This window comes from Bacillus sp. AFS017336 (genome assembly GCF_002555445.1).
Lineage (GTDB): Bacteria > Bacillota > Bacilli > Bacillales > Bacillaceae_G > Gottfriedia.
Genome location: NZ_NUCO01000021.1, coordinates 1 through 115343, shown reverse-complemented (window position 1 = coordinate 115343; position 115343 = coordinate 1). Strand labels below are relative to the sequence as shown.

At 32.6% G+C, this 115343-nt stretch carries 91 protein-coding genes and 2 pseudogenes (1 of these 93 running past the window's edge); 33 read left to right on the top strand and 60 right to left on the bottom strand.

Annotation, left to right across the window (positions count from 1 at the left end; genetic code table 11):
• Positions 1-803: the 3' portion of a CAP domain-containing protein gene (locus CN601_RS27880; protein WP_306659823.1), read on the top strand. 16 nt of this gene lie to the left of the window's left edge; the window shows 803 of its 819 coding nt (coding positions 17-819); its start codon lies beyond the left edge, outside the window; it ends in the stop codon at positions 801-803.
• A gap of 219 nt (positions 804-1022) precedes the next feature.
• Here CN601_RS27880 and CN601_RS12310 read toward each other — a convergent pair whose 3' ends face one another.
• The 3 genes from CN601_RS12310 to adhE all read right to left on the bottom strand — a co-directional run bounded on the left by CN601_RS12310 (position 1023) and on the right by adhE (position 5324).
• The gene (locus tag CN601_RS12310; protein WP_098171223.1) at positions 1023-1709 is read right to left on the bottom strand and encodes a copper homeostasis protein CutC; all 687 of its coding nucleotides are present in this window, start codon (positions 1707-1709) and stop codon (positions 1023-1025) included.
• 10 nt (positions 1710-1719) lie between these two features.
• Positions 1720-2628: an RluA family pseudouridine synthase gene (locus CN601_RS12305; protein WP_098171222.1), complete on the bottom strand. Its 909-nt coding sequence runs from the start codon at positions 2626-2628 to the stop codon at positions 1720-1722.
• A 92-nt stretch (positions 2629-2720) separates the two neighbouring features.
• The gene (adhE, locus tag CN601_RS12300; RefSeq protein ID WP_098171221.1) at positions 2721-5324 is read right to left on the bottom strand and encodes a bifunctional acetaldehyde-CoA/alcohol dehydrogenase; all 2604 of its coding nucleotides are present in this window, start codon (positions 5322-5324) and stop codon (positions 2721-2723) included.
• A 643-nt stretch (positions 5325-5967) separates the two neighbouring features.
• Here adhE and CN601_RS12295 point away from each other — a divergent pair.
• A complete protein-coding gene (locus tag CN601_RS12295) occupies positions 5968-6576 on the top strand; it encodes a YitT family protein (RefSeq protein ID WP_098120643.1) in 609 nt (202 codons plus the stop codon).
• A gap of 250 nt (positions 6577-6826) precedes the next feature.
• Here the strand turns inward: CN601_RS12295 and CN601_RS28000 are convergent.
• Positions 6827-7025: pseudogene (locus tag CN601_RS28000) on the bottom strand (histidinol dehydrogenase); the annotation flags it as partial.
• Positions 7026-7228: 203 nt separating this feature from the next.
• On the opposite strand from CN601_RS28000, the gene CN601_RS12285 reads away from it, so the two are divergent.
• Entirely contained in the window at positions 7229-7654 is a 426-nt protein-coding gene (locus CN601_RS12285; protein WP_098171219.1) for a MarR family winged helix-turn-helix transcriptional regulator, read from the top strand.
• Positions 7655-7723: 69 nt separating this feature from the next.
• Here CN601_RS12285 and CN601_RS12280 read toward each other — a convergent pair whose 3' ends face one another.
• From CN601_RS12280 to CN601_RS12260, 5 genes are all read right to left on the bottom strand, one after another.
• Positions 7724-8770 (bottom strand): polyamine ABC transporter substrate-binding protein, encoded by a 1047-nt coding sequence (locus tag CN601_RS12280; RefSeq protein ID WP_098120560.1) that lies wholly within the window; start codon positions 8768-8770, stop codon positions 7724-7726.
• 27 nt (positions 8771-8797) lie between these two features.
• Entirely contained in the window at positions 8798-9598 is an 801-nt protein-coding gene (locus CN601_RS12275; RefSeq protein WP_098120561.1) for an ABC transporter permease, read from the bottom strand.
• Complete coding sequence (locus CN601_RS12270) at positions 9599-10450, bottom strand: ABC transporter permease (protein WP_098120562.1); 852 nt, start codon at positions 10448-10450, stop codon at positions 9599-9601. It abuts the gene before it with no gap.
• Positions 10447-11421, bottom strand: coding sequence for an ABC transporter ATP-binding protein (locus tag CN601_RS12265; RefSeq protein WP_098120563.1), 975 nt, complete (start codon positions 11419-11421; stop codon positions 10447-10449). The genes CN601_RS12270 and CN601_RS12265 overlap by 4 nt, the downstream gene beginning before the upstream one ends.
• A gap of 111 nt (positions 11422-11532) precedes the next feature.
• The gene (locus tag CN601_RS12260; protein WP_257131700.1) at positions 11533-12921 is read right to left on the bottom strand and encodes an aldehyde dehydrogenase; all 1389 of its coding nucleotides are present in this window, start codon (positions 12919-12921) and stop codon (positions 11533-11535) included.
• 328 nt (positions 12922-13249) lie between these two features.
• On the opposite strand from CN601_RS12260, the gene CN601_RS12255 reads away from it, so the two are divergent.
• Positions 13250-13870: a DUF47 domain-containing protein gene (locus tag CN601_RS12255; RefSeq protein WP_098120565.1), complete on the top strand. Its 621-nt coding sequence runs from the start codon at positions 13250-13252 to the stop codon at positions 13868-13870.
• A gap of 11 nt (positions 13871-13881) precedes the next feature.
• Complete coding sequence (locus tag CN601_RS12250; protein ID WP_098171217.1) at positions 13882-14892, top strand: inorganic phosphate transporter; 1011 nt, start codon at positions 13882-13884, stop codon at positions 14890-14892.
• A gap of 86 nt (positions 14893-14978) precedes the next feature.
• Here CN601_RS12250 and CN601_RS12245 read toward each other — a convergent pair whose 3' ends face one another.
• Together CN601_RS12245 and CN601_RS12240 are read right to left on the bottom strand one after the other, a co-directional pair.
• Positions 14979-16118 carry a D-alanyl-D-alanine carboxypeptidase family protein gene (locus CN601_RS12245; RefSeq protein WP_179865536.1) on the bottom strand — a complete coding sequence of 380 codons (1140 nt, stop codon included), beginning with the start codon at positions 16116-16118 and terminating at the stop codon, positions 14979-14981.
• Positions 16119-16381: 263 nt separating this feature from the next.
• Positions 16382-17026, bottom strand: a complete 645-nt coding sequence (locus tag CN601_RS12240) for a DNA alkylation repair protein (RefSeq protein ID WP_098171338.1) — start codon at positions 17024-17026, stop codon at positions 16382-16384.
• Between the two features lie 203 nt (positions 17027-17229).
• Here CN601_RS12240 and CN601_RS12235 point away from each other — a divergent pair, with 203 nt between their 5' ends.
• Entirely contained in the window at positions 17230-18441 is a 1212-nt protein-coding gene (locus CN601_RS12235) for an MFS transporter (RefSeq protein ID WP_098120568.1), read from the top strand.
• A gap of 260 nt (positions 18442-18701) precedes the next feature.
• Here the strand turns inward: CN601_RS12235 and katG are convergent, their stop codons facing one another.
• The 6 genes from katG to qoxA all read right to left on the bottom strand — a co-directional run bounded on the left by katG (position 18702) and on the right by qoxA (position 26028).
• Positions 18702-20900 (bottom strand): catalase/peroxidase HPI, encoded by a 2199-nt coding sequence (katG, locus tag CN601_RS12230; RefSeq protein ID WP_098171215.1) that lies wholly within the window; start codon positions 20898-20900, stop codon positions 18702-18704.
• Between the two features lie 524 nt (positions 20901-21424).
• Entirely contained in the window at positions 21425-21919 is a 495-nt protein-coding gene (locus CN601_RS12225; protein ID WP_098171214.1) for a hypothetical protein, read from the bottom strand.
• Positions 21920-22342: 423 nt separating this feature from the next.
• On the bottom strand, positions 22343-22624 hold the full coding sequence (qoxD, locus tag CN601_RS12220; RefSeq protein ID WP_098120571.1) for a cytochrome aa3 quinol oxidase subunit IV: 282 nt from the start codon (positions 22622-22624) through the stop codon (positions 22343-22345).
• Positions 22621-23220: a cytochrome c oxidase subunit 3 gene (locus CN601_RS12215; protein WP_373604976.1), complete on the bottom strand. Its 600-nt coding sequence runs from the start codon at positions 23218-23220 to the stop codon at positions 22621-22623. Before CN601_RS12215 ends, qoxD begins: the two co-directional genes overlap by 4 nt.
• The gene (gene qoxB / locus CN601_RS12210) at positions 23189-25153 is read right to left on the bottom strand and encodes a cytochrome aa3 quinol oxidase subunit I (RefSeq protein ID WP_098171337.1); all 1965 of its coding nucleotides are present in this window, start codon (positions 25151-25153) and stop codon (positions 23189-23191) included. Before qoxB ends, CN601_RS12215 begins: the two co-directional genes overlap by 32 nt.
• 2 nt (positions 25154-25155) lie before the next feature.
• A complete protein-coding gene (gene qoxA / locus CN601_RS12205) occupies positions 25156-26028 on the bottom strand; it encodes a cytochrome aa3 quinol oxidase subunit II (protein WP_098120573.1) in 873 nt (290 codons plus the stop codon).
• A 1003-nt stretch (positions 26029-27031) separates the two neighbouring features.
• Here qoxA and CN601_RS12200 point away from each other — a divergent pair.
• The 6 genes from CN601_RS12200 (at position 27032) to CN601_RS12175 (ending at position 32522) form a co-directional block, all read left to right on the top strand.
• Positions 27032-27361, top strand: coding sequence for a DUF1904 family protein (locus tag CN601_RS12200; RefSeq protein WP_098171213.1), 330 nt, complete (start codon positions 27032-27034; stop codon positions 27359-27361).
• Between the two features lie 248 nt (positions 27362-27609).
• Positions 27610-28968, top strand: coding sequence for an arsenic transporter (locus tag CN601_RS12195; protein WP_098171212.1), 1359 nt, complete (start codon positions 27610-27612; stop codon positions 28966-28968).
• A 35-nt stretch (positions 28969-29003) separates the two neighbouring features.
• Positions 29004-29669: a DUF2642 domain-containing protein gene (locus CN601_RS12190; protein WP_098171211.1), complete on the top strand. Its 666-nt coding sequence runs from the start codon at positions 29004-29006 to the stop codon at positions 29667-29669.
• Between the two features lie 286 nt (positions 29670-29955).
• A complete protein-coding gene (locus CN601_RS12185) occupies positions 29956-30705 on the top strand; it encodes a metal ABC transporter ATP-binding protein (protein WP_098120577.1) in 750 nt (249 codons plus the stop codon).
• On the top strand, positions 30702-31577 hold the full coding sequence (locus CN601_RS12180) for a metal ABC transporter permease (RefSeq protein WP_098171210.1): 876 nt from the start codon (positions 30702-30704) through the stop codon (positions 31575-31577). Before CN601_RS12185 ends, CN601_RS12180 begins: the two co-directional genes overlap by 4 nt.
• Before the next feature lie 18 nt (positions 31578-31595).
• Positions 31596-32522, top strand: a complete 927-nt coding sequence (locus tag CN601_RS12175) for a metal ABC transporter substrate-binding protein (protein ID WP_098171209.1) — start codon at positions 31596-31598, stop codon at positions 32520-32522.
• A gap of 63 nt (positions 32523-32585) precedes the next feature.
• Here CN601_RS12175 and CN601_RS12170 read toward each other — a convergent pair whose 3' ends face one another.
• The 5 genes from CN601_RS12170 to CN601_RS12150 all read right to left on the bottom strand — a co-directional run bounded on the left by CN601_RS12170 (position 32586) and on the right by CN601_RS12150 (position 37083).
• Entirely contained in the window at positions 32586-33797 is a 1212-nt protein-coding gene (locus CN601_RS12170) for a DUF4097 family beta strand repeat-containing protein (protein ID WP_098171208.1), read from the bottom strand.
• Positions 33794-34249, bottom strand: a complete 456-nt coding sequence (locus CN601_RS12165; RefSeq protein ID WP_098120581.1) for a hypothetical protein — start codon at positions 34247-34249, stop codon at positions 33794-33796. The genes CN601_RS12170 and CN601_RS12165 overlap by 4 nt, the downstream gene beginning before the upstream one ends.
• 14 nt (positions 34250-34263) lie before the next feature.
• Positions 34264-34722: a zf-HC2 domain-containing protein gene (locus CN601_RS12160; RefSeq protein ID WP_098171207.1), complete on the bottom strand. Its 459-nt coding sequence runs from the start codon at positions 34720-34722 to the stop codon at positions 34264-34266.
• On the bottom strand, positions 34719-35267 hold the full coding sequence (locus CN601_RS12155) for an RNA polymerase sigma factor (protein WP_098171206.1): 549 nt from the start codon (positions 35265-35267) through the stop codon (positions 34719-34721). The genes CN601_RS12160 and CN601_RS12155 overlap by 4 nt, the downstream gene beginning before the upstream one ends.
• 646 nt (positions 35268-35913) lie before the next feature.
• Positions 35914-37083, bottom strand: coding sequence for a CapA family protein (locus CN601_RS12150; RefSeq protein WP_179865535.1), 1170 nt, complete (start codon positions 37081-37083; stop codon positions 35914-35916).
• A 350-nt stretch (positions 37084-37433) separates the two neighbouring features.
• Here CN601_RS12150 and CN601_RS12145 point away from each other — a divergent pair, with 350 nt between their 5' ends.
• The 3 genes from CN601_RS12145 to CN601_RS12135 are packed head-to-tail and all read left to right on the top strand — an operon-like array spanning position 37434 to position 40786.
• On the top strand, positions 37434-38384 hold the full coding sequence (locus tag CN601_RS12145; RefSeq protein ID WP_098171204.1) for an AAA family ATPase: 951 nt from the start codon (positions 37434-37436) through the stop codon (positions 38382-38384).
• Complete coding sequence (locus CN601_RS12140; protein ID WP_098171203.1) at positions 38385-39584, top strand: DUF58 domain-containing protein; 1200 nt, start codon at positions 38385-38387, stop codon at positions 39582-39584.
• Positions 39585-39601: 17 nt separating this feature from the next.
• A complete protein-coding gene (locus tag CN601_RS12135; RefSeq protein ID WP_098171202.1) occupies positions 39602-40786 on the top strand; it encodes a hypothetical protein in 1185 nt (394 codons plus the stop codon).
• A 47-nt stretch (positions 40787-40833) separates the two neighbouring features.
• Here the strand turns inward: CN601_RS12135 and menC are convergent, their stop codons facing one another.
• From menC to CN601_RS12115, 4 genes are read right to left on the bottom strand one after another with little or no spacing between them, the layout of a single operon-like run.
• Positions 40834-41949 carry an o-succinylbenzoate synthase gene (gene menC / locus CN601_RS12130; protein WP_098171201.1) on the bottom strand — a complete coding sequence of 372 codons (1116 nt, stop codon included), beginning with the start codon at positions 41947-41949 and terminating at the stop codon, positions 40834-40836.
• Between the two features lie 34 nt (positions 41950-41983).
• On the bottom strand, positions 41984-42826 hold the full coding sequence (locus CN601_RS12125; protein WP_257131698.1) for a GNAT family N-acetyltransferase: 843 nt from the start codon (positions 42824-42826) through the stop codon (positions 41984-41986).
• Positions 42827-42844: 18 nt separating this feature from the next.
• The gene (locus tag CN601_RS12120; protein ID WP_098171200.1) at positions 42845-43975 is read right to left on the bottom strand and encodes an amidohydrolase; all 1131 of its coding nucleotides are present in this window, start codon (positions 43973-43975) and stop codon (positions 42845-42847) included.
• A 24-nt stretch (positions 43976-43999) separates the two neighbouring features.
• The gene (locus tag CN601_RS12115; protein ID WP_098171199.1) at positions 44000-44854 is read right to left on the bottom strand and encodes a MurR/RpiR family transcriptional regulator; all 855 of its coding nucleotides are present in this window, start codon (positions 44852-44854) and stop codon (positions 44000-44002) included.
• 381 nt (positions 44855-45235) lie between these two features.
• Here CN601_RS12115 and CN601_RS12110 point away from each other — a divergent pair, with 381 nt between their 5' ends.
• Positions 45236-46345: a glycosyltransferase family 4 protein gene (locus CN601_RS12110; RefSeq protein ID WP_098171198.1), complete on the top strand. Its 1110-nt coding sequence runs from the start codon at positions 45236-45238 to the stop codon at positions 46343-46345.
• On the top strand, positions 46338-47120 hold the full coding sequence (locus tag CN601_RS12105; protein WP_098171197.1) for a HipA family kinase: 783 nt from the start codon (positions 46338-46340) through the stop codon (positions 47118-47120). Before CN601_RS12110 ends, CN601_RS12105 begins: the two co-directional genes overlap by 8 nt.
• 42 nt (positions 47121-47162) lie before the next feature.
• Here the strand turns inward: CN601_RS12105 and CN601_RS12100 are convergent, their stop codons facing one another.
• From CN601_RS12100 to CN601_RS12085, 4 genes are all read right to left on the bottom strand, one after another.
• Positions 47163-48473, bottom strand: coding sequence for a UDP-glucose dehydrogenase family protein (locus CN601_RS12100; protein ID WP_098171196.1), 1311 nt, complete (start codon positions 48471-48473; stop codon positions 47163-47165).
• 1 nt (position 48474) lies between these two features.
• A complete protein-coding gene (gene galU / locus CN601_RS12095; protein ID WP_098120594.1) occupies positions 48475-49380 on the bottom strand; it encodes a UTP--glucose-1-phosphate uridylyltransferase GalU in 906 nt (301 codons plus the stop codon).
• A gap of 411 nt (positions 49381-49791) precedes the next feature.
• Positions 49792-51495 carry a glycosyltransferase family 4 protein gene (locus tag CN601_RS12090; RefSeq protein WP_098171195.1) on the bottom strand — a complete coding sequence of 568 codons (1704 nt, stop codon included), beginning with the start codon at positions 51493-51495 and terminating at the stop codon, positions 49792-49794.
• Positions 51495-52589 carry a CotS family spore coat protein gene (locus tag CN601_RS12085; protein ID WP_098171194.1) on the bottom strand — a complete coding sequence of 365 codons (1095 nt, stop codon included), beginning with the start codon at positions 52587-52589 and terminating at the stop codon, positions 51495-51497. The genes CN601_RS12090 and CN601_RS12085 overlap by 1 nt, the downstream gene beginning before the upstream one ends.
• Before the next feature lie 247 nt (positions 52590-52836).
• Between CN601_RS12085 and CN601_RS12080 the strand changes: the two genes are divergently transcribed.
• The gene (locus CN601_RS12080) at positions 52837-53853 is read left to right on the top strand and encodes an NAD-dependent epimerase (protein WP_257131696.1); all 1017 of its coding nucleotides are present in this window, start codon (positions 52837-52839) and stop codon (positions 53851-53853) included.
• 489 nt (positions 53854-54342) lie between these two features.
• Here CN601_RS12080 and CN601_RS12075 read toward each other — a convergent pair whose 3' ends face one another.
• Complete coding sequence (locus CN601_RS12075; RefSeq protein WP_098171193.1) at positions 54343-58509, bottom strand: S8 family serine peptidase; 4167 nt, start codon at positions 58507-58509, stop codon at positions 54343-54345.
• A 315-nt stretch (positions 58510-58824) separates the two neighbouring features.
• Positions 58825-60108, bottom strand: a complete 1284-nt coding sequence (locus tag CN601_RS12070; protein WP_098171192.1) for a helix-turn-helix domain-containing protein — start codon at positions 60106-60108, stop codon at positions 58825-58827.
• A gap of 430 nt (positions 60109-60538) precedes the next feature.
• Here CN601_RS12070 and CN601_RS12060 point away from each other — a divergent pair, with 430 nt between their 5' ends.
• The 3 genes from CN601_RS12060 to CN601_RS12050 are packed head-to-tail and all read left to right on the top strand — an operon-like array spanning position 60539 to position 64365.
• On the top strand, positions 60539-62086 hold the full coding sequence (locus CN601_RS12060) for a spore germination protein (RefSeq protein WP_098120601.1): 1548 nt from the start codon (positions 60539-60541) through the stop codon (positions 62084-62086).
• A gap of 25 nt (positions 62087-62111) precedes the next feature.
• Positions 62112-63215 carry a GerAB/ArcD/ProY family transporter gene (locus tag CN601_RS12055; RefSeq protein WP_098120602.1) on the top strand — a complete coding sequence of 368 codons (1104 nt, stop codon included), beginning with the start codon at positions 62112-62114 and terminating at the stop codon, positions 63213-63215.
• A complete protein-coding gene (locus CN601_RS12050; protein ID WP_098171190.1) occupies positions 63202-64365 on the top strand; it encodes a Ger(x)C family spore germination protein in 1164 nt (387 codons plus the stop codon). Before CN601_RS12055 ends, CN601_RS12050 begins: the two co-directional genes overlap by 14 nt.
• A 271-nt stretch (positions 64366-64636) precedes the next feature.
• On the opposite strand, the gene CN601_RS12045 is transcribed toward CN601_RS12050, so the two are convergent.
• The 4 genes from CN601_RS12045 to CN601_RS12025 form a co-directional block, all read right to left on the bottom strand.
• Positions 64637-65668, bottom strand: a complete 1032-nt coding sequence (locus CN601_RS12045) for a CotS family spore coat protein (RefSeq protein ID WP_098171189.1) — start codon at positions 65666-65668, stop codon at positions 64637-64639.
• Between the two features lie 560 nt (positions 65669-66228).
• Positions 66229-67326 (bottom strand): GerAB/ArcD/ProY family transporter, encoded by a 1098-nt coding sequence (locus CN601_RS12035; protein WP_098171187.1) that lies wholly within the window; start codon positions 67324-67326, stop codon positions 66229-66231.
• Between the two features lie 9 nt (positions 67327-67335).
• A complete protein-coding gene (locus CN601_RS12030; RefSeq protein ID WP_098171186.1) occupies positions 67336-68529 on the bottom strand; it encodes a Ger(x)C family spore germination protein in 1194 nt (397 codons plus the stop codon).
• Positions 68513-70084, bottom strand: a complete 1572-nt coding sequence (locus tag CN601_RS12025) for a spore germination protein (RefSeq protein ID WP_098171185.1) — start codon at positions 70082-70084, stop codon at positions 68513-68515. Before CN601_RS12025 ends, CN601_RS12030 begins: the two co-directional genes overlap by 17 nt.
• Positions 70085-70429: 345 nt before the next feature.
• Here CN601_RS12025 and CN601_RS12020 point away from each other — a divergent pair, with 345 nt between their 5' ends.
• Complete coding sequence (locus tag CN601_RS12020) at positions 70430-74557, top strand: S8 family serine peptidase (protein ID WP_098171184.1); 4128 nt, start codon at positions 70430-70432, stop codon at positions 74555-74557.
• 54 nt (positions 74558-74611) lie between these two features.
• Here CN601_RS12020 and CN601_RS12015 read toward each other — a convergent pair whose 3' ends face one another.
• From CN601_RS12015 to kynU, 7 genes are all read right to left on the bottom strand, one after another.
• Entirely contained in the window at positions 74612-76090 is a 1479-nt protein-coding gene (locus tag CN601_RS12015; RefSeq protein ID WP_098171183.1) for a sodium:solute symporter family protein, read from the bottom strand.
• The gene (locus tag CN601_RS12010) at positions 76090-76287 is read right to left on the bottom strand and encodes a DUF3311 domain-containing protein (protein WP_056473942.1); all 198 of its coding nucleotides are present in this window, start codon (positions 76285-76287) and stop codon (positions 76090-76092) included. Before CN601_RS12010 ends, CN601_RS12015 begins: the two co-directional genes overlap by 1 nt.
• Positions 76288-76305: 18 nt before the next feature.
• Complete coding sequence (locus CN601_RS12005) at positions 76306-77496, bottom strand: M20 family metallopeptidase (protein WP_306659822.1); 1191 nt, start codon at positions 77494-77496, stop codon at positions 76306-76308.
• A 171-nt stretch (positions 77497-77667) separates the two neighbouring features.
• Positions 77668-78969, bottom strand: coding sequence for a hypothetical protein (locus CN601_RS12000; RefSeq protein ID WP_098171182.1), 1302 nt, complete (start codon positions 78967-78969; stop codon positions 77668-77670).
• 218 nt (positions 78970-79187) lie between these two features.
• Positions 79188-79982: an alpha/beta fold hydrolase gene (locus CN601_RS11995; RefSeq protein ID WP_306659821.1), complete on the bottom strand. Its 795-nt coding sequence runs from the start codon at positions 79980-79982 to the stop codon at positions 79188-79190.
• Between the two features lie 602 nt (positions 79983-80584).
• Entirely contained in the window at positions 80585-82009 is a 1425-nt protein-coding gene (locus tag CN601_RS11990) for an amino acid permease (protein ID WP_098171181.1), read from the bottom strand.
• 38 nt (positions 82010-82047) lie between these two features.
• Entirely contained in the window at positions 82048-83334 is a 1287-nt protein-coding gene (kynU, locus tag CN601_RS11985; protein ID WP_098171180.1) for a kynureninase, read from the bottom strand.
• Positions 83335-83553: 219 nt separating this feature from the next.
• On the opposite strand from kynU, the gene CN601_RS11980 reads away from it, so the two are divergent.
• Positions 83554-84165, top strand: a complete 612-nt coding sequence (locus CN601_RS11980; protein ID WP_098171179.1) for a TetR/AcrR family transcriptional regulator — start codon at positions 83554-83556, stop codon at positions 84163-84165.
• A 252-nt stretch (positions 84166-84417) separates the two neighbouring features.
• On the opposite strand, the gene CN601_RS11975 is transcribed toward CN601_RS11980, so the two are convergent.
• From CN601_RS11975 to CN601_RS26945, 5 genes are all read right to left on the bottom strand, one after another.
• Entirely contained in the window at positions 84418-85950 is a 1533-nt protein-coding gene (locus CN601_RS11975; RefSeq protein WP_098171178.1) for a class I adenylate-forming enzyme family protein, read from the bottom strand.
• A 363-nt stretch (positions 85951-86313) separates the two neighbouring features.
• On the bottom strand, positions 86314-87384 hold the full coding sequence (locus tag CN601_RS11970; RefSeq protein ID WP_257131695.1) for a Ger(x)C family spore germination protein: 1071 nt from the start codon (positions 87382-87384) through the stop codon (positions 86314-86316).
• Entirely contained in the window at positions 87371-88450 is a 1080-nt protein-coding gene (locus CN601_RS11965) for a GerAB/ArcD/ProY family transporter (RefSeq protein WP_098171177.1), read from the bottom strand. Before CN601_RS11965 ends, CN601_RS11970 begins: the two co-directional genes overlap by 14 nt.
• A 1-nt stretch (position 88451) precedes the next feature.
• Positions 88452-89780, bottom strand: a complete 1329-nt coding sequence (locus CN601_RS11960) for a spore germination protein (RefSeq protein ID WP_098171176.1) — start codon at positions 89778-89780, stop codon at positions 88452-88454.
• 275 nt (positions 89781-90055) lie between these two features.
• Entirely contained in the window at positions 90056-90205 is a 150-nt protein-coding gene (locus tag CN601_RS26945; protein ID WP_179865534.1) for a hypothetical protein, read from the bottom strand.
• Between the two features lie 254 nt (positions 90206-90459).
• Here CN601_RS26945 and speB point away from each other — a divergent pair, with 254 nt between their 5' ends.
• The 4 genes from speB (at position 90460) to CN601_RS11940 (ending at position 95150) form a co-directional block, all read left to right on the top strand.
• Positions 90460-91404, top strand: coding sequence for an agmatinase (speB, locus tag CN601_RS11955; RefSeq protein WP_098120618.1), 945 nt, complete (start codon positions 90460-90462; stop codon positions 91402-91404).
• A 36-nt stretch (positions 91405-91440) separates the two neighbouring features.
• Positions 91441-92796, top strand: a complete 1356-nt coding sequence (locus CN601_RS11950; RefSeq protein ID WP_098171175.1) for an APC family permease — start codon at positions 91441-91443, stop codon at positions 92794-92796.
• A gap of 23 nt (positions 92797-92819) precedes the next feature.
• On the top strand, positions 92820-94442 hold the full coding sequence (locus tag CN601_RS11945) for an amidohydrolase (protein ID WP_098171174.1): 1623 nt from the start codon (positions 92820-92822) through the stop codon (positions 94440-94442).
• 123 nt (positions 94443-94565) lie between these two features.
• Entirely contained in the window at positions 94566-95150 is a 585-nt protein-coding gene (locus CN601_RS11940; protein ID WP_179865533.1) for a TetR/AcrR family transcriptional regulator, read from the top strand.
• 40 nt (positions 95151-95190) lie between these two features.
• Here the strand turns inward: CN601_RS11940 and CN601_RS11935 are convergent, their stop codons facing one another.
• The 6 genes and pseudogenes from CN601_RS11935 to CN601_RS11905 form a co-directional block, all read right to left on the bottom strand.
• Positions 95191-95445, bottom strand: coding sequence for a spore coat protein (locus CN601_RS11935; protein WP_098171172.1), 255 nt, complete (start codon positions 95443-95445; stop codon positions 95191-95193).
• Positions 95446-95457: 12 nt separating this feature from the next.
• Entirely contained in the window at positions 95458-95646 is a 189-nt protein-coding gene (locus CN601_RS11930) for a hypothetical protein (RefSeq protein WP_098171171.1), read from the bottom strand.
• 256 nt (positions 95647-95902) lie between these two features.
• Positions 95903-97390 (bottom strand): amino acid permease, encoded by a 1488-nt coding sequence (locus tag CN601_RS11925; RefSeq protein WP_098171170.1) that lies wholly within the window; start codon positions 97388-97390, stop codon positions 95903-95905.
• A gap of 730 nt (positions 97391-98120) precedes the next feature.
• Positions 98121-100115 (bottom strand): alkyl/aryl-sulfatase, encoded by a 1995-nt coding sequence (locus CN601_RS11920; RefSeq protein ID WP_098171169.1) that lies wholly within the window; start codon positions 100113-100115, stop codon positions 98121-98123.
• A gap of 90 nt (positions 100116-100205) precedes the next feature.
• Positions 100206-101155, bottom strand: a pseudogene (locus CN601_RS11915) (spore germination protein).
• Between the two features lie 37 nt (positions 101156-101192).
• Positions 101193-101633: a spore germination protein gene (locus CN601_RS11905; RefSeq protein ID WP_098171166.1), complete on the bottom strand. Its 441-nt coding sequence runs from the start codon at positions 101631-101633 to the stop codon at positions 101193-101195.
• 491 nt (positions 101634-102124) lie between these two features.
• Here CN601_RS11905 and CN601_RS11900 point away from each other — a divergent pair, with 491 nt between their 5' ends.
• On the top strand, positions 102125-103033 hold the full coding sequence (locus CN601_RS11900; protein WP_098171165.1) for a LysR family transcriptional regulator: 909 nt from the start codon (positions 102125-102127) through the stop codon (positions 103031-103033).
• Between the two features lie 735 nt (positions 103034-103768).
• Here CN601_RS11900 and CN601_RS11895 read toward each other — a convergent pair.
• Positions 103769-104806, bottom strand: a complete 1038-nt coding sequence (locus CN601_RS11895; RefSeq protein WP_098171164.1) for an AI-2E family transporter — start codon at positions 104804-104806, stop codon at positions 103769-103771.
• A gap of 603 nt (positions 104807-105409) precedes the next feature.
• Between CN601_RS11895 and CN601_RS11890 the strand changes: the two genes are divergently transcribed.
• Entirely contained in the window at positions 105410-105847 is a 438-nt protein-coding gene (locus tag CN601_RS11890; RefSeq protein ID WP_098171163.1) for a hypothetical protein, read from the top strand.
• Between the two features lie 13 nt (positions 105848-105860).
• Positions 105861-105983 carry a hypothetical protein gene (locus tag CN601_RS27515; protein ID WP_257131694.1) on the top strand — a complete coding sequence of 41 codons (123 nt, stop codon included), beginning with the start codon at positions 105861-105863 and terminating at the stop codon, positions 105981-105983.
• Positions 105984-105995: 12 nt separating this feature from the next.
• Here the strand turns inward: CN601_RS27515 and CN601_RS11885 are convergent, their stop codons facing one another.
• The 3 genes from CN601_RS11885 to CN601_RS11875 are packed head-to-tail and all read right to left on the bottom strand — an operon-like array spanning position 105996 to position 109655.
• Positions 105996-106502, bottom strand: a complete 507-nt coding sequence (locus CN601_RS11885; RefSeq protein ID WP_098171162.1) for a (2Fe-2S)-binding protein — start codon at positions 106500-106502, stop codon at positions 105996-105998.
• Entirely contained in the window at positions 106502-107335 is an 834-nt protein-coding gene (locus CN601_RS11880) for an FAD binding domain-containing protein (protein WP_098171161.1), read from the bottom strand. Before CN601_RS11880 ends, CN601_RS11885 begins: the two co-directional genes overlap by 1 nt.
• A gap of 1 nt (position 107336) precedes the next feature.
• The gene (locus CN601_RS11875) at positions 107337-109655 is read right to left on the bottom strand and encodes a xanthine dehydrogenase family protein molybdopterin-binding subunit (protein WP_098171160.1); all 2319 of its coding nucleotides are present in this window, start codon (positions 109653-109655) and stop codon (positions 107337-107339) included.
• A 304-nt stretch (positions 109656-109959) separates the two neighbouring features.
• Here CN601_RS11875 and CN601_RS11870 point away from each other — a divergent pair, with 304 nt between their 5' ends.
• Genes CN601_RS11870 through CN601_RS11860 form a run of 3 tightly spaced genes read left to right on the top strand, consistent with a single transcriptional unit; the run spans position 109960 to position 113542 of the window.
• Positions 109960-111342, top strand: a complete 1383-nt coding sequence (locus tag CN601_RS11870) for a spore germination protein (protein WP_098120633.1) — start codon at positions 109960-109962, stop codon at positions 111340-111342.
• Positions 111339-112409, top strand: coding sequence for a GerAB/ArcD/ProY family transporter (locus CN601_RS11865; RefSeq protein WP_098171159.1), 1071 nt, complete (start codon positions 111339-111341; stop codon positions 112407-112409). The genes CN601_RS11870 and CN601_RS11865 overlap by 4 nt, the downstream gene beginning before the upstream one ends.
• The gene (locus tag CN601_RS11860; protein ID WP_179865532.1) at positions 112406-113542 is read left to right on the top strand and encodes a Ger(x)C family spore germination protein; all 1137 of its coding nucleotides are present in this window, start codon (positions 112406-112408) and stop codon (positions 113540-113542) included. The genes CN601_RS11865 and CN601_RS11860 overlap by 4 nt, the downstream gene beginning before the upstream one ends.
• Positions 113543-113591: 49 nt before the next feature.
• Here the strand turns inward: CN601_RS11860 and CN601_RS11855 are convergent, their stop codons facing one another.
• Positions 113592-114491: a LysR family transcriptional regulator gene (locus CN601_RS11855; protein WP_098171157.1), complete on the bottom strand. Its 900-nt coding sequence runs from the start codon at positions 114489-114491 to the stop codon at positions 113592-113594.
• A gap of 384 nt (positions 114492-114875) precedes the next feature.
• The coding region (locus CN601_RS11850; RefSeq protein WP_179865531.1) for an InlB B-repeat-containing protein at positions 114876-115343 on the bottom strand (468 nt) is incomplete at its 5' end.

The following is a 115343-nucleotide window of genomic DNA, read 5'->3' as shown; positions in this document are numbered from 1 at the left end:
CTCTATCAACTGTGGCTGCTACTCTACTAGTAGGTGCTCCTGTAGGTGCCGTAAATGCAGCAACTATTACTAAGGATACAAATACAACTAAACCATATACACAAAATATCAATTTAAATGATACTTTATTCAATTATTTTAATCTACCAAACTTATCAACTACTAATGGTACTATTAAAATTGATTTAAATAAATTATTATCTAGCAATGGCATTGATATGAAGCAAATTCAAGATGCTATTAAGCAACAATTAGGACAAGCTTCAACAACTAAGCCAGCTAACCCAGGAACTACAACAAAACCGACTGTTCCTACAACACCGGCTAAACCTGCAACACCGGCTAAACCGACGGTACCAACTACACCATCTAAACCTACAACACCGTCAACACCATCAACTGATACGTCATCTAATACAGCATCATTATCAGCTTACGAATCAAAAGTAGTTGAATTAACAAATGCTGAACGTACTAAAGCTGGTTTAAAACCATTTACAGTTAATGCAACATTATCTAAAACTGCACGTTTAAAATCACAAGATATGACTGACAAAAATTATTTTGACCACAACTCTCCGACTTATGGATCACCATTTGATATGATGAAACAATTCGGAATCACTTATAGCTATGCAGCAGAAAACATTGCTAAAGGTCAAAAAACTCCTGAAGAAGTAGTTACTGCTTGGATGAACAGTGCTGGTCACCGTGCTAATATCTTAAATCCTAACTTAACTCAAATTGGTGTTGGTTATGATTCAAGATCAAATGCTTGGACTCAACAATTCATCGGTAAATAATAATTAGTATATAGTTTTTTAAAAGTAGTCCGTAAATCGGACTACTTTTTTACACATTAAGAAAGTATAAATCGGCAACTGTGAGGATCAGTCGACGTAGATGCCAATTTTAGGAATTAAGTATAAGTGCAACTACCCCTCTGTCTTCGCCTAAAAGGCTCGCCAATCGGCGAGTTTTCTTTATTATACAAAAATAATTTAATTTTATTCAAAAACTTATTAACGTACTAACTTTTTTAACAAATTTTCCATTGAAGATGAATCAATTACATCAATTGCAGAATTATTTTTTCGAACTCCTGAACCAAAATGAATTTCTTCTACATTCGTATATTCGATGAAATCTGAAATATTTTCAATTGATAAGCCACTTCCCGCTAAAATTTTTATATTCGAATTTTTTGTAAGTTCGACCATTTTTTTAATCGTTTCTTTTCCATCAATTGCACTAGCAACACCGCCTGAAGTTAAAACATGAGTAATCTCTGGATATTGCATTAATGTATTAATGGCCTCTAAAATATGAATTGAATCATCAATCGCGCGATGAAACGTAAAATTCATATTTTTCACACGAGCTGTTACCTTCTTTAAAAGTACCTCATCTATTGAATTTTCTTCAGTTAAAGCTCCAAAAACAATCCCTGTTGCTCCAAGTTCTTTACATACTTCAATATCATTTAGGATGACTTCTTGGTCATATGAATCATAAATAAAAGATCGGCTATGTGGGCGAATCATAACATGAACGGGAATTGATACATTTTGTATGACTTGCTTAATCGTAGCATAACTCGGTGTTAAACCACCCTCTTTTATTCCGGTAACTAGTTCGATTCGATTTGCACCAAACTTTTCTGCGTCTATCGCATCTTTTACAGTAGTTGCAATTACTTCTAATAACATTTAATTCATCTCACTTTTCGTTAATTATTTGCTGTATGTCCTTAGGAAATGGAAAAGATATTGATACTATTTCATCTGTAAAAGGATGCTTTAACGACACATTGCTTGCGTGTAGTCCTTGACGATTCAATATTTTTTGTTTTCCACCATATAATTGATCTCCTACTAATGGATAACCTAAAAAACTTAAATGAACACGGATTTGATGTGTTCTTCCTGTATCTAACTGACATTCTAAAACCGTTACATTTAGCTTTGAAATATAATTAATTTTTTTATAATGCGTAATGGCTTTATCACCTTTAGGTGAAACTCTTCTTCTAGTAGGATGATGTCTGTCTCTTCCAATGGCCTCATTAATTGTTCCTTTTGGTAATTTGACATTTCCTTCAACAATTGCAGTATATGTACGTTTTATTTTCCGCTGACTTAACATTGAATCTAGAATTGCACTACTCAAGGCATGTTTAGCAAATACGACTCCGCCAGTAGTGTCTTTATCAAGACGATGGATATGTCGAACTTTAGTTTTCAAGCCTTTATTTTGAAAATGAAAGGCTACACCATTTGCTAATGTGTTTAATTGTCCTATTTCATTTGGATGTGTGTCCATTCCATAAGGTTTATTTACTACCAATAAATGTTCATCTTCATAGCAAATCTCGATCGATTGCTCTTGTGGAGTAACTCCATAATCTTCTTCTATAAACAATCGGATTTCAACAAGGTCACCACTCTTTAGTTCCGTATTCCAAGGCTTAGCTTCTCCATTTATCTTACAGCCTTTTGCCATTCTTAATTCATGAAGCAACTTCTTTGGAAATTGCCATGCACTTTTCAAATACGACTCTACGGTTTGATTCTCATGCACTTTACTTATTTCAACCTTAAACCAAGGATTTTGATTCATAGTTTCCATTACTAATCACCACTTTCAATATGGCTATTATACCAAAATAAGATTAGTCAAAAAAGGAGCACCTTTCAGGTGCCCCTACGTTTACTAATTATTTAACAGCCTTTAAAAGCATTCATATAAACTTCTTCTAATTCCTTTACTAAAGGTAGTTTTGGATTTGCAGTTGTGCATTGGTCTTCGAAAGCACGATCAGCTAAATATGCTACTTTGTCTTTAAATTCTTTTTCAGATACACCTTGTGATTCGATACTCATATTTATATTTAATTCTTTCGATAACTTAATGACTGCTGTAATTAGACTCTCAACGCCTTGTTCTGTTGTCGTAGCTGGAAGTCCTAAGAAGCGTGCAATTTCTGCATATCGTTCATCTGCAATAAAATGCTTATATTTAGGGAAAGCAGTAAATTTAGTTGGTTTTTTTGCATTATATCTTATTACGTGAGGCATTAAGATCGCATTTGCTCTGCCATGTGGAATATGGAATTCCGCACCGATTTTATGAGCCAAGCTATGGTTAATTCCTAAAAATGCATTTGCAAATGCCATTCCTGCTATTGCTGATGCATTATGCATTTTTTCACGTGCTTCAGAATCATTTCCATCTTTATAAGCTCTAGGTAAATATTTAAATACTAATTTAATCGCTTGTAACGCAAGTCCATCTGTATAATCGTTCGCTAATACACTTACATAAGCCTCTATAGCATGTGTTAATACATCCATTCCTGTATCTGCAGTAATGCTTTTAGGAACTGTTGACACAAACTGAGGGTCAATAATTGCAACATCTGGTGTTAACTCATAATCTGCTAATGGATATTTTATATTATTTGCTTTATCTGTAATTACAGCAAAAGGCGTTACTTCTGATCCAGTACCTGATGTAGTTGGAATCGCAACAAACTGAGCTTTTCGACCTAATTTTGGATATTTATAAGCTCTTTTTCGAATGTCCAAGAACTTTTGCTTAGGTCCGTCTAAAGTAGTTTCTGGATATTCAAAATACATCCACATCCCCTTAGCAGCATCCATTGCTGAACCGCCACCAAACGCAATGATTGTATCTGGTTCAAATGCCCTCATTCTGTCTGCACCCTTCATTACAGTAACATCTGAAGGATCTGGTTCTACATCTGAAAAGATTTCAATCTGAATATTTTCTTGTCTCTTTTCTAAATAATATTTAATCACATCAACATAACCAAGTTTGACCATTGCTTCGTCAGTTACAATAAATGCTTTTTTGACATTTGGCATTTTTTCTAAATACTGTGTTGAATATTTTTCAAAATAAATTTTTGGTGGTAGTTTGACCCATTGCATATTCATATTTCTTCTTCCTAATTTTTTAATATTTAAAAGATGAACTGTAGTTACGTTTGTTGATACAGAGTTCTTACCGTGCGATCCACAGCCTAGTGTCAATGAAGGAATAAATGCGTTATATAAATCACCAATTCCGCCATGAGCTGAAGGAGCATTTGATATTACACGGCATGCTTTCATTCTCAATCCAAATTCTTTTTGAATTTCTTCATCACTACTGTGAATAACTGCAGAATGTCCTAATCCTCCAAGCTCTAACATTTCTTCACATCGTTTAAAGCCTTCTTCTTTGTCATTTACTTTGATTATTGCTAAAACTGGACTTAGTTTTTCTCTTGTTAAAGGTTCATTTGCACCAACATTGTCACATTCTACGATTAGAATTTTTGTATCCACAGGAACACTTACTCCAGCTAATTTCGCAATTTCATAAGCTGATTTACCGACAATGTCCCCATTAACAGCACAAGTTGTCTCGTTAATCACTAGCTTTTCTAATTTCTTTTTATCTTCTATTGTTGCAAAATAACAATTATTTGCTTCTAATTCTGCGTTTACCTCATCATAAATTTCTTCATCAACAATTACTGCTTGTTCAGATGCACAAATCATTCCATTATCAAATGTTTTTGAGAGTATTAGATCATTAACTGCACATTTGATTTCAGCAGATTTTTCAATATAACAAGGTACATTTCCTGGTCCAACACCTAAAGCGGGCTTTCCTGTACTATAGGCTGATTTAACCATGCCCGCTCCTCCAGTTGCTAATACAAGAGCTACGCCTACATGATTCATTAAACATTTTGTTGCTTCTATAGAAGGCACTTCAATCCATTGCACACAGTTCTCTGGAGCTCCAGCTTTAACTGCAGCATCACGTACTATTTTTGCTGCTTCTCTACTACAGTTTTGTGCTGAAGGATGGAATGCAAAAATAATTGGATTTCTAGTTTTAATTGCAATTATTGCTTTAAATAATGTTGTTGATGTTGGATTAGTTGTTGGAGTTACACCTGCAATTACACCAACAGGCTCTGCTATTTCAGTTATTCCTGTTTGCTGATCTTCACTTATGATTCCAACCGTTTTATTATCTTTTATTGAATTCCATATATATTCTGTTGCAAAAATATTTTTAATTATTTTATCCTCATAAACTCCACGCCCTGTTTCCTCAACTGCCATTTTTGCTAGTGGCATATGTTGATCCAAACCAGCTAGAACCATCGAATGTACGATTTCATTGATTTGTTCTTGATTAAAACTTTCAAATTCCTTTAATGCTTTTTGTCCTTTTACTACTAATTCATTTACCATTTCAGAAGCGCTACTAATTTCATTTACAATTTTTTCTTGAACAGCCATTTGGCTCTCCTCCTCTGATGATGGACAGTTAGATCCAATTAGGATTTAATACGTCCCATTTATCAATTTATATTGTGAAATATTTCACATTATCGTTTACAAATATAATATATATCCTTTTCATTGAAAATGCTATGTCTATTTTGTGAAATAATTCACAAATACTTATGTTTTTATTTGGATTTTTCATTTTTTTCTTTCTTTATCATATCCCTAGATTCAATCTTTGTAGATTTTTGTTAATTCTTTTCTTTTTTCAAATAATTTCGCATATGATAGAATTAAGAGTAAGTTCATTTGAACTTATTTTTCAACTGTTAGATTTTTCTAACAAAACTGGCAAAAAGGACGTGTAACCATGATTGCTCGAAGGAGCATTTGGCAACGTAAAGATTTATCCTACACTTAGCGGTTTTAATTTAGAGAACCAAAAGAACTCTAAAAATAAAACTGAAGGTAGGCGAAACTATGGTTGACAGGCGATTATGTTATTTCTTCAATGATATATAGCTTTGTAGTTAGAAAGGCAAAAAACTAACTACGAGCTCTATATGTACGTAGTTAGTTTATAACTTTACTTTTTAACTACTAACTACGAAAAGAGGAAATAACAATGAGTAACAATCGTTTGGGTGAGACCTTAATGATTTTATTTGGTTCATTTATTTTAGCCACTACACTTTACCATTTTCATTATCAAAACAATCTTGCTGAGGGTGGATTTATTGGCATTGCTTTATTAGTCAAAAATTCGTTTAATATATCCCCTTCAATTACAACATTAATTCTCGATATTCCGATTATCTTATTGGCAGGATTGTATTTAGGTAAAAAATTATTAATTAATACGACACTCGGCGCAATTTCATTTTCGGTGTTTTATTCTATAATAGAAAAAACATCACATTTTACATTTCATTTTGGAAATCATTTATGGATTCCCGCTATATTAGGTGGAATTTTCGCTGGACTTGGATTAGGGTTAATTCTTAGAAGTGGTGGAGCAACTGGTGGAGATGACTTAATAACAATCATAATGAGCAAAAAATCAAAAATTTCAATAGGTAAAGTATATTTTATATTTGATGCTGTGATTCTACTTTGTTCACTTAGTTATCTTTCATGGAATGAAGTAGGTTATACAATACTCTCAGTCGCTATTTGTGCAAAAGTAACTGAATTAGTATATGAAGGTAAAGTACAAAATAAATCCGTTGCAATTAAAACGAATGAAAAAAGATTACACGCTTAATGCGTGTAATCTTTTTTTGATTCTGAGTAGTCAACGAGTTCATTTAAAACATTTTCAGCAGCTAAATCATAAAGACAATCTTTAAAAAGGATTGCCAGTCTTCGGTAGTCATTATATTTATCTAATAGTTCGTCCACAGATGAGCCTTCTTCAATGCTTGTCTTATTTACTTCCTCTTGTTTTTTAGCAAACTTAATTGTAAATGTACCTAATTTCTCAAACATTGAACCGTAAAACTCATCAAAGTTTGATACACTTACTAATTCTTCTTCTTCGGCGTCAACTTGTAGACCATCAAATTCTCGTAAGAGTTCGTAAATAATGCTACTGTACTCATCATTTAAATAAATACTTTTTTCGATCCTGTATCCAATAACTCGATAGAAATGGCCATCGTTCTTTACAAATTGAACAGTATCATTTATTTTAAACTTAAAATACTTAAACATTGTACTTCACCCCTACCAATGTTGTCTTTTATCATACTATTTACAAAACACTATAGAAACTATACAACCAAAACTTGACAAAATTAAAAATACCAACGATTAATCAAGTATTCTTGATAATACTTAAGAAAATTGATAAATTATACATACAATAGCCACATTAATATTATCTTTTTATCATAATTTAGGAGGTGGATATTGCCTTGTTAGCTGAAAACGATAAACTTTTGATTTATGATTTAACTAGCTTAATGATTCGAGTTCGAAAAAACTGGCAAAAAACAGATGAGGAAGCTAAAAACCCCTTAACACCACCAAAATACTTACTATTGTATTTAATATATAAAAATCAAAAACTTTCCGCTTCAGACCTTGGAAAACAAATGGGTCTTTCTTCAGGTTCAATAACAACCGCTGTAAATAAATTGGTAAGTAATCATCTAATTACTCGTAAAAGAGATATCCGAGATCGCAGAGTGACTTGGCTGGAACTCACAGATGAAGGAAAACAAATTATTGAAGACATGTTCGACATTCGACAAGAGCTTTGGCTTACATTATTCGAAAAGCTATCAAAAGATGAAAGAGATCAATTCCATCTATTATTAAACAAATTAACTTCAAACTAAAAAGGCTATCTCAAATGAGATAACCTTTTTTTGTTTGATATAAGTCTAACTTTTACAGGAAAGTGAATATTATTTACCCGTTTTCAATTCAGTCCAATACTTATCATATAATTCTGTTTGTTTTCCAACATCTTTAATCCAACTAGTTGCATCTGTTTCTTGTTTTGTAACATTTATATAAGGATTTTGTTTATATTCTTCAGAATGATAAGGTCCTGATTTACTATTTGGATCTGCATATCCGATTGATTCATAATTTTTTGCACTTACTTTTGGATCATACATATAATTAATAAATTTTTCTGCTAAATCCTTTTGTTTTGCATCTTTAGGGATTGCCAATGTATCTGCCCATCTTGATGAGCCTTCTTTTGGTACAACCCACTTTACATCTTTAAGTTCTTTTTGAATATAAGCTGCATCACCTGACCATACTTGGCCAATCCATGCATCTTCTGTAATAAACTTTTGCTTTACTGTATCTGTGTCAAACGCTAATAAATTAGGTGTTAAAGTTTTTAAATTATTATAGGCTGTTTGAAGTTCATCTTTATTTGTGGAACTATTTGAAAAACCATTTTTAATTAATCCCATTCCAAATACTTCTCTATTATCATCTAATAAAGTAACGTGACCCTTGTATTTAGGGTTCCAAAGATCATCCCAACTATCGATGTTTTCTTTTACATATTTTGGATTGTAAGCAATCCCTGTTAGTCCTCCAGTATAAACAACTGAATACTCACCTTTTGGGTCAAATTCTTGATTCGTATATTCGGGAGAAATATTTTCTAAGTTTGGCATTTTATTTTTATCCAACTTAGCTAACATTTTCTGATGGATCATCAGTTTAACCATATAGTCTGAAGGCTGAATTACATCATAATCTGAACCACCAGCTTTTAATTTTGCATATAGCTCTTCATTACTAGCAAACACTTGATAATTAATTTTAACATCATATTTCTTTTCAAATGATTCCAAAACCTTTTCGTCAAAATTATCTGCCCAGCTATAAATATTTAATTCTTTTTTTCCTGCCGAACAGGCAGATAATAGCAAACTTACTAAACCTAAAGATACCATTAGTGAAGCAACTTTTTTAAATTTACTCATAATGCCTACTGACTACCTCCTTTAATCTTAAACTATATAGGATTTTTTCTCTGTTTTATTATTGATTCCTTTTGTACGATAAACTTCAGAAACAACCATTAGGAATATAATTGTAACGATTAAAATGGTTGAAATTGCATTTATTTCAGGTGTTACACCTTTTTTAACCATTCCATATATATAAATTGGTAGTGTAGTTGAACTTGGTCCTGAAACAAAAAAGCTAATAACAAAATCATCAATACTTAATGTAAAACATAAAAGTGCAGATGCAATTATTCCTGGCATAAGTGCCGGTAATGTAACAAATCTAAATGTTTGCCATGGTGTTGCACCTAGGTCACTTGCAGCATCCTCTAAATCAGAAGACATACCTGAAAGTCTAGCTGCTAAAAGAATAATTACATATGAAATACAAAAAGTGACATGTGCAATAATAATTGTGATACTACCTAATTCGATATGGAAATTTGTAAAAAGGATTAGTAAAGAAAGTCCCATTAAAATATCAGGAACTACGATTGGTAAGTAAACTAGTCCACTAATAAAACTCGAAAATTTATATTTATGCTTATGTAATGCTAAAGCACAAATCGTACCTAGAATTGTAGAAAGGATTGTCGTTATAATTGCGATCGTTAAACTATTCATTAAAGCATCAACAACTTGTGGATTCTTAAATAGATTTAAATACCAGTCAAATGTAAATCCAGACCACTGAGCATTAATCTTTGATTTATTAAACGAAAATAGTATTAAAATCAAAATAGGTAAATATAAACAGATCAATACAATTGTGGAAAATCCAATAAGTATCGGTTTTTTCATTTATTTCTCACCTCTACTTCTTTGAGCACCAATATTTTTAGTCGCTAAATAGTAAAGTCCAATTAAACCAATTGAAGTTAAAACTAAGAAAATTGAAAGTGCAGACCCAAATGGCCAGTTTCTTGCTGCTAAGAATTGGTTTTGAATAACATTACCTATTAATGCAACTTTCGAACCACCCATTACATCTGATACGACAAACATACCAAATGATGCAACAAATACTAAAATACTGCCTGCAAAAATTCCATTCATAGTCAATGGAAGTGTAACATATAAAAATGTCTGGAAAGGAGTCGCTCCTAAATCATTAGCCGCATCTAATTTACGTTTATCTAACTGTTCAATAGCGACAAAGATTGGTAATACCATAAATGGTAATAATGTATAGACCATTCCCATTATGACAGATGGAGTATTATATAGTAGTTGTAACGGCTCTTTTATAATTCCTAGATGGATTAACAAAGTATTAATGATTCCTTTTGAACGAAGGATGACAATTAAAGCATACGATCTAACTAAGAAATTAATCCAGAATGGAATCGTGATTAATAAAAGTAACATCCTTTGCCATTTTGCATTTACAACAGTAGCAGTATATGCATAAGGATAACCAACAAGTAGTGTAATTATTGTAGTAACTAAAGCGATCCAAAATGTAGTCCATAAAACTTCCAAATAAAGTGGATCAAAAACTTTAATAATGTTTTCTAAAGTAAATGTTTTTTCAATTTCTCCATACAAACCGTTTTTCATAAATGCAAATCCAAATATTAAAAGTAATGGTACTAGGAAAAAGACTAATAACCATATAATCGTAGGTGCAATTATGTATTTACCATTTCTCAATACATAATCACCTCATCTTCCGACTTCCAACTAATTTCAACTTTGTCGTTTCTCGAAAGAGATGTTTGGTCTGGCATTTGATAAACAACAATTGTTTGTTCTTGTTTATGTAAATCAATAAAAACTTTATTTAATGTTCCAACAAACTCAACATCTTTAATCGTACCTAAGTATTCGGTAAATTCATCAGTAGCAGGCGAAACTTTAATATTTTCAGGTCTAACTGCAATCTCTTTATCGCCTTTTTTAAAGAAGTTATTTTCACCTATAAATGTCGCAACAAATTTACTTGCAGGTTTTTGATAAATCTCTTTCGGTGTTCCAATTTGTTCGATTTTCCCATGATTCATTACGACGATTCGATCACTCATACTCATCGCTTCTTCTTGATCATGAGTAACATATATAAAAGTAATTCCTAATTCACGTTGAAGATTTTTAAGTTCTCTTTGTAAATCTTTGCGTAATTTAAAATCTAGTGCACCTAATGGTTCATCCAATAATAATACTTTTGGATTGTTCACTATTGCACGAGCAATTGCAACCCTTTGCTGCTGACCACCAGAAAGTTGGCTAGGCTTACGATTTCTAAATTCGGTTAATTGAGTTAGTTTCATTGCTTCATTAGCTCGAACTTTTTGTTCCTCTAACGAAACACCTTTCATTTTTAAGCCAAATTGAATATTTCGTTCAACGTTCATATGTGGAAATAATGCATAATGTTGGAACACTAAATTCATATCTCTTTTATATGGAGGCAAATTATTAATTGTGTCACCGTTTAACTTGATCAAACCTGATGTTGGTTCTTCAAAACCAGCAATCATTCTTAAAAGTGTAGTTTTCCCACAACCACTAGGACCTAAGATTGTTAAAAACTCTCCCGAATAAATTTCTAATGAAAGTGGGGATATAACACTATTTTCACTAAAACTTTTCTCGACTTGTTCAATTTCAATTATATTTTTCATTTTCGCGTCCCATCTATATTAATATTTTATTATTATGTAAAAAAGAATAAATTATTTTCAACATATAAAAAGCCCCTTTTGTCAAGGAGCTTAGAAACTAATCATTAACCTTTATTTTAACAATTTACGTATGAACCGTAAAGCGTTTTTTGTTGTATGATATCTAATTTTCAAGTCAATTTTTGTAGTTTGTAGTAGAACACTTTTATCATGAGTAAAAGCAGAAAAACTGTATTCACCGTGATAATTCCCGGTTCCACTTTCTCCAACTCCTCCAAAAGGTAAATTTGGATTTGCCATATGATAAAGTGTATCGTTTACACATCCACCACCAAATGGAACTTTTTCAATTACTCTTTTCGCTAAACTCTTATCTTCTGTAAATACATATAGTGCTAATGGCTTAGGATGCTGATTAATTTCATTTAATACTTCATCAACATTAAAATAGGAAAGAATTGGTAAAATAGGACCGAATATTTCTTCAGACATGATTGGCGAATCCCAATTTATATCAGTGATCAAGGTAGGCTCAATTTTATGATTTAACAAATCATAGTCTCCACCATGTACGACTTGACCATTTTTCAAAAAGTCAACCAATCGATTAAAATGGCGTTCACTGATTATTTTCGAATAATCATTATTTAACAAAGGCTTATCATTATAAAAATGAACAATTTCATTCTTTAGTGCATTTATAAATTCTTGTTTTACTGAATCATGTACATATATATAATCAGGAGCAATGCATGTCTGTCCTGCATTCGTAAATTTACCCCATACAATCCTTTTAGCTGCAATTTGAATATTTGCATCGCTATGAACAATTGTTGGACTTTTACCACCTAATTCGAGTATTAATGGCGTTAAATTTTTACTTGCTGCTTCCATAACAATTTTTCCGACCTGAACACTGCCTGTAAAAAAGATTAAATCAAACTTTTGTTGTAATAATAAAGTACTTTCTGAGATTCCACCTTCAACTACCGCAATATAGTCTTCATCAAATAACTCTTTAATTATTTTTCGAATTATTTTTGATGTATTTGGAGTTAATTCTGACGGTTTAATGACTGCTGTATTTCCTCCGATTATTGCCCCAATTAAAGGAGCCATTGCTAACTGAAACGGATAATTCCAAGGTGAAATTATTAACGTTACTCCATATGGTTCTCTGTAAATATACCCTTTTGTTCCAAAATGAGTGATTGGAGTTTTAACTTTTTTAGGTTTCATCCATTTTTCAATTTTTTTAATTGCTTCTGATATTTCTTTTAATGTAAATCCGATTTCAGTCATATAAGCTTCAAAATCAGATTTATTTAAGTCTTGTTTTAATGCCTGCTTTATTTCTTCTTCATTTTCGACGATTGATTTATATAGTTTCTTTAATTGGGTAATACGGTATTTAGACGTTTTCGTTATTCCAGTTTGAAAATATGCTTTTTGTTTATTTACTAATTGTGTAATTTCAGATGCTCTATATGTACTTTCCAAAATCATCACATCCTTTTAAAGTTGATTCGTTTAAACATATAATCTCATGCTAAATTAAAAACTCACATAAAGTCAATATTTCTGTGAATACTAATATCAATATAAACGAATGAAAGAATCGAATTATTAACTTTGTTAAGGAATTGTAAAGATATTGTAAATTTGTAAATTAATTAAACGTTTTTAATTGATTAATTTTAAAAACCAATTATTATTATTAACGTGGCCTTTACTTTTTTCGACATTTTTACATAGTTTCTGACATAAAAAAATTTTGATTAGTGGTGAAGGTGATAATAAATTATATGTTTTAGTTGGAGGAATCATAATGTTTTTTGGACCAAAAAAAGATGTATTCTTTGAAAAGCTTTTAGGGATCGCTGAGAACTTGGACGTTGCATCAAAGTATTACGTTGATTTTAAAATAAAGAATGCAAGTGACTTAAAGAAGTTTCAAGAAGAAATGAAAGATTATGAAACAAAAGGTGATAAGTTCATTCACTCTCTAATCGTTGAATTAAACAAAACTTTCATTACTCCAATTGAGCGCGAAGATATTTTACAACTTGCTATGAAAATGGACGATGTATTAGATGGATTTGAACATTGTTCTGCACGTTTTGAAATGTATTCAATTACATCAGCTGATGAGTATATGGTCAAATTCGTTGATATTCTACAAAAAGCTGTGGAAGAAATTTTACTTTCGGTTAAATTACTTTCAAATAAGAAATTACTTGAAATCCGTGTCCATGCAATAAAAATTAAAGATTACGAATCTCAATGTGATGAATTATTACGTTCTTCAATTAAACAATTATTTATGAATGAAAAAGATCCTATCAAAATTATACAGTACAAAGAAATCTACGAAGGTTTAGAATCTGTAGCTGATAGTGCACAGGATGTTGCAAACACTCTTGAGCAAATTATCATGCGAAATGCGTAAGGAGTTATAAAATGGAACATTTATTTTTACTTACGATATTAATCGTGATTTTTGCATTTTTATTTGATTTTATTAATGGATTTCATGATACAGCAAATGCTATTGCAACGTCTGTTTCGACAAAAGCCTTGAAGCCCCGTACTGCAATTTTAGTTGCAGCTATAATGAACTTCATTGGTGCAATTACATTTACAGGAGTAGCAAAAACAATTACTACTGGTATTGTTGATCCAATTACAATTCAAGGTGCAAATGGACTAGTTGTCGTTATTGCTGCCTTGTTAGGTGGGATTGTTTGGAACTTAGTAACTTGGTTTTTTGGTATTCCAAGTAGTTCTTCACATGCAATCATCGGTGCAATAGCTGGTGCTGCGATTTCAGCAAAAGGATTTCATGTTTTACAAGCAGATGGTTTTGTTAAAATTATTGAAGCATTATTAATTTCCCCTGTCATTGCAATTACGCTTGGATTTATCGTTATGACAATTTTAGCAACGATTTTCCGACGTTCTAACCTTTCTAAAACAAATAAAGGTTTTAGATTTGTACAAATACTTACTGCTTCATTACAATCATTTACTCACGGTACAAATGATGCACAAAAAGCAATGGGGATTATCATGATTGCTTTAATTGCTGCTAAAATTGAAGGACCAGGTGCTGACGTTCCATTATGGGTACGTATTGGTTGTGCAACAGCAATGGCAATTGGTACATCAGTTGGTGGTTGGAAAATCATTAAAACTGTTGGTGGAAAAATCATGAAAATACGCCCGATTAACGGTGCAGCAGCCGACTTATCTTCGGCCGCAATTATTTTCACATTTACTGCTTTACATTTACCAGTTAGTACAACACACGTAATTTCATCTTCTATTATGGGTGTTGGTTCTGCTCAACGTGTTAAAGATGTAAACTGGGGTACTGCTAAACGTATGATCATCACTTGGGTTATTACAATCCCAATTTCAGCAGTTGTTTCAGCTATCTTCTATCAAATTTTAAAATTAATCTTAATCTAATAATAAAAAAGGCGAACTCGTAACTACAGTTCGCCTTTTTTGTGTAGAAGGCCAAACCCAATTATATGTCTAACCTTCTTTAGTTTTTACATATATTCTCTTTTCCTTTTTGGTCTTGTTATATAAAAAATTACAACAAGTAGCAAAATAATCGAACCAGCGATTAAAAATGTATTTAATGAAAGTAATGTAGGTCGATTATATGATTTAGCAGCTAATAAATCTGTACTTAAAACTTTTTCGTTATTAGCCCAAACTTCAACCTCTCCTAGTTTTTGGTTTTTAGAAATTCCATTTTCCTTGTATTTCTCGCCAATTGTTGATGAGGGCTTTAATTTAATATCATAGTTTGTATTTGTCCCAAGAGCAGTTAAAAAAGCCAAATCTTTCGAAATTTTCGTTTGAATTAAGTTTTTACTTAATGTTACTTTTTTCTGCCAATCTGCTTTCTTAATTAACGTTTTTTTATGAATCCTTGAAAACGCGTATGAATCCATTAATTTAATATCCTGTAAATATTGCGGTTTCGAAGAGCGCAATAAAATATTAATAATCATTTGACCGTCTTTTTTGTCAATTTCAATTAAAGTGTTTCGAGCAGAATCTGTATATCCGGTTTTACCTGCATAAAAATATGGATTTTCAAACATTTTTCCGCGATTAAAAATATACACATTCTTTTGTTTAGATGTATTAATATGAGCATCTTTTGTACCCATTGCTTTTATAATTAACGGGTATTTTAAAGCTTCCTTTGTGATTAGGGCTAAATCATGTGCAGTCGTATAATGGTTTGTATTGGGCAGTCCATTTGGATTCATAAAATTTGTATGATAAGCGCCAATCTTTTTAGCTTTTTCATTCATCATTTTTACAAAATTATCCATACTCCCGCCAACTCGTTCACCGATTGCATATGCTAAATCATTTGCGCTCAAAATCATCATCGTTGTTAATGCCGTATTCCGATCTAACACTTCGCCTGTAGAAAAAAGTATTTGAGAATTGCTTTTTTCTTCTTGAATGCTTCTTTTTGTCATCTTAATTTTATCATTTTCATTTAAATGATCCATCATGACCATAGCAGTCATTATTTTAGTAGTACTAGCTGGGAAATCGACTTTATTGCTGTTCTTACTATATATAACTTCTCCATTATCAGCTAATATTGAAATAGCCTTATCACTAAATAGATTTAGTTCATCTGCATGTACAGTATTCTGCATAAAAAAACCACTAAATAAGCTAATACAAAGACATAATTTTATCATATTATTAAAAGTAGATTTCATATAAAAAATTAAATCTCCTTTATACTTTTTCATTTAATTTTTTCAATTCACCATACTATTTTCTAGTGTAAAATGGCACTTTAAAAATCAATAATGTCCCTATTATAACCTTTTCAAATTAATGTCTCAACTATACATAAAGTTGGAATAGTTTTTAAAAAATATCGGTTATTTCCCGGAAAATCGACACATTCCTACTACTTCGATTTCTCTATTTTTTTTAGCCCCTCCCTTTTGCTTAAAGGTGATAACTTTGTCTCTACTATAAATGATTCAACGGCTTTAGGATTAACATATGAGAATTCTCTCAATGCCCAGCCAATCGCTTTTTGAATAAAAAATTCTTTGCTTTCTGATAATAGTCTGCAGTATTTAAAAAGACGTTCTTGATCAGTTTTCTCTTTAAACTTCATTTGAAATAATAATGCTACTCTGTTTAACCACATATTATTAGAAGTAATCCACTTATTTGAGTACTCATCAATTAATTCAGGATATTTTAAAAAATGATAACTAATCAACCGTCCTGCTATTGTATCAACGGTATCCCACCAAGATTTTTCTACTACTAGTTGTTCATATAATGTGATCCGTTCAATTTCAGCTTTTTTATATTGGCGGTCTAAAAATGTTAATGCAATGTATTGAAACTCTCTTTCTTCAAAGCCCCAAATATTTATGATTGAGTTTAAACTTGGCGGCTCACCATAACTCTCTCGATATTGCCTCAATAAGGAATTTCGTTCTGGTGCTTTAATTCCTAAAAAAGTAAATTTGTTTTTCATATATGCTTCCATTACAGGTCGATTTTCATTGTTTTGATGCTCTTTAAAAAACTTCATTAACTCTGCAGAATAGTTGTCCAATTTCAACTCCCCTTAAATGTTCTAATTTTATTTATTCAACTTTAACGGGAAAAGCATTTCAATGTATTTCCTCTATTATAATAGAGGTTAAAGTTTAATGAAAAGACTATGAATCAAAATTGTGTAAATTTTTTGAAGATTAGTTTATGATAGATAAGTCAATAAGAAAGGGGGATATTATGCAACCAGCAGTTAATACAAAGGTTATTAATCAATCAACCATGTATCAAATTCTATTTGCTATTAGTTTAGGTCATTTATTAAATGACTCGATGCAAGCAGTTGTACCTGCCATATTTCCAATTTTAGAAAAGACGATGAATTTAACTTACACTGAAATTGGATTCATAGCCTTTGCGCTAAATATGACTTCCTCTGTTATGCAACCTGTATTTGGAATTTTTTCAGATCGAAAGCCATCACCATTTCTCCTTCCAATTGGAATGTCATCCAGTTTACTAGGTATGCTTTGTTTAGCTTTTGCACCAAATTTAATGATGGTTTTATTATCTGTTCTATTAATCGGTATCGGATCAGCCATCTTCCATCCTGAGGGATCTAAAGTAGCGTTTTTAGCATCTGGCTCAAAACGAGGGTTATCTCAAGCAATCTATCAAGTTGGAGGAAATACAGGAAACTCACTGGCTCCAGTATTTACGGCATTAATATTTGTACCGCTAGGACAAAAAGGCGCAGCTTGGTTTACTATTCTAGCTGCTATTGGTATTTGTGTGTTAATTTATGTATCCACATGGTATCGAAATAAATTAAAAGAAAATCCGTTTAAATTAAAAAATAAAGGTCAATCTTCAACTGAAAGTATCAAAATAACATCGGCCGTAAAATTTGCTATTATTTTGTTAATTTTTATTACTTTTGCACGCTCATGGTATTCAGCGGGCATAGGCAACTATTATCAATTTTATTTAATTAAAAGCTATGGATTATCAATTAAAAGTACACAATTATATTTATTTATCTTTATGATCGCAGGTGTAATCGGAACATTTATTGGGGGAAGTTTAGCTGACAAAATTGGAAAACGTAATATGATTTTATTTTCATTAGTTGGAACATTTCCTCTAGCCCTATTGCTTCCTCACATATCTTTATTAGCAGTGATCCCAATTTTATTTTTAATTGGGATCATCAGTTCAAGCTCCTTTAGTGTAATAGTCGTTTATGCTCAAGAGCTAGTACCTGGTAAGGTCGGTTTAGTTAGTGGATTAATCGTTGGGTTAGCATTCGGAATGGGTGCTTTAGGAGCTGTTTTACTAGGTGTAATTGCAGATGCAACTAGCCTTAAATTCGTTATGAATTTATGTAGTTTCCTTCCATTACTTGGCTTAGTAGCATTTATGCTGCCAAATGATCGTAAAAAGACAGTTTAACGATATTTTTGCAAAAAGAAATGACTCTACTCTTCGGCCATAGTGAGCCGATATTGAATAAATTAGCTCATTATAAAGTAAACCTGGTTTTTGAATTTTAAAAGGCTGTCAAATAGGCAGCCTTTTAATAATTCTTTTAACTAACAATAAAATCCTTTTTTATTGCATTAATCAAAATTCGACTGATTTTAAACTAGTAAAAGAAATCGAAAAATCCTCCCTAAAATATCAGGAGGATTTTTATTTTTTTCATAGTTATTTTAGAATGTACTTCCTCGAACAAGATCGAAACGATCTGCATTCATGACCTTAACCCAGGCAGCGATAAAGTCACGTACAAACTTCTCTTTGTTATCATCTTGGGCATACACTTCTGCAATCGCACGTAGAACCGAATTTGAGCCGAACACTAGGTCAACGCTAGTTGCAGTACGTATTATTTCACCTGACTTACGATCGTGTCCTTCAAATACGTCTCCGTCTACAGGCACCCAGGCTACTCCCATGTCCAGCAAGTTTACAAAGAAGTCATTAGTAAGCGTGCCAACTCGATCAGTGAAAACTCCATGTTTTGTACCATTATAGTTAGTATCTAGGACACGCATACCGCCAATTAGTGCAGTCATTTCTGGTGCAGTAAGACCTAGTAGCTGTGCCTTATCAACTAGTAGCTCTGCTGAACTTACATTATACTGTTTCTTTTGATAGTTAATAAATCCATCAGCAATCGGCTCAAGCACTGCAAAACTTTCGATATCTGTTTGTTCTTGCGATGCATCGCCACGTCCTGGAGAAAATGGAACTAATACATCAAAGCCTGCATCCTGTGCAGCTTTTTCTATAGCGGCACTACCACCAAGTACAATCAAGTCCGCCAAGCTAACATTCTTTTCTAGATGATTTTGAATATTTGCTAGTACATTTAGTACTTTTGTAATTTGTTCAGGTTGACTTACTTCCCAATCCTTCTGTGGAGCAAGTCTGATTCGTGCTCCATTAGCACCTCCGCGCATATCTGAACCACGGAAAGTACTTGCTGAAGCCCAAGCAGTTTTTACTAGCTCATTAATTGTAAGTCCTGAGTCTAATATCATTAATTTAATCTTTTCAACGTCAGCATCAGTTATTTCATTTTCTAAAGCAGGTATAGGATCTTGCCAAATTAGCACTTCTTCTGGAACTTCAGGACCTAAATATCTTGAACGTGGCCCCATGTCTCTGTGCGTTAGTTTAAACCATGCACGAGCAAATGCATCGGCAAATTCTTCTGAATTCTCATAGAAACGACGAGAAATTTTTTCATATTCTGGATCATACCGCAATGCCATATCGGCTGTAGTCATCATTGTAGGAACACGAACAGATTGATCTTCAGCGTCTGGTGCAAGATCCTTCTCATGAGGATTTACAGCAAGCCATTGATACGCACCTGCAGGACTCTTAGTAAGCCACCATTGATATCCAAACAATAGTTCAAAATAACCATTATCCCACTTTGTTGGATTTGCAGTCCAAGCACCTTCAATTCCACTAGTGATCGTGTCTCGACCTTTTCCAGAGCCATGAGTACTTAGCCAGCCTAAGCCCTGAGCTTCAACAGGAGCAGCTTCTGGTTCTCGTCCAACATGAGCAGCATCTCCAGCACCGTGAGCTTTTCCAAAAGTATGCCCCCCAGCGATTAATGCAACTGTTTCTTCATCATTCATTCCCATACGTGCAAAGGTTTCGCGTATATCACGACCACTTGCAACCGGATCTGGGTTACCATTTGGACCTTCAGGGTTAACGTAAATAAGTCCCATCTGAACAGCAGCAAGTGGATTCTCAAGCTCACGATCACCCTTGTATCGCTTATCTCCTAGCCACTCTGTTTCATTACCCCAGTATATATCTTCTTCTGGATGCCAAACGTCTGCACGTCCTCCACCAAATCCAAATGTTTTTCCACCCATTGATTCAATAGCAACATTTCCTGTTAGAATATATAAATCAGCCCAAGAGATTTTGTTGCCGTATTTTTGCTTAATTGGCCATAGCAGACGACGGGCTTTATCTAGATTTCCGTTGTCTGGCCAACTATTAAGTGGGGCAAAACGCTGTGTGCCAGTTCCCCCTCCACCACGGCCGTCACCCGTACGATATGTACCAGCAGAGTGCCAAGCCATACGAATAAAGAACGGACCATAATGTCCATAGTCAGCAGGCCACCAATCTTGACTGTTTGTCATAAGAATATGGAGATCTTGCTTAAGAGATTGATAGTCTAACTTCATAAATTCTTCTGCATAATTAAATTCTTCGTCCATGGGATTTGATTTTCTGTCATTCTGATGTAGAATGTTCAAGTTTAGCTGGTTTGGCCACCAGTCTTTATTTGCAGTACCAGATGATTTGGGAGTAGTAGCGCTACCGTGATTAAATGGGCACTTTGCAACGTTAGAAGTTTCATTAGTTTCCATATTTGTTTCCTCCTCAAGAGTTTATGTATACGTAAATATACGTAACTAACAAGATATGATAATGATTATGTAATCATTATATTAAACTATTACTTATATTAACAGAAATAAGTATCACTATTATGAATTTTTCGATAAATTGATGAACATTATATGTCATTAGTAAAATAGATTTTTGGTTAGTGAGTTTGTTCATACTCTATCGATTAATAATAAGCTATTTGTAATTCAACTCTGCACCCTTCACTAACTCTTCTAATTTCTTTGCTTAGCAGGAAACACTATTTATAAAATCTCAACTGGAAAAGTCACTTAATGAATGAAATTTTACAATCATTTGCTTGTACTATTCTAGTAATTAATTCTATACTTTATTCCTGTTTTCCTTGTTCTAGTATCCTGCCATTTACTACAAAAAAAACTGCTATTAAGCAGCTTATAAACTTTAATATAAGTTTACTCCCCATTTATTATCCAACGGTCGAAATGCAATAGCTAAAAACGCGATATCCAATGTTAAGTCTTTATTTTTCCTTAGTTACCTTAATATCTGGAAATTTCCCTCTTATAAATGATAGGATCTCCTTTGTTTCATCATTCATATTATAAGGTGCAACCGTACCGCCAAATGAAGGCTGAATTAAAATAGTTTCATCATGGTTATTGAAATAAAATTGTAAATAATCAATATTCCAAGGCTGTCTTGCAATATATTCTTCTTTTTTAATATATCTTACTTCTATAACGTCGTTCAATTTCACTTCTTTTGTGGTTTTTTTCTTTTCAATGATTTTATTCGAATATACAGCTACATACCCTCGTATTTTTTTTCGTTCAGGAATAAATAAAAAATAAAACATCAATGTAAATATGATCGACATAACAATGAAAAGCCAATCCATTTTAACGATTCCTATTATGAAACACGCTATCAAACCCAAAATACCACTTAGTAAAATTACATCCATTAAAATAATTCCAAATGGTTTATTTTTGTAAAGAAAGATTGGATCTTCCAATTTCATTCCTCCAGAATTTCAAATACTATAATATGGTGATTATATCTAATATAGAAATATTTGTAATTAGTGGTAAATTGACTTTTTTCGTTGAATTTGATGTGTAACTTATTCAACTATTCTGCCATATACACAAAAAAAAGAAGTGTTCCTTTCTCTCAGAGAAATGCTCCTTAGAGTAATTACTAAATTTACTTAAAAAAGAGTAAGTTGCTCAAAAAATTTTATAAAACCTTCTCTTATATTGCAAGCTGAATCAACATTAAAATGGCTTATTTCTAAAACAACCAATTGAATAAATTCCTTGCTTATAATCAACCCTAATTTTTAGCTTTGTAAATTCCTTATACAATTATTCTTCTTACTTCAATTTACCTTAACAAAATAAAAAAGCTCTTCGATCACCGAAGAGCTTTTCTCATATTACATACCCCAAACTAATGTCCAAAGAGTACCAAATACTATTGCCACTGCAATAAATACTGCGTAACCTAAATTGATATATAATACATTTTTATTTTCATTTTCGTTCATGTGCATGAAAACAATTAATTGAAGACCACCTTGTAATAATGCCGTTACTATTAAGATAATAAGTGACACATTAAAAGGTAAATGTAAATAGTAAACACTTAAAGCTATGATTGTTAGAACAAGTGATTGGATGAAGCCAACCACTTGATGCTTAGGGAATAACGCGCTCATCCAATCAGTCCTTTCACGTAAACAAAACTAAAGATAAAGATCCATACTACGTCTAAGAAGTGCCAGTATAATGAATAAATAAATGTTTTGTTTGCAGTAGTTTCAGTAATACCTTCACGAGATACTTGAATTAAGATTGCAATACCCCATAACATACCGAATGATACGTGGGCACCGTGAGTACCTAATAATACGAATAACGCTGATAAAGCCCCACTACTTTGGATCGTCGCACCTTCATGTACATAAGTAAAGAATTCTGTAATCTCTACTCCTAAGAAAACTGCACCTAAAGCTAAAGTAATAATAAGGAAGCTAATAAAAGCTTTTTTTGAATGTAATTTAATAGTGTTAACAACTAAACCGATCGTAAAACTACTAGTTAATAAGGCAAATGTTTCAATCATTACACCTTTCATCTCAAATAATTCTTTTTGAGTAGGTGCTGTACCTGTGTTATTTGCTAAAGTGAAATAAACTGCGAATAATGTACCAAATAAAGCAATCTCAGCTCCTAAAAAGATCCAGAAACCTAGAATCTTATTAGAACTTTCTTCTCCTAGACTATATAGAGGCTTGCTGTTCATAATGATCACCTCGTAATTTTTTCTCTGTTTCAATAATTTCTTCTTTATGAATATGGAATCCATGATCACGTTGGAATGAACGTGCGATTAAGCAAAGTGCAATCGGAACTGCAAATACTATCATTGGAACCCACCATTCAAAAATCAAGAAGAAACCAAATGCCATAAATGCCATACCTAAAATGAATGGTATACCACTATTACTTGGCATATGAATATCTGTAATCTCACCCTCAAGTAAAGATTTACCTTCTTTTTTAGCTTTCCAGAATGGATCTAATGAATCTACTTTCGGAATTACTGCAAAGTTATAAGGAGCAATTGGACTGCTTGTAGCCCACTCTAAAGTTCTTGCATTCCATGGATCACCAGTAGTTTCTCTTGGTGCATAACGTACACTGTAATAAATATTGTAAACAAGTAACATAAATCCGATTGCTAACCCTACAGCACCGATTGAAGCAATCAAGTTTAAAGGACCAAAACCTGAATCTGCACTATACGTATAAGTACGACGAGTCATACCTTTTAATCCTAATAAGAATAATGGGAAGAATGTTACGTTAAAACTTACAATAATTGTCCAGAACGTAATTTTACCAATTTTTTCATCTAATTTGAAACCGAAAACTTTTGGGAACCAGTAGTAGAAACCTGCAATTACAGCAAATACTGTACCTGGTATTAATACGTAATGGAAGTGAGCAACTAGGAACATCGTATTATGATATTGATAGTCAGCACTTGCCATTGCAAGCATTACCCCTGTAACACCACCGATTGTAAAAATCGGAATAAATGCTAATGAATAAAGCATCGGAACGGTAAATTCGATTTTACCTTTCCTTAATGTGAACAACCAGTTAAAGATTTTTACACCGGTTGGTATACTTATGGCCATTGTTGTAATACTAAAGAAGCCATTTACAACAGAACCTTGACCCATTGTATAGAAATGGTGAACCCAAACAACGAAACTTAAAGCAGAGATTGCGATCATACTGACAACCATGCTCTTATATCCGTATAAATTCTTTCTTGAGAATGTTGCAATAATCTCACTATAAATACCGAAAGCTGGAAGAATAACAATATAAACTTCAGGATGTCCCCAAATCCAGAATAAGTTCGCCCAAAGCATATCATTACCATGTGCCATCGTGAAGAACTGTGTTCCAAATTCACGGTCAAACATCATTAATGCTAAAGCTACTGTTAATACTGGGAATGCGAATACGATAATAACGTTTGTAATTAAGATACTCCAAGTAAACATTGGTAATTTCATTAATTTCAAACCTGGTGCACGCATTTTTAAAATTGTTACGATAAAGTTTATACCAGTCATTAATGTACCCAGACCAGCAATTTGAAGCGAGATTGCGTAATAGTTATTTCCAACACCTGGACTGAATGCTTTACTAGCTAGTGGGAAGTAAGCTGTCCAACCAGCATCAGGTGATCCACCGATAACAAAGCTTAAGTTTAAAAGCATTGCGCCTGCGAAGAATAACCAGAAACTAACTGCATTTAAATAAGGGAATGCTACGTCACGTGCTCCGATTTGTAATGGAATGACGATATTCATTAAACCAATAATGAAAGGCATCGCCATGAATAAAATCATAATTAAGCCGTGAGTTGTAAAAATTTCATTATAATGTTGTGCGTCTAATATTTTTAAATCTGGTCCTGCTAATTGTGCCCTCATTAATAAGGCATCAACTCCGCCACGGAAAAGCATTAATAATGCACAAAGAATATACATTACACCGATACGTTTATGGTCAACTGTTGTTAACCATTCTTTCCATAAATAACCCCATTTTTTAAATTTGGTTAAACCAATAACAATAGCGAGAGAAACAATAACGATACTCACCATTGCGCCATAGATCATTGGCTCACCTGTTACAAAAAAGTGATCCCATTTATAACCCATCATTATTTCATCCCCTCCATATTATCCATAGAACCATGATCATGACCTGCATTTTTTCCTTCTGGAGCTGGTCTAAATTCTAAGTGGGTTGAAGAATATGTCTTTCTGCCTAAATGCTCAATTTTTAGCAATTTATTAAACTCTTTTTCTGTTAAAGCAGGAGCCGTATTTTTAACGTCTTTAACCCAGCCGTCAAAATCTTTATTGTTCATTGCCAGTACTTCAAATTCCATTCCAGCAAAGCCTTTACCATTGAAGTTACTGTTTTTACCCATAAATGAACCTTCATTTGAAGCAACAAAGTTTAATTTAGTTACCATGTCACTCATTGCGTATTTTTGTCCACCTAATTGAGGAATCCAAAAACTTGTAATCGGACCAAATGAATATAGTCGGAATTCTACGTTTCTATTCGTTGGAATGTTCACGTAGTTAACTGTTTCAATTCCTTGTTCTGGATATGAGAAATGCCATTTCCAGTTTGAAGAACTTGCATAAATAACAAGTGGTTTATCAGTTTCATGACCTTTTGGAACACTTTCTACTGCATTTGTTGTTTTAACAGTTACTACTGATAAAACTGCAACAATTATGATCGGTATAACCGTCCAAATAATTTCAAGAGTTTTACTTCCCTCTTCGTGAGGTGGTTCGTAATCTTTTGGAAGTTTACTAGCTCGATATTTATAAAGAATAACTATATAAAGAATGTAAACTACTAGTAAAACTCCTAACATCATTAACATTGAGAAGATAATCGTATCTGCTTGCGTTTTAGCAACAGGACCTTTTGGATTAAGAACTGCAATCTTGTCACAAGCGCCCAATACTAATGCAACCAGCATGATCATCATGCTCATTAGAAATTTTTTCATCTCGCTCTTCCTTCCTTTAAGTAAGTAAAAGTACAAAACAGTTTTTTGAATTGCTTCTTAGTTAAGTATTTTTATAAATTGTCACCAAAATGACAAACAATGTCCACAGTTATAGTAAGATACTTTAATTAAAAAAACAAACAATTAATTTCTATTTTGAAAGGAAAAAATAAGTGTTCACAATTTAGACATATTTACAAATATGTCTTTTTCCTAAAAACCTATATGTATCAAGGAATAGATATGTATGCTCACTTTTTCACAACGTTCACATTTTAGACAAATATTAGATTTAGATTAACTTTTTTGTTCACAATTTCAAAATTCCATATTATTAAATTAGTATAATAATTTTGAACAGTTTTTACGGAATAATCAGTATTTTCGGACAAAGAAAACTCACCGATTTGCAATCCGTCAGGTGAATACAAAGGCGTAGTTGCACTTATCCCTAAAAGTGGCATCTACGTCGATTTATCTTCACCGTTGCCAATTGATACTTTCTAAATGAACAAAAAAAATAACGCAGATCTCTCTGCGTCAAAAACAGGGTTATTAATTTATTGAAGAGAAGAACTACTGTCCTAGCATGTTCTTCTCTTCTTAGGGTTGGGGGGGTTCTAGGATTGCATTCCACATTAATTTTAAAATGTGTATCCAATCGAAGAACTAAGAAAAACAATGGCTTTTTCTTACACTTCTTTTATAATCCTAGATTACCATAAATGAAAATGATTATCAATACCAATTATTGTAATTTTTTATAAAGCAGTAAAACATTATCATGCCTTAAATACTATATGTCCTGCATTCACTAATAATTTTTTTACTTCTTTCCATGCCAACCGCCTTTACCTCATACGATGGCAGATCACCATTGTTTTCATCCATTTCATATTTTTTAGTATGTTGATTTATTTTCTAAATCCAATTGTTAAAATTCAATCTCGTTTAATATTAGAAATCAAATAGGTTATAATTGTAGAAAAAAGGTGGGACAAGTATGCCGCAATTATTAATTAAAGGTATTTCAACAAATGATATTTGTAAAATTAGCAAGCCATTAATAGAAGAACTTGCAAATGTTTGCGAATGTGGAACTGACAATTTTACGATCGATTGTATCCATTCTACCTCAATCTTTGATGGTGAAGTCGTAGATAGTTTTCCATTTATTGAAGTAAAGTGGTTTGAACGGGGTGTAGAGACAAGAGATCGTTTCGCTGCAACAATCAAAAAACATGTTAATTTATTAAATATTCCAGAGTTTGAAATAGCATTTATTACATATAAAGAAGATAGCTATTACATTAATGGAAAGAGATTCGAATAATACTATATCGAAATAACAAAGGCCAGTGAATCCACTGGCCTTTTTATTTTATATAATTTCCATTTTTTATAGGTCAACTGTACCTATAGGACAATGTCATTTCACGGTATTTTTACTATGTGGACAAATATACAAACTAAAAAAAATAGTTATCTAACTAAGTACATGATCGATAAAATTGAATATTAGTATATTAATCGGACAAGTAGGTAACCAAAATACTTCCGATTAGAGAAAGGTGAATGAGAATGAACTTTGAAATTATTGTGACTGCTTTTGTTTTCATAATGACAATGGCTGTCATTTTCTGGAGACCAAAAGGAATTCATGAAGCATGGCCTGCTACTATTGGGGCAGTAATAATACTACTAACTGGAATCGTCAGTCGCCATGACCTTCTTGACATCATTAGTAAAATTGGTGGGGCCTCTATAACAATTATTGCAACAATTGTTATGGCAGTTATTTTAGAAAGCTTTGGATTTTTCCACTGGTCCGCAGCACGCCTAGTAACATTAGCTAAAGGATCAAGTTATCGCCTATACTGGTATATCCAATTACTATGTTTTTTAATGACACTGCTATTTAATAATGATGGTAGTATCTTAATAACGACACCAATTCTAATTATTCTTTTAAAAAATCTCCGCCTAAAACCACATCAACAAATACCTTACCTATTATCCGGTGCATTAATTGCTACCGCTTCGAGTGCTCCAATAGGCGTAAGTAATATCGTAAATTTAATCGGTTTAAAAATCGTTCACATGCCACTATATATGCAGCCGTTAATGATGTTTGTACCAACAATGATCGGCTTATCCTTTATGTCACTCATGATGTATTTCGTATTAAAGAGTAAATTTCCAGAAGTTTTACCTGCTTCAACAAATGACATTGAAGAATCATTTTTCATCAAAAATTTTCATCCTTTAAAAACAAAAATCTCTGTTGAAACGAAAAGAAAAAGAACAAAGTTTATGCTTAAAATATTAACTTTCGTATTTGTTATGAGATGTTTGCTTTTCGTTGCATCCTTTATTTCGATTCCAATTGAATTTGTTGCGGTACTCGGCTCACTCATTTTACTTATATGGAGATGGTACCATTTAAGAACAAACCCAGTGGATATCTTAAAAAAGACCCCCTGGCAAATACTTTTGTTTGCATTCTCTATGTATGTAATTATTTTTGGGCTTCATAATGCTGGTCTAACAGAGTTTCTTGTAAAAGAACTTGAACCAATCGTTAACCAAGGCCTATTTAATGCTACTTTAGTAATGGGTGGGTTAGTAAGTCTATTATCCAATTTATTTAACAATCACCCTGCTCTGATGATTGGCACAATCAGTTTAACTGAGATGGGTCTAAATCCAGTAACCCTAAAAGCAATTTATCTTGCAAATATTATCGGTAGTGATATTGGCTCACTATTATTACCGATTGGAACATTAGCATCTTTAATTTGGATGCACATATTAAAAGAAAATAAAATTAAAGTAAAATGGAAAGATTATTTAAGCGTTACAATAATTGTGATCCCATTAACTACTATTATTACATTAATATTATTATTTTATTGGATCCAATTATTTTTTGCTCATTAATTTAGTTCTTTAATTACCTATAGGAGGAGATTAAAGTGAGTGATGTATCAACATTGCTTGGTGAACAAGTTTCAGTAAAACTATCTGGAGATGTCATTTTCGAAGGTATTCTTACTGATTTAGGACAAGATATTTTAGTCCTTTTCAATGGTATAAAATATTATTATATTCCTTGGATGCATATCCATATGGTATATCAAACGGATGAATTGAAAGAAAAAATAAAGAACCCTAATGAACCATCCATTACTCAAGAAATGGAGACAATTTCTTATCGCAAAATTTTACTAAATGCTAAAGGTATCTTTTCAGAAATCTATGTAACTGGTAATATAACTTTTCATGGATATGTTATGAATGTACTAAGTGATTATTTAGTCTTTTATTCACCTGTATTTCATACAATGTATATCTCTTTATCGCATTTAAAATGGATAACGCCATATAATCATAAAGTTGTTCCATATAATTTAAATGATGATACTTTAACTGTTCATCCTTCTACCACTCCATTACACAGATCATTTGAAAGTCAGATAAAAAAAGAAATTGGTAAGTTGGTAATTTTCGATGGTGGAACAGATCCAATGAAAATTGGGCGTTTAAACAAAGTAGATAATAATCAATTAGAGCTTTGTGTAGCAAGTGGAGAAAATGTTTATTTAAAGCTAGGACATATAAAATCTGTTCACTTACCATAGCTAGATAAGACCTTTGATACGCGTTGTATTTAAAGGTTTTTTTTTTTGCTTAAAAAGCTACGTTCCTCCCTATCCTCATTCTTTACATTAAACGATTCTAATTTTTTCTTTACAAATTTTATGGTAGCAATTACAATTTTGATAAACACAAAAAAGTTGTACAAGAGCAACATTTCTAATCATCTTTTAATGTTAACTTACATACAATGCTTTAAATCAATATTTTTTTGATTAAAAAGTTGCCCTAACACAAAATTTATAGACAAGGTAAAAAGGAGGCGTATTTATGAGCCATTCAATTACAATTAAGGAGCTTTTTGTATCCTATCATGGAAACCCTGTCATTCAAGATGTTTCTTTTGAAGTAGAACAAGGGAAGCTTGTTGGGATCATCGGTCCGAATGGAGCTGGAAAATCAACCTTAATAAAGGCAATTCTTGAATTAATTCCACACGATAAAGGATCAATTAAAGTTAACGGAAGTGCCATTCGAACAAATCGAAAAATGGTCGCTTATGTTCCCCAGAGAAATAATATCGATTGGGATTTTCCAATCACTGTTTTAGATGTTGTACTATTAGGTACATTTCCTCATCTTGGCTTTTTTAGAAAGCCAAAAAAAAATGAAAAATTGTTTGCAATGGAATGTTTAAAAAAAGTTGGAATGGAATCTTTTAAAAATAGACAAATAGGAGAACTTTCAGGTGGCCAGCAACAGCGTGTATTTTTAGCAAGAGCTTTAGCACAAAATACTGACATTTTATTTTTGGATGAACCTTTTGTAGGCATTGATATGACAAGTGAAGATACCATTATCAAAATCTTAAAAGAATTGCGTAATGCAGGTAAAACAATCATTGTAGTACATCATGACTTAACTAAGGCACAAACTTACTTTGACGAATTATTATTACTGAATCAACGTCTTATTCACTATGGATCGGTTGAGGAAGTTCTAAATCCTACAATTATATCTAAAGCATATACAAATCATCCATTCTATTCTGTTGAAAGGGATAAGGTAAATTTAATATGAGTGTACTCAATTTTTTTGAAGCATTAATGACGTATGATTTCTTACAAAAGGCATTATTTACATCAATTATTGTTGGAATTATTTGTGGGGTCATTGGTTGCTTTATTGTTTTAAGAGGAATGGCATTAATAGGTGACGCGATTTCACACGCTGTTCTGCCAGGGGTTGCGATTTCATATATGTTAGGATTTAACTTTTTTATCGGTGCGGTTGTTACTGGCATATTAACAGCTATCGGAATTGGATTTGTTAGCCAAAATAGTCGAATTAAACATGATATGGCAATAGGAATTATGTTTACATCTGTATTTGCAGTCGGTATCATCCTCGTCACTTTTATGAAAAGCAGTGCAGATTTATATCATATTTTATTTGGAAATGTATTATCAGTCCGTTCTTCTGATATGTTGATTACAGCCTGTATCGGTATCGTTGTCATTAGCCTTGTCTATTTATTTTATAAAGAATTACTTGTTTCAACCTTCGACCCAACGATGGCACAAAGCTATGGTTTACCTACAAAATGGATTCAATATGGCTTAATGGTTCTTTTAACTTTAGTTACTGTCGCCTCTTTACAAACAGTAGGTATTATTCTTGTCGTTGCCATGCTGATCACTCCAGCAGCGACTGCTTACTTATTAACAAATCGTCTTTGGATCATGATTTATTTAGCTGCTTCATTAGGGGTAGTATCATCCGTCATCGGACTATATTTTAGCTTCACTTACAATTTGGCATCCGGAGCAACTATTGTACTTGTAGCAGCATTTTTCTTTGCAATGGCATTTTTCTTCTCTCCTTCTCAAGGCCTATTATGGAAATTAATGAAGACAAAGAAAAATAAAAAAAGTATTTCATTTCAAAAGTAATTAAAGGAGGTAATAAACATGAGGATATTAAAGAAATTTATACCATTGATGTTACTATTCATAATAGCATTATCAGCTTGTTCAAATGAAAAGGTCGAGAAAAATAAAAAACTTAAAGTCGTTACAACTTATTCTATTCTTTTTGATCTAGTAAAAAATATAGGAGGCAATAAAGTTGAGATTCATAGTTTAGTTCCAATTGGAGCAAATCCTCATGAATATGATCCCCTTCCAAAAGATTTAATGAAAACAACTGATGCAGATGTTGTATTTTATAATGGGTTAAATCTTGAACAAGGTAATTCATGGTTTAAAAAGCTTTTAAAAAGTTCCAATAAGTCGGGCAAGGACGCTCCTGTTTATATGGTTAGTAAAAATGTAAAACCTATTTACTTAGAGTCAAATGGTTTAGAAGGTGAAACAGATCCACACGCTTGGCTTGATATTCGAAATGGAATCATTTTCACTAAAAATATACGAGATGCATTAATAAAAGAAGATCCAAAAAATAAAGCATATTATCAAAAAAATGCAGATGAGTATATTCAAAAATTAGAAAAGCTACATGCAAATACTTTAACAGAATTAAATAAAATTCCGATGGAAAAACGCTTCCTAATTACTAGTGAAGGCGCATTTAAATATTTTAGTGAAGCCTATCATTTACAATCAGGCTATATTTGGGAAATTAATTCTGAAGGTCAAGGTACCCCTAGCCAAATAAAAAATGTAGTTGATTTAATTAAAGAAAAAAATGTAAAAGTTCTTTTCGTGGAAACTAGTGTTGATCCACGGAGTATGGAAACAGTGTCACGGGAAACAGGCTCACCAATAGCTGGTACTGTTTTTACAGACTCCTTAGGTAAACCAGGTGAAGCTGGTGATACTTACCTAGGTATGATGGAATGGAATACAAAAACAATCATTAACGCGTTAAATAAATAATAACTTAAAACAAAAAAGCCCCATTCCATGCTTGGGGCTTTTAACTTTAACTATATTAATCTTCTAATCTTTATTAACGTAAATCGATCCATTCTTCGTTTTTAAATTAAGATGGTTTTCTCCACTTCCAACAATCGCTTGATTTGAATGGATTTCATCTTTATTTTTCATTTTCCAGCCTATATTCCCATCAAAGTTTCCATCATTTGTTTCTGCATTAATTGCAATGCTATTATCTTTTAGCAAGTTGATTTGAAGTTCACCGTCATCTGAAGTAATGTTACTACTACCAAATAATAATGCATCGTCGACATTAACTGAACCGTTATTTGTTTTTGCGTTAACTTCACCTTTAAACTCATTCAGGGTTATTTCGCCATCATTTGTAATGATTTCACTTCTACCTTCCATATTCGCATGGTCAAACGAAATTCTACCATCTTTTGTGCTTGCATTTAAATAGCCAGATATATTCCTAACTGTAATTTCTCCGTCACGTGTTGCAATTTCACTTTCATTTGTTAAATTCACTTTAGTTAAGCTAATTGAGCCATTTCTAGTTTTTGCAACTAAGTTTCCGGATACATTTTCAACATTTATTTGACCGTCATTCGAATTAATTACTGTATCATTAGCCTTATTCGTTAAATTTACCGAACCATCGTCTACTTTAATATTCGTCATCATACTTTTCGGCAAATCAATTGATAACTCAGCCTTTTTATATCCAAAATGGAATATGTTATTGTCATCATCATTAATTTCTATAACCATTTTATTTCCAAGTGTTTTTACCGAATAATAATCTGATAACTTCCCTGTTTCTTTTTTACCATTATCAGGTATTCGGATCGTACCGTTTACTTTTAACGAATTCGAGTCAGTTCCATTTACATTTATTTCTCCATCCGTTGCTTTAATAATAACTTCATTAATTGATGTAGAAATAGTTTGTGAATCATTTATTTCAATATTTTTGGTTTTAAACGTGTACCCAATTTCTTTAATAAAATAATGTCCTATACTAAACACGATTGAAACAATCATTACTAAAACAAGTAGAAAAATACTAAATCCGTGAAAACGAAGTGTGTCTTCTTTTCTTACTAAATGAAAGAACAAGACTTCAAGCCCTAATAAAATACAAGCAACTGGCCAAGCATTAATTAAAAACTTCGTATATGGTATCGAAATAAAACTTTGTAGAAACCACAATACACCAATTGCAATCAAAATAATTCCAGCAGTTATAGTGCCAACTTTCCAGTTCCTCATACTTCTTTCTTCGGCTTTCCAGTTAATAATTTAATACCAAGTACAACAAACACGAAACTGATTATTAAATTTTGAACTAGATGATAATCAATAAATAGATTGTAGTGTCTTGAGATATAATCTGAGGCATTTTCTAATAATGATAAGCAACCGAAACCGATTAATACCCAACCAATTAAAAATTTATTAACTTTAAAATGATTATTTAAAATTGGCTCATCGATTAATTCGATATCCTCACGATATTTGCTATGGTATTGTAGAGCATCAAAATAGCTATAAAATACAATAACTGGTATAAAAAATCCGAAACTTGAAATTAAATTTGTTAAAAATATTGTTCCGAAAAAAAGTAGCATAAACTGCAATCCTCGACTCATTAATCCTAAATAGAAATGACCAAGCCCAGGTAAAATTGATAATATATAAACTAATCTTTTACGTGATTTCAAAGTTTGTACCTCCATTATTTTTTATTTTCTTTCAATATTTTTGGAATAGATATTGTTATTTTTTCACTTTTTTCAATTAATGAAGATGTCTGATCGATTGTTTGTACAACTTGACGATTTGAATTTGAAATTCGCTCAGCTAATTGAAATTGGAAAAATAAAAATGTTGCTGCTGCAGCCAATACTAAATGGATAAAGCGAACTTTTTTGGAATTATGATTATTCGATTTCATTTCGTTAACTTGATCCTTAATCTCGATTAACTCAGTTTGCTTCATAATCTCGTTCACGAAGTCATCAGAAAAGTGATAATCAGGTGGATTCATCCATTCCTCTTGTAATTCATTAAGAAGTTCAAGTTCAGCCTTGCATGAGCTACATTCATTTAAATGCTGTTCAAGCATAAGAGATTCTTTTTTTGAAAGCTTATTTTGTTGATACGATAATAATTGATCAGAAGTTAAATGTTTCAAATGACCCCTCCTTTATGCTTGTCTTTAATTAATCGTTTGGCTCGATATAAACGTGACTCTACAGTTTTAACGGCTACATTTAATTTCATAGCTATTTCAGCGTAGGTCAGTTCTTCAAAATAATACAATTTCAATACATCGCTATATGCTTGTGGCAATTCAATTAAATATGAATGAATAAGTTCTTTATCGATCGTTTTTAGTAAAGCTTCCTCAGGTGTTAAAATATTCTCTTCTGGTAAAGTAGAAAGTAACTCACCCGTTTCATGCTCCTGTTGTTTAACTTGTTTTCTTTTAAAATCAATTGCTTTATTCATTGTAATTCGATAAATCCATGTTGCCAAACTTGATTCTCCGTTAAAGTTTTCAAGAGAACGATACAATTGGAGAAAGACTTCTTGCGAAATATCCTCAGCATCCTTTTGATTAGTTGAAACTTTCAATGCTACTGCAAATACCTTTGCTTCGTATCTTAAAATTAATTCCTTAAATAGTTGATGATTTCCCTTTAATATATTTTTTACTAATTGTTCATCCGACTCCATTGCATCACCTCTTTTCCCTATCCATAACTTTAGACGAAGACAATTTTAAAAACCCTGCAAAAATTTAAAAGTTTTTTTAATAAAATTTTTAAAGATATAAATTAAAGCAAAAAAGTCATGTAAATCAACTATTAAGTAGTTTGTGGGAAAATACTTATTTAATGAATAAATGAACAAAAAAAAAGCTTATATTGATCAATACAAGCTTTTTTTGTTTCGTCGGTTGTGAAGTTTTAAGGAAAAAACTTATGTAATCAGTCATTTTTTTTGTAATTTTGTATGTTTTTACTGATTTTACATCGTTTTGATCAAATATTGACCTACTTTAATTAAGTTTTTACATTTTTAATTGTGATTTGCCCTGTTTTTTTTCGATTCTCGGATTTTATTTGCGATTTGCCTTTTTTATTTGCAATTCTCCGATTTTAATTGCGATTTGTCTTTTTATTTGCGATACTCTGATTTTAATTGCGATTTGCCCTTTTTATTTGCGATACTCCGATTTTAATTGCGATTTGCCCTTTTTATTTGCGATTCCCAGATTTTAATTGCGATTCCCAGATTTTATTTGTGATTCCCAGATTTTAATTGCGATTTGCCTTTTTTATTTACGATTCTTCGATATTAATTGCGATTTACTTAATTATTATTGAACTTCAGGAATACTATGTAAATCCTTTATATAGGTGCGCATATGTTTCATTATTTCTTCATATCTCAATTTGCCATTTTTTAAATTTACTTCATTTATATTTTCTAAAGACATAATTTTAAAGTTTCGATTATCTCGATAATAATTATAAGTGGGGAAAAAACTTGGATTAGTTAATTCAATTTTTACATCTTTGTTTTTTTGAGTTTTTACTACGTCTACTGTAGCAAGGCCACCAATTAACTCATATATTTCATCTTGAGCTGATAAATAGTTTCCTAACGAGTAAAAGACAATTGATTTATTCCCCGTTTTTCCTGTTATCCATGCCGGTGGCTGTAGTACATGTGGATGATTACCAATAATAATTTGAACTCCCATATCTGCTAATTTTTTTGCCAGTTCCTTTTGAGTATGATTTGGCATTCTTTCATATTCAGTACCCCAGTGCATCGCAACTACTACGACATCAGATATTTTTTTAGCTCTTTCAACATCACGGTTTATCTTGGTTAGGTCAATTAAATTTACTAAATAGTCTTTGCCTTTTGGAACAGGGATTCCGTTTGTACCAAATGTATAAGCAAGAAATGAGAAGCGTATATTATTTTTTGCTAAAACTCTTATTTGGTCATGGTCCGCATTCGATTTAAATGCCCCAGTATATGGCATGTGAATTGCATTCCAATGAGAAAGTGCACTTTGGATTATTTTTTCACCGCGATCAAGTGAATGATTATTAGCTAATGTTACAAAATCAACTCCAGCACCTTTTAGTGCATCACCGACTTCATATGGACTATTAAATGCTGGATAAGTTGATAATCCAAACTGCTTTCCGCCAATCATTGTTTCTTGATTCGCTACTAAAATATCTGGCCGTTCCATCGTTTTTCTAACTTCATCAAACATTTTATTAAAATTGTAAATACCGTTTGGAAGCATAGCATCCTCATAAACTTCATTATGTATTAATATATCACCGACAGCACCAACAGTAACTTTCGAAACAACCTCATCTTTTTTCTCAACAGTTTCATTCGGTCTTTTGACCTGTTCTGTTTTTAATTTATTTTCTTTTACATTATTTTCTTGATTATTTTTTGAGCAAGCAGTCAATATAGCAAAAATACAAGTTATCGATATTATTATAAATTTTTTCACATTTTTCTCTCCAAAGTTCGGGACTCGATTAAAGATTTTAGCCTATTGGTAGGTTAAGAATAGTCCATTTTTAAGTTGTCCCATATTAATATTTATTATCTAATCCATTTCATCCTTTCCCATTTTTTTACAAATTGGCATTTAATTCTACATTGTTTATTAATAAATATCAATCATTATTAATACTTTAAGATAACATTTTTTTAAAAATTAAGAATTATTGGACTTAAGTATGAAAGAACTATTAAAATAATAATATGGTCAATATGAATGGAGTTTTCGGTTTTAATTAATATCGACATTCTTATTATTATGAGGCTATTAAGTTTCGAAAGTGTTAGGAGAGTAAAATGGGTATATCAGAAAAGTTAGTACAGTTAAAAAAAGAAATAAGTAACGTCATTATCGGTAAGGATGATGTCGTTGAAATGATTTTCATTGCTTTAATAAATAATGGACATATTTTATTGGAAAGTGTACCTGGAACGGGTAAGACTCAATTAGCTAAAAGCTTTGCAAAAACGATTAATGGTTCGTTTAAGCGGATACAATTTACTCCAGATTTATTACCGAGTGATGTAACTGGAATTCAATTTTTTCATCCAAAGGAACAAGATTTTCAACTTCGAATCGGTCCAGTTATGACGAATATCTTATTAGCTGATGAAATAAATCGTGCTACCCCTAGAACTCAAGCTAGTTTATTAGAGGTAATGGAAGAGCGACAAGTAACAATCGATGGAGAAACGATTAGTCTACCTAACCCATTTATCGTTATTGCAACTCAAAATCCAATTGAATCGCAGCAAGGTACATTCCCATTACCTGAAGCACAAATGGATCGCTTCTTTATGCAAATCAGTTTGAAGTATCCTACGTTTGAAGAAGAAAAAAGCATTATGAAATCATATCGTTTAAATAGTCCATTTTCGAACTTAAATACAGTATTAACATTAGATGAAATTTATGAAATGAAAGAACAAGTGAAGACTGTTAAGATTTCAGATGAAGTGGAAGATTATATTTTAAAAATTGTACATCTAACTCGAAATCATGAAGATGTTCAGCTTGGGGTTAGTCCACGTGGTACATTGGCATTAATGAGAGCTTCGCAAGGCAAAGCTTATATTAATAATCGAACATTTGTTACACCTCAAGATGTAAAAGATGTTGCGGCCTATATTCTCTCACACAGAATCGTATTAAACCTTGAAGCATCCTTTAAATACAATGCTATACAAGTTATTGAATCAATTTTAAAACAAGTTGAGGTCCCTGTAGAAGCTGGAGCTGGTCAATAAATGACTTGGCATAAAGAGATTAATGGAAAGAACTCCCTTGATGTACTTATTATTTTTGGCGCAATCTTTTTAATTATTAATTTCTATCAGTCTTCATACTTGTTAATGTTTCTAGGTGCTTTTCTAATCATTCTTAGTTTAATGAGTAGATATTATTTAAATCATATAGCTGATCACCTTACGATTGAAAACGATCGATTACCAATTCATGTTACCGTTGGAGATCAATTTACAATACCAGTCAAAATTAAACAAAATAATTGGTTACCGATCATAAACGCTACAGTCCGAATAAAATTAAATCCAATTTTAGAAGGTGAAAAGTTTAAAACAATCAGTAATGATTCGAATTTAGAACTAATTATACCTATTCAATTAAAAGGTAATGAGACTGTTCAGCTTTCTTTACCGCTCTTGGCGACAAAACGTGGAGTTACGAGAATAAAAGAATTGGAGCTAACCATTTCAAATTTTTTTGGCTTAGGTTATGTACATTTAACTTATAAACCACTTTTACAAAAAGAAATAATCGTTTATCCAAGCTTAATTCCTGTACCTCAAATTGACCAAATAATGTCAACTAATTCATATGGTAATTTTGTGACACCATCTAGTATTTTTGAAGATTTTCTAGCTCCGATTGGAACTAGAGATTATGTATATTCGGACTCATTTCATCGAATTCACTGGAAAGCAAGTGCCAAGACGCAAGTACTACAAACTAAAATATATGAACGAACTGCTGATTATTCATTTACGTTTATCATCAACTTAAGAAATCCAAACCATGAAAATTTCAGACTAAGTATCGTTGAGAATATTGAATCGATTGCAAGTAATATTGCCTATATGGTCCAATATGCAACACTTAAAAATATTCAGTATGAAATCTTTCTAAATTTGAACATGGAAAGTGGAGTTCCTGTTTATCATTTACCGATTGGTGGAGGAAAATCTCAATTAAGTAAAACTTTTGAAATCCTTGCCCGTATTAATGGAGCAAGAACGACACAGCCTATCGATCGATTATTACATTACGTTGAAAAACAACAACGAAAATCTCCTGTTGTGATTTTATGTGGACCGTTCGGTAAGCATGGAGATCGATACTTCGCGCAAATGCGAAAACGCGGTCAAAATATATATTATCTACAAGATGATTTAGAAAGTCCAAAGCTTGTTCCATTTGGGCAGAATTAAGTCGAAAGGATAATGAAATGATTTTACGTTTACTACCTACATATTTTTTCTCATTAGAATATCTATATTTATATTTAATCGTTCTATTTTTATATGAATCAAAAAATCAACTACCGCCTACTTTGGCTATGATTTGCATTTTTCTTATTGGAAATCTAATTTTATTTTACTCTTTAAATAAATCTAAAGTGTCTCGTGTTAGCTCGTATTTTGCTGCCATTTTTTGCGGAGTAGTTGGCTACAATCTTGGCTTAAATTCGGTTACATCAATTTTATGCGCTTCCTTTATATTTTTTCGAATTGAGGCTTTTCTTAAAGACACTTCATTATGGAATGAAGAACGAAATAAATTGCAAATAATTTTTTATTTTACAAGTTTATTCGTACTCTTTTTTGCCTGGCCATCCCATTATGAGTATAAAAGTTTCGTATATGGGCTAATTATTATGTTTACAATTCTTTTTAGTTTAGGGAGATATTTTCAGCAAGCAGTTATTACACAAAGTATTAAAAACTCTCGCGGCATGTTCGGTTCAATACTAATTGCAGCAATACTAACTGGTATATTCACGTTAGTCGTACCATTATTTAAATGGGGTATTTTTAAAGTACTTGATGGATTATTTAAAGTAGTTGGATTTGTAGCGTCACCTATTTTCAACTTTGCTGATCACAAAAATTTTAAAGTTGAAAAAATTAAACTTAACCGTCATCCAGTTAAAAATCAAATACCACAAAATCCAAAAAATCAGCATTTTATTTTAGAATCAGTACCTACTTGGGTTTGGCTAGCCATACTAATAATTGTTTTAATCGCAATTTGGTTTGTTATTAGAAAGCTTAAATTTATTCGTATTGAAAACCAATCTTTCCAACAAGATATTGGTATTGAATACGAAACAATTCCAGAATCTATGAGAATAAAAAGACGACTTTTTAAAGCAAATGCCCCTACTGATCAAATAAGAAAACTAATCTTTCAACTTCAGAAATTTGCATCGAAGCACAAAATGGGTCGCCATAACGGTGAAACTTTAAACGAATGGTTTAAACGTATTCAAATTTCAAATGAAGACGAACTAATCAATGCATATAATTCAGTACGATATGGTAAAGCGGAACTAAAGGATATTGAAAAGTATGAGGAACAGGTTAAGAGGATTAAAGAAATGATTAGGAATAGGGATAAAGAGCAAGATTAAAGGGTAAAAAAACACAAATTTTATTAAAAATTTGTGTTTTTTCTTTATTATGCCTTCTTGTATGCTTTAGTAGCAATTGTATATTTTTCGATATTTTTCATGTGTGGCTCGTAGCCTATGCCTGGTTTATTTGGAACAGTGATCATTCCATTTTCTACAGTTACTTCTGGTTCTATAATGTCTTCAGCCCAATATAGTGAGGAAGCAGCTGTGTCACCTGGTAGAATGAAGTTAGGTAATGAAGTAATTGCAATATTATGTGCTCTTCCGATACCTGATTCGAGCATTCCGCCACACCATAATGGTATGTTATTTTCCATGCATAAATCATGTATTTTTCTTGATTGAGTTATTCCGCCAACTCTCCCAATTTTAATATTAATAATTTTACAGCTTCCTAGTTTTATCGCTTTTCTAGCATCTTCTAATGAATGAATACTTTCATCTAAACAAATAGGCGTTTTCATTCTTGCTTGTAAATCTGCATGATCGATAATATCGTTGTAAGCAAGTGGTTGTTCGATCATCATTAAATTATAGTCATCTAAAGCGATTAACTGATCCATATCCGATAAAGTGTAAGCTGAATTAGCATCTGCCATTAAAGGGATATTTGGAAACACCTTTCTAACTTTATCGATCAGTTCAATATCCCAGCCTGGTTTAATTTTTAATTTGAATCGTTTGTAGCCTTCCTCGAGACGATTTTCAATGATTTTAATTGTAGAATCAATTGAATCTTGAATGCCTATGCTTACCCCAACTTCAATTTCCTTTTTAGTTCCACCGATTGCAGTAGAAAGTGGAATGTTTTCTTGCTTGGCATAGAGATCCCAAATCGCACCTTCAATGGCAGCTTTAGCCATATAATTTCCACGAATATGCGAAAATAGCTTTTCGGAAAGTTCATCAGGGTGATTAATTTCATTATTTAAGACGATTGGAATTAAATAGTCTTCGAGAATATGCCAGTTTGTTTTTACAGTTTCTTCATTATATAAAGGATCAAGCATTGCAACAGATTCAGCCCATCCTGAAATTCCGTCTTCACTTATCGCTTCTAATAGAATAAACTCACGGTCATACTCTGTTCCAAAGCTTGTTGTAAATGGATGCAATAAATCCAGTTTCATATGGCGTAATATTACTTGTTTAATTTTCATTTACGAACTCTCCCTTATAATAAATAATCGTTTTTTATTTTTTTAGTATATAAAAATGGACTGGCAGATTAGTTTCCGAATTCTTATAAAATCCTGTTACTTTCCAACCATTTCGGAATAAATTTTGAAAGGACTCTCGAGTCTTCATTCTCCATTCATTTGCAATATGAATATTTGATTCTCTTATTGTACGGAAATCCTTTGGAACAGCAACAAATACTAGATCACTCATTTCAAAAGAATCTTTTATATTCGGAATAGGTAATCCGTCTTCATTTTCTTCCCATTCAATCAGAGAATGTTCAAGTGCTTCACTCAATTCAACTTGTCTTAAATTTTCTTTTTCATCTTCATTTTTAGAAATATGCCATTCAACTAGGAAACGATCAGATGGAATTCCACTATTTAACAAATCGTCCATCTCACCATAGCAGTTTTCAATATACGTACGACAAACTCCACCTAATTTTGCAATATTTAAATATCCATTTGCAGTTTCTAAAGGGTCATATGTCCAAGTTATTAGTTTATAACCGAGTTTAAGCGCTTCTTCTCGTTGAGCAATTTTAAGCAATTTTCCGACTCCTTTATTACGAAACGCTTGATCGATTCCAAGCATATGCGAACAAAGATAAACAGTTTGACCATCGAATCCAGGAAAACTATATTGAAACCCGATCATTTCACCTTCAAAATAAGCCCCTAAAACTAGGCCACCGTTCTTTGCAGCTGTAATTGTTTGATGAGTAGGAATTGAATCCTCAAATCCCCAAATTTTTGATTCTAATGTTCGAACCTGCTCCATTTCTTCTATTGAATGAAGAGCACGTATTGTAATACCATTCGTAGCTTCGGATTGATTCACTTCGTTTAGCAATCTATTCACCTCTTATTCTTATTGTTCTGATGCTAATAAGACAGTTTGAGTTAAAATTTTTGCTCCATATTGCAGAGCCTCTAAATTAAATTTCATATGTGGATGATGTAATCCTGGAGTTAGTCCACAACCTAAACCAACCATTGTCGCTGCAATTTGAGGATATTTATTTGTATAGAAATGGAAATCCTCGCCTCCATTTGAAATGCATTCAGGCACTAGGTTGTCTACTCCGATCATTTCTTTAATTGCAGTTTCAGTCATTTTTATTGCTTGAGCGTTTTGAACCGCCGCTGGAACAAATTCTTCCATTACCCACGAAATCTTAGCTTTTGTTTCATCCATCGTTTCTTCAAAAACCTCGACTGCACGAGCATTTAATTGATTCATAATCTCATTTGTTTGAGCTCTTACATCAAGGGAGAACTTTACGGTTTCAGGTATCGTATTTGATGCTTCATTCTCTGTTTGAATTTGCGTCATTTTAATCGAGTATGGGACGTCAGTATTTAAGTTCAATCGTTTTAATTTGTATACAAGTTCAGCAGCTACTTCAATCGCATTAATACCATCCTGTGGTCGAGATGCATGTGCTTGAATACCTTGAATTGTACCTTTAATCGTTTCAGCTGAGCCATGTATGATGACTGGAGATGCTTTTTGGAAAGGAACTTCTCTTTCAGGTCTTAAATGTACTCCAAATAATGAAATGACATGATCTAATGCTCCATCATTCATCATTTGTAGTGCACCTTCACCTTTTTCTTCTGCTGGTTGAAAGATAAAGCGTATCGTATGTTTTGGCTTAATCTTACTAGCTGCCATGGCCAACGCTGTATATAAAACCATCGTACTATGAGCATCATGGCCACAAGAATGGTTTGCGATTACAACACCGTCAACTTCTTGAACTAGCGCATCCATATCTGCTCTTAGTGCAACAACTGTATCTTCTTCACCCTTTATTTCAGCAATAAACCCAAAATGACTTTCAAACGTTTTAATTTCGATCCCTGCATTGATTATTCGTTCTTTTAAATAATTAGCTGTTTTTTCTTCATGCCAACTCGGTTCAGCTAACTTATGTAAATCTTGATAAGTTTGTATTATTGCTTCCTTATTAATGTCTAGAAAGGATTGTGGATTCATTAGCTATTTCTCCTCGCTTAATTTCTACTCTATAAAGACTTCATATGTTGAATAGATTTTTTCTAATTTTTGTTGATACATTTGAATTCTCTTTTTATCCTTTTCATATAAACCAGCAATCACTAAATTTAATAGGCTAATAACTGATGCTACCGAGTTTGATCCACTTTCTACATTCTCTTCTGTCGTGAGAATAATATCTGCAATTCTTCCAATCGGTGACAATAATCGATCAGTTACTGATATTAACTTAACTCCATTCTCTTTTGTACATTCGGCAATTGTTAATGTTTCCTTAGCATATCTTGGAAATGAAAATGCAATGACAACTGATTTATCCGTCAAATTGCAGAATTTTTCAAAAAAATCTCCCGCTGGAGAACAATACATTACATTACCTCTAATTGAACTTAACGTATTTGCAAACCAATACGCTGCAATATGAGATACACGATGTCCGACGATTAACACTTGATCGGAGCTAATTATTGCTTCTACCGCTTTTGATATTTCCTCAATATTGGAAGGTTGTAACAAATTTCTTAAAATATTTACTTCATTTTCGATAATTTTTGTATAAGTATGATGACCACTTATATCCTTAATTTCTTCTTTTTCTTTCATATAATCTGCTTTATTTAAATGTAGAAATTCGTTTTGAACGCTTAACTGCATATCACTGAAACCTTCAAATTCGAGTGCATACGAAAGTCGAATAACTGTAGTCTCACTCACATCAGCTTTTCTGCCTATTTGATAAGCTGCTTTAAATGCACATTCCTCTAAATTTTCAATCATATAAGTAGCTACTTTTTTTTGCCCCGGAGATAATTGTGAAAACTTCTCTTTTACTAACAATTTAAAACTAGGTCGCTTCATATTTTAAATCCTTCCGTCAACGAAGTTTAAACTTCATCTTTTTAGAAAGTTGCAGTCAATACTTCTTTAACATATACATTATCATAACCAAAAAGCATGGGCAAGAAAAAGTAGAGGTAAATGCTTACGAAAAGGTTTAAAAAAATAGTAAAAAACTTTCTAATTTGTCCCACAAATTTCTTGCATTCCTTTCTCTTCTTGCCCGTAAAATATTTGTAGTAATTAGTTAATTGCCCTTACAATTTACTTTAATTTGAATTAACTAAAATAGGACTACTATTCAAAATTTGAATCCGGTCGAAAGCCATAAATGTGTATACAATAGTTTTCGTAAAGGATATAAAAGTTATTTGTATACCCTAAATCCAAGGAGGGGAAAATTTGAAAGTTTTAATAATATGGCGTCTCTTAACAGTTGGTGGAGTTAATGCTGGCTGGAGGAATCGTTCAATTTACTTTAAAAAATTTGGTATTCATACTGAGTTTCTATATACAACTGATCATGGTGGGTTACACATAATGGAAGATATTGCACCTGTCTATTTAACAAAAGATGAAAACGAAATCATTGGGATCATTAAAAATAATTCCTATGATGCAATTATTGTAGTAGATACAGGAGCAGCATATAAATGGTTACAAAAAGCTAAATACAAAGGTCCAGTTATTGTAGAAGCACGAACGCCAGAGCTAATTAAACTTCAGCCACATTTAAAAAAATTCAGGTCAGTTGAACCTGTTTCAATTGTCGTACCATCGAATTATCAAAAAAGATTAGTCTCCATCTTAACAGATAATATCCCCATTAAAGTAATCTACAATGGTGTTGACACCACATTTTTCCATCCATTAGCTACAGATGAAATTTCATATGATGTTCAACCAATACTTCCAGCTAACAAAAAAGTAGTGTGTTGGATTGGCAGAGTAGATAAACGTAAAAACTGGCCGATGTTAGTTGAGATTGCAAAGCGGATTAAAAGTGAACGGTCAGATATTGAAATTTGGTTAATCGGAGGAGCTCAAAGTGTCCAACGAGAAGATTTTGCATTGACCTGGAAGGAAGAAGGTCTTACTGATATGATCAAATGGTTTCCGGTTATTCCATATCAGCAAATGCCTCACGTCTATGCAAAAGTACTTCAATCAGGCGGTTGTACGATCGCTACAACAAAAGTTGAGTCTTTTGGCAATACATTTATCGAATCCATGGCATGTGGAGTTCCTGTTGTTGCCTCTAATATTATGCCTATTTCGGAAATCGTTCTCCAAGGTGAAACAGGTATGTTATTTCGGGGACATGATGTACAAGATGCCGTAAAGATGATTTATCAAATAGTTGATAATCAAAAACTTCATCAAAAGCTTTCACAAAATGCCGTAAAGCATGTTGAACAAAATTTTGCGATTCAAAAAGTAGCCGATATTTATCGCGAGTATCTTTTAAAAATTGGTGAAATTAATAATAGCGATGTGATCCAAAATGATTGAACCAGTTTCATATATAAAAAAACTTGAAGGAAAATCAAATGCTCATTTAATTACCTTTAATGATGGTAGAGATTATGTTGTGAAATATTTTCGTTCTGGATTTGAGAAAACATTACCAAACGAATGGGTTGCCTATTGCATTGCTAGATTTTTAGATTTGCCTGTTCCTTACGCTCAAATCGTCTCGATTCCTGAAGAATTTTCCAATACAATACCAGAATTAGAACTAGAAGAACTTCAACTCTCAAAGTTTCAGTTCGCGTCTTTGTATGTACCTGAAACTTTAAATGGTCATCAAGTTGGTGCAGTTCCAAGTATAGTAAATAAAGAACAATTAGCTGGGATCATTTTATTTGACTACTGGCTGTGTAATGGAGACCGTACTCGAAAAAATATTTTACTACATGAAGAAACCTTAGATAAATTTAAGCTTTGGATTATTGATCATGCTGAAGCATTTGGTTCCTACAGTTGGTTAGTTTCAGAGTTAGAAACTTTGCCTCAAAATATTATGAAAAGTTCCACTCATCAATTCATGTCCCAGTATATAGAAAGTGAAGAAAAATTTAATGAACAACTGAAAATCATCCAAAGATTCCCAGTCCTCTTATTAGAAGAAATTGTGGAATTAACACCTGATGATTGGTTACTTTCAAAGGATGACAAAAAAGCAATTGTAGGCAGATTAGTAAATCGAAGAAAAAAAATTCTCCCATACCTAAAACATAAATTCGTAAAAACGATTTACCGTCCTTTACATGAACAAAATGAATAACGTGAAAAAACGACTTCAATTTTTAGAAGTCGTTTTTATATTCTATTTAATGATGGACGGTTTACCAACTGGATAATATTCTATTTTCTCGCAATCTCTTATTCGATCTTCCATAATACAGTTTCTTCCGTCAAAAATAATTGGATTCTTCATTTTACTTAATACGCTTGGTAAGTCAAGTTCTCTAAACTCTCTCCACTCGGTTACAATAAAAATTGCATCTGCATCTGTTACACATTCATTTATTGAGCTAGCGTACGTAATATTACTACCTAGAATTTTTTTGGCATTTTCAATTGCGACAGGGTCATATGCTATTACTTCTGCACCTAATTTTCTTAAAGAATTTACAATTTTAATAGATGGTGCTTCTCGCATATCGTCAGTATCAGGTTTAAATGATAGTCCTAAACATGCGATCTTTTTCCCTTCTAATTCACCAAATCGTTTTATAGCCTTTTTTACAAGCAATTCGTGTTGGAATTTATTAATTGAAATAATTTCATTTAAAAATCCAAATTCAACCCCATTTAACTGAGCTGTGTGCAATAATGCTTTAACATCCTTTGGGAAACAAGAACCGCCATAGCCAATCCCTGCATATAAAAATGCTTCACCGATTCGTTTATCTTTCCCCATTCCTTTTGCCACATCTTCAACATTTGCACCGAGTGCTTCACATAGGTTTGCTATTTCATTTATATAACTTATTTTGCTAGCTAAAAATGCATTAGACGCATATTTAATCATCTCTGCACTTCGAATACTAGTAATTAAGATTGGTACATTTAATGGTTTATACATTTCTTCAACAATTCTAGCAGACTCTTGATTACTGCTACCTATAATAATTCGATCTGCTTCCATTGTATCTTTAATCGCGGAGCCTTGTCTAAGGAACTCAGGATTTGAAACGACGTCAACGACAATATCTTCACTACAATTTTGTTGAATAATTTCCTTCACGATTTCATTCGTTCCAACTGGTACTGTACTTTTAATAGCAACAATTACATCTTTTTTAACATTTTTTGCGATATCAATTGCCGCACCTTCAAGATAAGTTAAATCTGCTGCTCCATCTTCCCCTTGAGGGGTACCTACTGCAACAACAATAACTTGAGCATCGTCTAACCCTTTTTCGTATGAGGTTGTGAAAAATAATTTTCCTAACTTTATATTTCTAGTTATTAATACTTCTATTCCTGGTTCATATATTGGAGATATTCCGGCACTTAAATTATTGATTTTAAGTTCATTTATATCAATACAAGTAACTGTGTGACCTATCTCTGCTAAACAGACTCCTGTTGTTAAACCTACATAGCCCGTACCTAATATAGAAATTTTCAAGTTAATCCACTTCCTGATTCTTCATATTTGGATTGTCTTCTGCTATGACCTCATTTAAAAATGCAATCACTTCATTTTTTATATCTTCTCTATTGATCGCAAAATCAATTGTAGCCATAATGAACCCAATTTTATTTCCAATATCATATCGTTTCCCTTCGAAATTAAATGCTAGGACGGGCTGATTTTTATTTAATTCATTAATCGCATCAGTTAATTGCAATTCACATCCTTGTCCAACAGATAGTGTTGATAAAATATCGAATATCTCTGGAGTAAGAATGTATCGTCCCATAATTGCATAGTTGGAAGGAGCATCTTCTAATTTTGGTTTTTCTACAAGACAATCAACTTGATATAAATTTGTATCATAAGTACTTTCTTTAGGTTTAATTACTCCATATTTACTCACTTCTTGATCAGGAACACCTTGAACAGCTATGACTGGTGCTTTATGTTTTTCGTATACATTAATAATTTGCTGTAGACAAGGTGTAGTGGACATAACGATGTCATCCCCTAGCAAAACAGCAAACGGTTCATTTCCTATAAAACTCTTAGCACATAATATTGCATCGCCTAATCCTTTTGGTTCCTTTTGACGCACATAAAAGATCTTCACCATATTGGATATTTTCTGCATCTCTTCCAATACTGTTAGCTTATTTTTTCGAGATAATGATTCTTCTAATTCATATGATTTATCAAAATGATCCTCAATCGCTCGCTTACCTCTACCACTAATAATAATGATTTCTTCAATTCCAGAAGCTACAGCTTCTTCAACAATATATTGAATAGTTGGTTTATCAACTATAGGTAACATTTCCTTTGGCAACGCTTTCGTTGCCGGCAAAAAACGAGTCCCGAGACCGGCAGCGGGAATAATAGCCTTGCGGATTTTCATTATACTTGCCTCCAAACTTTTGTTCATTCTACTTTATATGTAAATTAAGGAGGACTTGTCACCATATATACCTATTATGTTTAGAAAGATTATGCCTTAAAAACTAGATGTTTTTAAGCATACATCTTCATTTAGTAGGCCATCTAACAGAAGAAATTGCAATTAGTCTCTGAATTAGAATTATTTGTGCTAATATAATAATTTCTGAGGCAGTTTTGAAGTTAATAAGGCTGTTTTTAGCATAAATCAAATCACTTTCTCCATTAATTAAGCAAGTACACAACTTGATCCGCAAAGTTCACTAAATGGTCTCACGAAACGAATCCCTCATGAAAATAAAAAAACTGTCTCAAAAGTATTTAAACTTATGAGACAGCACTTTATATTTAGACTTTCCCCTCAAAACATGATCTAATAACGATTTCTGTTTCTATATACTTCAGTCACGCTAGTAATTCTTTTTAATTTATATGGTTCGGAATTAACTTTATTAGATGAATTGTTAGATGAGTTATTAGATAGATTGTTAGATCTATTTTCTATTCTGCTTCTATTTACATTATTTCCGACCATATCAGTTACTCTTCTAATACGTTTCAGTACTCTTGGATTAGTATTCGCTGTATACTCTTCAACTTTTACTATTTCTTTATGTCTAGGGATTGATTTTACTCGCTCTACTAGGACTTCTTCCATTACTTTTGTTTCAGACTGAGTTAGGGATTCTGATTCTTCTACTTTCGTTTCAACAGTTGGTTCTTCAACTTCAATGATTTCTGAAGCAGGGAGTGCTGTTACTTCAATGATTTCTGGAGCTGGAAGTGCTGTTACTCCACTAAATTCTTCAGCTGGTTGTGCTACTTCTTCAGTAACAATGTCATTAGGCACAATAAACTGTTTATTTTGTACTGCAGATTTAAATAATGTTTGAGGTTCATATTGTAATAATTGTTCCGGCGAAATTGTAGAAGCATATTCTGTTCTGCTCCATACTGATAGAATTTCATCCGCTACACGACTCCATACATATTTAGAAACTGCAAGCTCTCTACCTCTTATTCCCATATTCTTCATTAACGATTTATTTGATAATATCTCTGTTATTTTGGTAGCGAATTCATTTGGATCTACTGGGTTTTCTACGATTAAACCATTCTCTCCTGGAATAATTACTTCAGGGTTTCCTCCTCTTGCAGTTGTTACAATAGGAAGACCTGCTGCCATCGCTTCATAGTGTACCCTTGCAAGTGGCTCTTGCCATAAAGAAGTACATACAAATAAATCAGCTACTGCAAACCAGTTTTGTATTTCAAAAGGCGATACAAATCCTGTTGTAATAATCGGTACATCTTGTTTTTTTGATATCGCACGAATATAGGCAACATAGTCCGTTACATTGTTTTGACTAAACCAATTGCTTCCTACGATGACTAAAGCTAAGTCTTTGAAGGTTTTTGAAAGTGTTGGTAATGCTCTAATTAAACGGTCTACACCTTTGTTTTCTGAAAGTCTACCCGCAAATAAAATAACTGTTTTATTTTCTAAACCAAATTCTTTTCTAAGCGTATTTCTCGTACTTACTATTCTTGAATCATTTCCAGGTAAGAAACGATCAGAATCAACACCTGAGTATATTGTTCTAATTTTATTTGAACTTTGAGGATATAGTTCACGAATTACATTTCCAACATAATCACTGACAGTAACAATACTAGAAACTTCTTCTAAAACTAAATTCGCTTCATCAACAGCAATTTTCCCAATATTAAACATATCGTTGTGCATACTTAAAGTAATTTTTGCCTTTGGAGCTACTTTTCTAATAGGCAGAACAAGACGTGGTCTGTTAAAAATGTGGATTAAATCAAATTGCTTTCCTTCGATATATTGAACTACACCTTCACGATATAGCTCTAATACTTTACCAGGTACACGTACATAATCCACACCGCCAATCGTTTCTTCATCCGGTAATGACGGGTCATTAACTCCTAAAACTGTAATTTCATGAACTTTACTTAAATAAGGTAAACTACCTGCTATATAAGTCTGGATCGCACCACCTAATACTGGAGGTACTGGTAGGTTTTCTGTACAAACCATCAATATTCTCATCATTTTCCACTCCAGTCGTTGCGAATCTCATTTAATGTTGCCCATTTTGACTGTTCTAGGTCAACGATTGATTGAATTAATTGTTTAGTAGGTTCACCTAAAAATAATTCTGGTTCATAAAGAACTTCTTTAATATTTTTATAAAATTCATTTGGCATTGAAAAATCGATCATTAATACGTCATATAATTCTGGTGAGATTGGATTCGCTTCGTGATATGCGTTTATCATTTCTCTTACCCATGTAGCATCCCATCCAAATAAGTCGGACATTGTGCCAGATATAAGTTTCCTTAGATCTCGAATTGGCAAATCATATGCCACTCCATCTAAATCGATAACCCACATTCCATTTGGTCCCATTTGGCCATTTGACCAACCGTAATCTTGGTGAACTAATCCCCAGCTAGCGTTTCCTTCATTTACCATATTAAAATAATTTGAAGCATTTAAGTCTTCCATGCTTTTTCTTGCTTGCTCTTGAAATGTATCAACTACATTCAATAAATCCTGACTAGCAGGCATTTCTTCATAAGCTAAGGCAATTGTTCTGAACCAATTCATTTTGTTATATATTTTTTCATAACTTTTTGGCCATTTGTGTAGTCTTGATGCAACCTCTGCTTGAATCGGTGGAACATACCCTTTACTTAAACGATGAAACTCTCCAAGTGCGTGACAGAGTTGCTTAGCACCTTCTAAATCTTTTGAAACTGGAGCCAATTGTTCAATCCATTCTGCAACGAACCATAGCTTTCCTCCAGCTTCTACAAATTCCTCGCCGTCTCTAGTGCGAACAATTCCTGGAACTCTAGCTTGTTGAACTTCAACCAGATACTTCTGAGCTCCTAAACTAAACATACTTCTAGTAGGTCTTCTGTGTAAAAGTTTAAAGCTTTTTGGTCCTTCGTTCGTTTCAATTTTCCAAATTGCTCCACCTTTGTCGGCTTTCGTAGTAATGACTTGCATGCTGTTTACTTGAAGATTATAAAACTTAAGTACTTCAAGCCCAATTTTTTCAATATATTCAGGCACATAGAACTCATCGTGAATAAGCTCATCGACGATCCATGGCTCAATTATTATATTATTCAATTTCTCCCTCCTACTTTATAGAGCCCATAAAAAAATTCACATTTCTATTTGAAGGAAATGTAATTAAGAATTGCTTTTTTTTATGTTCTAACTGAGTTAAGACCTATTGTAATAATATGATTTAGTACAAGTATGGTGAGGGTATATGTGTAGTCTATTTAAAAGATTTTCTCTCAATCTAGTTATATACATATTTCTCAATGCATTCGAACTTTGTCGTTTCAACCTACATATGATATTTCAACTATTGTTAGGTAAGGAGGTTTTTATCATTAATAAAGCTGACACGAAAAGCATCCTGATTACTGGATGTGCTGGATTTATCGGATTCCATTTAAGTAAACGTCTTTTAGAAGAAGGTTTACAAATCGTAGGCATTGATAATATAAATGATTACTATGACAGGTGGCTAAAATTTGATAGATTAGATCTTTTAAAACAATATGAGAGCATTAATTTTGTAAATGGTTCGATCGATAATATGGATTTGTTAATGGAGCTCTTTGAACAAAATGATTTCGATCTAGTTATTAATCTAGCAGCACAAGCTGGCGTAAGATACAGCTTAGAAAACCCTGGGTCATATATCCAATCAAACCTCGTAGGTTTCGCCAATATATTAGAGTGTTGTAAAAATCATCAAATTAAACATCTCTTATACGCTTCATCAAGCTCTGTATATGGCAATAATAAAAAAACTCCCTCTTCTATTAATGATCGAGTTGACCATCCAATAAGCTTATATGCAGCTACAAAAAAATCGAATGAATTAATGGCACATTCTTATAGTCATACGTTTAATCTACCTACAACGGGATTACGCTTCTTTACTGTTTATGGTCCTTGGGGTAGACCGGATATGGCTCTATTTAAATTTGCCAATTCAATCATTAACGGAAATCCAATTGAAGTATACAATTATGGGAATATGAAACGAGATTTTACTTATATCGATGACGTAATTGAATCAATTGTAAGAATCATTAAAAATGGACCACCTACAGATTCTTCTTCTTACTATAAGCTTTACAACATTGGAAATCATAGCCCAGTAAACTTAAACTATTTTATTGAAACATTAGAAAAGCAACTTGGTACAAAAGCAAATATTCAATATATGCCGATGGTACCAGGAGAGGTACTTGAAACATATGCAGATATTGACCAGCTAGTTCACGATATTCAATATAGCCCATCTACTTCAATTGAAGAAGGTATCGCTAAATTCGTAGAATGGTTTAAGGAGTATAAAAAGATAAACTAAATAGTGTATATAATGAAAATAACCACAAGTATCGCCTTGTGGTTATTTCATATTTTCCGGGTGAAAACCCACCCGTTTGAGGTAATCTTTGGCGATTGCTATGATTCTGAATAAAATTTTCGAGCTATTTTTCATGAGGTTGATATCGAGTTTTTTGTGTGCGAAACGAGTAATTTTTGCGTGTGATCAACGGGGTTTTGTCTATATCAACGAAGTTTTGTAGTATATCAACGGAGTTTTGTGCTATATCAACGGAGTTCACAACTTTATCAATATTGTTCACTTAATGTTCGTTACATTTAAGTATAAAGAAGTCACCATAAATGCTTTATGAACCAAAACCAATGATTTATGAACAAAACTCTGGTTTTTATGAACAAATGGCTTTTCCAGCATTTAATATTTCAGTTCTGCGCTGCGCCACGTCCACATTCAATACAAAAAAAGAAACCTCAAAGTACTAGTACTTTGAGATTTCCAAATAAATCATTATTGAATTCCTAATGCACTCTTAACTGTTTCTAAAGTTTGAGATTTGTATTTCTTTTTAGGCGTTGGTGCAAATTTAATTGTTGGATTTTGCATTAAGTAATTTTTCTCAACAAAAGCCATATCTTTTGCATCTACTGTGCCATCAAAGTTAATATCTGCTGCACGTTTATTTGTTCCCCAATAAGTTTGTAAGTATAGAACATCCATAATGTCGATTACATCATCTTTATTTACGTCGCCTGCAATCGCTGGATTTAACTTATAGAAAAGATTTTGATTTGTAACTTTACCATCTTCATGGAAACCAATTGTAAAGTCTTTGTGTACTGTAAAGTGACCAGGAACATCCAGTATAAACTCGTAATGATCGTCAGTTAGTGGTAAATTGTGTATTTCTGTAACAACAGATGAATTATTTTTTCCGTTATATACTGTTCCATTTGAACTGATCGCCATTTCTTTTACGCCCATTTTTGCATAATCTAATGATTGTAATGCCGCACCAGCTGGATCTAAGAAAGCCTCAGCTCTTTTAACTACTCGGAATAAAGATTGGGTTGGGTCTCCATAAAAAATCGCAGGATTACCACTTGGAACTGCTTTTGTAGCGTTAGTTGTATCTGTAATAGTAACACTATACATATGAGCTGACCAAATAACTGGAGATGGAACATAATCTTTTCCTGTTTTAAACGTTAAATCAGCAAGATTTAAGTCACCAGATAATGGAGCAATTCCATCTTTTGTTGTAATTGTTACAGTTGCTTCGTACAAATCTCCACTCCAAACTTTATCATCAACTTTCACATCAACTTTATCTGCTACACTTGGATTTGGAGTTATATTCATCGATGCTACACTTGTATTATGATAGAATTTATAAACAGCTTGTTTTACACCATTTGCTTTATTTAATTTTAGCGTTGCAGAAGCTGTTTCACCATTCTTCAAAGTACGTTTTTCAGGTTGCATAAATCCGTAAGTTACATCATCGCGTGTAACAAAAATTTCTCTACCTTCTTTAAATGTTTTATTTGATGCTGCGTCCATTGCGTAGAATGCTGGTAACATAGCTCTTGTTGCGTTTGTTGGAATTGTAGCAGTGAACGTTCCATCAGGATTTACAGGTACTGCAATTGCTCTTCCACCTAATTGATCTTGATAGTAAACTTTTGTACTTCCTTGATTCACGTTCATTCCAAGTTTTTGCATTTCATCAGTTTCTTTATCATAAACCGACCCCGTAATTGTTACGCTAGTTTGGCCGTTTTTATATTCTAATACATCAGGGCTATTAACCGTCATTTTTGGTGCTGTATTGTCAAAATAGAAAGGTGCATCAATTGAGAATTGTTTTCCAGCATCATTCGTACCAACAATTTTCAGCTTATAATAGCCTTGTTTTGCTAAATCTGTATCATAAGCTATTGGCTGATCATCATCACCAGTGAATTTGTAGTAATATCCATTAAATATTTTGGATACACCGTAAGTAATATTTTCATCCATTCCTAAACCATCCATCGTACCTACGAATCCAATATCTTTACCTGTATTTCCATCTTCAAGAATAACATCTAGCGTGCGCATATGAGATTTAATACTCATAAGTGCATTCGTGTAGATCAGCTGACCAGAATAAGCTGAATCAAATACTTGAGTAAATGCTTGCGGACTCATTGCTAGAGATCCCATTCCTTCTTCCACTGTTTTAATACCAAATGGAACTTGGAATGTTTCCTCAGGATTATCATGGTTTGTATAAGTAACAAACCCTTCGTAAATTCCTAATTTTGCTGATTTCGGAACTGCAATTGCTACAGTTGATTTCTTTTTCGAATTTGCTCCAACTTTAATTGATTTATCAGTAACAATCATGACTCCATTGCTATCTGCATCTAATGAACCTCGACGGTCTTTTTGGAAGGTCACTTTTACATCATATGTTTTTGCTTGATTACTATTGTTATAGATGTTAAGTGAGCGTTGATCGCTAATATTTTGACCAGCAGGCGCGAATACGCCAAATGAAAGTGCACCTGTAAGATCTTTAACTGTTTTTAAATTACCTTTTTTATCTGAAAGACCTTTTGTTTCATCTACAACTTCAATTCTAGTTTTTGAATGAACTGCCTCATATGGATCTACTTGTCCTGCACCCGTTTCAAATACACTATAATCTCCATTTAAAGGATCGGCTGTGTTCATTAAAGTTTCTTTAATTTCTGCTGGTGTTAAATTTGGATTTGCCTGTAACAATAATGCTGCAACCCCAGCAACATTAGGTGTTGCCATTGAAGTACCAGATAAATTGTCATATGCATACTCATATTTACCAATTTGATCAGCCCCATGCATGTATGATGGAACTGTTGAGAATACAGCAACACCTGGTGCTGTTACTTCAGGTTTAATATCATATGTGATACGAGCAGGTCCTCGAGAACTGAATGATGCCAATTTACTACCTGCATCCACTACTTTACCCATTTCGTCAAACGAGAATGTTGGAGTCGTACCAAGTTTTGCAGTCATTGCTGGTGCTTGTTCAGCAGACATAGTAAATGTTGGAACTAAACCATATCCTCCACCTAAGTACGCTGGAATAAACCCTTCACCAGCAACGTTATTCATAATGATAACTGCAACAGCTCCATGGTTTTTAGCAAATTTAATTTTATCAACTAGTGCAACTGTTCCTCGATTTACTAATGCGATTTTTCCTTTTACATCAATTGATGCATAATCTGCATCGGAACCGTTATTTGGTACTTTAACAATCGGTAAATTCTTACCTTTTAAACTTTCAACATTGTCGCCAAAGCCATTTCCTAACAATTTTAAATCAGCTGATACATCTGCTGTACCATGTAAAGTTCCTTTAGATGTAGCAATCTCTGTTCTTGTATCGTTTGCACCAACAGTAATTGCTAATGCAGACGCTCCCGGTGCACCTAAAGTGTACATTTGATCCCCAGCATTCCCCGCAGCTACTACTGCTGTTACACCAGAAAGGACTGCATTATTTAATGCAAGACTTTCAATATTCAATGGATCATTTGAATTACTTCCTAATGATAAGTTGATAACATCCATTCCGTCAGCGACAGACTTGTCAATTCCACCTAAAACATTTTCAGTTGTACCTGAGCCAAATCGTCCTAATACACGATAAACATATAAATCAGCATCTGGTGCAACACCTGTTACTGCGTAATCCGTATTATTTTTACCACGACCAGCGATAATCCCTGATACATGTGTTCCATGCTCCGTGTAGAAGGTTGCGCCAGTGAGTAGATCTTTTTCTCCTAAACCTGACTTTTTCCAATCGTCATAAGTTGTTTCCATTGGGTCTGCATCATTGTCGACAAAGTCCCACCCTTTTACCGAATTTGGATTAATTGACTTTGGATCTACTCCTGGTTGTGCACGATAGCCTTTGTACGCATCCGTTAAATCTGGATGATTATAATCAATTCCTGTATCAATTACCCCTACTTTAATTCCTTTTCCAGTTATTCCTTCATCATGAAGTTTATTAACTCCTGGGAATACTTCATTAGCTATTTTCTTTGTATCCCCGCTACCTTCTGTGGAATCTGTAACAGTTGGCGGCTCAACTTTTATAACATTATTTGGCCAAACGGCTTTAACAGCTTTCGATTTTAACAATGACTTTATCTTATTTGCAGGAAGTTCGATCGAAACTCCATTTAAAGAGCTTGTATATGTACGTTTAATTTTATAAACGTTTTTATTCTCTTTTAAGTCATCTTTATAAATTGTTTGCAAATCATTTTTAAAAGTTTCTTGAGCAGTATCTGCTTTTTGCTCAGCTGCTGAAAGAGATAAACTATTTCCGTTTGCCGCTTCTTCAATTACTGCGACTTTCGCAGGTTTATCTTTTAATTCAACGATAACAGATAGATTTTTAGAACTATTTAAATCTACTGATGAAGGTAATTGTAAACCTTCTTGACTAGTAAGCTCCAATTGATTTAAAGCTTGGCGTTGCTCTGGAGTCAGTTTAGCTAGTACATCCTCAATTGAAGATTGTGCTGCAGCCTTTACTAGAGGCATATGGTGTTTAACTGGAAATGTGCTTAAAATAACACCGGTACTTAATGTTAAAATTGCTGTACTCTTGATTAAACGATTCATCTTACTTCTCTCTCCCCCAATTTAATTATGCTGTCTTACAAATTGATTATAGTGAGAGTTTATGTAATTTTACTATTTTAAAAATTCTGTCAAATTTAAATATTTTTTGTCATCTTTATGTGTTTAATCGCAAATAAAAAGCCCAAGTTTATGGGCTTTCGAGTCAAAGTACAAAAATTTGATTTTCAGACTAAATGCATGAACTTGTCTTGCGTAAAGCAAAGCTTGAAGAGGAGTGGTGTTACTCTTAATGAGAACCACTTTAGTAAGCAAATTAATAAAAAAAGCTAGCGTCGACCTGGCTGTCTAAGCAAATTATCGGCTCATGGCATAAAGATTACTCGCCTGACTATTCTTATCGTCACTTAACATATGAATATAGTCCTCATTTAATTGATCCGTTAAATGTTCTCTATAATGCCAAATTGATAATAAGCATAATTTAAATTTTTCGATGATTCCTGCATTCTTCACCTTTCTTGCAACATTGATTAATTCATTTAGCCCTTCAATATATTGCTTGTTTTCACATTTTAATAATGATTGTGCATAGCAAAAGTCTAAATACAATTGTTGTTTATGCAAATTAGAACTGTTTGCCAAATCAATAATCTCTTTTTCATGGAGAGTGATTACGATTGAAGCGTCTTCTAATCTTCCTAATTTTAAATAGGATTCTATAATTCTCGGAATACCTACATATAGATCATCTCTATTTTTAAGCCAGTCATAGTATTCATCGACATAATGTAACTCGCCGAAATCTAGTAAGGTTACATATCGATTACCTATTGCAGCCTCCGCAAAAAAATCATTGATCTTGCTATATTTACTAATTATTTTTAGCACTACTTCGATCGAATTACTTAACCTATTTAAAGCGAAACCCTGATATACTAACGCATATCCAAAGTGCTTTTCATTCCTTGCCATTTTTTCTAATCTCTTTGCATAATGAAGAACCTTGTCCCATTGCTTTAACATATAGTAAGTAGCCGTGATCCATAAAATTGTTAGTTCTTGAAAATCATCTGGCATATAACTTACGTATTCGAGAACATGGACAAGAGTAGCTGGTCCTTCTTCTGTTAATCGATTTAAATAGTACTTTCTAAAATAGCTAATTGCAACTTCCTCTGCTGTTTGATCGGGCATATGGTGAATAATGATTTCATATAAAGGCAACGCCTCTTTTTCTTTTCCTTCAGCAAATAACTTTTCAGCTATCTCAAATAAATTCTGCAAATTCTTCGTGCGAATGGTTTTAGATTTTTCCTCTAACATTTCTGATACGATAAAATTTAATTCTTGATTAAATCCATTTATTGCACATTTATAAATGAATGCTACACTTCTTCGTTTGTCCAAATATCGATTCTGATTAAAACATAATTGTGTATAGCCTGAGTAAAAATGACCTTCTGCCAAACCGAACGCTTCTGTAATTGCATCTAAATAATGTAAAGAAAGTGGCTTTTTATTATTAAATACTCTACTAATATCACTAATATGGATTCCAGAATATTTGGCTAAATCAGCTTTATTCCAATTTTTGTCACTCATTATTGTAAGAAAATCATATAGAAGTATCTGATTCATAGGCTTTCCTCTCCATAAAAGGTAATAATCTTTATAATCCATCGTCCCCGCCATTTTGTCTAGTTAAAAAAAGGACAAGTAGGTACTATCGCACGTGATCTATTAGGTTAATTATACTATTTTGTCGTATTTTTAAAATAGGAAATATTCAACTATTTTATTAAAGTTAATTAATTTTCCAAGCCATGATTAAGGCGGGACTTGAAAAACTGAAGAAAAAGATTTATGTCTCCGAATTCTTTTCCTCTAATGGGAAATAATACCTTTATATTTTATAAAACTTTGTTAGGGATGATTTAATGCTCAAAAAAATTATTTCATTAATTCCTGAATATCCGATTTTTATCCAGGCGTTTATTACTTTTATAGTTCCTGTAGGCTTATGGAAGTTTTTTAAATGGGTTCATCATATGGAGGAAGAGTGATTTAGATGAAGCAGCTGAGATCCAATATGAATCAGGAAAATCATGTATCTCAAAATAATAATGAGAATTTGTCATGTGATCTCCAAGAAAATTTAAGTTGGATTTTTAATGAAATCGGACATAATTCTGATGTAAAGTTTAGAGAATTTCTATTAGGCGATACAAATATTCAACTAGCAATTATTTTTATTGATGGCTTATCGAATGCAGATTTAATTCAAAAGCATATTTTAGGCGAACTAATGTCGGGACTCACTGCCGTTGTCACTGATCAAAAAAATAATGGGCAATCTCTGAACATAAATGAAATTAATAGTTGTATTAAAGAGCGATCTCTCACCGTTTGTACGATTGAAGGTGTTAGTACTTTTAAAAAATTAAAATCAGATATTTTATTTGGTTCAATAGCCTTGTTAATAGATGGCATTTCTGAATGCTTTTTAATAGGGGAAGCACTAACAAAATCAAGAGATATAAAGGAACCTGATTCAGAAGCACTTGTTCGTGGTCCAAGGCTTGGCTTTGTTGAAAATTTAGCAGATAACACTGCCATGTTAAGACGTTCTGGAAAAAATCCAGATTTAACAATGATCGGATTCGAGATTGGTGAAGTTTCAAAAAAAGAATTAGTTATAGCTTATATTTCAAGTATTGCGGATTCAAAACTAATTGAAGAAGTAAAAAAAAGAATAAAAAGAATTGAAATTGATAGCGCTCCAGATTCCGGCTATATTGAACAATTGATAGAAGATAATTACTTAAGTCCTTTCCCTCAGATTCAAAGTACCGAGCGCCCTGATCGAGTTATGAGTGCTTTAATGGAAGGTCGAGTTGCTATTATATTAGATGGATCCCCATTCGCACTAATTGCTCCTGTTACTTTTCAGATGTTACTACAATCGCCTGAGGATTATTATGAGAGATGGTTCGCTGCTACTCTAGTACGATTATTACGATATTTTTCATGTTTTATTGCTTTATTTGCTCCATCTTTATACATTGCATTTATTTCATTTCATCAAGGCTTAATCCCAACAAAGCTAGTATTCCATATAGCAGCAACTAGAGGTGGGGTTCCATTTCCTCCATTAATCGAAGCACTAATAATGGAAATTTCTATCGAAGTATTAAGGGAAGCCGGACTTCGTTTACCAAAACCGATTGGGCAATCTTTAGGAATTGTTGGCGGTTTAATTATTGGCCAGGCTGCAGTTGAAGCAGGTATTGTAAGTACGATCATGGTTATTGTTGTTGCAGTAACAGCAATTTCCTCCTTTACACTTCCGCAATACAATGTAGGAATTGCACTACGTATGCTTCGTTTTATTTCCATGATTTTTGCAAGTATATTTGGATTATATGGAGTCGTATTATTTTTCCTATTACTATGTAGTCATTTAGTTAAACTTAAAAGCTTTGGAGTCCCTTATCTAAGTCCGGCTGCTCCAATAAGATTTAGCGACTGGAAAGATTTCATCGTAAGAGCTCCATCATTTATGATGAAAAATAGACCAAAAAGCTTGCAGTCAAAAAGAACAAGAAGAATGAAATAGTATAAGAAAGGAGGAGTAAAAAGTTATGAATTCAGAGCCTATTGATCGTATATCAACGAATCAAGTTGTAATGCTTATGGTTAATTTTATTTTTGGTGCAGGTATTTTAATCTTACCAAGAACGATTACGGATAAAGTAAAAACGCCTGATGGTTGGATTTCTGTCGTCATATCCGGATTATTAATTTTACTCTTAGTGTTCTTGCTAGTTATGCTATGTAAACAATATCCGAACGAAACATATTATCAATTTACTCAAAAAATAATTGGTAAATATTTAGGAATTCCATTAGGTATTATTATAATCATTTATTATACTTGTCTTTCAGCTTTAGAGGTTCGGCTCATGTCAGAAACGACTAGATTATTCTTACTACAAGGCACTCCTTCTTGGGCTATATTAATTCCATTCTTGTGGATTGGCTTATATATAGTTCTTGGCGGAATCAACCCAATTGCCAGAATATTAGAACTTATTTTTCCAATCACTGTATTTTTCTTTTTATTAGTTATTTTTTTAGGAATCGAAATCATAGACATAGACAACTTACGTCCTGTCCTTGGTAATGGTTTCAAGCCTGTCCTTAATGGACTTAAAACAACTTCTCTCTCATTTTCCGGATTTGAAGTGGTTTTATTTATCTACATGTTTATGAAGGATAAAAAGAAAATATCAAAAGCAATTATCTATGGAATAGGTATACCATTTGTATTTTATTCGATTACAGTTGTTGCTGTAGTCGGTGCTTTCTCAGTTGATGGTGTTTTACTGCAAACTTGGCCCGTACTTACTTATATTCGCAGTTACGATATACAAGGTCTTATTGTAGAAAGATTTGATTCATTACTTCTAGTAATCTGGATCATGCAAATTTTTGCCACTTATATTATTGCATTCTATATTGGCTCACTTGGTATGGCTCAAATTTTCAATAAAAAAAATATTAAACCTTTTATGTTTGGTACGTTACCATTTATTTACATTATCGCAATGATTCCAAAGGATATAAATCAAACTTTAAAAATGGCCGATGCAATCGGAAATACTGCATTTTATTTATATGGAATTATCCCTCTTCTCCTACTAGTGATTTCATTTGTGAGGAAAAAATTTAATGAAAATATGTAAGGTAAAACGAATATTTATAAGCTCAATTATTAATATAATTCTCTTAATTTTATTATCGGGTTGCTGGAGTAGTAAACCTATTGAGGATTTAAACATTATTGTAGGTTCTGCTATAGATAAAGATGACAACGGAAAATTAAGATCGACTCTACAATATGTTGTTCCTGAGGCAATGACCACAAAGTCAGGTGGAGTTAACCCAACAAAACCTTATATAAATGTGGTCGGAGAAGGTATTTCATTAGAACCCTCTGGATGGGAAACAACTCTAAGTAGAGATGGGTACATTTTTGGAGCGCATCAAAAATGTGTTGTCATTAGTGAAGACCTTGCTAGAGAAATAAACCTACGTGAACTTACTGACCTTTATTTTCGAGATATTGATATTCGTGGGAGTACTCTAATTTTTATAGCAAAAGGCAAAGCCAAAGAAACACTGGAAACGAATGAAGCAAATAAGATTCCTGCATTACGAATCGTTGAAATTGCTAACGAATCAGCAACTTCGGAAATTGTCAGTAAAACACCGTTAATTAAAATTGGTGGATTAATGAACTCTGGTTCTAGTTTCCTTCTACAATTATTAGAAACAACTGATGAAGGTGCTAAGTTTTCAGGAGGGGCAATTTTTAATGGTAAGAAAAATAAAATGATTGGCACTCTTAGTACACAAGAAGTAGAAGGAATTAATTGGATCACTGCACAAGGTAAAGGTGGTGCGGTAAAGGCATTCACCAAAAAATCTGATGGACCAACTTGGTTTCAAATTGAATCCATGAAAAGTAAAGTGACTCCTCATATAAAAGGTGACAAAATCTCTTTTGACGTAAAAATTGAATCAGAAGGTAGAGTTGCTGAATATTGGAATCCTAAATTAAGGTCTGTATTTAAAGAGAAAAATGTAAAAAGAATTGAAAGAGCAACCGAAAAGGAAGTAACAAACATTGTAGACAATGTAACAAACAAGCTACAAAATGAATATAAAACCGATGTTGCTGGATTTGGTAACGAAGTAAGAATTCATTACCCGAAAAAATGGAATAAAATGAGTAAAAATTGGGATGAACTATTTAGTAAAGCTAAAATAAATTACGATGTAAATATTACAATAAGAGATTATGGAATGATCGGAAAGAAAAAAGAAAAATAGATATACTCCGCTAAATTAAAATCTACCCTATCGAGTAGACACTAAAAAGTGAGCTCTATAGGGTACTTTTGTTTATATTAGAAAAATGTGGTTATTATTCAAGGAAACTTTCGTAAAGTGAATTAAATTTAGAGGAAATAACCGTTCGTCTAGTGAGAAAGGAGATAAACAAAAATTAGCTTATATAACCCCTTGTAAAAATTGAGTTTAATATTTTCATAGATTTAATTCGTAGTCCTAGACGCTAATTAAAAAATTAAGTTTTTTCCGTTTAATCATTAAGTACTTCTTTTGATTGTGTAAAGAATGTATATATTACTCTCTCTTTACTTAATTCTAGTGCAACGATCTTTTTAACTGAATTAGCTTCAACTCGATCTGTTTCTTTATTTTCATAATACGCCAAAAATGTTTCATAAAATAAATGAGGAAACATTAATTCGGCTTTAAGCAACTTAAACAGCATACATGTTAAAGGGTTGATCTCTTGATATGATTTGATTATTTTCTTCATTAAACTTAAATTCCAAGCTTTTTCGCTTTTCATTGCCATATATAAAATTCTTCTAATATCATGTATCGGTAATTCGATTTTTACTTTACTCATATTCAAGAAATATAAATTCCCATCTTCTCCAATTGAAAAATTTTTATTTTCTATATTTTGACAACTCAATGATTTCATACTTGCTGTCGCTTCTGCTTCTTTCGCATGATAGTATTTATCTATTAATGTGATAGATTTCTCACATTGTATTAATATTATATTAATATTTTTTAAAAACAGCTTATCGATTTCAGTTGGATTTTTAGCTTTAGTGCGTTCTTCTTTCCATTTCGTTAATGTTAAATATTTATTTTGTAGCTCTTTTTGCCAATCTGATTGAACTAACGGTAATTGTTCATTTGTTATTTCAATTTCTCTTGATGCTTTATGAAATGTAGCAATCCCACTTATCATCATTATGAGATCGTCTTCATTCTCTATATTTGGAAGCCTGCCATTTACTGCTTCAAACACCATATAATGTTCGTCATTCATTTTTACAAAACCGTCACCTAATTTTGTTGTTAAAATTTCTGGTGTATATACTCCATTATCTCTTAGTAATTCTATTGCATAAATCATAAAATCAATATATTCTTTCTCAATTTCAACTTTCTTCAATAACACTTCACCGAAATTAGTATCAAAAGGACACTCAGCTTTTAGATTATCAATGCACTCTAATGATCTTTGATTAAATTCTAATGGGTAATTTGAAATTACTTTTTTTACGATATCACTAAAAAAAGCGTCCAAAATGATACCTCCCAAATAATACTTATCCACTTTTTAATCTATGAATATGTACAAGTTTAGAGACGGCTAATCTACTAAGAGTTTCGGATATATAAGTTTATTTTTATAAATTCTGATGCAATTACAAAGTTCAACTTTTTCATTTTCAGCCCCAAAAAAATTTCAGTCATTCATTCTCTATATTTTACTTTCACTTAACCTGTTTAAATACTACATTCTTTTAGAAATTGTTTTAATCAGAATCAATTTTTGGTTAGATTTTTATAATAAAAAGCCTCTTAAAAAAAGAGGCAAAACTTATTCTCCTTTCATTGTGAGTAATCAATCTTCATTTTCCGTATACTACTCATCAAAGGAGGGTTATTATGAAAGAAATCTTTATTTTTATTTTGTTATCATCTTTAAGTTTTTTGGTGATCTACATGTTTACCTTATTACAAGGATTTGATTTACATTATTTAATGTTAGCATTTTCATATAACAAAGTTGGAATCTTAAAACTCGATAAAGTATTAATATGTTATTTTCTAATATATTTTGGTGTTACGCTGTTTGTTAAACTACGACAACGATAATTTTTTTTGAATTTTTAATGTAATGAATAAAATAATCGGCAAAATAATTTGGAAAGGAATATGTAAATATTTTGGAACTAAATCGAGTCCAATATGTACATGCTGGGCATAAGAAACAGTAGTTAGGACACTTAGGAATAATATGATTATTCCTATTAAAAATGTAATTAACCAGTTTTCTTTTAGTTGAAATAATAACATCGTTCCTTCTACTGCTCCAAAAAATAGGATTGAGATTTTGATAAAACCTAAAATAACGAATACTACTACAGCTAATGATTCTAATCTTGTAAAGAAGTCCCCAATATTTATTAAAGAAACACTTGATAATACTGGATAAGTTGAAGCTTTAAAAATAATTTCTCCTAAATTTGCCACATGTACAATTGCAGAAATAGTTAGTAATATGCCTGCATAAATCATACCTAGTGAGCCAATTTTTTTTGCTTTATTTGGCCGTTCAAAATGATGCATTAATAATAAAAATATAACCGATTCTCCAAAAGGAAAAGTTACAGTTGTTGGAAAGACGCTCCTTAAAACTGGCTTCCAGCCGTGATCAAGAACTGGTTTTAAATGAGATAACGTAAAAAACTGAGTTAATATTTGTGTAAGTAATAATATAAATACGAAAAAGCCACATAAAAGAAAACAAATCCAAACTGTTCTTGCAAAACTTGTAAAGCCCTTCATTACTGTGTAAATCATAAGAAACATCATTAAAATCGATATTGTAAATAAACTCGTTCTATCCAACGCAATTATTAGAATTAGCTCCGCAAAATCTCTCAACACCCTTGAAGCAATATATATACAATATACAATATATAATAAACCGATTAATCCACCTAAATATTTTCCCCATGCTTTTTGTAAACAATTAATCAAAGAAATTGAGGGATTATTCGTATAGATTGCCATATACAGTCTAAATAGAATTAGCCCAATTAATAAACTAATTAATATCGCAACCCAGGAATCTCTCCCTGCATCTTTTGCAGGATCTATCGCAACAGCACTTCCTATTAAATAGATAGATAATAAACTAAAGAATTGTTCTGAATTAAACTTCATATTTAACATAAACACACCTTATTCCCTTTTTAAGTTAACTGGGTCGCCTAATAGGCCAGTTCGCTTGATAATAAATGTAATTTTTACGTTAACTTTGGCTTTTGAAAATTCCTCAGGCCAATTTTTTTCAATTTCTTTCCATTTTTTAGGATTACTCGTATGAACGATGTCACCAAATCCAAAAACATCACTCTTATACTTTTGAGCATGCTGAATACTTTCAACAATCTGCTTTTTGACAACTTTTGAAGCTTCTTTTTCTAATTTAATTAAGTCTCTTACATTTTCTAGTTTTATATTGCAGCCAGTTTCATCGACTAAACTCAATAATATATTTTTAATCTTAATAACAGGTACTTCTCCATTAACATCTACTTCCGTTTTAATATTTTGTTCTGAAAAACGAAGTGAAGTAAATTTTTGATCCCCACATGGTACTGAAAAATTTGATTGTTCGATTTTATCTTGAACCATCAAAATCGCTCTAGCATCCCGCCCATCAAGCCACCCTGCGAGTTTATTATCCCGAAATACTGCGACATCATCTATAAAAGTTTGTGCCGGAGTCATCTTTTGAATGTTCGTTAAATTATTTTTTTCCTTAGTACTATCTATAATTTTCACACCACTAATTGCAATCTCTTTGCCTTCGTAAGATAGGTTTTCTGCTAATTGAAATACATTTGGATTTACCCCTTCAGCAAGTGAAAAATTTACATTTTCTAGCTTTGATACCATCGCAACCGCTGAAACTTTTTTTATAGGTGTCAACGTATTTAGAACATACTCTGCAGTTGAATCTTTGGCTACTAGTACGGACATATATGCTGAAACACGTGGTTCTCTAATAATACTATCCACAATTTCTTCAATCCCGTGTCTAGCTGCTTTTTCACCAATTACTGTAATTGCAACATGAGTGAAATCTTTTTTTCTTGTAATTTTTTTAGCTGCATCTCTAATTGCTGCAGAAATTGTATCGCCAGTGCTTGTAAAAACAAAAACAGGTGAGGCGTTTCCACCTCCAGACCCTCCTGTTGATAAGTCAGTTGGACTAATGATTTGCAATGTAACTTTATAATTTGATTCTTCTGACCAGTCAACTCCTAGCCCTAATATAAATGAAATTTCGTTCAACTCTGTGTAATTACTACATCCTGAACTAAATAATAATAACGGAATAATTAATACAATCTTACGAATTCGATTCATTTTCTTCACCAATTTTATTTTTATGTTTTTTTCGTATTCGAGATGAATCCGGCACTAAATCCTCATTTGCAGTCTTTAATAATCTCTTAGGAATATGGATCAATGTATCTTCATTATCTCTAATTGATAATGGAGAAATTGGCATTAAATATGGCACTCCAAATGAATCAATCGTATTTAAATGAACTAACCAAAATAAAAACATTAATGCTATACCATATAACCCAGCAACTCCAGCACTTATTATAAATAAATATCTTACTAATCTAGCTGAAGCAGCGATACTATAATTTGGAATTGTAAAACTAGAAATTCCAGTGATCGAAACAACGATAATCATTGCGGTAGAAACGATACCTGCTTGTACAACCGCTTGACCAATTACTAGTGCACCTACGATTGCAACTGTTGAAGCAAGCACTCTTGGACTACGTATACTTGCCTCTCTTATAATCTCAAATGCAAATTCTAATAATAATAGCTCTACAATTGCTGGAAAGGGAACACTTTCCCTTTGAGCAGCAAGACTAACCATTAAAGGTGTCGGAATCATAGAAGGATGATGAGTAATTAAAGCAAGGAAACAAGCCGAAAATAGTAAAGAAATAAAAAAGGCTACTAACCGTAATAAACGTAAAGATGTACCAACAATATAACGCTGATTATAATCATCTGGTGACTGAAAAAACATTGGTAATGTCGCTGGTATAATAAGCCCTATTGGACTACCATCCACAAAAAGCCCAATTCTCCCTTCTAGTATGTTTGCTGCAATAACATCAGGTCTTTCAGTATCCAGAACTGTTGGAAATGGGCTATATGGTTTTGTTTCAATAAGCGATTCAATATTAATTGTTTCTAAAACGCCATTAATCTTAATATTTTCAACTTTTTCTTTGATTGATTTCAATAATTCTTCATCAACCTTGTCATCTAAATAGGAAATGACGACATTTGTATTTGTAATATCGCCCACCTTCAACATTTCCATTTTAAATTGAGTATTTCTAATTCGATAACGTAGTAGCGACATATTCGTTGCGATCGACTCAGTAAAACTATCCTTTGGACCACGTATAATCGTTTGCCCAGTAGACTCTGAAACCGAACGAAATTGCCCACCCTTCGTATCAATTAGTAATACTTTTTGCTGATGATCAAGAAAGATCGCAGTGTCACCATTTAACAGTGACATCATGATGTTATTCCATTCAGTTTCCGTTTTAACTTGTGGAACATCAAACGTATTATCTTTTAGTTCATTGAAAAAGTTAAGATCGCTTAATTGATCAACGTTTGTGTTTTTCCATTTATGAAGAATTGGATCAACGACAAATTGACTAATCGTGTCACCATTTGAGATACCTTGCAAATGGATTAGTGCCATTTTTCTTTTTTTGTTTTCTCCAACCTCAAACTCTCTAGTAATTAAATCCGCACAATATTGCAGTTCACTATTTATATTTTGTAAATTTTTTTGTAATTCGGATGATAAAACAACTTGAGCTTTAACTTTGTCTGATTGTCTACTTCTCTTTGGATAACCCAATCGCATACCAATCACCTATCAGTTTATTTATTACTATTTAAAATTTGTTAAATGTAGAAAAATTATGCTATTTATTACCATTTTTAATTCAAATGTTTCATTTAAATTGAAAACTCTCTTATTTCCTTCAAAATTTAGGAAACGTTTAAAAACAACAAAATTCATTTTTTTATTATGTTTTCTGATGTTTTTGAACATTTTTTTTAAAAAATTAGAGAGATTTTAATACATGAGTGGAAAAACGTTGATTTTATAAGGGATAAATAACCCAATTGACTGTCAATTAAATATTTCTAATAATCAGAATATAAGGTTAATTCCTTAAGATAAATTTGAAGGGGTGTATTGTATTTGAAGAGTAATTTAGTCATGCCACTCAAAGTTGTTTCTACTAGTTTTATAGCAGCTAGTTTGCTATTTTCTAGTCACACTTTTGCTTCGGTTGATTCTACTTCACAGAGTGGCATATCAAACGTTGAGCAATACTTGAAAAATTTAACAAAAGAGGATCGCAATCGAGTCCATAAAAATGTTGAAACAACGGACCAAGATAAATATTTATCACCTAAGCTCGATACGACTAGTAATAAACCTGTGAGCATCATCGTTCAATTTGCACAGGACCCGGCTAAAACGGATGTAAAGAAAAACGAAGAAAATGGCATAGCAGTTTCCCTAGACGATGCTAAAAACAAAGTAGAAAAATCTCATCAAAATTTTAAAAATAAAATCGGACAAGCAAAAAAAGCCATTCCAACCATTCAAATTCGTAAAGAGTACCGTCAAGCATTTAACGGTGTTGCGATGACTGTACCCGCTAATGAAGTACATACTATTCTCGCGATGGATGAAGTAAAAGCAATATTTGAAGATAAAATTATCCAAATAGATCCATCTCCATCCGAGACACAATCAAGTGAATCAATTAGTCATTCCCCTGCAGAAGATAGTACTGAAAATATTGGTGCAACAAAGCTTCATGAAGAAGGTATTACTGGTAAAGGTGTGAAGGTTGCTGTAATAGATACAGGAATTGATTATAACCATCCTGATTTAAAAGATGTTTATAAAGGCGGATATGATTTCGTAAATAACGATTCTGATCCAATGGAGACAACTTACGATGACTGGAAAAAATCTGGAGAACCTGAAACTAATGCGTTAGCTGGATCCACATACTATACTTCCCATGGAACCCATGTATCTGGAACGATTGCAGGTCAAGGTAAAAATAACACAGATTATGCAGTTACTGGAGTTGCACCTGGAGTTGACCTTTATGCATACAAAGTGCTTGGACCATATGGATCAGGAACTTCAAGTAACATCATCGCTGGCATCGATAAAGCAGTAGCAGACGGAATGGATGTTATTAATCTATCATTAGGTTCAAATTATAATGATCCACTTGATCCGAATGCAATCGCAATAAATAATGCTGTTTTAGCTGGAACGACTGCTGTTATTGCGGCTGGTAACTCTGGTAGTGATTTGTATTCACTTGGTTCACCTGGTACTTCTCCACTAGCTTTAACAGTTGGTGCAAGTGATTTTTCTATGACAATCCCTACAGCTACTGGTACTGTTAGTTCAAATGATAATCTATCACTCTCGAATTTAAGACTTCTAGCAAAAAGCTTTGATGACGACTTAAATACATTAAAAAATCAGTCTCTACCAATCGTATTTGTTGGGTTAGGAAATAGTGAAAGTGATTATAACGGCAAGGATGTAAATGGAAAAATCGCATTGATCGAACGTGGAATACTTTCTTTAAATGAAAAAGTAATGCTTGCTAAGAAACATGGTGCAAAAGCAGTTTTAATGTACAATAATAACCCAGAAGAAGGCCAAATTCCTCATTATCTTGGAAACGGCTTTGACTTTATCCCTTCATTTACGCTTACAAATGAACAAGGATTAAAAGTTGTCGATCAAGTAAAGCAAGGGAATGCGACATTTACTTTAAACTCTCTAAGTGAAATAAAAACTGGTGGAGATACATTAGCTGACTTTAGTTCGCGTGGTCCGTCAACTAGATTTTATGATATTAAGCCAGAAGTTACTGCACCAGGAGTTGCTGTATTCTCAAGTGTACCAGCTTATCAAAATGGACCAAATCATCTAACTGATTATACAAATGCATACATGAGTGCATCTGGAACATCAATGGCTACACCTCATGTTGCTGGAGCAGTAGCGCTTCTTCTTCAAAAACATCCAGAATACAAACCAGAAGATGTCAAAGCTGCTTTAATGAATACAGCAGATAAGCTACAAAAAGATTACAGTGTATTCGAAGTAGGTGCAGGAAGAATTGATGTTTACGAAGCAGTACATGCTAACTTGCATATTAAAGTGCTAGATAAAACAATCAGTACAAAAGATGGTAATGATATAACAATACCAGACGTTACAGGAGCTTTAAGCTTCGGTCCACAAGTTACTGAGGACAAAGAAAAAACAGACTCTCGAGTAGTTTCTATTTCGAATAATAGTAACAAAAAGAAAACATATAAAGTTCAAGTTAAGTTTAATCAAAATGTAAAAGGTGCTAAAGATGCTTTAGCTAATAATGTTACTTTAGATGTACCTGATTCAATTACACTTAATGCAAACAAAACAATAAAAATTAAACCAACGATTCACATCCCTGCTACTGCTGAATTTGGTAATTACGAAGGTTATATTTATATTACAGACAGTAGTAATCCTGATGAAGTTTATCAATTACCATTTGGCTTCAAGCACTTACAAGAAGGCATTAATCATATCAATGCATATGAAGACGCATTCACAACACGACGAGACTTAAATCATAGTTTCCCATCCGGAACAGGTATTGAATTTTCACTTAATAGTTCGATGGAAACGGTAGATCTTGTATTAAAAGATGCGAAAACTGGGAAAGAACTCGGACTAGTTGATGCATACGAAGGACTTTTCACAGAGGATACTCCTTTTGAAACTGAGTACGGATTTAATGGACTTTATAGTGCATTTACAGGTCATAAAGATCATCCAATTTCCTATTCAAAAAAACTTGCACCTCCAGGAAAATATGAATTGGAACTAATCGCAACTAACAGAGAAGGTAAAACATTTAAAAAGTCTGATATCTTTTATATTGAAAATACGAACCCTATCGTAAAAATGCAACAACCAGGTGGAGTATATGAAGTGACTGAAGACGGTATGACTGTAAAGGGTAACATCTTTGATCAACAAGTAGATATCATGAATCAAAACGGATTTAATTGGGATCAGTCTTCTAACATGGTTAACTTAATTAATAAAACAAAATACTCATCAACACCTTTAGCAATTGAAAAAAATGGTGACTTTGAATTTAATACTGGTCTAATAGACGGTAAAGATGTCACAAAAATCACTCTAGATGCCTATGACTATGCCGGGAATGGTATGCAAGATCATCCTAATTTCTCATACACACTTGTAAAAAAAGGACTTCCATATGCAAAACTAGTAGCAAGCAAAAATGATGTAAAATACGGCGAAAATGTAACGCTATCACTTAGTGCACATAATATTAAAGATTTAACAGGAGGAGAATTTACTTTATCATTCCCTTCAACAACTTATGACATCGCAAATGTATCATTAAATAAGGATTTTACTAATTATGCTAAGTCACATGGTCTAAATGCTGACCTAAAAATAATTAACCAAACTACAAGTAATATCACACTTAATACACAATTAACTGGTGATTCAATCCAGCCAATTCAAACCGCTATGCCATTAATTGATATTACGTTTAAAGTGAAGGAAAAACCAAGCACATATATTAAATGGATTCAAAACATTGACATTACAAAATCAACAGCATTTTCTTTAAATCAAGCACCTACGACAATTCAAGGCTTTGGTCAAGGTATCAATATTGTACCAACTTACTCTCAGCTTGAAGGCGGTATTCTTGCAGATGGATTTTTAGATGATTGGGGTATTTGGTTAGACTACAAAAAGGACTTTTCTAAAGCTGGTATGAGTTTAAAATTAGTTTCAAAAAGTGGCAAGACATACACAGGAGAATTTAACAGCAGTGCACGCTACTTTGTTAAAAATCTTCCAGCATCAAATGAAGATTATGATTTAACAGTCAAAATTCCAGGACATTTCGACCGACATGTAACCATTAATGATTTATATGACATTACGAATGGCGATACTGTTGGACGCTTATCTTATATTTTGTACGCACCAGTAATGGGTGGAGATGTTAATAACGACGATGTAATCGATGTATTAGATGCGGATTATATTAAAACATATTGGGGTACTAACAAGCGCGCAGCTGATATCAATTTCGATGGAATCGTTGATGCAAAGGATATGAGCTTTGTTCAAAAGAATTATTTAACGCCAAACCCTGATCTTCAAGACGCTCCAAAAGGCAAAAAGAAAGTTAAAGGTGAAACTTTAGAGGATATTTTGAAGGATTTAGCTATTCAATAAACGATTCAAAAGATTAATAGAAAACGTCGGATCACTAGACCCGACGTTTTTTTATTATCCAGCTAATATGTCAACCTTCTTTTTCGCAGAGATGTTATTTTTTGTAATAAGACTTACAACGATCATAACAAGTGCATTAATAACAAGTGCAACAATCCCTACGTTTAGGTCTTTCATTAACTGTGGAAGGTGAGGAAAAGTTTGAGCGAATGTTTTTTCACCTAAATCAAATATTGAAACAATCGCCCCACCAAAGATAATCCCAGTAAAAGCACCGTATTTCGTTACAAAATTTTTCTTCATTAAGCTTAAGAAAAATGGTGGAGCAAGCTGCGTGATAAAATTATAAGCAACTATTGCAATACTAAATAACGAGTCTCCACCTTTAAATGTAAAATACACTCCTATTAGAGTAATGAACGGCACTAGAAATTTTATTAGTTTTGCAATCTGACTTTCTGATTTAGTAGGTACTATTACTTGATAAATATTTTTTACAAATAAGGTAGAGATTACCATTAAAATCATCGATGCGGGCACTAACGCTGCTAATACTCCTGTCCCTCCTATTAATCCTACAAACCAAGGATCAAAGTTCTTTTTTGAAAGAAGTAATAAAATTTTGTCACCGTCACTACCTTGTACACCTTTAATTTGTAAGATTGCTGCAAAGCCTACGAAAAACGCAAATAATAAGATTAATTGATACAGTGGCATAATGATTGCATTTTTTCTCAATACCTTTGCATTTTTCGCTGCAAAAATAGGTGGAAAAGAGTGTGGCCACATATACATCCCAATCCCACTTAATATAATAGTAGAAATATACCAGGTTAGATTCATACCATGTTTAGGAAGAATCGTAAAGTTAGGCTTTGCTTGTTCGATAGCCTGATACATTGGCTTAATACCACCATAAAAATGCAATGGAAAATAGATACCTAAAAATAGAATAATGGCAAGAATTAAAAAATCCTTTAAAACAGAAGTCCATGCAGAACCATGTATCCCTGATAGCATGACGAATAAAGTAACACCAAATGCGCCAAATATAATGGCCATTTTTGAAGAAATAACGCCATAAGAAGTAATTTCAACAATATAGCCTAAGCCTTTGAATTGTAGTACTAGGTAGCAAATTAAAGCGACGATTCCAACTATAGCTACAAGTACTCCAAGTATCGGACTGTCATATTTCTTAGCCATAAAATCTGACTGCGAAATGAGCTTATGTTTTTTGGAGTATTTCCAAATCTTAGGAAATGCCCAATAAGATATGATCGATGCGATACAACCGTAAGAAACGATACTAAAAATCGAACCTCCTTCACCATATGCCGAACCACTAGCGCCTAAAAAGGTAAAAGTGGTATACATTTCTCCAGCTGATAGTAAAAAGATGAAAAGCGTCCCCATTCCACGGCCACCAACAGACCATTGTTCTAAATCCATTTCTTTACCTTTTTTTGACCATAAGCCAATTACAATTGAAACAACAAAAAATAATAAAATAAAAAGTGTGCCGGTATTCATTATATTTCCTCCTCTTTATTAGCAGGATCAAATAAATAGATTAATCCTAAAAATGCAGTAGTTAGAAAAGACCACAGTACGATTGAGAAGTGAAAAAAAGGCATTCCAAGTACATAAGGTGTAACTTTATTCGAAAACAACGCACCTATTACAAAACCAATAATCGGAATAAAACCAAGTAAATAGATTTTCTTCATTCTCTACTCTCCTTAATATTAATTATTTAATATGTTAAAAGCTGCTTGAACAAAAATCTTTACTCCATCCTTTAAAGCTCTCTCATCAATATTAAATTTCGGATGATGATGTGGATACACTATGCCCTCTTCTTCATTTCTTACACCTACAAAAAAATAAGTCCCAGGAACTTCATTAAGGAATGCTGAAAAATCTTCACTACCCATTATTGGATTAATTAATATGCGGTTTTCTTCTCCAAATATTTCACAAACAGTTTTCTCTATTAAACTAGTTGTCTCATGATCATTAATGACCGGAGAATAACCGAAATGATATTCAATCTCATATTTTGCTCCATGAGCATTGGTGACTCCATTTACAACTTGCTCGATTAACTCCGGTATACGTTTTCTAACTTCAGGTTTAAAGCTACGAACAGAACCTCCGATTGTAACAAAGTTTGGAATGACGTTTACTGCTGTACCTCCGTTAAATTGTGTAACTGAAATGACAGCTGTATCAATTGGATCGATCTTCCTTGAGACAATATGCTGGATGTTTGTTACTACTTGAGTTCCGATTAGTATTGGATCAATTGTCTGGTTCGGCTGAGAAGCGTGACCACCTTCGCCAAAAATCGTAATTTTGAACATATCTGCACCAGCCATCATTGGGCCGTATTTCAAACCAATTTTACCGGTTTCCAAATTACTCATTAAATGCGCTCCGATAATCTGATCAACACCATTAAGCACTCCTGCATTCACCATCTCAATTGCACCACCAGGAGGTAATTCTTCTGCGTGTTGGAAAATAAATCGGATTTCACCTTTTATTTGATTTTTAAAGTTACATAGTAGTTTCGCAGCACCTAATAGCATTGCAGTATGTCCATCATGACCACATGCATGCATTATTCCATCATTTTTAGAACTAAATTTCATTATATTTTCTTCCTGTATCGGAAGTGCGTCCATGTCTGCTCGAATTGCCAGCACTTTCCCTGGGTAATCGCCTATTAATCTAGCAACAATACTAGTCTTAGTCGGTCTAGAAATTTCTAAGTTACCAAATGATTTTAGTTTGTCATACACAAATAGAGCAGTATTTTCCTCTTGAAAAGATACCTCAGGATTTTCATGTAAATATCTTCTCCATTCAATCACTTCATCATTTATCGAGCTAACTAATTCATCTAAATTTAATTCAGAAAAAATTTCGTACACGATCAATACACCTCCGAGATTTATTAAAATCATTTTAAGGAACATTTACGGTCTTTTTCCCTATATGTTGATTTTATTACTTGAAAACGGTTTCCACAATACTTTTTTGAAGAAAATTCTAAATATTATAAAAAATTAATCTAAAAAAATAAACATTCCAGTTTGAAATGTTTATTTAAAGCGATATATTTTACTAGGTCTTCCACGATAAGATAATGATTCCTCACCAATACATTCTAGTAATTCAACTTCACATAAATCCGCTACGATTCTCCTTGCATTTCTCTCTGTCATATTCAGTTGCTCCGCTAGGTTCTTTGTCGTAAAATCACTCCACCCCATTCTTTTTATAAGGTTTTCGATTTTATGAAATGTCTTCACGCTAATATTTCCTAACTTAAGTTTTTGCAACAATTCTTGATCATCTGTTCGGTAAGCATAAGAGATTTCTTCTTCACTACCAAATGACTCAATGATTTCACCATTACCTTGGACAATTAATATTTTTCGCTTATTCATCTCTTTTGACTGTTGAATTGATTCAATCGCATTTTTCTCTGCAGAAAAAACAGTCTCACCAAATCCAATACCTACCGAAACCTTCGAATCTGATTCTAACGATAACTGCTCAATCGTATTTTCTAACATTTTAATCTCTCGTTCAATTGCACCTCGAGAACTATAAATTAAATATTTACCGTACCCTTTTTCAATTAAAGAACCATTTAAACGCTCACAGAGTGTTAGAAGTACATTCTTGATACGTAGTTCGATGTGCTGTAAATGATACGGTGATTTTGATTTCTTTATAATACTCTCAAAATTTTCAATTTCAACGAATTCTACTGCAATTTGAGAGTCTTTAAAATAAAGACCTTTTACTTTTTCTCTTAATAGCTTTAATGTTTGCCGAATATCTACTCTACTAGTTGAAATCCATTCAACTGGAATTTCACGTTTTTTTAATTCCTGATAAATGTATGGAAAATTAGTCAAAACACCTTCTGTTTTATTTGATTCCCATAATTCAAGATGAAATTGTAAAATCCCCTCTAAATCAATCTCTTCTTCTTCCAACTTTTTTATATAAAGCTGCTCAAAAGGGGTATTCAACTGTAATAAAGCATCCTCTAAGAGATTAGAATATATTGGCATATCAACGCTTAATCGTCTAATTAACTTACCAGTAAAATACATAATATTTAGCAAACTTTTATAAACAGTAGCCTCAGTATGAGGAATATACAATAATTTTTCACTAGAATGTAGAAGTTTTTTTGCAATATTATATGGTAATTGCCCTGAAAACAGCCAGACATCAACATCTCGATCATGTTTCTTTACAATTTCTTTTGTCTCAACCGGCTCATCATATGCAAATGGGAAAAATTCAAATTCCTTTTCATATTCTTTAGAAAAACCTAAAATTCTTTCTAAAGACCACGCAGGGCCTACGAGTCCAATACGATACATTATTACACCCACCAATTACTCTATATTTATATAAACTATGTTTTTTTATATTTCTTGTACTTTATATGCTTATTAATAATCTTAACAGTATTTCCCTTTAAATTACCATGTTATTTACAATTAGTTAAACAAAAAAAAGACTTTTTCATCAAGAAGTGTTTCTTAATGGAAAGTCTCTTTAATTCTTTTAAAAATTTTCTATAATGGTTTCCTGATTGTTAAAATGAATTTAAATAATCCTTCATTTCATTAACTAACTCCTCAGGTGACTCATACATGCTCATATGCCCCGCACTGTTTAAAGTAGCAGTTTTTATATTTTCTTTTTTGACTGAAAAAGTTTTTTCTGGCGGAATGATTTGATCGTCTTTCCCAGCTAATAATAGAACTGGTAAATTCGTATCGTTAAGTACATGATTTCGATCTGGTCTGTCCTTCATGCTAATAAGTGCTTTAACCGTACCTTCGACTGAAGTTTTATAACCAATTTCCTTTGCTGATTCTATTTCTGAATTATTTTTTTGGATGTTGTTTGGAGAGAAAAGTTTTGGAATCAATCCATCCACTACATTTTTAACTCCTTCATTTTTTACTTTCTCAGCATTTGCCATTCTACCTTTTTTTGCTTCATCACTATCCGGATAAGCTGTAGAGTGAATTAATGAAAATCCATTTAAATACCGTTCATATCTTTCTGCAAATGCTAATGTAACATAGCCTCCCAAAGAGTGCCCAAACATCGTTACTTGGCTAATGTTTAATTGATCAAGTAGATCTTTCATTACATCTGCATAATCTTCAATTGAATGTTCTTCCTTTATAGAAGTAGACTCGCCATGCCCAGGTAAATCGATTGCGATTACTCGATAATTCTCTGCAAGCTTTGGTATTACTTTTTCCCAATATGCATGACTTCCCATAAAACCATGAATTAAAACAATTGTCTTACCTTTACCTTGATCCTTATACGCAATTGTTAAATTTTGAAGTTCTACTTTACTATTAATGATCATTCAACTCCATTCTAGTTTATTCGATAAATAGTAGACTATTTTCGTCTACCCTTTAATCACACTATAAATATAAATTACCATTATTTAAAAATATATACCAATTTATGTATTTTATATTTTTAATTTTCTATTGGGCAAATTGAATGATTATCATTTCTATGAAACTTTTATTAATTTGAATATTAACTATTGGATATTGGGCTTATTTTATTTGATTCCAGAATTTATTTGCTGATTTTTATACTATTTCAATGAGAATCAGTATTATTTCAACCGGTTGTGGCATTATATCAACGAGTTTTGGCATTATATCAACGGGTTTTGGTATTATATCAACGAGTTTTGGTATTATATCAACGGGTTTTGGTAATATATCAACGAAGTTCACAACTTTATCAATATTATTCAATTTATGTTCGCATTTTTCAATCTTCAGTCCTGGCTAGTTCAACGATCACATCTGTCAAAAAAATTATGAACGAAAACCAGCCTTTTATGCACAAAAATAGCTGCTTTATGAATAAAGTCCATATTTTGTTCGTATTTCTAAGCAAAAAAAGATGTCTCACAATAACTTGAGACATCTCCTTATAATATAGAACTTATCGATCCTCTGTTTTAAATACCGAATCATTTCGTTGAATAGTACGATTCTGATTTTTATTAATAAATAGATACGCTACAGATAGTACAATTAACCATGGTATACCGAATTGAAGCATAATTTTAAAGCCAGTAAACCACGAAGTAATTGTTAATCCTACTAATAAAATTGCTCCTAAAATTGTGAAATAAGGGAATCCAATCATTTTTACTGGTAATTTTCTACCGCCTGACTTTTCCCATTTCTTTCTAAAAAATAGATGAGATATAAAGATTGTCATCCATGTAAACATGGCACCAAACATTGATATTCCCATCATAAAAGCATAAGAAGAATCTGGAAGAACGGCATTGACAATAGCAGCAACAATAATACCGATCGTTGAAACTGAAAGCGCGCTTACTGGAACACCTTTTTTACTGACTTTCCCTAAAATCTTCGGAGCATGATTGCTTTTTGAAAGTGAATACACCATTCTTGTCGAAGCATATAATTGACTATTCATCGCAGATAAAGCAGCAGTCAATATAATAAAATTCATAACGCCAGATGCAAAAGGAATGTTTAATATTTCCATTACTTTTACGAATGGACTTTCATCAACTCCTGCCGATTTCCATGGAACGATGATCAACATAATACCGATCGTTAATACATAAAAAATCGATAAACGAAAAACTGTTGCTTTGAGCGCTTTTGGAACAGCAATATCGGGTTCTTTCGCTTCACCCGCTGTAACCGCTATCATTTCTGTTCCTAGAAAACTAAATAATGATATAAAAACAGCTACCCACATGCCCCACCAACCAAAAGGCATAAATCCTCCATCATTGGTCAAGTTCTCTACACCTATATTTCCGTGGTTAGATGACCCAAATAAAACATACGATCCAAGTAGGATAAATCCAACAATTGCACTTACTTTAATCATTGAAAACCAATACTCAAATGTTGCAAATGTATTAACACTTGTAGCGTTTATATAAATTAAAACTGCTGCAAAAAACGTAATCCAAACTATCCCTGGTACAGTTGGAAACCAATATTTCATATAGACTGCAATTGCACTTACTTCTACTCCAACTGCAAGTACTTGTGCAACCCAATATGAATAGCGGACAAGATAACCAGCCATAGGATGAATATATTTTTCGGCAATAGTTCCAAACGAGCCACTTGTAGGATGTGCAACAGTCATCTCAGCTAAACACCCCATTAGTAGTAAAACGATGAACGCACCTACTGCATAACTTAGTAATACGCTCGGTCCAGCAGTTTTTATTGCAAGTCCACTTCCAAGGAATAAACCTGTCCCGATCGCACACCCCATTGCAATCATCGTCAGTTGACTTGTTTTCAACTCCCTTTTTAAGCCTTTTTCTTGCTCGTTTTCAATTTTATAATTAGTGGTGGATTTCTTCATGATCTCATCCCCTTGTCCCCTTCGATAGCCAACTAAGCTTATGCCACAACTTCACGTTCATTTTTAAATTTTTCATACTGCTTTTCAATCATGATTTTCTTAAGTGTTTGCACAACTTCCCAAACTTCCTCGTAAGAAGTGTAAAGTGCTACAGGTGCAAGACGGATAATATTCGGTGCTCTAAAGTCTGGGATAATCCCATTTTCTTTCAGCGATTTACAAATTCGTGCTGCTTCTTCATGCTCCAGACTTACATGCCCTCCTCGACGTGCATCCTCTCTAGGTGACCCAATGAAAAATCCCATGTCAGGTAATTCTTTTTCAATACAATCCATTAAAAATTGATTTATACGAAGTGATTTTTCGCGAATCGCATTAATTCCAGCTTCTGTAAAAATCTCCAATGAACCAATTAATGGTGCACAGCTTAATACATGAGGTGTACCGATTTGATAAGCTCCAGCCGTTTCAGCAGGTGTTAGAGTGTGTTCCATATCAAATTGCTTATCTTTTCTTGAACTAAACCAACCTGCAAGTCCAGGCATTGCTCCAAAATGTTTACGATTAACAAATAAGCCACCTACTCCACCTGGTCCGCCATTTAAGTGCTTATAATTACACCAATATGCAAAATCAACATCCCACTCACTAAATGAATGTGGAATTGATCCAACTGAATGACATCCATCAAAGCCAATTAAAATTCCTCGTTTATGAGCTTCTTCCGTTAAACGCTTCATATCTAAAATTTGACCACTTCGATATAAAACTGTCGGTAAAATAATCAAAGCGATTTCATCCGTCATTGCATTAATAATATCGTTCTCTTCTAAATAACGGCCATCTCTACTCTTTACACAAACAAGATCATTTTCAGGATCTAATCCATGAACACGTAGTTGACTTTGAAGAGCATAAATATCGGAAGGGAATGTAAGCTCATCTGCTAAAATCTTTTTTCGATTACCATTTGGTTGAAAAAATGTGGCAACTAACTGATGTAAGTTAACTGTTGTGGAACCTGTTACAATTACTTCCTCAGCAGAAGCACCCACTAATGGAGCCAATTTCTCTCCTAATTTTTCGGCCATGAAAAACCAAGGATGATTTCCATTCGTCCAACCATCTATTCCGTAATTCTTCCAATCATCTAAAGATTCTAGTAAAGTGCGCTCAGCCCTTTTAGAAAGAAGTCCTAATGAATTACCATCCATATAGATTGAACCAGGTTTTAAGTAAAATTCATCTCTAAACTTTCTAAGTGAATCAACACTGTCCATTTTTTTTGCGTAATCTAATGTATCATCTATAACTTTCGTATCCATTTTGCTCCTCCTCTATCAATCTACTATTTATGAAAAAATCATATCAAAATAAACGACACTATGTCAATGACATGATGTCATATTTTCAGATAATAAAAACGATTCAAATATTAAAGATGATAATTACTAGCTTTTAAAGTTCAGTTTTTTCTTACATTTCTTCCATTTTTTTAAATTTACCTATATGCTAGAAGTAATATATCTTGGAGGATTGTAAGTATGAGTAATGACAAAGTAGAATCTAAGCGTCAATTACGTTCATTAATGACAAGACAGAAACTTTTAGAAGCTGCTAATGAGGTATTTCTTGAAGAAGGATTTCAAAAAGCTACTATTACACAAATGATAAAAAGAGCTGATATCGGATATGGAACAGCGTATGTACACTTTAAAGGTAAGGAAGACCTTTTGATTGTATTAATGGAAAGCGTCATGGAAAGATTTTATACAATTGCTGAAACTTCTTTTTTTCCAGAAACGAAAGAATCAGCAGAATCGCTCATATATAAACAGGCTACTTTATTTCTAAAAATGGCAGAAGATGAGCGAAATATGATGCAAATTTTCGAACAAGCTATTGGAATATCTGATGTAATCTCTGACAAATGGAAAATGATCCGTGAAAAATTTATTAATCGCATATCATTAGATATTTCTTACGCGCAAGAAAAAGGGTTAGCAAGAAAAGAGTTAAACCCTGAACTTGTCGCAAGAGCTTGGTTTTTTACAAATGAGATGTACTTGTGGGAAATCGTTCGAAATGAGCAGCATTATTCGATAGATGAAATTGCAAAAACAATCACATCACTATATACTACTGGTCTTTATTAGTAGTGGCTGTCTTTAAAGTTTGAGACAGCTTTTTTTGTTTGGTGTGCAAAGAAGGTAACAGCTCTTTTCTCAGTGTCGGATTAACAGAAATACGAACAAATTATGTATTTTGTTGATAAAGCTGTGAACTTTATTGATATAGTAGCTAATTTTGTTGATTTATAACCGATTTTTGTTGATATTGTTTGAACAGCACAAAAAACCCCGCAAGGAAGCCGAACCTCCTCGCAGGTTTTTACCATAAACGAGAAACTATTTCGATTTAGCGCTACAATACGTATCTCTTAATATAAACTTTTGAACTTTACCAGAAGCATTACGAGGAAGTTGATTAATAAATTCTACTTGTCTAGGAATTTTATAACCTGCTACTCGCTCACGGCAAAAAGCTTGAATTTCTTCAAGAGATAAATGATGGTTTGGTTTTAAAACGACAATGGCTGTTACGACCTCCCCCCATTTTGAATCTGGAGTGCCTATTACTGCCGCTTCTAAAATAGCATCATGTTCGTATAAAACATTTTCAATTTCAACCGAATAGATATTTTCTCCACCTGAAATTAACATGTCTTTACTACGGTCCACTAACGTAAGGTATCCTTCTTCATCAACAACAGCTAAATCTCCAGTGTACAGCCAACCATCTTTAATCGTTTCTGCTGTTTCTTTTGGCTTTTTATAGTATTCCTTCATAATTGTTTCACCTTTTAAGATCAATTCGCCAACTTCACCAGGTACAACTTCCTCATCCTTTTTATTAACTACTTTAATGACTGTATAAGGAAAAGGTGTTTTTCCTGTTTTACCAAAGTGTTGCTCATGATCATCAGGAGAAAGATAAAAACCTGTAGGACCTCCTTCTGTTAGTCCACATAAACTAAAAAATTGATTTGTATTAAATAATTTCATACTTTTCATTAAAATTTCTGGTGGCATTGGGGCTGCACCGTATGCGCATCTTTTAACGGATGATAGATCATATGATTTCGCATTTGGAACTTGTTGCAAGTAGTTATACATTGTAGGGACACCGAAGAATAAAGTAATTTTGTATTTTTCTATATCTTTTAAAACATTTTCTGGGTTAAATTCTCGATGAACAATATTTGTCATACCTAAATAGATACCTGGTAAAAGGAAGATTACAAGTTGAGCACAGTGGAATAATGGAGCAACATGCAAAAATCGATCATCGCAGCTCTGTCCCATTATTGCACTAAAACCATTTATTAATTTTTCAATTCTTTTATAGTCGAAAAGTGCACCTTTTGGCTGACCTGTTGTTCCAGAAGTATAAAGTAAATGAAAATCATCTTCGCCTGAAATCTCGACTTGTGGATCACCATCAATTGATGTCATAACCTCAAAAAAGTTTAAACAATTCGGCGATGAGCTTATTGGAGCAGTAATTATGTTTCTTACTTTAGTTGCTGATTTTGAAGCAGTTAAAACGACTTGTTCTAGTTCGGCATCACAAATTACCACTACACTATCCGACTGTTCCAAAATATATTCAACTTCACGAGATACGAGTCTGAAATTAACAGGAACAACAACCGCACCTATTTTTACTCCAGCAAAGTAACTAATCGCAAAGAAGTCTGAATTTGCCATCATAAGTGCTAGTTTCTCACCTTTTTTTAAGCCTAGTTTCTGTAAACCCCATGCAAAACGATTAACAATTTTATTGAATTCCTTATATGTGTATGTACGGTCTTGATAGACTAATGCTAATTTATCTGGGTGTCTCTGTGCGTTTAACGATAATACGTTTCCGATACTCATTTACTTACCCCCGTTTATAATAATTTAGAATTTAATCAATGGACCTTAAACCTCTTATTATAAGTGAATCATAGTTGTAAAGGGACTTAAAATACTGAATTTTCAATTTATTAAACAGATAGTTTCTCTACCATTCAATACATTCCTTCACTCCATCTCTTTTAGTTTCTTTATGTATTCTAGGTTGATCATTCTCTCTCCTTTATACAGGGGAATTATTATGGAGTGTTGATAGTTATATTTGCAAGATGATTTGATTTTAATTAAAATAGGGCAATCAAGAAAAAGCCATTCTCAGGTGAGGATGACTTTAAAATAATTAAGAAGCTATGTCGAAGTAATTACTGCTAAAAAAATTTCCTCTTATTGAGTAACTAAATTCCCTCCGTTTTGGACAACTACATGAACTTTAAAATCTAATGTTAAATTTGGATAGTATTTTGTACGCCAATGATTTAGCTCATTTCTAGAAAGTTTATTTCTAAAAAACTGTCCCAGCCCTAAAATATCAGATTCATTTTCCTGTAATTTAGTAAACATTTTATTAAATCGTTCGGTTAAAACTTTCTCCATATCTTTTCGAATTGAATTTGCAGATACATGATCTTTAATTTCAAGTATACTCACCTTTAGATTAATCTTACTCTCCAAATAAGGCCTGTGATTCCTAAATTTACTATCATGCTTCATCGTATTAGTTAAAATCAATACACTTCCATCATCAGTGATTTCAACTTTTCCTGTCGTACTTTCATCATTAAATGCATTAAATAAAAGTGTTTCATCTGGAGTAATTTGGTCTATCATTTTTCCATTTTTAATGACTGCTGCACCATTAATTTCAATTAACGTTGTTTTGCCAACTCTTAAAATTGGAATGGCAACATCTTGTGTGGTAGTATGAAAACTTCGGTAAGTCTTCCATACGCTAGTTAGTGCAATTTGAGGGGTCCACCCAGCACTTTTTTCAAAATAATCCAAAAGAGCAGTTCCACCTGGTTCTGATGATTCTTTCATTTTTGAAAAAAACGTACCAATATCATCTTCACTAATTGCAACTAACGTTTTTGGCGATACATCTCTCGATCTTACAAAACCCGAAATAATATCCTTCATCCCTTTTTCCGCTAATTCCCTATCAATAACGATTACCTTTAAATGGAGTAGGTCAACACTACTTTCCATATTCGTACTTATATTATCTATTGCGTGTGTAATTGTTTTACCTTCTCCAATGACTACTTTCGTTTTCATAGTATCTTGATATGGTTGTGGAATTTGGAGGTATACCATATAATTATTGCTCTTTTTAGAAATGCCTAAAATAACAGGCAGTACTCTATGATTAATGTCTTTATTATCCCAACAAGCACTAAGTGTTAAGATGAATAGTACTAAACATATTAATTTAGCAGACTGTTTAAATCTTTCCAATATTTCCTTCCCTCCATAACCGTTTACCACAAAAATAGACTGAAATTGGGACCGCAATCATGACAAAAAATCTTAAAAAGGAGTTCCATACAAAAAGTTTTTCAATTGTATCCCAATCTGGGATCAATAAACAAATGATAAAATTAAAGATCGTAATTGAAAGAATAAAATATATAGGTTTAATTGACGGAAAGCATGTATTGAAGATTCTAACTGTATTCCATAGAAATAAGGAGATAAATAGCATAGTAAAAGTTATCAAGCTCAACAAGAAAAAAGAAGTAACTCGATCAAACATTAACCAATTCAATTCCACTGTATCCAATGCCATTATTAATGGATACATTAAAGTGGAAGCAGTATTTTGTCCAAATGTAAGAAGTGGAATATAAACTGCAAGGATGTAACAAGGTATAAGGATTATGGCCCCTAGGAATATTTTTTTACGTTGAAAGGTTAAAAATGGTTGAATAAAACCTAAAAACAAAAAGCTTCCGCCAATCGCAAAAAAGCTAACATAAAATGATGAATTAGTAAAAAATGATAATTGTTTATTCATAATTGGGAAAGCATAGTGCCAATCAGTATTTTGAAAAGAGCTACTGAAAATTAGAATGATTAGCGGAAAAAATAAACAAGCAATTAAAACGCCGGTTCTGAAAATAACTTCTACCCCTTTAGACGCTAAATATGCCGATACTAAAAACAATAAAGTCAAAATTGACCATAATGGAGTTTTCGATAAAAACGTTATTAATATGATTTCAGAATAAGCACGAACAGTAATGATACTAATCGCGATAAAAAAAACAGTAATTGGCAACAAAAATAGTACAGCAACACCCTTACCTACACCAAGATAGATCGAAATTATGTCCTTGTTTGGACAGTAATTAAGACCTTTCGTATATACGGTAATAATAATAAAATGGATAATCAGCCCTACGACTATTAACATCCAGTGACCTTCATTACTGCTTGCAATTATATTTCTTGGATACAAAAAGAAAATAAGACTTAGATGAGTCATAATATACATAACGACCACTTGCCAACTTCTATCCATTTTAATTTTCTTCCTTTGCCGAATTTATAGAAAGATATGGGATCCCGAATGTACTAATTCCAGATAAGTAAGTGCAAACCAACACAATACCTGCCATAATGCCCAATATACCGTAGAAAGCCGCTAAAATGGCTACTACATACTTAAACAATCGGATCGAATAAGAATTTTGAAATCCAACGATCGTAGAGTTGGCAATCGTTGTAGCTGCAAGAATAATAATTAAGAGATTACTTACTAGTTTCGCTTCTACAACAGCTTGTCCGATTATAATCCCTCCAACCATTGTGATCGTTGGCCCTACACTCTTTGGTAATCGTATACTGGCCTCAATAATTAATTCTAGTATAATGAGCATTAATATAATTTCAACTAGTGCTGGATATGGGACACCATTCCTACTTTGAGCTATGGATAAAGCAATCTCAATTCTTAACACTTCTGGATTAACGGCTACTAAAGCCACGTAAAGGGCTGGTAAAATAAGTGCTAATAAAAAACCGATTATTCTTAAAGAACGCATTGTGATTGTTAGAGGAATTGGATAATTCCGATCATTTTCAAGTGCAAACATATCCCAAAATAATCCTGGAAGCACTAGTGCTAATGCTATTCTATCTACAAATACAATTACCCTTCCTTTTAACAAGGCATTTGTAGCCTCTTGGGGTAATTCAGTTGAGTTAAATTTTGAGACAGCTATCCAAGGAGAGAAACCTAGCATTTTTGAAAAATCTTGGAGATTGTTAATATCAATACTAAGATTCTTCTCAATCTGTTTCTCAAAATTATTAAAAATTGCCATACTAGCATTATTTTCAAAATATAAAACTGATAGATTCCTCTTCCTCTTTGTTCCAACAGAATACGATTTAGTATGCAATTTCTCTGAAGAAATTTGTTTCCGTACAATCCCAATATTTGTATTAATATCTTCCGTGAATGAATTTAATGGTCCTTGAATGACATTTTCATTTGTTGGTAAACTTACTGCACGATTTAGAGATTGTGAGACTGGTTCTACAATTACATATTTATTGATTTCTGTTTGGAGAAGTATTAGTAAATTCCCTTCTACTAATGCTGAAATTGCTTCATTCAAATTATTTTCCTTTACTAACCCAATCCAATGCATTAATTGATCAAATGTCTTTTCAATCAGAAAAATAGATTCTATTTTATTTTGAATTGCTTCTAATGTTTTTGGAATGTCAACTAGACTTTTAAAACCTAACAGGACAACCGGTGCATTAACAAAATGCTCTTTCAAAATAAAGAAATCATCATCATTTTTAAAATGATTTTTAATTTCCTCTACTATTGATTGCATACCTTAGTTTCCTCCTAAAAAGCACATATTTATAAATTTTCCCTTTATGCTATTTTTATTCTTTATATACATTTTCTGGAAAACTAAAGTTTTAATCTTGGAACATGATCATTTCAAAAAATAAAGAAAACTCGCCGATTGGCGAGCCTTTAGGCGAAGACAGAGGGGTAGTTGCACTTATACTTATACCTAAAATTGGCATCTACGTCGACTGATCCTCACCGCTGCCAATTTATACTTTCTTAATGTGCAAAAAAACCACTCTAAGTGGTTTTTTAATCGCGCATAGCCCCTGCCTCGCGAGAAGTCATTGCTCCTTGTCCATTGGCTACATCAGTTTGAATTTGTTGTTTTACTTTTTTTGGATTAGTTCCTGATTGCATATTAGAACCCATATTTTGCTTACCTTGTTGATTTTTTGGCATAATACCCCTCCTAATAATACTGTTATAACAATTTTATTATTTGCAAAAAGGATCAGTGTATCCCGAGAATTTTATGTAATTTCATATTAAGATTCAAAGGTCTTTCTTATTCGGATTAAGATTATAATGATCAGAAACTTTTAAAAATAAATACAAAATAGTTTGACTATTCAGATTTACAGAACTATAATCATATTAAACTAACTACCGGTAGTTAATAAATAATAAACTTAAAAATTAGGAGATGATTTTTTATGAAATATCCACTTTCACCTGATGTAAAACCTGAATTTTGTACAACTGGAACGTTTATGCGATTACCATCTGCACGAGAAAATGCAAAAATTGCAATTGTCGGTATGCCATTTGATACTGCGGCTTCATTCCGCGTTGGTGCACGTTTTGCTCCTCAGGCAATCCGTCAATCTTCTATGACACTATTCCCATATCACCCAATTCATAAGGTGTACCCTTTTGACGACAGTAATGCGATCGATATTGGAGATGTGTCCGTCATTCCTCATAATATTCATCGAAGCTATAAAATAATGGAAGACGCAATGTTTGAATTGATGGATAATAACATTATTCCAATTGGTTTAGGTGGGGACCACTCGATCACTTTAGCGAATTTAAGAGCTGCTGCTAAGAAATATGGTCCAGTTGCAATGATTCATTTTGATTCTCATACGGACACATGGGATACATATTACGACGAAAAATATTGGCATGGTTCACCTTTCATTCGTGCTCACGAAGAAGGACTTTTAATACCAAATAAAGTTTTCCAATTAGGTATTCGAGGTACATTAAACCATCCTGGAGATATAGATGCTAGCCATGAGCTTGGTTACAATGTAATTACAACTCCTGAAATGTATGAACGTGGATTTGAGGATATTTTAAAAGAAATAAAAGAAGTAATTGGTGATACACCATGTTTCTTAACATTTGATATTGATTTTGTTGATCCTTCTTGTGCACCTGGGACTGGGACTCTTGAAGTAGGTGGCTACAATAGTATGGAAACATTAAAAATGATTCGTTCGTTAACTGACTTTAATTTTATTGGTTTTGATGTTGTTGAAGTACTTCCATCATATGACCCAACTCAAATTACATCACTTTTAGCTGCAACACTTGTTCATGAATTTGCTAGTTTAGCAACATTGAAAATCAATAAAGAAAAACTGAAGTAAAAATAACTATATCATCGGAAAGAGTTGATAAATTGAATGAATAAGCCTCCTATATTAAATCGTTCATTATCATTAGGGCATGTTATTTTATTCGGACTATCATTTATGGCACCCATCACAGTATTTACAACTTATGGTATCGCAATTAAAACAACAAATGGAATGATACCTACAGCATACATTATTTCACTAGTTGTTATGTTATTTACCGCGTATAGCTACGGAAAAATGGTGAAAGAATTTCCAACGACAGGCTCGGCTTATACTTATGTCCAAAAAGGAATCAATTCATCAATGGGTTTTCTTGTAGGTTGGGTTATTTTATTAGATTATTTGCTTAGCCCGATGATTAGTGCATTATTATTTGGGATTTTTATTCACGCGTATTTACCAATCATTCCAGTATCAGTTTGTATTATTACATTTGTCGTCATCATTACATTCATTAATATTTTGGGAATTAAGTTTGCTACAAATGTAAGCGCTATATTACTAGCGTTACAGATACTTTTTATCGTTGTATTCTGTCTTTTTAGCATAAAAGGCTTAATGGCTGGGAAAGGAACTGGACATATTTTATCAACTACTCCTTTCTTTGATCCTAAAGTTCATTTTTCAAATATCTTATCAATTGTTCCATTGTTATGTTTTAGTTTCCTTGGCTTTGATGCAGTAACGACATTGGCTGAAGAAACAAAAAATCCGAAAAAAACATTACCAAAAGCGATTTATTTAATTACAATCATTGGTGGAATTTTATTTGTTGCATCCACTTATTTCACACAAGCTATTTTTCCAAATTTCTCATCCTTTAAAGATTCAGACTCTGCAGCAGTAGAAATATTTATTTATGCTGGTGGGAATTTCTTAAATGCATTTTTCCTAAGTGTAACAGTTGTCGCAGCTATTGCTTCAGCAGTAGCCTCTGGTGGAAGCGGTGCTAGAGTTTTATATGCAATGGGTAGAGAGAATATCCTCCCTACTCGCATATTTGGCTATGTATCTCCAAAATTTAGAACACCTATTTTTAACATTATTTTAATAGGATTTATTGCATTAACAGCCCTTTTCTTAGATTTAGATACAGCTGCTGCGTTTATAAACTTTGGAGCATTATTTGCATTTACATTTGTTAATATCTCGGTAATGTTTCATTTTATCGTGAGAAAAAAACAACGGAGTATAAAGGCAATCATTTCTTTTGGAGTGATCCCTTTCATAGGTGCTATTGTAACTGCAATATTCTGGACAAAACTAGATGTGCATTCAATGGTATTAGGTTCAATCTGGTTAGTTGTCGGTCTTGTTTACTTGCTCTATTTAACGAAATTTTTCAGACAACGCCCTCCTGAATTTGACTTTAATGAAGCAAATTTAGAAGTACAAATATAAAATTACTGGTGAAGGAGATTAGTATGAAAGCTGATATTGTTCTGTCGAGTAACGCTGTTTTTACTGGCAATGATCAAAAACCGCAAAAACTCTCAATCGCAATTTTAGAAAATCGTATAATTGCTGTTTCACCGATTGAAGAAATTGAATCGTTAATTGGTGAAAATACAATTGTCCAACACTTCGGTGATCAAATGATTATGCCTGGTTTCCACGATTTCCATGTCCATGCAATGATGGGGAGCCTCTCTTTAGAATGTGCAAATCTCTTTTCTGCTCGATCTGAAAATGAAGCTATAAAAATAGTACAGGAGTATGCACAGACTATACCTGAAAATGAGTGGATTATCGGTTTCATGTGGGACTCAAGCTATTGGGACAATAAAAAATTCCCAACTCGTTTCTCTCTTGATGAAGTATTTCCAAATCGCCCTGTTGTTTTATTTCACGCAGAAGGACATTATACATGGGTTAATTCGAAAGCATTGCAAATTGCTAATATAAACAGTCAAACTAAAAATCCACCTAACGGCTTGATTGAAAAAGATCAAAATGGTGAACCGACAGGAATTTTGATTGAAGAAGCATCAGCACTCATTACTAAATTTGCTTACGATTTTTCCAAGTTGAAAAAAAGAGATTTATTTGAAAATTTTTTAGTTGAAGCAGGTAAAAATGGAGTTACATCGATAAACAATTTATACGGAACTGAAACATTAAGCGGATTAGATGACTTCGAGGTATTTAGAGAATTTGAGAACGAAGAAGCACTTTCAGTAAGAATGCATCTCTACCCTGCCTTAAATGGTGATATGGATGAAGCTTTAAGTTTAAGAGATAAATATCGCTCTGATAAACTACGTGTTTCTGGTTTAAAGCAATTTATCGATGGTGTAGTAACAAGTCGTACTGCTTATATGCTTGAGCCGTACTCTGATGCTCCTGATACCTTTGGCTTACCAGCCCATTCACCTGAGGAATTAAAAAATTGGGTAATTGAAGCAGACCGATATGGCTTTAGCATTCGTTTCCACGCAATTGGTGATGCAGCAATTCGCTTAGCGCTTGATTCATATGAAAATGTACAAAAAGTAAACGGAAAAAGAGATTCACGCCATTCGGTAGAACATATCGAAGTAATTCACCCAAATGATATCTCTCGATTTGCTTCTTTAGGCGTGATGGCTTCGATGCAACCAGACCATTTTGCATTATCAGAAAGATCGACCTATACTGAACGAATTGGTAGTGAACGTGAAAAATATGTGTTTGTCATCAACTCTTTAAAAAATGCTGGCGCAAAGCTTGCTTTCGGAACAGATTTTCCGATTGATTCTTTAAATCCGATGCTTCAAATTTACCGAGCGATTACTCGTATCGACAGTAGTGGCAAGGAAGTTTGGAATCCTGAAGAAAGAATCTCGCTCACTGATGCACTAAAAGCCTATACACTTGGCCCTGCTTTTGGCACTTTTAGAGAACATGAACTTGGTACACTTGAGGAAGGTAAACTTGCTGATCTCGTTGTATTAGACCGAAATCTGTTCGAAGTTCATCCAGAAGAAATCAAAGATGCTTCCGTTCTACTGACGATTTGTGACGGAAAGATTGTTTACTCTAAGCAAAAGGCCTATTCAAAAAATTAGTAAAAACAAAAGCTCTGCCATCTTGAAGCAGAGCTTTTTTGCATTAAATATCAACATTATTTAGACTTAACTGTGATTCCAGTTTATAATCTAGCTAACAACAGTTAGTTACGGAGGATGAATATGACAAAGGATAAGATTATTGCAGCAGCACTCGCCTTATTTTCCAAAAATGGCTATGAAGGCACAAGTTTGACTGAAATTGCAAAAGCAGTTGGCATCCAAAAGCCATCAATTTATAATCATTTTAAAAGTAAAGAAGAAATCTTTCTCACCATTTATGAAAATATTTTATGGCTTCATGTAAAAAAAGTAGAAGAGTTGATGGAAAACATAAATGAATTATCAGCAAAGGAACAACTTTATCAAATACTTAATGTAACATTTAAATATTATATTGAGTTTGAAGAACAGTCTACTTTCCTAAATCGAGCTGTCTTTTTTTCACCTGAATCTTTAAAAGAACAATTACATACTCAATTCATGCAATCTGAAGAAGCAATGTCCACAATTTTAAGATCAGTGATCGATCAAGGGATTAAAGATGGAGAAATTCGCGTTGGTAATGTTGAAGATTTCGTCATGTCTTTTTACTGTTTAATTGATGGGATCTTTATTGAACTGTCTTATTATGGAGCTGAAAAAATGAAGCCAAGAATATCGAATATATGGAGAAATTTTTGGTACGGCTATAAAAATGACCAATAAAAAAAGGCGTTCGAAGACTCGAATGCCTTTTTTACTTTTATTACTGATTTGAATTCAATTCAGCTTTAAATTGATGTACGATATCATCTGAGGCAGGTGCAGCAGGCTTGTAAAACCCTTTTTGAAGTGCATAATTGTACAATGCACGTTGACGTGCTTCATCTTGATTGCGTAATTGAATTAATGTTTGTCTTAATTCTGTATTATTAGATTCATTAATGTATCCAGCGTAAGCAGTTAAACTAGCGTTTAGTCCAGCTAAATAATCATTTACCATATCTTTATCTTGAAACATAGTTGTACCTCCTTATCCTAAAAAATTTAAAAGTTGTTGTCTAGATTGCTGTGCTGATTGTGCATCTCTTTGTAATAATGCTTTTAATTCAGGATCAGAGCAATTTTGAGCATACGACTCTAATTTATTAGCAATCGTACTATGCCCTCCTATGATATGACGCAGATTTTCTAATTCAAGTTCTGTTAATGAATTGCTCATATTTAATCTCTCCTTTCGATCAAAAAACTACCTTATTAATTTTCCTAAATTCTGTAAAAAAATACATTAAAAATATCAGGTTTCATCGTAAGTTTGATTAACTACTGTTTATTCATTACCTACTATTGCTGAGCTTTCGCTTAGAAAATTGCATTTCCTCGCATCTCCCAAGTAAGGGACTTTTCTTCAATTTGAAACTTACAAATAAAAAAAGGGCATCCTTTTCGGATACCCTCTTAAAAATTCTTATCAGAAATTATAACTCACTACTAAAGTCAGCTTCTTCTAGTTTAACCATTTTAGTTCGCTTAATTACCTTATAGCCTATATAACCAATTATAAATAATGGTAATCCGATGTAGGATACTGAAACTCCATACCAGTCAATTTTCCCGCCAGTAAATGCTTCGTAGTTCGTACCTAACATTGCTACTAAACATAATACTGTCGCTAAAATTGGACCAAGTGGGAACCATTTCGCTAAATAAGGTAAATCCTTTAATTTTCTTCCTTGGGCAATATAAGCTTTACGGAAGCGGTAATGTGTAATAGAAATACCTAGCCAAGAAATATATCCCGCTAATCCTGCTGCATTTAACAACCAAGAATATACCGTTCCATCACCAAATAATGAAGTTAAGAAACAAATCATACCAATCAAAGTTGTCGCAATTAAGGCAGCAACAGGAACTCCACCTTTATTTACTTTTCGTAAGAATTTTGGTGCTTTTCCTTCTTCAGCTAATACCCATAATACACGAGAACCAACATATAAACTTGAATTTCCCGCAGATAAAACTGAAGTTAAAATTACTGTATTCATCGCAGCCGCTGCAAACGCAAGTCCAGCATGTTTAAATACTAATGTGAATGGACTAATTGCAATAGCATCTACATCTCCACCTAATAAATTGGGATCGTTATAGCTTATTAAACAACCAATTACAAAAATCGCTAATACATAAAATAATAAGATACGCCAAAAGATTTGCTTAATTGCTTTAGGAATATTCTTTTGAGGATTTTCACTTTCACCAGCAGTTACCCCAACCATTTCGGTTCCTTGGAAAGCAAATCCTACAACCATAAATACACTAAATATCGATAAGAAACCACCTTTAAATGGTGCCTCTCCTTTTGTGAAATTATCAAATCCACCAGTATGACCACTCATAATACCGAATATCATTAATAATCCAACTACAATAAAAATGATGATTGTTGCTACTTTAATGGTTGAAAACCAAAACTCAGATTCTCCATATCCTTTAACAGATAGAACATTTAAACCAAATATTAAAGCAAGGAATATTGCACTCCATATAATACCTGGAGCATGCGGGAACCAATATTTCATAATTAACGCCGATGCTGATAATTCTAATGCAAGGATAATCGCATTGTTATACCAGTAATTCCAACCAACAGCAAAACCTAGTGCTGGATCGACAAATCTTGCAGTATAAGTGCTAAAAGAACCAGAAATTGGTATTAAAGTTGCCATTTCCGCTAAGCTAGTCATTAGGAAATAAACCATGATACCAGCAATCATATATGCAACAAGTGCACCGCCAGGACCTGCTTGACTAATTGTTGCTCCACTTGCTAAAAATAGCCCAGTCCCAATCGTACCGCCCATAGCGATCATTGTTAAATGTCTTGTTTTTAGTTTTCTCTCTAAGTGCTCTTTTTTAGGCGCGTTACTTTCAATAGTGAAATCATTTTTTCGGTTTGTATTTTGCATGAATACACCTCTTTATTTTAAATTGAAATTTCTCCTAATACGAATAAAACTGTTAACATTTTAAGAGCCCAGGTTCCAGTCGATCCACAGTTGAATAGAGTGTACTTCTGTTAATATTTTGCAAAACACAGTCTAAATTACCTATTTTAATACTAATCCTGGAAGGCGAGCAGTGTAAAGATGTAAATACTCCCTTCTAAACCTAACGAATCAATAGATCTTATATCTGCACTATTGATAACGTTTTCATTTTTTTTGCTTACGTCAATAAGTTGTACTTAATTTAAATTATCATAATATGACGAAAAATAACAGGAATTTTTTCATTGTTTAGATAATTTGGAGTTATTTAAGAATAGTATATTTTCCAAAAACCGTATATTTATTTGAGACAATAAATATATATTAAATCCTAAGTTATACATAATACAAGGATTAATTTTTAGATTAGAAAAATCACATTTTGGAAGCGCTTCGTTAATTTTTAATTTTGGGTTTCCTTTAATATTAAGTACCTAGACCTATTTTTGATTTCTAAATTAGATTTAATGAGATCTGAAAATCATCACTATTAAGTTTTTATTTTCTTAGAATCATACCTTTAAAAATAAATCGGTCTATGCAAAGAAATGAATAAAATGCTCAAGTTATTTTTCTGAATTTTTAGAATTAAAAAACCAAAAAAACATCCCTTTTTATTTGTAGGAAGGATGTTTTTTCATTTTTATTCTTAAGGAGTAACAATATTGACCCATACATTGAAGTGGTCAAGAAAAGCTAACATTTCATTAAATTTCAATTTATCTCCAGTCATCATTAGCTTATTATTGGCAATGGCTTGATCAAGATTAAGTTTTCCAGTCATTATTAAATAAAAAGTTACTTTATCTACAATTAAAGTTGCATCTGGATGTGGAACCTGTGCATCTTGATCATAATAAAAAACAGAATTTCTTATATCAATTGAGTAATTCTTTTTTAAGTCTGTAAAATTTATATTAAATGTATAGCTTTTATTTTCTGCTTTTGGACCATTTAATGTAACTGAAATATAATCCAAGAAGTCATTTACACCCATATTTAATAGTGTTTGCTGGTCTACAGAATTGATTGTTTGTGTAACTGCCTTTTTTTCTACACCTTTTCTTAGTTCTTGTGCCCCTGTTAAATAAAAATTTCTCCACGATGCTGATTCCGCTTGATATCCTAACTGTTCGTAAGATTTAGCAAGTAATTCTTTTGCTTCTTTATTATTCGGGTTAGACATGATTACGTTTTTTAAAACTTGTGCTACCCAACGATATTCACCTTTTTTAAAATCTGTTTTTGCAAGCTTTAAGATTTTCTTTTCTCCTCCCATATATTGAACGTATTTATTTCCAGTCTCTACTTGTGGGAGAGGATCCAAATCAGAGGGATTTCCATTAAAATAACCTAAATAATAATTGTAAACCGCTTTCGCATTCTGTTTCAAATTTCCATAATAGCCTCGATTCGCCCAATACTGATTAAGACGATTAGGTAATTTTATCTGTTCTGCGATTTCATCTGCTGTGTACCCCTGGTTTGCTAGGCGAATTGTTTGATCATGGATATATTTATATAAATCTCGTTGAAGTGAAAGCTGTTCTAATACTCTTTCTTTCCCCCATAAAGGCCAGCTATGAGCTGTGACTAATGAATCAATTTCCTCATTACCAAACAGTTTGATTGTATCATCTAATGCTTTTGCCCATTTTGAAGCATCTCGCGTTTTAACTCCTCTTAAAGAGTAAAAATTATGCATTGTATGACCCGTATTTTCAGCGACCATTAATGTTTTATAATCATTTATGTAGTAATGCATTTCCGATGGAGCCTCTGTATTTAAAGTTAGTAAAAACTTAAAATTAATCCCGTCTATATCCATCGATTTAATTTTATCTTTTATTTCAATTGTTGGGGGCAAAAAGCTTATCGTACCCGCACTTATTCTAGGACCAATCCCATTTGTTACGAATCCTTTTTTACTTGTAGGTAGTAATATTCCAAACATATACCCTGCTCTTCGTGACATGATATTGCCTAAAAGTAAATTTTCACTTGCTGCTTCCTTCGAAAAGTTTAACGGTGCAATAATCGGTACTTTATTCGAATCTAGAGCATATTGTAACACTCCTTTTACTCCGCCAAAATGGTCAGCATGACTATGACTAATTACGATTGCACTTACTGGTTTTTTAGGTCGATTGGCATAGTACAAATCCATTGCAGCTTTAGCTGTTTCAGTAGTAGTTAAAGTATCTAAGATGATTAAACCTGTTTTCCCTTCTACGATTGTCATTACCGATATATCTTGTCCACGAACTTGATATACACCATCTACTACTTTATAAAGTCCGGGAGTATTTAATAGCTTGGCTTGTCTCCATAGACTTGGATTAACAGTTAATGGTGCTGTACCTTGATTTATGATTGAATATTGATTGCTATCCCATATGACAGCACCTTCTGAACTTTTAATTTGAGTTTGCTTAATTGGTGCGATGAACCCTTTATGGGCTTCATTGAAATCTTGTTTATCGTCGAAATTTAGTTCACTATACATTTTTTCATTTAATTTAATAGTATCCAAAGTAGGTGGCATTGCCTGTGAAAATACTTTGTTTGTATGAAAGCTACCTAACATAAACATTGGTAATATAAAAAAAATGGTCCATTTTTTTGAAATTAATTTTTCTAACATGATTTTACTCCTATTTATTCGTCATCAACATATAGAATTGGAACAAAAAGCAACGTAAAAAATTCAAAAACGTTACTCTTTGTTCCAAATTCATTTTTTATGAGGGTATGTATGTTTACTATTAATTAACTTTCTTAAATCTCCCCTAATTAGTGCATCTTTCATTTCTTTAGCATTAAATGGGATAAATGGGGCTAAATATGGAACACCCATTGATTTAATAGACGCCATATAAACGATCATAAGAATAAATCCAACAAGCAGGCCTTTTAATCCGAAGAAGAAGCCTAATACTAAAAATATAAATCGTAATATTAAAACCGATCCATATAGTCCACCAGCAGCAATCGAAATATTCGCTAGAAAATTAATACCTACGACTATTAATGTCATTGAATGAATAAGCTTTGCTGTTACTGCGGTTTGTCCTACAACAATTGCTCCAATAAGTGAAACAATTATAACAGATGACTTAGGTATTCGTAACGAAGCTTCCACTAGTAATTGGAATAGTAACATGACGAATATAATCTCAACAAAAGGAGGTACCAGAGTATCTGATTTCTTAAAAAAGATTTTTGCAAAGTGAGGTGATACCCAATCTTGATGGAAGCGGATGATTGTGACATATACCCCCAATAAAATAATTGAAAATAACCAACTAAATATACGCACAAATCTATTTCCGTAGCGACCTGACTTTTGATTGTATTCATCTGGTTGATGGAAATAATGAAGAAATAGTGCTGGAACAATTAGACTATATGAAATTCCGTTAACGAAAATTGCAACACGTCCCTCGTATAATGATGAAGCAGTTACATCTGGACGTTCACTTGTAAAGACCGTAGGAAATAACGTTTTTTACCTTCGAGCGCATCTTCAATTACTCTGGCTTCTAATAAATAAGTAACATCTATTTCTTTTATTCTTTTTCGTGTTTCATCCACAAAGCCATCCATATATACGATTGAAACATCCGTTTTCACTTCATTTCCAACTTGTAAGTTTTCAATCGATAATTTATGAGACTGTACCATATTACGAAGAATATTAACATTTACCTTTAGTTGTTCATTAAATCCTAATTAAGGAACCTTTCATCGATCTTTGTGTATCTGGCTCAGTTACCGAGCGCATTTGCCATTCTGCAGTATCTGCCAATATTCCTTCATCATAACCATCAATTAAAATAAGTGTCTTACCTCTTGATAATCCAGACAGAATTTCTTCGAATGACGTCACCTTGATGACATCCGCAATTACAAGATGACGAGTAATAATAGCATCGATACTATCGAATTTTATAATTTTTAGCAACGGGGAAAGAATATTGTCTTGCATAGTTTGTGTATTCGTTATGCCATCTAAATACAAAACGATAGCATCACGGATTATTTCATCATTAACTGTTAATGGTCTAATTTTCAAATCAGTAGAGTTATTAAATTTTTCTTTTAAATAATGAATATTCTTTTCTAAACTTACTAATAAAGTAGATTGTTCTGTTTTATTCAATCGAGATCACCTTAAACATATTTTTGTTTAGTTTGTCCGGGACTATCCAATTTATGTTAATTAAACTTTGGATTTACGAAGAGGTTATGAAAAAGAAGCTTCAAATCGAATAATGCGAACGCTTTGTGAATTTTGTGCATAAAGTTGTGAATTTTGTGCATAAAGTTGTGAACTTTGTGCATTAGGTCATGATTTTCGTGCATATAACCTGGATTTTTGTTCATAAAACACTGAAATTTGTTCATAAACGCCTAAAGTGCAATCATCAACACCCCACAATTTGAGTACACAAAACCAATATCCATGAAAAACGTAAAAACCACAAGGTTTAATCATTCCCTCTTGATTTTCCCTCTTAGTTCAACATAGTTTTACAATGCTTCACATTTTCTAATAATAATATCAAAAATTCTAATATAAGAAATTAGTGGGATTTCAATAAATTCCACCATTTTATATAGTAGAATGTTTTACATTAGGTGGTGACAATCATGCAAATACAAAAATTAGAATTTCTAGTTGAGGTTGCTAAAACAGGCTCAATTTCATCCGCCGCTGAAAATCTTAATGTGAGTCAATCAGGCATTAGCCAAGCGATTGCAATTATTGAAGAAGATCTTGGCTTAAAAATTTTCGACCGCTCACGGATCGGTGTAACATTAACAAAAGAAGGATCAAATATAATAAAAAAATCGAAGGAAGTTCTTTTAAAATATGAAGAATTAAGAGAGGAAGCAAGGAAAAGTGTTGATGACCAAATAAGTAAAGTTAGTGTATCAACACTACCAGCCTTTATTAATTATTTGATGACACCTCTATTAGCATTTAAAAGCAAACATTCAAATATTAATATTGAAATTGAAGAAAATATAGCAATTCAAACGATGGATAATATTATTCAAAACAAAGTGGATTTTGGTGTTATCTGTCTTTCTGGTGAATTTTTAGAAGAAAATGAAGAAATAATTTGCGATATCTTCCAAAAAGGTTATATGAAAGTATATGTAAGCAAGGACTCATTGTTTGCAGTTACTAAAACGATAACGCCCGAAGAACTACTTCAACAAAAATTAATTCTCTACAACGGTGAATATATTAAATGGTTTAGTAACAACTTCCAGCACAAATACGGAAAAATGAATATATTATTTTCTTCCACTCACTCCGATGAAATTATTCGAACAATTTCTAATGGAATGGCAGTTAGTCTTGCACCAAACTTTGTTTTAAAAAACAATCCCGCTTTATTAGATGGTAAAATTGTTGAAGTTGACTTACAAAACTATGGACCTTTAAATGTGACCCTTGGACTTTTACGATTAAAAAAGAAATCATTATCTCCAATTGAAAAACAATTAATTAAATATATTAAATCGGAAATGAAGGAATATGTCGGTTGAAAATGAGCTTGTCAAATATCCATCGAAATTTTCAATTTAAAATAAGCAGTATGATGTTGATTTCCACTACAGGATTCTCGCTTTCCATGGGGCGAGACCTGAGCCTCCTCGGCAAGCCTAGGCCACTGAAAAAGTAAATTTTGGTTAAAAATTACTTTTTCGGAAAAATCAATTCCCATAAAAACCTTGTTTTTTATAGCTAAAGTGGGAATGATAATCTATTTTACATCCCATTTTAGAGATGAAAGTGGGGATGGGAAATTTAGGGAATTGAACATTTTCAAAAATCATGTAGTTTTTCAGCGGCCTCGGCAAGCCTGCGGGGTCTCAGCCTTCCCGCATATCCCATAGGAGTCGAGAACCCCTCCGTTCCAATCAACTTCTTCAAAATAAAAAAGTGTGCAATAAAAAACCTTACTAATCCCTTTTAGATAGTAAATAATAGAAATTAATTAATCATTTATTTGGGTAATATCGGTAAATCCTCTATTTATAAACTAATAATTGAATATGTTCTACAAACTAATAGCATCTTAGATAATGATTTTCTGAAAAAGAGTCATTCCTTAAGTTTAATGGCATTTCCAAACAATTTATTTATTAAAACTAATCAATAAAACCATTAAAAAAATTTACCATTAAATAGATTACTTAGTAACTATTGACTATTGGCTATTTTAGGTTTGATCAGCGCAAAAAAAGATGATACCCATTTTTCGGTATCATCTTTTTTATTTATTCTTTTGCTTCTAATTCAGTTGGATCATCGTTATTTGTTACGTCTAGTACATCTAATAAGAAGATGAAAACTGGAATCCCGATAATAAGACCCCAAACGCCGAAAAATCGTTCAGAGAATACAAGAATTAGAAATGTATAAAAAACTGGTAAGTTCGTCTTAGCTGAGATCAGTTTTGGGTTTAAGAAATAGCTTTCAAGAGCATGTAAAACTAAAATCATCAAGATAATATACATGATGTGAGTCATTCCACCAATAGTGTATGCAATCGTACAAAGTGGAATTAATGAGATAAACATACCAGCAACCGGGATTAAACCTAGTAAGAAAATCAAAAAACCTAAACCGATTAGCTGAGGGAACCCCATGAATTTTAAGGCAATGACAGATAGGAAACAATTTACAAACGCAATTAAAAACTGAGCCTCAATCACTTTCCCAAAAGAACGAGAAAATCTTTCTCCAAAATAAGCCAGCTCACCATAAATAGCTGATATTTTACTATTTCCAAATTTCCGTGTAAACGCTATAATTCGAGGCTTTTCAAGTAGAAAAAAGAAACTCAGAATCAGAGCAATTAGTACTTCAATTCCCCATTGACTAATATTAGAAGCATATTTGTATAAAAAGTCTAACCCTTGCTCAGTATAGCCTGAAATTTCAACTTTTTTAATTGCAGTAACGATATAATTTATAATTTTCTCGTCTGGCGGATTCATATAAAACGTCTTGATTTGCACTATCAGTTGAACAACTTGAGTTGTAATAATAGGTAAGTAGTTATAGATTCCGAACACTAATGCTGCCACAATTACTATATACAATGAGTAGACAATTACCAGTCGATTAACCGGCAAAATCTTATTCAATCGATTCACAATAAATTTATGAACACGATCCATTAAATAAGTAAAAATGAAAATTAGTAAGACTAAATTTATTATTTTTCGAATTAGGATTAAAACAAGGACAATAAAAATAATCATCGCTAGTCGCCTAAACGTACTACTTTGAAAAAATTTTTTGACCTCCATTACACACCCCTCACTTTCTTTTATATTTGTGTAGTAGATTGGTCTTTTCAAGAAAAAACTTAAACTAACTTTTATACTTTTATTTCATTTATATTTTCTATTAAAGTTAGATTAAACTTCCCTCTCTTTAATTTTTATTTTATTAAGACACTTCTTATGATTATATACAATAATCAAAATCGTTTCCAATAGAAATATATGAACTTTTTCATTTTCTTTGAAACTTCCGACTTTATTGATACATAATGGACAATAATTCGCTACAAATGCATATAAACATGGTGATTTTTGTTCTTAACGGAAATAAATATATTTGATTCGAAGTAGAAAAAGTAACAAAGAATGAGATTTTAGCAACCCCCTTTTTAAGTGAAAAAATTCGTATTCTTTAAGAATCATTGAACCGACTCAAGAAATTATTTTTTGTTCATTTGGTTTATTACTTATGCTTAACTAAAAAACGATAATTTTACCCTAATACTAATTAAAATTCTAATAAAAAAAATCTTCAAAAATGAAGATTTTTTTAGGAATCATATTACTACTAATCTACATTCACACTTGGGCACTGAATGAATACTATAGGCTTGAGGGTGTGATGCCATGAATGACTATAAGATTAAAGAAGATCTCCGAATTATTGCTACTCTTCAAAGAGATTTAAATGTCGCTGCTGCTGCACTATTATTAACTGGCCAAATTACGATAATAGGTGTTTTTGTAACGTCTGGTGAATTTAGTCTTTCTCTAAGTGGCCCCTTATTAGGTAGAGAACGTATAGAAAGTAAATTTGGAGATCAATTAACGAATACTCTCATTGATGTAATCGATATTATAATTGCTATTTTATTATTAATTGATGAAGTTCGAGTTGTTAGCTCCGTTATAGGACCTGGTAGATTTTCACTAAATGTGAGTGGTCCCATTTTTGGTGCACCAGTTAGCGAACCGACACTTCCTTTTCTAAAAAAAACCTATTACTTTTGTAAAAAAATTGTTTCGAAACATTTTGATATTGATCCGCGAATCTTTAGTAAATAAAGGAATGGTGATTATGGCTTTAACAGATCTCCCTACAGTTAGACCTACAGATACCCAAGTTTATCTTATGGCAATTTCAGTTATTACGTTCATTTTCTTCTTTACACAACGAAAACCTAGTGATTCAACTCAGTAGTTAAGTAGATACTTATTCATCTTTTTCTGCTTCAATATTCAATGGTTTATCCTTATTTTCAATCACTGACAAAACAGCTTCTTCAATTTCTTCATAGCATGTGCATCTACAAATATTCGAAGATAACCATTTTTTCATCGTTTCATATGTTGGATTTGGGTTACTCATTAAAAGGGAATGACAATTCATGATGAATCCAGGAGTACAATATCCACATTGAAACGCAAAATTTTCAACAAAGGCTTTTTGTATAGGTGAATCTTTTAAGCCTTCAATTGTTGTAATCTTTTGCCCACTTGCCTCAATGGCAAGCATTATACATGATTTATATACAGTACCATTCATAACGACTGAACAAGCTCCGCAATCTCCATTTAGGCAGCCTGGCTTTGCACCTGTGAGACCAAGATTTGTTCTTAACACATAAAGGAGAGTGTCTGCTGGACGGATCTCCACTTGTCGGATTTCATCATTAATATTTAAAGAAATATTTATTTTTTTTATTGGAGACTGGTCCATTACCTTACCTCCATTTCAGAAATAATCTCTTCCAATGTATTTCTTAATACGAATAATCTGTACTCTTTTGATCCTTCCACATCATCAAGTACTTCCCCTGGAATGAATTGAAGTGCTTTTTGTATTCTTTCTTCTATACTCAGATTCGTATTATTTAGCTCGGCTTCCATTTGCTTTGAGCGAAAAGGAAATGGGCATAGTCCACTAAAAGCAAAACGCAATTGATTATCTATTTTAATAGAAGCAATCGTCAGTAGTGGGTAACCTGTATCCCATTGCTGACGTTTTTTAATGCTCATATATGGTAGATTTATATATTTCTTTTCTGTTAAAAGTTGGATTAGAAGTTGTCCGTCTTGAAGTTGTAGGGTTTGATTGAAGATTTGTTCGATTGGAAAAGCCTCTACACCATTATACCCAGCAATAATTACCTGACTTTCACAAAGTAGAAAAGGTAAAACCGCTTCACGGTAAAAAATTTGACCACATAAATTTCCACCTAGCGTTATTTTATTCCGTGCAGTACGGTCAGCTATTTCCATAGATGCTTCAGAGAGTAGTGGAAATAGGTTTTTCTCTTCAATATCAGTAAGTGAAATAGCGGCACCCGTTATTAAGTAATCTTGATTAAACTCAAACATTTGGCACTCTTTTAAATCTTTAATATCAATTAGTGCATCTGTTTCGACCAAATTTAAACGACCAAGTGTTAAGATTTCTGTTCCACCAGCATAATAAATTGGCCTTTTATTATTAGCTTTCAAATAATAAAAAAGCTCCAATGTCTCTTTAATAGTCACTGGTTTATAGTATTCTATATTAGAAGATAACAAACTATATCCCACCTTCTTTTACTTTCCATAATAGTTCAGGGATAATTGGTAAATTATTGATGTTAACCGACAGTGCAGTAGAGAGACTGTTTCCGAGAGCAGCAGGCATACCAAGTAAACCATGCTCTCCTACACCTCTTGCACCAAATACGGCATCAACCTGTGGTGTTTTAACAAATGCTACATCATATTTAGGATTCTCCCCAAAACGAATTGGTCGGTAAGTACGCAATTGCGGATTTAGTACTTTTCCCTGCTTATCAAATGTAAAAGTTTCCCGTCCTGCAAATGATAATCCCATACTCATAGCACCTTTCACTTGCCCAGTTGCAGTCTTAATGTTAAGTACTTCGCCAATATCAACGGCTGTAACAGCTTTAAGAATCCTATATTCATATGTTTTCATATTAACTTCAACTTCTACACCATGTGCACAAACCGTCCACTCTGGACCTGGTTTTCCCGCCCCAGTTTCTCGATTTATACGGGTTAGGCCTGTTAAAATATAGTGCCCTCTACCCATTATTTGTCCACCAATCGAATTCCCATTAGGAAATGTATATCCGTAAGCAATCTCTTTAATTGGTATATTTTTAGTCGGCTCACTCCTTATAAATACTTTTCCATAACCAACTTCTAAATCCTCAACAGGAGCACGCAATATAAATGAAGCTAAATCTTTTAATTGTTTCATTAAATCTTCGGCTGCTGCTAATAATGCCCTACCAGCCATAAATGTCCCTCGACTTGCAACGGTTTTCCAATGCTCAGGAGTATTTAATGTATTGATATTCATTTGTACATGAATATCATCTACATCCATTCTTAGAATTTCTGCTAACATTTGAGCAAGAATTGTTTTAGTACCTTGGCCAAGTTCCACAACACCTGAAAGTAAATTTATACTTCCGTCAGCATTATAGATTAATATGACACCTGAACTTGCATTTGGTGTAATTGTAGAAGTTTTCCAGGAACAACTTATACCTTTTGCTCTAACTTTATGATTACCTAAGTCAATTACTTGACCTTCCTGCCAATTGATTAATTCCTTCATTTTTTCTATGCATTTTGGTAGATTACCAACTGTACTAGAATTTAATATAACTTGAGTCGGAGTAGTATCACCAGGTTTAATAGCATTTTTTTCGCGTAATTCGATCGGATCCATATTTAGTTTTTTAGCAAGAATATCCATCGCTCTTTCGAATGCAAAATGTACTTCTGAATGGCTAAACCCTCTAAAAGGTGCAGGATAAGGATGATTTGTATACATACATAAAGAATCACACCAAATATTTTCGATTTTGTAAGGTCCAGTACAATCAACTGCCCCTGCCCTCGTTAAATCGATTGATTTATCTGCATAAGCCCCGCCGTCCCATAAATATTGAATCTCTGCAACCTTAAGCATTCCATCTTTTGTACATCCTAGTTTTACATTCGCTTCAAGTCCGATATGTCCAGGTGATGAAAGCATATCATTTTCACGAGTATTATATATTTTGACTAATCTTCCATTTACAGCCCGTGAAGCAATATAGGCTAAAAGTTCTAGCTGAATCGCTCCTTTTCCTCCATAACCTCCACCTACAAAAGGAGTATTTACAATAACTTTTCCGGGTTTTATGTCAAAGTACTCCCCAATTAAGTCCTTTACCATAAATGGTGATTGTGAAGATGTAGTAATCTCTATTGTGCCATCATGATGAATTTGAGCAAATGAACATCTTGTCTCCATTGCAGAATGGTCAGATGGCCTAAATGCAAAGCTCTCATCAACCATTACTTCACTTTCTCTCCAGCCTTTGTTAAAATCCCCTTTACGAATTTTAATTCTAGTGGCAATATTTGTACCAGGCTCTGGATAAACTCCTTCAGTAATTTCATATTCTCCTAGTTTTGGATGTACAAGAGGTGCATCTTGTTTAAGAGCTTCCGTCGGAGAATTTACAATAGGAAGTAATTCATACTGTACTTTTACTAAATTCGCAGCTTGATTCGCTATATATTGGGTATCCGCTACAACAATCGCTACTACTTCACCAAAAAATCTTACGCGGTCAAACGCTATTGGGTAACGATCAAGTATTCCTTCACCTACTAGAGGTAAATTCTCGCCAAATATTACTTTTCTCACACCTTGGATTTTAATTGCCTCTGTTGAATCTATACTTTTAATCATCGCACTCGCATATGGACTTGTTACTAATTGAGCATGTAACATATCATTCGTTTCAAAATCGTCTGTATATTTAGCATAGCCTGTAACTTTTTCGAAAGATTCTTTGCGGGGTACGCCTTTTCCGATGATGTGCACGAAGTTTCTCAACCCCTTTCTTAAACAACATTTCCCAATGAATATAAAGAATCGAAACTGTCTTTTTATATGAGATACTTTTAAAATTTATGTTTTAATGACAAAAAAAATGCCCGGATTGAAGAATCAAGCATCTTTATAAATCGGGACTATAAGTAAATTTGTAATTATATAAATACTATTCTTTTTCACAATCTTTAATTTTAAGCGTTTTGTTATTTGTAGGATTAATTTCCATACATATCCAATTTACAGAAGGGAATAATACTTATATCTTTGAGGAGTTTTTAAGGAGTTGGTTTAAATGGAATTAAATGAAAAAACCTCCATGTTAGAAGAATTACAAGGCGAATTTCAATCAAGTTCAGATTTTAAATATAAAAAATATTCAATTGGGGAAGTTACACTTCATTTATGTTATTTAGATACAATGATCGATTCAGAAATAATTCAAACACATATTTTAGAACGGGTTGTTTCAAAAGATGAATCAGGTCGAATTATAACAACTATATTAAATTCTAATGATACATATACACTGGAAGATTGCGTAGAAGCTATTTTATCTGGAAATGTCATTGTTTTTAATGATAACAATAAAAATAAAGCAAAGTCATATTCTGCACCTAGTAATAATAGTGAGCGTTCAATTTCAGAATCAGGTTCTGAAACTGTAACACTAGGTCCCCATGATAGTTTTGTTGAGAGTCTTAAAATAAATTCCACTTTAATTCGAAAAAGATTACGAACGAAAGAACTAATCATTAAAAATATAACAGTTGGTAAAAAGTATCCAGTATCAATTTCCATATTTTATTTAAACGACAAGACACCTCAATCAATGATTGAAACGATTGAACAGAAAATAAAAAAGCTTGAGTCAAGTGGGAAAGTTGAGCCCGGGCAAATGATTGAGCCAGTTCATATTCAAAATGCTATAGAAGAATATCCTTCATCTCCTTTTCCACAAGTGATGTTCTCTGAAAGACCTGATCGTACAGTTCGTCATTTATTATCAGGAAAACCTGCCATAATACTTGATAATGATCCTAATGCCCTATTATTTCCTCATGATATATATGGCTATTTTCGTGCTGTAGACGATTTTAATTTCCGATGGCTTTTTGGGATATTTTTCTATTGTTTAAGAATATTCGCCTTTTGGATAGCAGTATTACTACCCTCTATCTATATTGCTGTTACCACTTATCATTCGAATATTTTACCTGTTTCTATTTTTTATACTTTAAAGCTATCAATTGAAAATGTCCCACTTCCACCATTAATCGAAGCATTTTCGATGATTATTATTTTAGAACTATTGAAGGAAGCAGCTTTAAGACTTCCTAATGCTATTGGATCAACTATTGGTACTGTAGGAGCGATTGTCATTGGGACAGCTATCGTACAAACGAATTTAATCTCAAATTCTATGGTCGTTGTAATTGCAGTCACTGCGGTTGCATCATTTTCACTTCCATCAAAGGAAATGTCAGTTGCTTCTAGAATTATGGGAATTCCACTTTTAATTCTTGCATCAATATTTGGATTTATTGGCATTAGCTTAGGCGTCTTTATGATTTTAGCTCACCTTTCTAAAATCAAAGCATTTAGTTATCGATATGTAGAAAATCCAGGTTTCTCCGAATTTATTTTGCTAAAAAATAAAAAGGGGAAAACATCATGATTAATAATAAACATCTATTCTATTTAATTATATTTACACAATTCGGCGTCGCCATTACTAGCTTCCCTAATAATATTTATAAAATAGCTGGTCATGATGGATGGATTTCTACGCTTATAGGTGGCATAATTGTTCAAATTTTAATCTTACTTTATTACAGTTTATATAAGAAATTTCCAAACAAGAGCTTTACTGACTACACAAAAATAATTACGAATCCATTCATAGGAACCTGTATAAATATTAGCTATTTCATCTATTTTTTGTATGTAGTGATCATCGTCTCTATAAGATTTTCTGATATAATCACAATCTGGATTTTTCCAAAAAGTCCTTCTTGGCTAATTCTTATTTTATTTTTAGTAACAGCGTATGTTGTCGCAAAAAATGACATCCAAACAATTGCTAGAACGTATATACTCTGTACTTTTATCTTTCTGATTTTTATCTTATTTCTACTATCTGCTTATGACAATGTGCATATTGGAAGAATATTACCTATTGGTCAGCATCCCATTAAAAAGATCGGCGCTGGTGCGTATTCATCATTTCTTGAAATGTTAGGTTTCGAAATCTTTTTATTTATATCGCCAAGCTTTCAAGATACTAAAAAGAAATTGCTCACTTTAACTTTCGCAAATTTCTTTACAACAATTATGTATACTTTTATTATTTTCACGTCCTATATTAGATTAAGTAATAAAGAAAATGGTTATATCATAGACCCAATTCTTTATATTTTTAAAACCTTTCATTCCGATATGATTGAAAGTCTAGATACAATATTTTTAAGCATTTGGACCATTGTTATTTGCGCAACAGTTGTTAGCTATCTTTATATCGTTAGTCAAGATGTACATAAACGTTTATCTTTACTTGTAAAAAATAGGGAAAGTATACTACTAATCCTAATAGTATTAATATTTTCTTTTTATCCGCTAATCTCTTTACGTGTTATAAAAAGAGAAACAATCGTTCATTTTGGATCTTTTTTAGACCCTATATTTATTATCATTATCCCATTTCTATTGTTACTTATTAATAAAGTTAGGGGGCTATTAAATTGATTCGTAAATGTTTAATAGTAATTAATTTATTTTTCTTTCTTTTATTAGCTACTGGCTGTTGGGATACGAGAACAATTACTGAAAAATCATTAGTAAATGGGATTAGTTTTGACTTAGATAAAGATAAGAAAATTGAGATCAACGCATTAATATTGGATATAATCGGTAAAGGTGCTGGTGTATTCGATTTTCAAAATGAATCTGTCAATTCAATAAAAGACTCCGTATCTCATGCTGGAATGGATTTGCAATCATTTTTACCTGGGGATATTACAACATCTAAAACTAGAATTTTAATATTGGGTGAAGATTTCTCGAAAACAAAATTTATTCATCTATTAAGTACTTTTAGACGAAGACCGTTTTCAAATCTAAATGTTTCAGTCGCAATAGCAAACAAAATGCCTGCAAAAAAAATCATTAATTTAAAAACGGTTGGATCACAACCTTTATCATTTATGTTAAAGGATACAATTGATAATGCTGAAGCAACTTCACTTTCACAAAAAATGGATCTTTATAACGTGTTCACATATGCCACCGACAACGGTATTGACTTTACTTTACCTGTATTAGATATTACTCCAAATGATCGTGTAGAAGTTATAGGTACTGGCTTAATACATAATGATATCTATACTGGTCATTTCATCCCATCAGATCAATCACCACTACTTTTAATGATGATAGGAAAATATGGTAATACAGGCAATTTTATTACGAAACTAAATAAAAAACATAAAGAACCTTATAATACAATTTCATATGAAATTATACGCCCTTCAAATAAATTATTCATTTCGACATCTAAAAATCATATAAAAGCGAATATAAAAATACATGTATATGTGAGAATTAACGAAATAACAACAATTAAAATGATTGAAGAAAAAGAAATGGAGTCGAGTATCAAAGATGATTTAAATAAAAGGGCTCAAGAAGTCGTAAAAGAAATTCAACTTGCTAACAGTGATGTCATTGGCATTGGTCGATATTTAAAAGAACATAAACCTGAACAATGGAAAAAGCTTAATTGGGAAAAAGTCTATCCAACTATTAAAATCGAGTCAAAGATTAGCGTTTCCGTATTAAGTACAGGTACATTAGGAAAAGAATCTCAACTAGAAGAATAAAAAGAAAAAGATAGTGTAGTCAGTTTTTATGCTGCCTTCACTATCTTTTTTAAATGTCATTTTTAAACTGATCTTTTAGTTTCTCAATAAATTCTATTGCTAAAGGTGATAATGGTTTTGATTGTAAATGAATGAGATAAAAATCAAGGTCGAAAACTTCATCTTCTTTCATTGGAATTATTTTTACTTCTCCATTAATAACCATTGGTCGATTTCGAATTGAAAATTCATGTAAATATAGGATTGCTTGACTTTCTTTCACTAATTCAAAAAGTAGGCTACTTCGATTTGTTTTTAAAACGACATTTTTAGGGTTCATCTTCGTAAATTTTAGTAATTTTTTATAATCCGAGTTTTTGTACATGACGATTTTTGCATTCACTAAGTCTGCTGGAGAAACCGAATCATAATGATAAAATGGTGATTTCTTACCTACTGCAATACAAAAATGACCATTATGTAAATGTTCAAATTCAATGAACTTTTCTTTTTTTAATTCTTCTTGTGTAGCTGGAATAAGTGCAAAATCATAATCTTGTTTAATAAAATTTTGAATCATTGTAGCTGGATTTTCTTCAACTACTTCAAATGAAACTTCCTCTTGTTCCTCATTAAACCTTACCATAGTTTCTTGAAGAAGATATGTAAAAGTAGGTGCTGTTAAAATTTTCAAATGATCATTACTTCTATTTTTAATTTCATAAATTTCTTTATTAAGTTCTTTAATTGTACTTAATAAATTAATTGCTTTTGAAATAACGATTCTTCCTTCAAACGTTGGAGTTACACCTTGTTTTGATCGATTAAAAATTTTTATTCCTAGCTCATTTTCTAACTGAGTAATTGATTGGCTCATCCCCGAAGGAGAGATAAATAATTTTTCAGCAGCCTTCGTTATTGACATTTCCCTTGCTGCATATACTATATGTTCCATTTGTTCAAAATTCATTTTTTACAATTTCTCCTTACGAATACTAAATCTATTACTTTTGTAATGATTTTAATTTTATATTAACGGTTTTAAAAAAATCAATTATTTCTTATTATTAACATATTTAACATCAACATGCGTAAGAATGGATGTGAAATTTTTTATAGCTTTTTAACGAATAGTATGTATTTTTATTTTCTTAAAAAAACTAAAAAATAAGACAAGAATACTACTGAAATCGTATTCTTGTCTTTAATTATTTTTAAGGGAAAGTTTTTAATTTGAAAAAGCCGATCTAATCATTTTACTTTCAAAAAGGGTGTTTAATCATCTACTCAATTTCATAAGCACCCTTTTTGACTTTTACTTCTGAGAGTAACTGTACTGCTTGTTATTTCTTTCTTATAGCTTGATTGACATTACGCTTGTCCAGTCACCATAAACTTTTTGTGATCCAACCATTTTGTAAGAACGGATTTTGTAGTAGTAAGTTTTACCTTTAATTAATCCTTTGTTCGTGTAATCAGTTGTTGTCACGCTTGTTAAGTGAGAGTATGATCCTGTTTTTGAAGTTGCTTTAACAATTTCATAACCTGTTGCACCTGATACTTTTGACCAAGTTAGTTTCACAGAACCACTTCCAGCTTTTGCTACTTTCGCATGTGATGGTTTAGCAGGAATAGCTACCCATTTTGCGTAAATTGTAGTGTTTGCTGTAACATGATCTTTTGCAAAGTTCCAAGCTACTGTGCCAGTTGCATCTTTGTACCATCCAAGGAATACATATCCTTTTCTAGTCGGAGACTTCGGTTGGCTAATTGTTGCATTGTAAATTGCTGTTTTTGAAGAAACTGAACTTCCTCCGTTACT

Excerpts from the sequence above, each read along its gene's own strand:
- CN601_RS12310 (WP_098171223.1), bottom strand. The coding sequence starts at position 1,709 with ATGTTATTAGAAGTAATTGCAACTACTGTAAAAGATGCGATAGACGCA.
- CN601_RS12305 (WP_098171222.1), bottom strand. The coding sequence starts at position 2,628 with ATGGAAACTATGAATCAAAATCCTTGGTTTAAGGTTGAAATAAGTAAA.
- adhE (WP_098171221.1), bottom strand. The coding sequence starts at position 5,324 with ATGGCTGTTCAAGAAAAAATTGTAAATGAAATTAGTAGCGCTTCTGAA.
- CN601_RS12295 (WP_098120643.1), top strand. The coding sequence starts at position 5,968 with ATGATTTTATTTGGTTCATTTATTTTAGCCACTACACTTTACCATTTT.
- CN601_RS12280 (WP_098120560.1), bottom strand. The coding sequence starts at position 8,770 with ATGAGTAAATTTAAAAAAGTTGCTTCACTAATGGTATCTTTAGGTTTA.
- CN601_RS12275 (WP_098120561.1), bottom strand. The coding sequence starts at position 9,598 with ATGAAAAAACCGATACTTATTGGATTTTCCACAATTGTATTGATCTGT.
- CN601_RS12265 (WP_098120563.1), bottom strand. The coding sequence starts at position 11,421 with ATGAAAAATATAATTGAAATTGAACAAGTCGAGAAAAGTTTTAGTGAA.
- CN601_RS12255 (WP_098120565.1), top strand. The coding sequence starts at position 13,250 with ATGTTTTTTGGACCAAAAAAAGATGTATTCTTTGAAAAGCTTTTAGGG.
- CN601_RS12250 (WP_098171217.1), top strand. The coding sequence starts at position 13,882 with ATGGAACATTTATTTTTACTTACGATATTAATCGTGATTTTTGCATTT.
- CN601_RS12245 (WP_179865536.1), bottom strand. The coding sequence starts at position 16,118 with ATGCAGAATACTGTACATGCAGATGAACTAAATCTATTTAGTGATAAG.
- CN601_RS12240 (WP_098171338.1), bottom strand. The coding sequence starts at position 17,026 with ATGAAGTTTTTTAAAGAGCATCAAAACAATGAAAATCGACCTGTAATG.
- CN601_RS12235 (WP_098120568.1), top strand. The coding sequence starts at position 17,230 with ATGCAACCAGCAGTTAATACAAAGGTTATTAATCAATCAACCATGTAT.
- katG (WP_098171215.1), bottom strand. The coding sequence starts at position 20,900 with ATGGAAACTAATGAAACTTCTAACGTTGCAAAGTGCCCATTTAATCAC.
- qoxD (WP_098120571.1), bottom strand. The coding sequence starts at position 22,624 with ATGAGCGCGTTATTCCCTAAGCATCAAGTGGTTGGCTTCATCCAATCA.
- qoxB (WP_098171337.1), bottom strand. The coding sequence starts at position 25,153 with ATGGGTTATAAATGGGATCACTTTTTTGTAACAGGTGAGCCAATGATC.
- qoxA (WP_098120573.1), bottom strand. The coding sequence starts at position 26,028 with ATGAAAAAATTTCTAATGAGCATGATGATCATGCTGGTTGCATTAGTA.
- CN601_RS12200 (WP_098171213.1), top strand. The coding sequence starts at position 27,032 with ATGCCGCAATTATTAATTAAAGGTATTTCAACAAATGATATTTGTAAA.
- CN601_RS12195 (WP_098171212.1), top strand. The coding sequence starts at position 27,610 with ATGAACTTTGAAATTATTGTGACTGCTTTTGTTTTCATAATGACAATG.
- CN601_RS12185 (WP_098120577.1), top strand. The coding sequence starts at position 29,956 with ATGAGCCATTCAATTACAATTAAGGAGCTTTTTGTATCCTATCATGGA.
- CN601_RS12180 (WP_098171210.1), top strand. The coding sequence starts at position 30,702 with ATGAGTGTACTCAATTTTTTTGAAGCATTAATGACGTATGATTTCTTA.
- CN601_RS12175 (WP_098171209.1), top strand. The coding sequence starts at position 31,596 with ATGAGGATATTAAAGAAATTTATACCATTGATGTTACTATTCATAATA.
- CN601_RS12170 (WP_098171208.1), bottom strand. The coding sequence starts at position 33,797 with ATGAGGAACTGGAAAGTTGGCACTATAACTGCTGGAATTATTTTGATT.
- CN601_RS12155 (WP_098171206.1), bottom strand. The coding sequence starts at position 35,267 with ATGGAGTCGGATGAACAATTAGTAAAAAATATATTAAAGGGAAATCAT.
- CN601_RS12145 (WP_098171204.1), top strand. The coding sequence starts at position 37,434 with ATGGGTATATCAGAAAAGTTAGTACAGTTAAAAAAAGAAATAAGTAAC.
- CN601_RS12140 (WP_098171203.1), top strand. The coding sequence starts at position 38,385 with ATGACTTGGCATAAAGAGATTAATGGAAAGAACTCCCTTGATGTACTT.
- CN601_RS12135 (WP_098171202.1), top strand. The coding sequence starts at position 39,602 with ATGATTTTACGTTTACTACCTACATATTTTTTCTCATTAGAATATCTA.
- menC (WP_098171201.1), bottom strand. The coding sequence starts at position 41,949 with ATGAAAATTAAACAAGTAATATTACGCCATATGAAACTGGATTTATTG.
- CN601_RS12120 (WP_098171200.1), bottom strand. The coding sequence starts at position 43,975 with ATGAATCCACAATCCTTTCTAGACATTAATAAGGAAGCAATAATACAA.
- CN601_RS12115 (WP_098171199.1), bottom strand. The coding sequence starts at position 44,854 with ATGAAGCGACCTAGTTTTAAATTGTTAGTAAAAGAGAAGTTTTCACAA.
- CN601_RS12105 (WP_098171197.1), top strand. The coding sequence starts at position 46,338 with ATGATTGAACCAGTTTCATATATAAAAAAACTTGAAGGAAAATCAAAT.
- galU (WP_098120594.1), bottom strand. The coding sequence starts at position 49,380 with ATGAAAATCCGCAAGGCTATTATTCCCGCTGCCGGTCTCGGGACTCGT.
- CN601_RS12090 (WP_098171195.1), bottom strand. The coding sequence starts at position 51,495 with ATGAGAATATTGATGGTTTGTACAGAAAACCTACCAGTACCTCCAGTA.
- CN601_RS12075 (WP_098171193.1), bottom strand. The coding sequence starts at position 58,509 with ATGAATCGTTTAATCAAGAGTACAGCAATTTTAACATTAAGTACCGGT.
- CN601_RS12070 (WP_098171192.1), bottom strand. The coding sequence starts at position 60,108 with ATGAATCAGATACTTCTATATGATTTTCTTACAATAATGAGTGACAAA.
- CN601_RS12060 (WP_098120601.1), top strand. The coding sequence starts at position 60,539 with ATGAAGCAGCTGAGATCCAATATGAATCAGGAAAATCATGTATCTCAA.
- CN601_RS12055 (WP_098120602.1), top strand. The coding sequence starts at position 62,112 with ATGAATTCAGAGCCTATTGATCGTATATCAACGAATCAAGTTGTAATG.
- CN601_RS12050 (WP_098171190.1), top strand. The coding sequence starts at position 63,202 with ATGAAAATATGTAAGGTAAAACGAATATTTATAAGCTCAATTATTAAT.
- CN601_RS12035 (WP_098171187.1), bottom strand. The coding sequence starts at position 67,326 with ATGTTAAATATGAAGTTTAATTCAGAACAATTCTTTAGTTTATTATCT.
- CN601_RS12030 (WP_098171186.1), bottom strand. The coding sequence starts at position 68,529 with ATGAATCGAATTCGTAAGATTGTATTAATTATTCCGTTATTATTATTT.
- CN601_RS12025 (WP_098171185.1), bottom strand. The coding sequence starts at position 70,084 with ATGCGATTGGGTTATCCAAAGAGAAGTAGACAATCAGACAAAGTTAAA.
- CN601_RS12015 (WP_098171183.1), bottom strand. The coding sequence starts at position 76,090 with ATGAATACCGGCACACTTTTTATTTTATTATTTTTTGTTGTTTCAATT.
- CN601_RS12010 (WP_056473942.1), bottom strand. The coding sequence starts at position 76,287 with ATGAAGAAAATCTATTTACTTGGTTTTATTCCGATTATTGGTTTTGTA.
- CN601_RS12000 (WP_098171182.1), bottom strand. The coding sequence starts at position 78,969 with ATGTATCGTATTGGACTCGTAGGCCCTGCGTGGTCTTTAGAAAGAATT.
- CN601_RS11995 (WP_306659821.1), bottom strand. The coding sequence starts at position 79,982 with ATGATCATTAATAGTAAAGTAGAACTTCAAAATTTAACAATTGCGTAT.
- CN601_RS11990 (WP_098171181.1), bottom strand. The coding sequence starts at position 82,009 with ATGAAGAAATCCACCACTAATTATAAAATTGAAAACGAGCAAGAAAAA.
- kynU (WP_098171180.1), bottom strand. The coding sequence starts at position 83,334 with ATGGATACGAAAGTTATAGATGATACATTAGATTACGCAAAAAAAATG.
- CN601_RS11980 (WP_098171179.1), top strand. The coding sequence starts at position 83,554 with ATGAGTAATGACAAAGTAGAATCTAAGCGTCAATTACGTTCATTAATG.
- CN601_RS11975 (WP_098171178.1), bottom strand. The coding sequence starts at position 85,950 with ATGAGTATCGGAAACGTATTATCGTTAAACGCACAGAGACACCCAGAT.
- CN601_RS11965 (WP_098171177.1), bottom strand. The coding sequence starts at position 88,450 with ATGGATAGAAGTTGGCAAGTGGTCGTTATGTATATTATGACTCATCTA.
- CN601_RS11960 (WP_098171176.1), bottom strand. The coding sequence starts at position 89,780 with ATGCAATCAATAGTAGAGGAAATTAAAAATCATTTTAAAAATGATGAT.
- CN601_RS26945 (WP_179865534.1), bottom strand. The coding sequence starts at position 90,205 with ATGCCAAAAAATCAACAAGGTAAGCAAAATATGGGTTCTAATATGCAA.
- speB (WP_098120618.1), top strand. The coding sequence starts at position 90,460 with ATGAAATATCCACTTTCACCTGATGTAAAACCTGAATTTTGTACAACT.
- CN601_RS11950 (WP_098171175.1), top strand. The coding sequence starts at position 91,441 with ATGAATAAGCCTCCTATATTAAATCGTTCATTATCATTAGGGCATGTT.
- CN601_RS11945 (WP_098171174.1), top strand. The coding sequence starts at position 92,820 with ATGAAAGCTGATATTGTTCTGTCGAGTAACGCTGTTTTTACTGGCAAT.
- CN601_RS11940 (WP_179865533.1), top strand. The coding sequence starts at position 94,566 with ATGACAAAGGATAAGATTATTGCAGCAGCACTCGCCTTATTTTCCAAA.
- CN601_RS11935 (WP_098171172.1), bottom strand. The coding sequence starts at position 95,445 with ATGTTTCAAGATAAAGATATGGTAAATGATTATTTAGCTGGACTAAAC.
- CN601_RS11930 (WP_098171171.1), bottom strand. The coding sequence starts at position 95,646 with ATGAGCAATTCATTAACAGAACTTGAATTAGAAAATCTGCGTCATATC.
- CN601_RS11925 (WP_098171170.1), bottom strand. The coding sequence starts at position 97,390 with ATGCAAAATACAAACCGAAAAAATGATTTCACTATTGAAAGTAACGCG.
- CN601_RS11920 (WP_098171169.1), bottom strand. The coding sequence starts at position 100,115 with ATGTTAGAAAAATTAATTTCAAAAAAATGGACCATTTTTTTTATATTA.
- CN601_RS11900 (WP_098171165.1), top strand. The coding sequence starts at position 102,125 with ATGCAAATACAAAAATTAGAATTTCTAGTTGAGGTTGCTAAAACAGGC.
- CN601_RS11895 (WP_098171164.1), bottom strand. The coding sequence starts at position 104,806 with ATGGAGGTCAAAAAATTTTTTCAAAGTAGTACGTTTAGGCGACTAGCG.
- CN601_RS11890 (WP_098171163.1), top strand. The coding sequence starts at position 105,410 with ATGAATGACTATAAGATTAAAGAAGATCTCCGAATTATTGCTACTCTT.
- CN601_RS27515 (WP_257131694.1), top strand. The coding sequence starts at position 105,861 with ATGGCTTTAACAGATCTCCCTACAGTTAGACCTACAGATACCCAAGTT.
- CN601_RS11885 (WP_098171162.1), bottom strand. The coding sequence starts at position 106,502 with ATGGACCAGTCTCCAATAAAAAAAATAAATATTTCTTTAAATATTAAT.
- CN601_RS11870 (WP_098120633.1), top strand. The coding sequence starts at position 109,960 with ATGGAATTAAATGAAAAAACCTCCATGTTAGAAGAATTACAAGGCGAA.
- CN601_RS11865 (WP_098171159.1), top strand. The coding sequence starts at position 111,339 with ATGATTAATAATAAACATCTATTCTATTTAATTATATTTACACAATTC.
- CN601_RS11855 (WP_098171157.1), bottom strand. The coding sequence starts at position 114,491 with ATGAATTTTGAACAAATGGAACATATAGTATATGCAGCAAGGGAAATG.